The sequence below is a fragment of the Paraburkholderia sp. FT54 genome, assembly GCF_031585635.1.
Lineage (GTDB): Bacteria > Pseudomonadota > Gammaproteobacteria > Burkholderiales > Burkholderiaceae > Paraburkholderia.
The window spans coordinates 2,175,015-2,288,417 of the sequence record NZ_CP134196.1; the positions used below are offsets into that span (position 1 = coordinate 2,175,015).

The following is a 113,403-nucleotide window of genomic DNA, read 5'->3' on the forward strand; positions in this document are numbered from 1 at the left end:
CGCCGGGCACTTAGGAGCTTTAAGCGGCATGCGCGCGCCGGCCGCGGCACACCGTTTTTTTCGGATGCCATGCAGGCGATTGCCGCGTCGGGCAGCCAGTCACGCGAACTTTCGATGCGAGCTTCGGCGCCTGAGGTCAGCGAGCCATCTGCTCGCCACCCGCATTGACCAGTGCCTCAATGCGATTGCGGCCGTTGCGTTTGGCCTGATACATGGCGCGATCGGCTTCTTCCATCATCGCGCCGCCTAGCGTGGCCGCCTCGGTTGGCGTGCCGCTGATCGTGCGCGCCGCCACGCCGATCGACACCGTCAAGGCGATGCGCTCGCCATGATCGTCCTGCAAAGCGAGTCGTTCGACCGCCAACCGCACACGCTCGGCGACGGTGAGCGCATCGGCGCGGTCGCCTTGCACGAGCGCCGCGAATTCTTCGCCGCCGTAACGCGCGACGGTATCGCCGAGGCGCACCTGTTGCCGCACGCAAGCCGCCACCGCCGCCAACGCGCGGTCGCCGGTCTGATGGCCGTAGGTGTCGTTGATCCGCTTGAAGCTGTCGATATCGATGAACAGACACGCTACCGGCACGCTATAGCGGACGGCGCGCATGATCTCCTCGCGCAGCCGCTCGTCGAAATAGCGGCGATTGGCGAGGCCCGTCAACGAATCGGTCATGCCCAATTGCTTGAGCCGCTCGCGATGGGCGACATTGTCGAGACTCGCCGTCACGATGCTCGCGAAGCGCTCCAGAATATCGGTCGCCATACCTCGGCCGAAGCGCGCCGGGTCGTCGCTGCCGAGACAGAGATAGCCGCTGACGGTGTCGCCGGCGGCAAGCGGCAGCAGGATCGCGCTCGCCGGCGCTTCGGCGTCGCCGAAGAAAGCACGCCGCGCCGAATCATCCATGTCGTGCGGCTTGCCGAGCCACGGCCGGCCCTGTTCGCACAGACCTTGGGCGGCAAGACCACCTTCGCGCGAGGTGCGCAGTCTCGACTGATCGAGTGCGCACAAGGCGGCCGGCTCGAGCAATTCGCGCAGCATCGGCGCGCGGTCGTCGAGCCAGAGCGTCACGCCACTCAGCGAAAATTCCCGCGGCAACTGAGTGAACAGCGTGTCGAGAAACGATGCGAAGTCCTGAGCGCCGATCAAACGCAACTCGACGTTCTGGAAGCGCCGCAGCGTGCGCTCGTTGTGCTGCACAGTATCGACGAGCGAACGAAGGCGCTCGGAAAGCGGCGTTTGGGCGAGGTTCGTCACGTTATCAGGTGTGGGCCCGAAGGCGAAGCGGGGTTGGCGACCCCAATCGCTGTAATAACGGCGGATTTCGCGAGGTCTTGAGGGCCCGATCAGGTCGACTACGCTTTTACGCGATCTTAAGTCTGGCTTAATTCTTTGCTGTAACCATGACGCACAACATCCCCTGTTGAAGCCGCCAGAACATCGGCGGCGCTTTTTTCCCCCGGGGTGTCGACGACGCGCCAGAAGATGGGCAGCAGGCCCGCGAAGAAGGAGTCAAACCATGGTTGAAGACACGGTATTCGAGCATCTGCGCGCCATGCCCGGCAATGAATGGGTCAGCCAGATCCACTCATGCAAGGTCTCGGACCCGCTGCAACATCCTTGGGGTCGTTCATACCGGCTCGTCGAATGGACCATGAAGCACACGCCCGAATCGAGCCGCCGGGTCGTGCCCGCCGAGAGCACGCCGCTTGAAATCGCTCAGGCCGTTGTTTCGCATGTGCCGGGCCGGCGCTTCTGCCAGGACGGCAACGAATAACCCTCAGCAGCCCCGCTCACGCGCCCTGCGTTCATTGCGCTAGCCGCGTGTGGCGATCGATGCGCAGTAGTCCAATGCATCGTCCAGCCGGTCGTTGCCCCAGAACATTTCATCGCCGACAAAAAACATCGGCGCACCGAAAATCCCACGGGCCGCGGCCGCCGCGGTCTGCTCACGCAAGCGCAGTTTGTTCGCGTCGCTTTGCGCATCGGCGATGATCCGCTGCGCAGGCAAACCCAGTTCATCGAGCGCCTCGCTCACCACCTCCACCGAACCGATATCGCGGTCATGCGCGAAGTTCAGTTGCATGATCTTGCGGCAGTAGGCGGCGATCCATTCGCGATCCGCGCCGAGCAGCGCCACGCGCATCGCAAGAAGCGCGGCGCGCGGGAACGTGGTGGGGCGCGTCAGGGCGATGCCGTATTTGCGGCATTGCCGTTCCATGTCTTTCCACACATATGCGCCCTTCTCCTTCTGCAGCACGAACGGCGAATTGTCGAAACCGAGGTCGCGGAAGACCGGCCCCAGCAGGAACGGACGCCAGTGGATCCGCACGCCCCGCGCCGCGGCTTCAGCCTCGATGCGCATGACGCTGAGGTAGCTGTAGTTGCTGCCGAAGTCGAACCAGAAATCGATTTCCGGTGCATGCGCGGGCACGTGGGTTGCTATCTCCTTCATCTTTTTGCCCTCCAGTCATACGTAGCCGGACAGCGCCTATGTCTTGCAAAGCTGGACAGTGAGACGGCGCGCTCATCCCTATGATGGCCTTCACACCGCTATGTCAGATGCTCATAACATGAACTATCCATACGACATTCTCTCACCGCCGCGCGTGTCTTTTCATCATCGTGGTGTCCACATCCATCCTGCTCGCGCTGTCCTGACGAGGTATTCACACCGTCACTCGCCGAGCGGGGGAACTCGCGAACGCGCTCTACACGTTTCCGTAAAAAGACGAGATATACTGTACATATATACAGTACTTTTTCGTCTGAGCAATGCGCCTTCCAAATTTCGATCCACCCACGCTCGCCGAGCTGCGCGCCTGGTGGCGCACGCGCGACGAGCAGGCCGTCCAGCGGCTCATCCTCGAAATCCAGCGGCAACGGCTCACGTTGCTGGAACTGCGCAACCTGATCGACTGCGGCGTCCAGCAGGCACGGGCTGCGGACCGCACGCTAGTCGAGCGCGGCGAACCGCTGATGACGCTGCGCATCAGGATTGCCCAGGAAGTGCTGCGGGTCGGCGACATCGACGATACGCGGCAGATGAGCCGTGCCGAACAGGAAAGGCTCGCGGTTCGCACCGAAGGTCAGATGGAATACGCGCGCGAAGGCCGTCTGCGGCGACAGCGCCGCAATATCTAGCTGGAGCGCGGCCTGCCTCGCTGCCGTTGCGACGAAGCGCTGCCGCGCGGATCGATCAACGCGTTTGCGTGGCCACGCGCAGGCCGAGCGAAATGAACAGCACGCCGATGATCTTGTTCTGCCAGCGCGTCAGCCACGTCAGACGCTTGACGAATTTGCCCAGCGGACGAATCGTCAACACGATCAGCGTCGTATAGAGCGCACTCATGCCGACAAAGATGAGGCCGAGCGTGGTGAATTGCAGAAACGTGGAGCCATGTTCGGGACGAACGAACTGCGGCAGAAACGCGAGGAAAAACAGCGCGGTCTTGGGGTTCAGCACTTCGGCGGGAATGGCCTGAAAGAAGGCTTTCGAAGCCGACACCGGCACCACGGCCGGCATATGTGCGCTCGCCTGCTTCTCGCGCAATGCGCGAATGCCCAGATAGACGAGGTACGCCGCGCCGACGAACTTCACCGCGTTGAAGGCCAGCGCGGAGGTCATCAGCAGCGCAGAGAGACCGACCGATGCGCCCAGCGTATGAATGAAATCGCCGACTGCGATACCGAGGCCGGTGAGAATGCCGGCCTTGCGACCGCCATGCACGGTGCGCGTCAACACCAGCAGCACGGCCGGACCCGGAATCAGAAAGAGCCCGAGTACAACGGCTACGAAAGTCCCTAACGTGGATAGGTCAAGCATGTCGTCTCCTTGGTGACGCGCTGGGTTCGGCGGATGGGCGCGCGCGTTTAGCCGAAGATTGTAGACGAATGCGTGATTTCTGCCTGGCGTCCACTGTGCGTGCAGTCCGGCGGATTGCCATGAGTTACGCGGCAAACGCATGGCAAGCAGGCCGGCACAATGCACGCCGGAAAACAGGCGAGCAAGCCATGTATGGTCGTCCCGGAGATTGTCCGTCGGCGGCCGCCGATCCGTTACCATGGCGGGCACGGGGCCACGCGCGGTCCGTATTTTTTATCCACCGAAGTGTTTGCCTTGTCCACTTATACCCTGCCCGCGGCGTTGAGCGCAGAACTCGAGATCCGCAAGAGCCGATTTATCGCGCACGCAATACCCGTCGCCGACCGCGACGCCGCGATGGCCGAGTTGCGGCGCCTGCGCGACGCACATCCTGCCGCGACGCATGTCTGCTGGGCGCTGCTGGCCGGCGGCCAGTCCGGCATGTCCGACGACGGCGAGCCCTCCGGCACCGCGGGCCGGCCGATTCTCGAAGTGCTGCGGCATCACGATCTGGACGGCGTGCTGGGCGCCGTCGTGCGCTACTACGGCGGCGTGAAGCTCGGCGCCGGCGGCCTCGTGCGCGCGTACACCGATGCGATCGCTTCGGCTTTGCTGGACGCGCCGCGTGTCGAGCGGATTGCACAGGTCTCGCTGACCGTCGAGGTCAGTTACGCCGACGAGGCGAAAGTGCGTCGATGGATCGACGCCGAAGGCTATGCGCTCGTGGACAGCGCCTACGCCATGCTCGTGAAGATGACGATCCGCTTGCCCATCAATGCGGTGGACGACGCCCAGCGGGCGCTAATCGATATGACGCAAGGGAAAGCCGGTTTCTTCTGACGGCGTGGCGTGTTTCTGCCTTGCGAGAAGCAGAGCGCGCCCTGATTAAGAGATGCCTGGGTCCGGGCCGCTGTTACCATGTGGTTTATTCCACGGAATGACTCAATTTAAAAGGGTAACTTCCCTGACCTCGATCGCCGCTTTTTCCAGCACAGCGCCTGAGTCGCCGCATCGGAGCGCGTCTCTGCCGCAGTCGCCCAGTTCCACGCGTTCACCCTTGACATCGACCGTGCTCAAGGGATGCGGCACGATCGCGCTGCCGCTGATGTTGTCCGCCTGCTCGTGGTCGTGGTTCGGCCTGAATAGCTCGCCACGCGCGGTAGCGCATCCGACCGGTTGGCTCAGCGTGGCTCCTGCCGGTGAGTTTCCCTACATGCCTGCGCGTAGCGGACAAGTATCGCCGAACCGTATCGAAAACACGGCGATGACAGGCATCGTGCTCAAGAACGATATCAATGAAACCGTGCGCAACGGCATTGTGAACAGTCTACGGATCGCCGGCTTTCATCTCGACGCAGGCGAACGGGTTCTCAGCGGCAGCATCGAGAAATTCACCGTGGACGACACGCGCTCGCCAGCGTTGTGGACGCTGAAAATGCGCTATGTAGTGACCGACTCCGCGACCCAGAAGGTCGTGTTTTCGACCACCAAGACGGTCAAGCAAAAATCGCCGAAGTTCACCAGTAGCACCATCGCTATTGAAGACACGGTCAAGCTGAGCGTCGACGCGCTGATCGGCGATCCGGGGTTTGTCAAAGCGGTGAATTAAGCGCCACGTCGACATCGGGTCGAGCGGCTTCGCTACAATCCACGTGAAGGTGCCGCGCACGCCGTCTTGCTGCGCGAACCACCGCAACTGCATTTTCTACGTGCGAGCCGTCATGTCCATCACCGCCTGGCTGTTTTTTCTGCCCGCCTGCTTCGCGATCAATCTCGCACCCGGGCCCAATAATCTGCTGTCGATCAATGTGGCGGCGCGTCATGGTTTCATGACCGCGTTCGTCGGCGGTACGGGGCGCCTGGTCGCATTCGCGGTCATGCTCGTCCTTGCCGCAACCGGTCTTGCGGTTGTGTTGCACGCGTCGGAGTGGTTCTTTCTCGCGATCAAACTGGCCGGCGCTGGTTATCTGATCTGGCTGGCCATCCAGCTGTGGCACAGCGATGCGCCTACGATCGACACGACGCAGCAGGAAGAGGCGTCGCTTGCGCGGGTCGCGCGAAGAGAGTTCCTCGTGGCCGCCGGTAACCCGAAGGCCATTCTGGTTTTCACCGCGTTCTTGCCGCAGTTTGTCGATATTGCCAAGCCGATGCTGCCGCAGTTCGCGGTGCTGGGGGCGAGTTTTCTGGTGCTGGAGTGGTTCGCTATCGCGTTGTATTCGTGGGCGGGAATGTATCTCGGGAAGTGGTTGGTGCGTGAGAGAGTAAGGCGGTGGTTTAATCGCTGCTGTGGGGGGTTTCTGGCGGCGATTGGGGTGGGGTTTTTGATGGTGAGGCGGGGGTGAGGGAATACTCAATCGCTCTGCCGGAACCGGACGATTCGAGCAGGAACACCCGCCACGGTCACATCCGGCGGCACGTCGAACGTGACTACGGCGTTAGCACCGATCTTCACGTTCCGCCCGATCTTTACCGGCCCCAGTATGCACGCGCCCGCGCCGATCAGCACATTGTCACCAATCACGGGCGCACCCGGCTGGCCGCGGCCACCAATCACCACGTTGGGTGCAATGACAATATCGTTACCTAACACTGCCTGCCGGTGCACGACGATCCCGAGTCCTTGATATCCAAATACCACGTTGCGGCCAACTGTCACCGACGGCGGCAAGGATACGGAAAAAACCACGCGGTTAAAGACCTTCAACGCCCAAGGTAGAAAAGGCACGCGCAACCGATAAAGCAGGTGCGCAATACGATAGATGTACAGCATGAAAAGCTTCCTTTTTTTGACAGCAAATGCGGTTGCCCCAACCTTGTTACCGTTGAACAAAGAGCGCCTTGCCTAACATGAGTGCGAACTTGCTATTCGTGATCAGATAGCGTCGCCACATGCGACGCGGTTCCTGCAAGACACGAAAGAGCCATTCCAGACCCGCTCCTTGCATCCAGCGAGGTGCCCTGTTGACTTTACCGGCCACGACATCGAACGTCCCGCCGACCCCCATCACGAAATCGACACCCAGCGATGCCCGCCAGCGGTTAATGAAATGTTCCTTGGTAGGGGACGTAATGGCCACGAACAGCAGTCGCGCACCTGACTCACGGATCCGGTCGACAACGGGTCGCTGGTCATCGCCGAAATAACCATGGTGATATCCGGCGATCTGAAGGCTAGGATAGCGTGCTGCGCATATCGTCGCTACGCGTGCGACAACCTCGTCGGTCGCGCCGAGCAGATACACCGGAAGCCCTAGCCTCGCCGCCTGCGCCAGCAATCGTTCGAATAGATCGACTCCGGCAACCCGTTCAGGCACCGCATGACCCAGCATTCTCGCCGCCCAGACCACGCCCATCCCATCCACACTGATCAGGTCGCAGTAATGGACCGACTTTGCAAGCTCCGTGTCGGCCTGCATATGCACGAGTTTCGCGACATTGACCGCGACATGCTGCGTGAACTGCTTTGCGAGAATGCGAGTTGAAATCGCGGCAACCGTTTCATCCATTGTCGCTGCATCCATTGGACATCCGAATACTTCAATGCGCTTCATAAAAACACTCTGCATGTTCTTTCGCATCGTCTCGCGAATAGTTCGTAGCGGATGTGATCTTCATTTCTTCGACACCGAGACCGGTCCAAAAAACAGCGTAATCTCACTGACGTCGGAAGCAGAACGGTTCCAGCCAGATTTGTATAGTCCCATTTTCAGATATGCATCCTGTACGCCCGAATAGGCGTTCGGCACCCCTTGCGACGCAAATACTGAACGCCCGTCTTTCCACAATTGGGTCGAAGCGTGCTGATCGGAATCGTCGGCAAGATAGCGTAGCGACCAGTTCACCCACTTGCCCTTGTCAGCGTCGGCGCAGCACAGCCACTTGCCCGCCGAAACGGTCGACGTATTCGCCCCGCCACGCTCGGAAATGGCGTACTGCTTGCCCTGCAGACTCAGTGCGACGGTCGGTCCGCCCGTCCATTCACCCTGGTGTATCTGAGTGATGATGACGGCTTGCTTACTATCGAAAGCGAATCCGGCCGGTATGAATGTGCTCCATCTGAGTAGATAGTCTGGTCCCTGCGAAAAACTCACCGCATTCGGAAAAATCAGTTCTGCTCTGGGGACACCATTCGCAATCTTCGAAAAGTCTTCGGACCGGGTCATACGAACGCGCACGGCCTTGCGTCCCGCCACCACCGGATCATCGACCACGCCGATATCGCCAGGATTCGCCTGAACGCCAATGCCTGCGCCAATACCGTTATCCCATTCGGTTGAGAACACTTTGTCGTATGTGCTCGCCAACGCGGTCATTTGCGGATCAGTCCAGGCAAGCCCGATATCCTGCGCCATAGCTAGGCTGCATAGGCATCCTGATAGACACACCAAGGTCCATCGAAACATCGCCATATAGATCATATAAGTCACCCTCTTTTGGATTGGCCGACTTTCCGATAGCACTGGACGTACTGACCGACGATCGCGTCAACCGAATAACGGCTCAAGGCTCTTGATACCGCTTGCCGCCCCATCGCACGTGCCAGATCGGGACTTTCCATCAGACGCCGGATTCTTTCCGCAAGCGCGTGCGCGTCCCCGCAACGGACCAGATAACCTGTCACGCCTTCCTCGACCAGATCGAGGAAACCACCTACGCGCGTACCAATCACAGGTTGGCCGATAAACATGGCCTCCAGCGTCGAAATTCCGAACGCTTCAAAATGGCTTGGCATGCAAAACATTGCGGCGTCACGGTAGAACGCGAGCTTTGCATCGCCCTGCAGCCAGCCCACAAAGTGGACCTGATCGCTCACGCCATGATCGATCGCTGCGCGAGTCCACCTTTCCGTATCGCCGGCACCGGCTAGTCGCAGTTGAATCTTCAGGCCTTGCCGCCTCAGCAACGCCGTCGCACTCAGTAACTCGTCAAGCCCCTTGCCCTCCGTGAATCTGCCGGCAAAAGCAACATAGGACCTCATGTCCGCAGCATTCGCGCCTGGTGCCTCTTGCAAAGCCGCGCCGGCCATCGCTTCGGCGGCAAACGCCGTGTTCCCGATCACATACAGATTGCGCGCAACGCCTTGATAACCTCGAAGCCCCGTCGCAATCGCCGTTGAGACAGCTACCACGGCGTCTGCTCCACGAACGAAGCACGACACTGCTTTGCGAGTCATCCATCCGCTACTGGCGAAAAAATGTTGGAAATTACCCGCGTGCAGATGAAAGATCGTTCTCTTACCGAGAAGCCGTGCAAGGAGACACAACGTAAACTTTCGGTAGAACGATCCGCGGACCGATACATGGAAATGAATCAGATCCGCACCCTTGAGCACCGCGACCAAAAAGCGCGGAATGTCGAGCAGCACAAATCCCAGCAGCGATTTCACGCTTTGGAAGCCATGCGTCTCGAAGATCGTCACCGCTACACTCGCATGCTGAAACCTTGCCCGTTGCGCGCCGAGTTCAGCGAGAACAGACGCGATGCCGCCCCGCTGGCCTTGTCCTGGTCCCACGTGCAGCACACGTAGCGGCGATGTTTCATGAGTTGGGTGTGCGTTACCATCCCGGCGCCTACTCATTGCCCGACCTTTTCGTTAGAGCGCGGCGATCCTGCACGGCGATCCTGCGCGGCACGCTTGACCTGCACGGCGATCATGGCCAGATATGGACTGACAATCGCGGAGACAAGCACGTGCCCCGCGGTGCAAGCCGTTGCCATCAGGACGATAAAAAACCACTTGCCAAAGCGCGGCACAACCCCGCTTTCCCGATAGAGAAACGCCTTCCCCACGGCCCACAAATAGAAAATACCGACCGGAAAACCCATCGCCAACACCAGATCCGGCACGTCGATCTCAACCAGATATCTCACCACCGGATAACCGCCCGTCAGCAGCGGCACGTAGGCGTCCTTTGCCACTTCGTCCCATACATTGGAGAACTTGACGTCACGGCCGGACAAGACCATGGTGAGCACTCCACCATCGCTCGCATGGTCATGCTGGTACATAAAATATTGCAGACTGAGATCGACGGCGCTACGCACGCCCGGCAGCGCGAGGTACGCGAGCAGCGCAATGCCAACCAAGGCCGCGACAAGCGTCAACGCGCGGAAGGTCGCTTGCGGCACTCTGTGCCGGCAATAAAAGTACGAACATGTCATGGCAACCGCCCCGGCCATCGCCGCTTTGGTGCCCACGAGGCACGAAGCCAGCACGATGCTGCCGACCAGCGCGCCATTCGCTACCGACCAGCCGGACTTCAGCACTCTCAACAGGCCATGGCTGAGCCCGACAATCATCAGTGCGGACGCTTCGTTCTGCGCGTACACAATGCCCTTGTAGCCCGAGCGAATCTGCGTATCGGCCCAATAACTACGAAACATATCGATCGAAAAAACCGCCCCCGCCACAATTGCCAATGCGTAGGCGAACAGCGTGAACCGCACGATCGGCTCGAGTTTTTCAAGTTGCCCGTCGCTCATTCCCGAAAGGGCTGCAAGGCAAACAAAAAGAGAAAACACCTTGAGAATGAAGACCGCCTGCTGCGCAAACTCGGCGCTCGACATAGTGCCGAATGCGCACGTCGCAATCGAGGCGACGATCGCCACCACGGCCAGCAGCGCCGTGCGCCAGCTCGATAGCTTCACCCGACCGTTTGCCAGCAGAAAGAGCAGCCCGCCCACCATGCTTCCGCGCACGAAAAGCGAGTAACGCGCGTCACCTCCCGCAGTGCCGAGGCCATGCGCGGCTCTGACTGACAGATAATCCGCCAGAGGCGACAGCGCGAGGCCACCGGCGAATACCATCCATACCAACGATGTCGGCGGCCGACGCGTCGACTTTTGCACAGTCAAAGCGCTCCGCCACCGCGGGATTACGGTGTTAGTCATGACGCGTGCTCAATACATGGTTGGCGGACGAAAGCCCTTGCATTGCGACCACGCCCCAACGAGCCGCCGTTCGCACGAGACGCAGCGGCCAAAGTGCGACCTCACGCAATGACGTACGCGACCTTGCACCCGTTCTACGCTCTTCTTCAATACTGCTCGGTAACCGCTCGAAGTCTTCCCATACGGCATAGGGCCGCAGTTCGACTACGCGAGCCCCACCCTCGTCGCGATGCCATGGCCAGTCATCGAGCAATGCGTCGACGGGTCCTTCAGCGTAGGCGAGAGCCTGACGGGCGGCCTGTGTCGATATCCAGTAGCCCACGGACCCGGACGTCCACTGCTTGAACGGAACGCCGACCCGCAGACCGCCGATTTTTGTGCTTCGCCTAAGCGGCTCATTGAAGTAGATCCACGATGACGCGGAGCGGCGCAACTTGGATCGACCCAGCAGCACAACGTCGGCGACGGTCGACAACCTGGACTCATCCGCACACAGCACACTTTCAAAAAAAGCTGGTTCGAGAATTGCATCATCTTCGAGGATCACCGCGGCGCGGCCCGACTCCACAATCTTGCGCCACACCGAACGATGGCTCATGAAACACGCCAACTCGGCGCGGGTCATTGAACGTCCATAACGACGGCGGGCTGCTGCGTCGTCGTAAGCTGCATGCAATTCGCTTTGCGTAAGCAAACGTCCATCGACGGCGTCCTCGATGTGAAATGCAACACCATGATCGGCCAATAGCCTGGCAATCGCGTCGCGACGGCCTGAACGCGACAGGGATATGACGTGAATAGGTACCAGGCTTTCCATCATCCATTCAACAATTGGGTAAAGTGGTGGCGCAGCGATGGTTTGGTCAAGATCATCACCACATACACTGCAAGCAATACCGCCTCTGCGCCGAGAAGCGAAGCCGCCGCGCCCTCGGCACCGAATCGCGGTGTCAGAACGACCGCCAGAACAACGTTAAGCACGCCTGCCAGCAGCATTAAGAGCGACCGGGTACGGGCGCCCCCGAACGGCACGAGTACCTGCAATCCGAGGAAATAGGCCAGATTGCCGAAGACGGTTGCAAGGCAAAGGAGCTTCAGCAGCGACGCAGAACCTGCATAGCCGGCACCCAGCACCAAGGCAGTAAGTGGCGCTGAGACGCAGGCGATGACAATCAGTCCGGCAAGTGTGGTCAGCACTGTGGCAATCGCGCCGATCACCGTCAGCCGCGCAGCCGACCGAGGCTGTGCGCCGAACAACGCGGCGATGCGCGGGTAGCAGACCGTATTGATCTGGGCCGGCACCATGTTGACCACGGTCTTCAGCTTGTCGGCGGCCGTATAGATGCCCACCTGATACGGCGTCGTCATTGACGCGAGAATGACCGCATTCGTTACGCTGAAAAGACTCGCGGACGCCGACGCGACGAACATGTCGGTACTTTCGCGAACGCGCTGCCAGACTGAAAGTGCCGAGGCACAAGGGCGACGCAACACACCGAGGCGCCGTGCGGCAATCAGGGAAAACATGCCCGTTAACACCGCAGCCGCCCCCTGAATCCCTGCTGCGAATGCGACGTCACCGCTGTGATGCACGAAGATGAACGTCAACGGCAAAGCCGCAAAGCGTCCCGCCAGCGCTACCGTCGCAAAGACCGAGAATCGCTCCAGCCCCTGTAACAGCCAGTTCAAAGTAAAAACGTTGCCGACCACCAGCAGCCAGGCCGCGAGTACCACGGGATAGACCGAAGCCAGCTTGTGATCGAAGTGCGCAACAACCATCAGTACGGCAAACGCGCTCACGCACAGGCAGCCTTTGGCGATCATCGTCGACCAGATGAGTTCGTTGAGCGCCTCCGGTTGCTCCCGACGCTCGACGACCGCCTTGGGACCGCTGAGAAAGAATCCCCATTCCGTCACGAGCATCCCGTACGTCGCGATTGCCGTCGCATAGCCGAGCACGCCGAAGGGCGCCGCGCCGAGCACTCGCGTCAGGTATGGGAAGGTCGCCAACGGCACGAGGTAGTTGCCGACCTGCCACATCATCATGGCGAGGAAGTTCGTACGCATGCGCGGCGCCTTTCGCGCCGACGCGGCGCCCTGCACGCCCCGACCACTCACGAGCCACTCCGGCGGCGATCCTCGGAGCGAAGCCGCCGATCACGCATGCGCCAGCACGCCACGCGTGTCGATCACGACCTTCGCCTGAAAGCGAACCGGATCCACGCGCCGGAACTGCGCATGGTCGACCAGAATGACAATGATGTCCGCCTCCAGCAGCGCTTCGTTCAATTCGCAGAGCCGGACCTTCCCGTCGAGCGCCGCGGGCAACGATCTGACATTGGGTTCGACCACCACCACCTGGCCCGCGAATCGCTCCGCGAGTTCGTCGGTGATTTCAACCGCCGGACTTTCACGCAGGTCGTCGATGTTCGCCTTGAATGCCAATCCGAGACACGCAATAACCGGCTCCTTGAAGCGCCGCGCCGCGCGTTCGACGCGCTCGATCACATAACCCGGTTTATCGTCGTTGACTGTTCGCGCGGTACGAATCAGGCGTGCGTGCTCCGGTGCGGAGTCCACAATGAACCACGGATCGACGGCGATGCAGTGACCGCCCACGCCGGGTCCCGGCTGCAGGATACTCACCCGCGGATGCCGGTTGGCGAGACGGATCAACTCCCACACGTTGATATCGAGCTTGTCGCAGATGATCGAGAGTTCGTTGGCGAACGCAATGTTGACGTCACGAAATGAGTTCTCGGTGAGCTTGCACATCTCCGCTGTACGGGCGTCTGTCAAGATGCAATCGCCACGCACGAAGCTTTGATAAAGTTCACGCGCCGACTCGCTGCACCGGGGAGTCATGCCGCCGATTACGCGGTCGTTCTCAACCAGTTCCCGAATTACATGACCGGGCAGCACACGCTCCGGACAATGTGCGATGCGGATGTCTGATTGTTCGCCTGCCTGTTGCGGAAACGTGAGATCGGGACGGAGTTGTGCCATCCAGGCTGCCATTTGCTCGGTCGTGCCGACAGGCGAAGTCGATTCGAGGACCACCAGATCGCCCTTCTTGAGCACCGGCGCGATCGCCTGGCTCGCCGCCTCGATGAACCGGAGGTCCGGCTTGTAGCCGTCCGAGAAAGGCGTCGGAACGGCAATCAGAAACGCGTCCGCAGGCTCAGGCGTGATCGTTGCGCGCAGATAGCCCTGCGTCACCGCCGCGTGCACCAGCATATCGAGCTCCGGCTCGACAATGTGAATAGCACCGCGATTAATGGTGTCGACCGCGTGCTGACTGATGTCGACGCCGATAACGCGCTTGCGGCGCGCGGCAAATGCGGCCGCCGTCGGAAGACCGATGTAGCCGAGGCCGACCACCGAAACAGTTTCAAAGTCCATTTTCTTTTTATATCCGTTTGCAGATTGTGTTCGCTCAGACGGCTAGAGCCGGGCCGAAACGTTTTTCAAGTAGCGCGTTCGCAATGCGGACGCAGGCATGGCCATCGCCATAAGGATTGCCGCGCACGCTCATCGTCCGGTAGATAGTCTCGTCGCAGAGCAGCTCCGATACGGCGGCTATGATTTTTTCCACGTCCGTGCCGACAAGTTTCACCACGCCTGCGTCGACGGCCTCCTGACGCTCGGTGGTCTCGCGCATCACCAGTACGGGCTTGCCGAGAGACGGTGCCTCCTCCTGAATGCCGCCGGAATCTGTCAGAATCAGATTCGCACGATCCATCAGGCAAACGAAGGGCAAATAGTCGAGCGGTTCGATCAGGTGAACGTTGGCGATGCCGCTCAGAATCCGGTTCACTGGCTCGCGCACGTCCGGATTGAGGTGTACCGGGTACACAACGTCCACGTCGGGATACGAGTTCGCGATTTGGGCCAGCGCCGTGCAGATACGCTCGAAGCCACCGCCAAAACTCTCGCGCCGGTGTCCCGTGACCAGAATCAGGCGACGGCCAGGCATCAATACCGGGAGATGTCGCTGCGCCTCGTCCCGGAGTCGCGCATCGTTCGCGATCTGCTGCCGCACGTGCAGAAGTGCGTCGATCACCGTGTTGCCCGTCACCAGGATGCGCTCGCCGGGCACGTTCTCCGCGAGCAGATTCTGCCGGGAACGCTCGGTCGGTGCGAAGTGCAGCGCTGCGAGCACGCCGGTCAGCTTGCGGTTCGCTTCCTCTGGCCACGGCGACAGAAGATCACCGGTTCGCAGACCGGCTTCCACATGGGCCACCGGCACGCGCTGATAAAAGGCCGCGAGACTGGCGGCCAGCGTCGTCGACGTGTCGCCGTGCACCAGCATCAGGTCCGGGCGACAGTCCTTCAGGACATCTCGCATACCGAGCAGAATGGAACTCGTGATGTCGTAGAGATCCTGATTCCGCTTCATCACATTCAAGTCGAAATGTGGACGGATCTGGAACAGTGTCAGCACCTGATCGAGCATCTCGCGGTGCTGACCAGTCACGCAGACAAAACAGTCAATCCCGTCAGTGTCCTTGAGCTGCCGCACGAGAGGCGCCATCTTGATGGCCTCAGGGCGAGTTCCGAAGGTGAGCAAAATCCTTGTGTTCATAAACACGCTATTTATTGATCGCGCACACGCAAGCGTCGCGATCCAACTTTTGTGGAAGACGCCCCATGGCGCCGTGACCATTCGCCGAATTCCATTACGCGGACTTTCCGCCTCCGTACTCGGAGAATGCACCGTACGCGCTGGCACGTTGCGGCACGTCGTTCAACAAGACGCCGTCGACAGCGCGGCCGACGCTACTCAGTTGACGCACGCTTTCCTGGAGTTCGGCGGCCGAGTGCCGCCCGTGACGAACGACGAGCAATGTCAGGCCTGCGTGCTTGCCGATCAGCACCGGGTCGGTCACGGCCAGCACAGGCGGAGAATCAACGATCACCACGTCGTACTGTTTGCTAAACTGCGCAAGCAGTTTTCCGAAGGCATCGCTCATCAACATCTCAGCCGGACTCGTGGGAATGCCTCCACTCGTCAACACGTCGAGGTTCGGTACGACCTGGCGGTAAACAGCGCTAGCCGTCTCGACTCCGCCAATCACGTCGGATAGGCCGGGTTTGCTGGGAAGCGAAAAATATTTATGCACGTCACCGCGGCGCATATCCGAGTCGACCAACAGCACACGTTTGCCGCCGGCCGATAACACGGCGGACAGATTCACCGAGAGAAACGACTTGCCGACGTCCGGCCGCGGCCCCGTCAACATCACGATGTTGGTATGCGATTTGAGCAAGCCGAACTGCAATGCCGTTCTCAAACTGCGGATGCCTTCCACCGCCACGTCGTCGGGTCGAATCGCCGCAAGCACGTTCAATACCGAAGCGCCACCGCGAACGGATTGCTGCAATGAACGCTGCCGCGCGCTCCTGGAGACGATCGCGAACACCGGCACGCCGACCGCGCCTTCGATTTCCGATGGAGTCTCGAGTCCACGATTCATGGTACTGCGCACAAATGCGATGGTGCATCCAAGCAGCAGTCCGATCACGCCCGACAGCGCGATTACCAGGACCTTCTTCGGTTTGACCGGCTTTTCGGCCACCTCGGCGTAGTCGACCGTATGAACATTGCCCAATTGGCCCGCCTTCAGCACACGCAACTGCTGCGTGCTATCCAGCAGCTTTGTGTATAGGTCCGTGTCGACCCGCACGTCGCGCATGAGACGGAGCGCCTGTTGTTGCATGTTCGGCAACGCTGCCACTTTCTCATTGAAGGCGCTCTGCTGTTCCTGCAATTCACCGATCTGGGCATCGATCGCCTGCACGGACGGGTGTTCCGCCGTGTACCGCTGCGCGAGCGCGGAACGTTGCTGTTCCAACTCGATCAACCTGGTTTTGCTATCGACGATCGATTGCAGCAGCAGCTTGCCTTCGGCTTCCAGATCGACGGTGCCGTTCTGCGTGCGGAACGCGTTGTATTTTGCTTCGGCTTCGTCGAGATCTGCGCGCAACTGGGGGAGTTGGTCGCCGAGGAACTGCAACATCTGCTGCGCCTGCGCCGACTTCCTGTCCACATTTCGCTGAACGTAGATGCTGGCGACGCGGTTAACGGTCGCAGCGGTCCTGAGTGCGTCCGGGCCTTCGAGCGAGATGGCGACGATTCCCGACTGCTTCACCTTTTCGCTGATATTGAGTGCGCTTTGCAGATCCGCGGTCGTCAGTTGCGTAGAGGCCCTCTTCAGATCGAACGACGTGCCGACGCGCGCCACCATGCCGTCCACTTTCAGTTGCACTGAGCCGTACTGCGTCATACCCTGTCCCGCAACGCCAACGCGACCGCGGAGCACCGTGCGGCCGTCCGGATCGCGTAGCTCAAACGCCTGCTCTCCAACGACCATCAATCTGAAAGGCTGATCGTAGAGTGCAGCAGGTACGTCGAATTGCGTCGGGCCCAAACTCTCACCGCCCCAGGCGAAACTGCTCATCCCCAAAACGGGACTCGCGGAACCGCCTGCGGGCACCTGCCGTGCGATCAGCGCTCCGAGCAGCGGGAATCGGTGTGGCGCCGCCTTTACATCAAGATGCAAAATTCGGACAGTTTCTTCGACCACCATCCGCAAACGGATCAGTTCAATTTCCGCGTCAGTCGACGCCTTGCTCTGAAACAACGATGCGAGGTCGCCGAGCTTGTCATTGAGCGTGTCGCTGCCGGGGTCCCTGTCGACCTGAATCATCGCCTCGGCTTTGTACAATGGCGTGCCGACCAATGCATAGGCAACGCCGAGAAACAGCATCGCCGCAGTGGTCAACACAATCAAAAGCCGATTCTCGCCCAACAATGCGATGACGTCGGACACCGTGATTTCATTTTCACCCAGCGCGTCGGCCGAGCGTTCCTGATCAAGTAATTTCATGATTCAGTGCGTCAGCCTGGCAATGTCTTCGCGCCATTTCAAAACACTGTGCTCGATTTGCGCGAAGGCGAGTTCAAAAATGACTCGATGCCGCCGATACGGATCCACGATATCGAGCTGCTCATGCTCGCCCAGACGAAAAACCTTTCCCCTCGCAGAAGGGAATCGATCGAGAATCACCGTACGCTGAGTATTCGTCATGGCCAGCACTACATCTGCTGCGCGTACGTGTTCGTCGCTGAGTGCCTCGGCCAGGTGACCGCTAATGTCCACGCCGTGCTCGCGCGCAATCTGAACGGCGAGCGGATCCGCGTGCCTGCCAACGAGCGCTCGCGTACCTGCTGAACTCACTGAGACGTAAGGCAGCGCCCGTTCGAGAATCGCTCGCGCAACCGGACTGCGACAAACATTCCCCTCGCACACCATCAAAACCCCAATCATTTCGCAATCACCCCCGCAGTCAACCCCGTGCTAATCAACGGCATCAGCAGACTCAGCACACGATTGAAGCGAACGAGGCCGCTGCCATCGACATACACCACGTCTTTCGGTTGCAATTCGAAATCCTTGGCGAGCAGCATCGCGACCGGTGAATGGCCGTCGAGGTGGAACACCTGCGGCGTGCCCGTCAGGGAACCGCGAATCACGAACATCTGAGCAGCGTCCGCCGTAGAAGCATTGACACTGCCGGCCTGCGAGAGTGCGTCGGCCAACGTCATGCGCCCGGTCCGCCGCGGAATTGCCGAGACCGGTTTGTTCACTTCGCCCATCACATACGCGTCGTTTTCGTCGCGCGACACGACGCGCAGCAGGTCGCCGGGTTTCAGGTAGAGGCGCGACGGGCTCAATCCCTGGGCAAGCATTTGCGTCAGATTCACGCGGTGAGACTGATCTCCACGCACCAGAACGAGGTCGCTCTGGTCGGCCGTTTCGCTGAATCCGCCGGCGCGGCTGACTGCTTCGTAAAGTGTCATGGGCACGTCGTTGACGGCCAATGCGCCGGGGCTATGCACTTCGCCGTCGACGTAGACCTGGTGCGCACGGTAAGACGCCATCCGCACGGTGACTTGTGGCTTGACGAAGTATTTTGCGAGCGCGCCGCTCAGGCGTTGCTGTATCTCTTCGGTGCGCAGACCGATCACGCGCAGCGTGCCTGCATACGGGAACGTCAGGCCGCCATTCTGATCGACGACGAATCCAGCAAGCGGATCTCCCGACCGCGACGATGATTGTGTTTGCGATGAACCAAGTGCGGCCGCAAATTCCGGGTGATCCCAAACGACGATTTGCAGCACGTCGCCCGGCCCGACCGCGTATGCCTGCGGCGCTCCAGAGAGCAATTGCGACAGTTCGAGCTGCTGTTGCTTGCGGCTTTTCGCCAACTGTGAGATCAGCGCCGCGTCGACCTCCGTTATCGCGATGTCGGGCGTGCTTGTGGTTGCATTCGCTTTTTCACTTGCTGCACTTTCGCCGGTTTCTTCAGCAACACTCGACGTACTGGACACGTCCGGCATGGCCTGCACACGAGACGTCTCCATCCGCATGCCCGGCGCCACTGCGCACGCGCTGGTCAACAGGGCTACCGCCGTCGTCAAAACCCCAAGCCTGAACGCCGGCCTGGTCAGAAATACCGCTAACATCGTGTTCAACCTATTCAAGCCAACGTGCCGAAGCGACGCTCGCGCTGTCCGACATTGGACAAATGTGATTCATATTCCATCGCGATATGCGCCTTTTCTACGCTGACTATTTCCCAAGCGATCGGCTCGCAGCCAGTCATAGAACCGCATTTCAATACGCATTCCGATGCAACAACCCTTTGACCACCGTCGCAAACACAATCCGCATATCCAACCCAAACGACCAGTTCCGCAAGTAATACAGATCGTGTTCCACTCGCGCCTGCATCTTCTCAACCCGATCCGTTTCCCCGCGAAAACCGTTCACCTGAGCCCACCCGGTAATCCCCGGCTTGATCCGGTATCGATGGATATACCCATCGACGATGCTCCGATACTGATCGTCATGTTCGATCGCATGCGGCCGCGGCCCGACCACCGACATTTCCCCGCGCAGCACATTCAAAAACTGCGGCAACTCATCAAGACTGGTGCGACGCAAAAATGCGCCGACACGAGTCACGCGTGGATCGCCACGCGTCGCCTGCCGAACCTCGCCAGGCCGCTCCACGTGCACGCGCATCGAACGAAACTTGTAAATGCGGAAGACGCGGCCGTCCGCGCCCTTGCGCCGCTGGGTGAACAACACCGGCCCCTTCGAAGTCACCTTGACGGCAATCGCGATCGACAGCATCAGCGGCAACAACGCCAGCAGCGCCACGCTCGCAAACAGCCGGTCGAAAACCGCCTTCTGAACCAGGGCGCACGGCGTCATCGGCGAGGCCATCAGATTGATGGCCGGTGCGCCAATCAGATAGACCATGTTCCGATCGAACATCGCCAGACTGCGCACGTCAGGAATGAAGCGCAAATTGACGAGATCGCCGCTGAATTCTTCAAGGATCCGCAGCACGGTGTCCTCTTCGGACATCGGCAACGCGAGCCATACCTCTTCGATCTGTTCACGGCGTACCCAGTCTGCGAATTCGCGCAGACGCTCGAACGACGGCAAGCCAGGAAACCCAGACCCGCTATCCTGTCGCGTGTTAAAAGCGGCAACCGCCCGAAAACCCGCATCGGGTGAGCCCATGATGTTGGCGATCACAGCGTCGCGATGCGCGCCGGTGCCAACCACAGCAACCATTCGCAAGTTGCGGCCGCCGCGTCTCATTCGACTGAGTACCGCATGCACCGCCAACCGCGAAACGACCAGCGCCGCAGCGGCGATCACGGTCCAGCTCACGCACCATAGCCGGGACACCGACGCAGCGCGATGCAGCAGAAACAACATCGCGAGACCACAGGCCTGCACCGCGACCCAGCCGAACACCAGGTTGACGCCCAAGCGCCATTTCGAGCGACCACGCCACGAGTCATACACGCCGAACCAGGGCAGCAGCAACACTGCGAACGCTATGTCGAGAGCGACGAATGCGCCTTCGAGAATCGACTGCCCCAGGCCAGGCTTGAACAGTAGCGCGGCCAGAGCCGCCGACAACGCGATCAACATCGCATCGAGCAGGCGCGCCAGCACGCTTTCCATCTCCGCCAAATCCCGGCCGGCGGTTTTTCGAATCACCGTGTGCATGAGATCCGGCCTAGCACGGAGCCGTCGATCCGACGCCTTGCAACTCACACACGGGTGCCACACGCAAGAACACGGCGGGATAGCTCACATCGACCTTTGACTTGATGGCACCGCTCTCAATAATTCGTTTGCGATGCTGCCTGCATGCGTAACTTCTTTATGAGGTCGCATTCTGCCCCTACGCAGATCGTGCGGACTTGAGAAATTTCCCAATCGACTAGGGGATTTGCCGGACTTCCCGCTCTGCTTTCCGCTTCGGTACAGTCCTATTCTTGCGTTGTCGGGTGTGCCGCCGTCCATAACCAATCCCTAATGCATTTATCGAGAAACTTTAACTATCTGCAATCGTCCCACCCCCGTATGCTCGAACAATGACCCGCAGACTGTGCACGGCGAGATACGGCATCGGGCAAACGACTATTCATCATCAGAGGAGCGGCATCATGAAGATCTGTATCTTCGGAGCGGGAGCGATCGGCGGCTTGATGGGTGTGCAACTCGCGCGCGCCGGTGCGGATGTGAGTTTCGTCGCGCGGGGCGCGCATCTCGCGGCAATGCGCGAACACGGCGCGCGTCTGATCATGGACGGCGAGACGTTCAGCGCGCCGGTACGCTGCACGTCCGATCCGCGCGAACTCGGCGTGCAGGACTTCGTGATCGTCACGCTAAAGGCGCATTCGCTGCCCGGCGTGGTCGATGCAATGCAGCCGCTGCTCGGCAAGCACACGGCCATCGTCACGGGCGTCAACGGCATTCCCTATTGGTACTTCTATCAGCACGGCGGCAGATTCGCCGGCACACGCCTCGCCAGCGTCGACCCGGACGGCGGTCAATGGACCAAGCTCGGTCCCGAACGCGCGATCGGCTGCGTGCTGTACCCCGCTGCCGAAATCGTCGAACCAGGCGTCATCAAGCACGTCTACGGCAAGAAATTCCCGATCGGCGAGCCGAGCGGAGAACACACGCCGCGAATTCAGCAATTGCACGAGATCATGCAGGCGGCGGGTTTCGATGCGCCGATCCGCGACAATATCCGCGACGAAATCTGGCTCAAGCTGTGGGGCAATCTGTGCTTCAACCCGATCAGCGCATTGACGCATGCCACGCTCGACGTGCTCACCAGCGACCCCGGCACGCGCGCGGTATCGCGCACCATGATGCTCGAGGCCAAGCGCATCGCGGATCAATTCGGCGTGCACTTTCGCGTCGACGTGGAAAAGCGTATTGATGGCGCGGGCGCGGTCGGCGCACACAAGACCTCGACCCTGGTCGACCTGGAGAACCGTCGTCCGATGGAGATCGATCCGCTGTTGACGGTGGTGCAGGAAATGGGCCGCCTCGTCGCCGAGCCCACGCCGACTATCGACGTCGTGCTGGCGCTCATCAAACTGCGCGAACGAATGGCGTTGCAGGGAGATTGAGATTCAGAAAGAGCGATCGGAAGATCGCTCTGCGCCGCATATCGGCAAGCGCAAACAAGAAAGGATCGAACGCCGCATGCGTTCGATCCTTTTTTTAATGCTACTGATCGATAGCGAGCCACACCGCCTTGGGTTCGGTGAAGTTTTCAATCGCGACGTCGCCGTGTTCGCGGCCGAACCCCGAGTCGCCCGACCCTCCCCATGGCAGACGCACATCAGTGTAGCCGTAGGTGTTGATCCACACGGTCCCTGCCTTCAGATCCCGCGCAACCCGATGCACCCGGCCGATGTCCGCGCTCCACACACCCGCGGCGAGGCTGTACAACGTGCCGTTGGCGATCCGTATCGCGTCGGCTTCGTCGTTGAAGCGAATCACGCTCGCCACCGGCCCGAAGATTTCCTCCTGCGAAATGCGCATTTCATGCTCGACGTTGGCAAACACAGTCGGCTCGACGAAGAAGCCGCGCTCGCCCACCCGCGCGCCGCCGGCCACGAGCGATGCGCCTTCGGCGCGGCCCGTGTCGACATAGCCCAGCACCGTCTTCATCTGCGCCGCGGAGATGAGCGGCCCCATCGACGTTTCGCGCGACGACGGATCGCCGACCTTGATCGCCTTCGCGCGCGCGGTGAGGCGCTCGACCACTTCGTCGTACACATCGCGATGGGCGAGAATGCGCGAGCCCGCCGAACACACCTGCCCGGTATTGAAGAAGATCCCCGACGCCGCGGCGCGGACCGCGTTGTCGAGATTCGCATCCGGAAAAATCAGGTTGGCCGACTTGCCGCCGAGCTCCAGCGTAACGCGCTTGAAATTGCCGGCCGCGCCTTGAAGAATGCCGCGCCCCACGGAGGGCGAGCCCGTGAACGTCACCTTGTCGATGCCGGGATGCGCGACCAGCGCATCGCCGACCACACGTCCCTTGCCGGTGACGATATTCAGCACGCCCGGCGGCACGCCCGCTTCGAGTGCAAGTTCGCCGATGCGAAGTGCCGTGAGCGGAGTGATCTCCGCGGGCTTGACGATCAGCGTACAGCCGCACGCGAGCGCCGGCGCGATCTTCCACATGCCGATCATCAGCGGGAAATTCCACGGCACGATCGCGGCGACCACGCCCACCGGCTCACGCAACGTGTACGTCAATGCATCGGGGCGCACTGGCACGACCTGACCGTTGATCTTGTCGCACCAGCCTGCGTAGTATTCGAGCGTATCGATCGCGGCCGGAATGTCCTGGCGCATCACCGCCGCGATCGGCTTGCCGGCATCGAGGCTTTCGAGCGCGGCGAGTTCCTCGAGATTCACGCGCATCAGGCCGGCGAGACGCATTAAAATGCGGCCGCGCTCGGCCGTGCGTATCGCGTTCCATACTTTCAATGCGGCGCGCGCCGCGCGAACCGCGGCGTCCACGTCGGCGGCACTGCCTTGCGCAACCAGCGCGATCGGCTCTTCGGTGGCGGGATTGATGTCGACGGAATATTCGCCGGTACCGGGCGGCAAGCGCTTGCCGTCGATCAGCAGATCATGGCGCCGGAGGTCGGTTTCAGTTTCCATCATGAAGCTCCTTGCTTGGATGTTGCATGGCTGAGTGCTTGCGAACCGGTTTTCCGGTAGAGGATCTAGGGTTCGTGGAGAACGGCGCCGTCGCGTGCAATGGTCTGCTTCGTGAATATCTGCGACGCGGACGGCGACACGTCGGTGGCATGCGAAATCCCGGAGAATTGTGCCCAGGCCGCCGCGGCGTTGGGTCGGAGGGAACGGTTGCGGCGATGCACGAGCACCGTCGCCAGATTCATCGCGGGCGCGAGCGGCCGGCTGACCAATGATGCGCCTATTGCGGGCCAATGCGTGTCGATGGGCAATATGCCGACGCCGAGCCCCAGTTCGATCATGCGCAGCACTGCCGCGACATGTCCGAGTTCCTGCACCGGCCGGCGCTTCACGCCGTTCGTGCTGAAGGCGAGTTCGAGCGCCGCGCGCACACCCGTGTCGGCGTTCAGCGTGACGAGCGCCCATTCGTGCAAGGCGCTCCATGCAACGCTGGTGTGGCGGGCAAGCGGATGCGCGGCCGGCATGACCGCATGGAGCGGCGTCGTGAAAACCGGTTGCGCGTGCAACAGGTCGCCAGCAAGAGGCTCAGCGAGCGAGACCACGCCGAAGTCCACCTCGCCTTGCTCGACACTCGCGAGCACGCCGCTTTGCGGCTGATCCCTGACGGAGACGGTCAGCTCGGGAAAGGCGGCCGCGCAGCGCGCGAGTCCCTGCGCCACCCAACTCGACGACAGCACCGGGTTGCTCGCCAGCACCACCACGCCAGTGTGCCGGTCGTAAGCGGCCCGCTCTTCGCGCAGCGTCAGTTCGATTTCGTCGAGCAGTCGGCCGATCCTTCGCTCGAGGCTCGCGCCCGCATGAGTCAGTTCGACCTGGCGCGTGGTACGGTCGAACAGCTTTAATTCGACGGCTTCTTCGAGTTCGCGCACGCAGCGGCTCACCGCCGATTGCGTCAGGTCGAACTCACGCGCCGCGCGCGTAAAACTCCGCTCACGCGCGACGGCGACAAACACCTTGAGTTGCTGTAACGAAACATTCATAACGTCACTGCCGGGTGTGGGCCATTACCCTATTCCCCTGTCTGCTCAGGCCAGTGACTCAGCCGCGAAGCCTTGCCATTGCCGGCGGCCGCCAGCACACCCTGAGGTTCGTTGTGCGATTCGATCCAGCGCGAGCGCATCGGCGCGAGTACGAATTTCGCCGAGATGCCCGCGACGATCGTCACGACGGCGGAGACGATGAAGACGAGATTCCAGCCACCCGTCGCCGACAGTACCGAAGCAACCGGCACCAGCAGCGAAGCCGTGCCTTTGGCAGTGTACAAGGTGCCTGCGTTCGCCGCGGCATATTTGCTGCCGAAGGTATCGGCACAGATCGCCGGGAAGATCGAGAAGATTTCACCCCAGAACAGGAAGATCAACGCGGCGAACGTCATGAACGCATAGGGGTTGGTCCCGTATTGCATCAAGCCGAGCAGCGCGAGGCCCTCGCCGATAAAGATCACGAACATCGTGTTTTCACGGCCGAGCTTGTCGGAGATGAAGCCGCACAGCGGACGCGTGAATCCGTTGCATACGTTGTCGATGGAAAGTGTGGCGGTCAGCAGCGGCAAGGTCATGCCGAAGATCGTCATCGGGATGCGTGCGAGGCCCCAGTCTTTCGCGATCGGACCGATCTGCGCGGTCGCCATCAAACCACCCGCGGCCACTGCCACGAACGACACGTAGATCAGCCAGAACACCGGCGTCTTGATCATCTGACCCGGTGTGAAGTCCACCTTCGAGACGGCGAACTTCTTCTTCGCCGCGGCTTGCGGACGCAGGTTCGGTTTCTTCAGCAATAGCGCGAGCGCCAGAATGCAGCCGCCTTGCAGAATGCCGAAGAAGAAGAACGTGTGCTCGTAGCCCGAACGCGTAATCATGTTGGCGATCGGAATCACCGTCACCGCCGCGCCCGCGCCGAAGCCAGCTGCCGTGAGACCCGCGGCAAGTCCGCGGCGGTCAGGAAACCATTTCAACGCATTGCCCACGCACGTGCCGTACACCCCACCCGCGCCGATCCCGGCGATGACCGCGGAAACGTACAGCATCGGCAAGGTCGTGATATACGAATTCATCACCCATGCAAGGCCCGCGCAAATGGCGCCGCCCGCGACCACGGGGCGGGGTCCGAACCTGTCGACGAGCCAGCCTTCGAGCGGCACGAGCCACGTTTCAGTGAGGATGAAGATCGCGAAGGCGAGCTGAATGGACGCTTCGCCCCAGTGATGCCGCGCGTTCATCGGTGTGACGAACAACGTCCAGGCGTATTGAAGATTGGCAACGAGTGCCATGCACACCATGCCGATGACAAGTTGCCACCAACGGTTCGCCCAAAATGCGCCGGTCGTAGTCTGCTGACTGATATCGTCCATGAGCCTTGTCTCCACTATTTATCTGGTGCAGGCGGCCGACGTCCCGGAGGAAGTCCCTCGGGGACACACCGCGCTGTATGCGCCCATCTTATGGTTATGACCCGAAAAGCCGTCCTCTCCGGGAATATTTTGATATTTTCTTCTTTAATCCGCTGCTTTAAAACAGACGGACTTAAATCATCGCTTTATGGGAAGTGCTTTATTCCGATCAATTAATGCCTTTTACACCACGAGGCGCCGGCTGCCCCGTCCTTCAGGCCTCGAATCCAAGCGTTAACCCGAGTATTTCGCCGCTTCTTCCCGGTGACAATTCCGCTTTCTTATACAGAGTCATGCTAGGGTCATTGCTGAATTACTAATAATTAAAGTTTGTTATTATGTTGATTCACATTTGTTTATACATCGGTCATGACGATGCGGAATGCAACTCTGCGGCAACTGAAGGTTTTCGAAACGGTGGCACGGCACCTGAGCTTCTCGCGCGCCGCCGAGGAATTGCATCTCACCCAGCCGGCCGTCTCCACCCAGGTGCGGCAACTCGAAGAACACGCCGGGCTGCCGCTGTTCGAACAGCTCGGAAAAAAGATCTATCTGACGCCGGCTGGCACCGAAATGCTTCACTACAGCCGCGCGATCATCCAGCAGTTTCATGAAGTCGACGAAGCGATGAGCCAGCTCAAAGGCGTCTCCGGTGGCAAGCTGAATGTTGCGGTGATCAGCGCCGGCGACTACTTCTTTCCGCGACTGCTCGCCGAATTCACGCGCCGCTATTCCGGCGTCGTGCTCAACCTCGCCGTGCACAATCGCGAGGAACTGCTGCATCAGCTCGCCACCAACCAGACCGATCTCGCGGTGATGGTGCGCCCGCCCCACGAGACCGACGCGACCAACGAACCGTTCGCGCCGCACCCGTATGTGATCGTGGCGGCGCCCACGCACCCGCTTGCCAATAAGCGCAACATCAAGTTCAGCCAACTGGCGAACGAAGCCTTTATCGTGCGGGAGCGCGGCTCGGACACATGGAATTCGATGGAAGAAGGCTTCGCCGGGCGTCTTTCGAATCTCAAGATCGCCATGGAGATCAAAAGCACCGAGACGATCAAGCAGGCCGTGATCGCGGGTATGGGCATCGCCTTTCTGTCCGCGCATACCATCAGCCTCGAATTGCAGCTCGGCCATCTGGTCGTGCTCGATGTCGAGAGCTTTCCGGTCATGCTCAACTGGTACGTGGTGCATCGAAAGAACAAACGGCTGCCGCCGGTTGCGGTCGCTTTCAAACGCTTCCTGATGGAGGAAGGCGCGAATCTGATCGAGAAGATCACGCGCGTCAGGGAATTGAGCGTGTATAAGCAGTAGGCTATGGAGAACCATTGAAACTTTAACTATTGCAGATTCGTCAGGACTTCTATGCTGCAAGCGAGTTCTATCACTCGTCAGCCTAGGAGGCCGGTCATGAATCATGCTTCGGTTGAGTCTCATCCCAACGCGCACACTGCCCGTGTTGCCGCGATCCATCTCGACGATGCACACCTGAGCGCGTATAACGCCGCCTTCAGCGACCTCGGCCTGCGCTTCCGCTGGGATCGCGCCACGCTCGACGTGCTCAAGGAATTCAACGGCGAGGCGGCGCGTATCACCGCGTACATCGAGCGGTTTCACGCCCATCTCCACCGAGCCTACGACGCCGATTTTCTCGCTCAAATGATTCTGCACAAGAAAGCCCAGTACTTCAGCAAGTTCGCGGTGGCGGGCGACTGAAGGCGTCGGCGGGATCTTCTCGATCTCGCCCAGGGTCGCGCCTGCCAGTCGAGGGGTGAGTGCATTCATGGCGCGCGCCGTGTTGTGTCGCGCGCCGGCCGATGGCGGGCGAAAGCACGCTGCCGCGCTTCCCCATGTGTGCCATGACTCCCGTTTCGACGATGCGGGTAGGCTGCCGTGCGCACGCTGTCTGGTGCTGCGTCGCGCAGTGTCCAAGCCTGCTCTTCCCCACCGCGCCATTCGATTCGTGACAACAGGCCGCGCTTGCCCATCGTCAGGCTATGGCAACGCGCGGCAAAGGCGAGTTCGCTTGAATCGTGACCATGCTCGTGGCTGTCGGCATACTCGCGGCTCAGCATGAGATGCACACCCATCGCACAAGCCAGCGCGCTCATCGCGAGTAGCGCGGCGAGTCCGAATGGCTGCGCCTGTTCCGTCACGAATCCATAGCCGAGCCAACCGCACAGCAGCAGCGCAAACAGGTTGACGATGCCGTGCCCCGGACGCACCATCACGCCGCGCTGCAGCGTACCGCGCAGTTTGCAGAACGCAATGGCCGACGTGGCAAAGATCAACGCGCCGATGAACACGGCAACATAGAGTTCGACACGCTCGACATTCGCCTGCGCCGCCGCCGACAGATAACGCGCGAAGCCGCCCGACATGACAGCGAGCCCCATGCTGCTGCCCAACAGCGCAACGAGGCGCGGGCGCCGTGCCAGGTTGCGCCGGCGCACCAGCCATGCGCCGAGCACCGCGCCGGCGACCGCGGCGCCGACCACGCCGTTGCTCGCGCCCATGCCGGCTGCGAAAAGCCCCGCGAGCGTGGCGGCCAATGCGCCGGCCTGCCAGTCCGGGCGGCGCTTCGGTCGCCGTTCGAGCGGCAGTTGCCCGACCGCGGCAAGCGCAACGGCCAATACGGAAGCAAACACGACAGCCAGCGAACACCACACAGTACTGTCAAACGCTAGCGGCATGCGTGCTCCTCCGTGTTGCGATGCATGGGATCGGGGCCGATGGATCGCGGGATCAGTCAACCGTTCAGACAGCGCCTGTCGCGACCGGCTCCGCGCCCACCGCGGCGCCCGCGCGCGCGGCGCTCAAGGTATTGCTCAGCGTGCCGATCCCGTCGACTGTGATCGACACCGTTGCGCCATCCTTGATCGACCCGACGCCGACCGACGTGCCGCACGCGATCACGTCGCCGGGCTCGAGCGCCAGATCCTGCGAGATGAGGCTCACCTGCTCAGCCGGCGAGAAAACCATGTCGGCGAGCGGATAGTTTTGCCGCTCCACGCCATCCAGCATTGTCAGAAGGCGCGCTTGCTGCCAGTCGAAACCGGAGACGATCGCCGGTCCGATACAGCAAAACGTATCGAAACCTTTCGCCCGGCACCATTGCGGAAAGTGCGGATTCTCGTTCAGCAGATCGGCGGCGGTGACGTCGTTGACGAGCGTGTAGCCGAAAATCGCCTCGGCCGCTTCTTCGACACTCGCGTCGCGGCAGCGACGCCCGATCACAATGCCGAGCTCGCCCTCATAAACGATCTTGCCCGCGTAGCTGAGTGGCCGCCGGATCGGTTCACCCGCGCCGATCACCGAACCCGCGGGCTTGAGCAGGAAAAGCGGATGCGCGGGCACGGGCTTGTCGAGCTTCGCCGCCAGCGCGTGATAGTTGTTCCACAACGCGACGACCTTGCCGGGCGCGCACGGAGCGAGCGGCGTCAGCGCGCGCGTCGACAGCACGGCCCCGGTTGGCACCGGGTGGTCCAGGCTTTCATACTCGTGCAGATAACCGCCTTCCACACGGCCGAACACGACGCCGCCGTCGCCCGACATGAACCGCATCCACGTATCCATACGTTGCTCCCTGTTCATCTAGATCGCGCCGGCAGTGCGCAATGCACTGATCTGCTCAGTCGAATAGCCGAGTTCAGCCATGACTTCGTCGGTATGTTCACCGAGCAGCGGTGAGCGTGTGACCTCGGTCGGACTGTCGGACAGTTTGATAGGATTGCCAACCGTCAGATACTTCCCGCGCGTCGGATGATCCACTTCGACAATCGTGCCGGTTTTGCGCAGCGAAGGTTCTTCGGCAATTTCCTTCATCGACAGAATCGGTCCGCACGGAATGTCGTACTTGTTGAGAATCTGCATGGCCTCGAACTTGGTCTTCGTCATGGTCCAGCGCTCGATCTCCGCGAAGATGTCCTTCAGGTGTGGCAGACGCGCGGCGGGCGTCGCGTAATCGGGATGCGTGGCCCACTCTTCCTTGCCGATCACATTGCAGATCTTCGCCCACACCGGCGCCTGCGTGATGAAGTAGATATACGCGTTGGGGTCCGTCTCCCAACCCTTGCACTTGAGAATCCAGCCCGGCTGACCGCCGCCGGACGCATTGCCCGCGCGCGGCACCGCTTCGCCGAACTCTCCGTTGGGATATTGCGGATACTCTTTCATCACGCCGGTGCGTTCGAGCCGCTGCTGATCGCGCAACTTCACGCGGCACAGATTGAGCACGCCATCCTGCATCGCCGCAAGTACGCGCTGGCCGCGTCCGGTGTGCGTGCGCTGATAAAGCGCCGTGACAATGCCGAGCGCCAGATGCAAGCCAGTGCCGCTGTCGCCGATCTGCGCGCCCGTCACGACCGGCGGCCCGTCGTCGAAGCCTGTCGTCGAGGCCGCGCCGCCCACGCATTGCGCGACGTTCTCATAGACCTTGCAGTCCTCGTATGGCCCAGGGCCGAAGCCCTTCACCGAAGCGACGATCATGCGCGGATTCAACTCCTGAATCCGCTCCCACGTGAAGCCCATGCGGTCCAGCGCGCCCGGCGCGAAGTTCTCCACCAGCACATCGCATGTCTGGATCAGCGCTTCGAGCACCTGCTTGCCTTCGGGGTTCTTCGTATCGATCGTGACCGAACGCTTGTTGTGGTTGAGCATCGTGAAGTAGAGGCTGTCCACATCGGGAATATCGCGCAACTGCTCGCGCGTGATGTCACCCGCGCCCGCCCGTTCCACCTTGATCACGTCCGCGCCGAACCACGCAAGCAGTTGCGTGCAGGTGGGTCCGGATTGCACATGTGTGAAGTCGAGAATGCGCACACCGTCGAGTGCTTTGCTCATGTCCTGTCTCCTGTCTCCTGTCGACCAGAGTTGGCGCTTCAGCGCCTTACTCTGGTCTCATGCAACATGGTTGTTGAAGGTGGCGTCTTATTTGTACACGGTCTGGTTGCGGGTCTCCAGCGCATACACGCGCGTGTCGACGCAAATATTGGCGACCGCCGGGCGGCCCGTGCGACGGTTCGCTTTGCGAGCACGCTGCAAGGCGTCGGCAGTGCGCGCCTCCTGCATGGTCGGGTGTTCGCGCATCGTGCCCATGGCTGGATGCAGGGATGACACAACTGCAGACATAGTCGGCTCCTGGTCAAGCAATTACGCAAAGGCTTGTCGGTGAACGCGTTTCGAGACGTGCGTCCCATTGGCATCACTTAGTCTGCCCCACACCGTATGTGATATATCAAAGTCAATCAAGCTAGTTTTTCCACGCAACTTTCGACGCGCTTTCTGCATCCGTTGCCTGTCTGGCGTGTCTTTGCGGCAAAAAACGCTGACGATCTCCGGTCGGTTCGAGGGAAAACACCGACGTCGTCTTTTCGTCTGCGTCTTTTGATATATCACATACCATATTTCACCGACCGTCAAGCGAGGTTTATCCCGCATCGCTCGCGAGGCCGCACGTCATCAGCGTTTTGGCGCAAACAAAAAGGCCCGCGGCGTTTCCACCGCGGGCCCTTCTTATCCACCTTCGCCAATCAAATGCGGCCTACGCGGCCTACCGTCAATCCAGAAAATCGCAATTCGCCTCGACAAACGCGGCGAGATCCAGCGAGTGCTGACGCGTGAGACGCTCGGCCAGTTCGGTATCCCGTTGTTCCAGCGCCTCGATAATGCGCAGATGATCGGCGATCGACCGCGAAGCGCGGTCGCTCTGCGAAATGGTCATGCGGCGAATCGCGCGCACGTGGATGAAGATATTCTTGATCGTGTCGAGAATGATCCCCGACTTGGATAACTCGACGATCGCCTGATGAAACGCGATGTTGGCGTCCGAATACTCGGCGATGTGCTCAGCCGGCGTCGCATCGCGAAAATTGTCGAACATGTGGCGCAACCGGGCGATTTCCTCGTCCGTGGCGTGCAGCGTCGCCAGACGCGCCGCCATGCTTTCGAGCGCGGCCCACATCTGGATCATCTCGACGATTTCGCGCTTGCTCTTGCGCACGATATAGATGCCGCGCCGCGGCACCATGCGCAGAAAACCCTCCTGCTCCAGCAGCGTCATGGCCTCGCGCACCGGCGTGCGGCTGACGCCGAGCGATTCGCTCAGCACGCGCTCGTCGAGACGGATTTCCTCGCGGTTCTGGTAGATGTCCGCGTCGGCGATGGCCTGGCGGAGCATGGCATACGCCTGATCGCGCAAGCTCGCGCTCGCGCCGATCGGCTGCAATGACAACGTCAACGGTGTGGCCACTGCTTCAGTTTGAAGTTCTGACGACATTCATCGCCTCTTGTTGAACACGCGCACGATACGGCGCTGCCGCTACTGCCACGCGCTGCTCGCCCAGACCAACGAAGCGACCATGTTGCGCTGCCAGCTGCGCGACCGGTTGCGGAACCCAGCGAGTCAGCAGCACAGTGGCGGCAGAGCCCAAACCTACGAAAGCGACGGCGAGCAGCGAGAGAGGAACAACTTCCATTTGTAACTCCGAATGATTGAGTGATTGAATGACTCAATCATATGCTGCAATGCCGCAAAAATCAATATTCCGTATGTAGTATATCAGACACTGTTGTTTTCCGGATTGCATCCTCAAGGTAGCACGGGCTGCTCTGCGGCGCTTCAACTGCCTTGTTGAACGCGTAGGGCGTGGGGTAGATGCGGAAAATGCGCCGTGCGCGCAGCCGCGTTCGCACGTTCACGCCGTTCATCGCGGTCGCATCCGGTAGTTTATTCCGGACAGCCGCCCGCCAAGCCGCGATTCGACAAATTGCGGTCGCCTTTCACCAGGCAAACACCTTATGTATTTGCATCTCATATTGCCAAGGAATTGGTCGCACCCTATTGTTCGACCATGCTGGTTTCGCCGCGAATTAGAGCACGTCATATGCAATCAAAACACATATATTGACGGCATCAAAAAGCCACCACATTACGCCGCGAAATCTCCAGCATTTGGTGTGAAACGCCGATAAGAACTAATTCGTCACCCCGGAGACCGACCATGAGCAGTATCACAGAGCCGAGCGGGAGTTCAGGCTCCGCCCCCTTCTTTTCCAAACAGGCCACCGTTGCGAAGCCAGGCTTTTCACGCTGGATGGTTCCGCCCGCGGCCCTCGCCGTCCACCTCTGTATCGGCCAGGCGTATGCCTTCTCGGTGTTCAACGGCCCGCTGACCAAAGTCATCGGCATTACACAATCCAGCGCGGATGACTGGTCGCTGACGTCGCTCGGCTGGATCTTTTCGCTGGCGATCGTATTCCTCGGTTTGTCGGCGGCCTTCGCCGGCAAGTGGCTCGAACGCGTCGGCCCGCGCCGGACGATGCTTACCGCCGCATGCTGCTTCGGCGGCGGCTTCCTGGTTTCCGCGCTCGGCGTGTATCTGCATCAGATCGTGCTGCTCTATCTCGGCTACGGCGTGATCGGCGGAATCGGGCTGGGCCTCGGCTACGTGTCGCCGGTGTCCACGCTGATCCGTTGGTTCCCGGATCGCCGCGGCATGGCGACGGGCATGGCGATCATGGGCTTCGGCGGCGGCGCGATGATCGCCGCGCCGCTGTCGGTGGCGTTGATGAACCACTTCCGCAGCGCGACCAGCATCGGCGTGGCCGAAACGTTCGTCGTGCTCGGCATCGCCTACTTCATCTCGATGACGATCGGCGCACTCGCGATCCGCGTGCCGCCGGCGGACTGGAAGCCGGCCGGCTGGACGCCGAACGCGACCGGTCAAAGCAAGATGATCTCGCGCAACCATGTGCATATCGATCAGGCGTTGAAGACGCCGCAGTTCTATCTGATCTGGCTCGTGCTGTTCCTGAACGTGACGGCCGGCATCGGCATTCTGGGCCAGGCTTCGGTGATGATTCAGGAGAGCTTCAAGGATACGGTGACGGCGGCCGCCGCGGCCGGTTTCGTCGGCCTGCTGTCGCTCTTCAACATGGGCGGCCGTTTCGTGTGGGCGTCGGCGTCGGACTGGATCGGCCGCAAGAACACCTACTTCATCTTCTTCGCGCTCGGCGCGGTGCTGTACTACCTCGTGCCGGGCTTCGCAGCGTCGGGGCACATCGCCCTCTTCGTGCTCGCCTACTGCGTGATCCTGACGATGTATGGCGGCGGCTTCGCCACCGTGCCGGCGTATCTCGCAGACATGTTCGGCACCGCATTCGTCGGCGGCATTCACGGACGTCTGTTGACGGCGTGGGCCGCGGCGGGCGTCGCCGGTCCGGTGCTGGTGAACTACATTCGCGCCTATCAAGTCGCGCAAGGCGTGGCCAAGGCGGATGCCTACACGATGACCGTTCACATCATGGCCGTACTGCTGGTAGTCGGCTTCGTCTGCAACCTGCTGATCAAGCGCGTGGACGACAAACACCACATGACCGACGCACAACTCGCCAAAGGCGCCTAAGGAGACTCGCATGTCGACCGTTCAAGTCGTGAATCAGACCAGCAAGGTCAAACTCGCCGTCTTCTGGCTGTATGTGACGCTGCCGCTCGCATGGGGCGTGGTCAATACGCTCTCGCAGGCGATGAAGCTCTTCAAGTAAATGTCGCCCGGCACCCCGCGCGTTCAGACGACGGGGTGCCTCCAGCGAGCGTGACTCGTTGACTATCTACCGGCGCGTTACGGACGCGCCGATCGCGCGCCTCCCTGCTACCACTGATACGCCGCACCGGCCGTGACCGCGGTCGTGGCGGAACTGATGCCCGCACCGAGCTTCACTTTCAAACTCTGCGTGACGCGCGCCGACAGACCCACCGCCACCGCCTGATACCCCTTGTAACCGGCCGTTCCGACGCCGATTGCGAGGTTCTTGGTGGCATCGACTTCCGGGATCGAGGTCAGCGCCAACGCCGACGCCGTTCCTGAGTAGGCATTGCGCGCCATGTCGCTCAAGCCGCCCTGGAACTGCTGCATGTTCACCGCATCGGTGGGCGCCTGGCCTGGTGCGACGTTCGTGATGCGTCGCTCGTTGCCGGACGAGCCCACGGAAACCGTGTTCGTCACATCAGCCACCGAGCCCTCGCCGATCGCCACCGAGTTCGGCGCGGACGCTTTCGCGCCGCCGCCAATCGCCACCGAACCGTTGCCGATCGCCTGCGCGGCGTTGCCGGAACTGTTCACGGACACATAGGGACTGCCGGTGGTCTGATTGTTCTGCACCACCTGGACCATCTGGCTGAGACCGCTGACAGTCTGATTGGTGTTCCAGAGTTGAGCACCGGTCACCGCGTCGGTGCTGGTGGCCGATAGCGTGCCGTCCTGCAGATTGGTCAGTTGTACTTTCGGCGCATTGTCCGCCGTGCCGCCGAGCGTGATCCTGTCGTGCGCCGAACTGTCGTACTGCACCGCGTTCGCGACCGCGCCGTTGAGGTTGCCGATGGTGGTTTGCAGACCGGCAATATCGCTGCTGTTTTGCGTGACACGGCCATCCAGGTTGGTGATCGCGCTGCCGACATTGTTCACCACCGCGCCGCCCACGCGATACGACGGCGCCGTCACAGAACCGTCCGCGTTGACGGTCGACCCGCCGCCGAGCGCCACCGCGGTGCTCGCCGCCTGCGCGTACAGTTGCGCGCCGTTGACCGCGTCGTTGCTGGCGGCACTGACCGCGCCGGGCGCGACACCCGTGACGACCCGATTGCCCGCCATGCCGGCCATGTTGATCAGATTGCCGTCCGTCGTCGCGCCGACGTTGATGACACGCGACACCGTGTCTTGCGTGACCAAGCCGACGCCACCGGTCTGCATGTTCTGCTGCAAGGTGCTGAGGCCGTTGTCGAGCGAGCCGAGCGCGTCGCCGACTGTGGTCTGCGTGCCGCCTTGCATGTGATAGCTGGGGCCGGTCAGCGAACCATCGGCGTTGATCTGCGCGCCGCCGCCCAACGCGGCCACCACCGGCTTGAACTGGCCGAGATTGACCGCGGAGGCATCCGTCGTGCCCGCCGCGACGCCAGTCAGTTGGCGCGCACCGCCGGTGCCGGTGAAATCGATTCGGGCGCCGTCGGTGTCTTTCGCGACGGTCAGATTGCGCGACGTCCGATCCTGCTGAACGAGCCCAATCTCGCCATTGCTGATCTGGTTCGTGATGTTGCTCACGTCGCCTTCGATCGTCGTGGTGCGCTGATCCAGATTGCTGATGTTGGTCGTGTTATCGGTGACGCGCTGGTCGAGCTTGCTGATGTTCGTCGTGTTATCCGTGACGCGCTGATCGAGGTTGGTGATGCTGCCGGCGTTCTGCGTGACGGCCTGATTCGTAGCGAACAGTTGCGCGCCGTTGACGGCATCCGAACTGTCGGCAGCGAGATTCGCGGCGCGCACGTTGGTGATGCGAACCGGCGCGGCGGCCCCGCCCAACGTGACGCTGTCGTGTGAGGTGGAATCGTACTGAACGGCATCGGCGCCGGCCAGAGTGCTGGTCGTGACGGCGGCCGCGAGCGCGGAACCCACGTCGGTGTAAGTGCTTCCGCCAACGCGATACACAGGCTTTTTCAGCGACCCGTCCACGTTGACCGCCGAGCCGCCACCTAGTGCCGCCGCCGCGTCGGCCGTACCCGCATAGAGCTGCGCGCCGGTGACCGCCTCGCTGCTGGCAGCACTGATCGTACCGGGCGCCACGCCGGAGATCACGCGATTCCCGTCCGTGCCTGCCACGGTGACGCGAGTTCCGCCGGTGGCTGAGCCGATAAGAATGTCGCGAGAAGCGGGATTCTGCTTGACGAGGCCGATCGTGCCGATGTTGATCTGCGACTGCAACGACGACAGACCCGTGTCGAGCGAACTGAGCGCACTACCGACCGTAGTCTGCGTGCCGGCTTGCACGTGGTAAGTGGGGCCGGCTACCGAGCCGTTGGCAGTGACCGTTGCGCCGCCACCGAGCGACGCGACGGCCTGACCGAGTTGCCCCACATTCGCCGCCGAGCCCGCGGTCGTGCCCGCCGCCACGCCGAGCAGTTCACGCGCCCCCGCCGTTCCCGTGAAATCGACGTGCTTGCCGTCCGTGCCTTTTGCCACGGTCAGATCGCGCGAGACCGAGTCTTGCTGAAGCAGACCCGTCGTGCCGTTATTGATCTTATTGGTGATGTTGGTGATATCCGTGGTGTTTTGCGCGACCGCCTGATTGGTGCCGTAAAGTTGCGCGCCGGTCACGGCGTCTTTACTGGCGCCGCTCAACGTGGCATCCGCGACATTGGTCAGCTTGACGGGCGTGACCGTGTCGCCGAGCGTCGCCACGTCATGCCTCGGCGTGTCGTAGCGCAGCGAGTCGGCGCTGGCGCCGACGCTACCTGAAACGACCGCGGCGAGTGCCGCGCCGACATCGTGATAAGTTGTCCCGCCAACGGTATAGGCCGGTGCGACTATCGTACCGACGCTCGGGTCGACGAGCGCGCCACCGCCGAGCGCTTCGGTCACGGCGGCAAGCTGGCCGACGTTGACCGCGTCGGTAGGCCGCGCGCCGGCTGCGACATAGGCGATCCGGCGGCCTTGCGCGAGGCTGCCCACCGATATGACATTGGCGCGGTCGGCGATGGAGCCGGTGCCCAGCGCGACCGAGCCCGAGGCGGTGGCTGATGAATTGGAACCGATGGCCATCGAATCTTTTGCCATCGAGTTGACGTATGTGTTGTAGCCGATGGCCACGGATCCATTCGACGAGGCGCTCGCGAAAGAGCCAACCGATATCGTATTGTTTGCAGCTGAGCGGGAGTTGTACCCGATCGCTACCGAGTTATCCGAATAGGCCGCAACCGTCGACATCGCGCCAATGGCGGTCGAATTCACCGAGGCCGCCCCTGCCGCCGAACCGACTGCGGTCGAATAGTCGGACCCGGCAATCGAGGCCGCGCCAACCGTCAACGCGTTGTAGCCGGTTGCCGCGGCCGTCGGGCCGATGGCCATCGCGTTCATATCGGTCGACGCGCTGGTGGTAGTTCCGCGAACGACATTTGGACTGACGGCGATATAGTCGGTCACCGATGGAGCCGCGCTTGCGCCCAGCGAACTGGTCTGGATCGAACTGACAATGGACGGCCGCGCCGCCGCGGCAGCCGCCGGACTGCCGGTAAACACGCTTGCGTTGCTGATTGCGGCGGCCAGGTCCGCCGGCCTGGCTGCATCGGCCGTAGCCGGCACCGCGAGTCCAGCCGCCAGCGCCTCCGCGATGCTGAGACAGTCCTGTTCCGACGACGCACATTCCACGGCCGCCGCGGGTTGCGAAAACGCCAGCGCACTCAGCAGCCCGGCGCTCGCGGCCACCAGCGACCCGCGTACCGAAGCCCCTTTCGCACCACGGCCTTTCGCCACCTCGGACGCGGCTGCGTACGTGCCGGTCGTTTTGTTCCATACGGTCTTATAAGACTTGTTCAACATTCCTCCCAATCTTTTTATAGAAGATCCATGCACTAGGATTTTTACTACGCCATCCTAATTATTTAGCTCAAACCAATAGAAACTTAAGACAGCATTGCTACTTCGCCACGACACCAAGTCGCCGAACACAAATATACCTTGGAAAGCTATTTTTTAGCTTATATCGGAAAAACGGCATAGCCCGTTTAGGACTTAAAATGCCAAATCTCCTAAATCGCGCTCGTTGTTTTAGGCATTTATAAGCAACAGGTTCGATTTTTCGGAATCGGCGCATTCGATAGGGACAATTCCGGCAGAAGCTCCCAAGCTGGATGAACACCGACCGCAATGAGTCTACCGCCGACACTCAATCGGAAGTCATACAAGAGAACTACACATGAAGAGGCGAGAACTGATACAGCGGACCGCGCCGTACCCAAACCGCTCTATTGGTCACCCGCCGCCTGCAAGCGGATCGGAAAACTGATCTCGAAAATGGTGCCCTCGCCTTCCTGCGAGTCGAAACGAATCTCGCCCTCCAGCAGCCGGCACAATTCCTTGACAATCGCGAGGCCCAGACCCGCGCCCGGAATGTCGTCATCGGTCGCGCGTTCGAATTCCTTGAACACGCGTTCCCGGTCCGATGCGTCGATGCCCACGCCCGTGTCCGAGACGCGCAGACGCCAGCGATCGTTCTCCGTAGCCGTCATGCTCAATTCGACCTGGCCGGCCTTGGTGTATTTGGTCGCGTTGGTCAACAGGTTGATCGCGACCTGCTTGAGTTTGAGCCGGTTGGAGACGACCGCTCCCAGCGCGCCGTCGAAGGCCGTCAGAAGACGCAGCCCTTTCGCTTCGATCGCGGGTTCGCACGAGATCACCAGTTCGTCGAACAGCTCGCGCAGCTCGAAGCTTTCCAGCACGAGCGGACTGTTGTCGCCGAGCACGACCGAATATTCGACCAGTTCGTCGACCAGCGTTTTCATGTCGGCCGCCTGACGGTTCGCGAGCGCGAGCGCGGTCTCGATTCTGGACGGCGGGCGGCTCATCAGTTGCAGCGCCATCGAAAAAACGTTGAGAAAGTTGCGCAGATCGTGCACGACGCTACGCGTGATCTGCATGCGCGACTCGTGCAGATCGCCGACCAGCCTTTGCTTGAGCGTCAGTTCGTGATTGGCGCGCTCGAGGCGCCCGGTGTAATCGTCGATTTTCCGGTCGCGCTCGTTGACGACCTCGCGGATCGACGTCAGCGTGACGAAGCTGACGGCTTCGTCGATGAAATGCCGCGCGCGCTCCTCGTGACGCCGCGTGAAATATGGCCGGGCCTCGCTGAATTCGACGATCGCGCCGTGCAGCATCTGCCGGAACAGATCGAGCTCGCGCACCAGTTCGTCGATCCGGTAGCCCTGTTTCCAGCGCAATTTGCCGTGCAGGCGCGCGTCGCGTTCGATCGCACCCTCGACGTGGTCGAGATCCTGGTTCTCCAGCACGCTGCAGATTTCGTCGAGAATGTTCGGAATATGATCGGCTAATTGCTCGTAGGTCAGCCGGTCGGAGTCGGTCAATTCGGCGTCGTGAAAGACGGCCTTCATCCAGCGCTCGGTCAGATCGACCTGTTGCAGGCGCAACTGTGTGGCGAAAGCGGTCATCGGCAGTACTTGCGAGTCCGTCATGTGGGAGACCTGGCGCCGCATGGCGGCGAAAAAATAGGTGTTCCGCGCCAGTCCCCATGGGGACTTCCCGCGGGCGTACCCAACGCGACCGCATGGACTGCAAACCGCGCTCAGGAGGCAGAGGTGAGCGCTCCACAAGCCGCCCGGGCGCCTCCAGTATGCGCGATTTACCGAACAAAAATTAACCAGGGTTAGGACGTGTCTGCCGCAGTGCGCCCGAAGGAAAGTGCCCTTGGGCCACTGCGCCGCCGCTTCAGATCTTTTCGAACAGCACGTCCTGCGCGCCTTCCCACAACACCTTGGTGCCGAGCTCGCGCAGCTTTTCCTTGCCTTCGACAATGGTCAGGAAGTGGTTGCCCGCGAGTTGTCCCAGCTTGCTCGCGAAACAGCACGAACCGTACGCGAGAATGATCTCAGTCTCGCTGTAGCCGCCGGGGTAGAACAGAATGTCGCCGACCGACGGATGGCTCGTGTGATTCTCGAAGCCGACCGCAGCGCCGTCGTTCTCGAGCTTGAAGTCGCCGAGGGGAACCCAGCAACCTTCGCCGCTCCAGCGCACGTGAATGATCTTTTGCCGGTACGGCAGGAGCTTCAGGAAGGCGGCCACGGTTTGCGGCGCATCTGGATGGGTTTCGGCGGTAAAAACATGGCCGCAGGAGGTGATTCGGAGTCGGGTCATCGCCAGGTTTCCAGTGTGATCGGGTTGAATGGATTGGTCGGTCGGACGCGCGGCGCAGGCCACGCCGTTGGCGCACTATTCTGTCGTCCGGTGCAAGGCTTCGACAGATACAGTTGCAGTTCATCCGGTCAGTCCAGTTGGACCAGTGCCGATGTTTTGTGCAGATAGCGTCCGGTAAGCCCTGACGGCATGCCCATGCCAGGTCCAACCGAATGGTCGCCACGAAAGTTCGTAGTTTGCAAGCCGCGCAATGCGCAGCACACTGCGCGAAGTGCGTGATTCCCCCAAGGGCGGCTCGTCGGACGCTACCTTCCGACAAGCCAACCGGTCTGCCGTCAGGGACAGCGCGGCAGCACTGCCCAGCGGCGGAAGCGGCGACTCTCCAGGTGCCCTCATCAGGCTGCCTCGAACCGTCTGGCGCCGTCGCGCCACTGCCTGCTGAGCAGCCGGCCCCTTCCAGCCGCGCAATCCGTACTTCAGCCGCGCAGCCGGTAAGCAAGCGGCGTCACGCCGTAGTCACGCTTGAACTGCACGGAGAAATGACTGGCATTCTCGAAACCAACCGCAATCGCAATCTGCAGCACGGTCTGATCGGTGGCACGTAACAGCCTTGCCGCTTCGTCGAGCCGCAAACGCGATACGAACTGATGCGGCGTCTCGCCGGTCTCGCGGCGAAACACACGCGCAAAATGAAAGCTGCTTAGCCCCGCCTGCGCGGCCAGTTCGCTGATCGCCAGATCCCCGGCGAGATGGGCGCGAATGTAGTCGGTCACGCGGCGGATCCGGCGCGGCACGAGGCGTTCCGGGCGCGCCGGCGATTCGGGGAGCGCACGGTGGCCGCGCGAATAGTGCTGCAACAGATGCGCGGCGAGCGCGTGAACCAGCGCGTCGACATACAGACGCGAGTCGGCCGGATCGGCGGCGGCGCGATGCAATGCAGCAAGCATCGCGGCGATCAGCGGATCACGAAACTGCATCGCGTCGCCGAGCGACAGCTCGCGGGAGCCGCCAAGCTCCATCTGATCGGCGACGCTGTCGATCAGGCTGCGCTCGATGTGCAAATGGACGGTCGACAGCGGCTCATCGCTGATCGAACGCCAGCGCCACGAGATCGGCGCGGGCGGCACGAACCAGACGTCGCCCACCCGCAGATCGGCGCTCTCCCAGCGCCCGTCCAGGTTGCGCTCGAGGTGCTCGGCGCCGCTCGCGAGGGTCATCAGCGTGAGGTCCTGCAAGCCGGGCGCTTCCAGCAGTTCCTGCTCGGCCGGTTCGAGATACGAGCGCAGCACCAGGTGCCGCCACGGGCGATCCACGCTCGACACCAGTTTCTGGCCCGCCATGTAGCGGTCGTAGGCGAGCGTCGTTGTGAGCTTTGGAATTCGTGCCATCACGTCCATTCCCAGGGAGGAGCCATATGAAGAGTGAACCCTGTCATACCCGCGTTGCCAGTCCGCTGTCAGAGCAAGAATTCAAAAATGATAGCAAGGAACCGGCTACCGTAATTTTCGGAAGTAGCTGATCATTCAGGTTGTCGTCTTTCATGCGTTTCGAACGCCGGAGCTACCGTTTCATGGAACACGAATGCGATACGCTGCCGCATTGGCTGACCGGCTCGCCGCAAGGTGAGGCCGGGCATGCGTCGGCAGCATACAACTCGGCGGTTGCCGCCCAACCGGCTTACCCGGCCGGCACGCGGCAACCCGAGAAATCGGCCCACGCGGCTGAAGCATCCAGGGCACCCATCCGCACCGCGGCAGGCGTGGCGCCCACAGGCTTTCTCACGCTCTTCACCGAGGAGGAGATCGGCACGCCCTCGCCCGCCGCGCGGCGCGCCGCACCAGTCATCAGCCCGCTGGTGCGATTTGGCAGCGCGCAGGACCGCATCGATTTCGTGCGGCAGCGCATCAAGCAACTGGGCTTCGACTCGTTCAGCTATTCGGCCACGCGCACGTCGGCGCATCACAAGACGATGTTCGTGCTGACCAGCTACGAGTCGCAAAGCTGGCTCACGCGTTATTTCCGCGAGCGTTATTTCGAGCTCGACCCGCGCGTCGCACTCGCCTCGCCGACCGGCATGCCGTTTCTCTGGAATACGGCCGACATGCGCGCCGACCTGCCGCGTGCGCAAATGCGCAGCGAACGGCTCGGTGGGCTGATCGACATGCTGGAGGCGACCGGGCGCAAAAGCGGCATTCTCACGCAGATGCCGCTGCCCGAGCCGGAGTTGAGCGCGAGCCTGTGCTTCAACGCGGAGATCGGCAATCCGCGCTGGATGACCGAGTCGATCGTGGCCGAGACGCTGATGTTCGCGCACACGATCCACGAATTCATCTGGACGCACGCGAAGAGCGTGATCGGCATCGCGCCCGCGCAGCAGCAGCGCGTTACGCTGAGCGAGTTGCAGCACGCGGTGCTGAAGGCGGTCGTGCAGGGTCAGCGGGACAAGGAGATCGCCTACTTCCTCGGGCTGTCGCCGCATAACGTCGACTACCACCTGCGCCGTCTGCGGCAGTTGTTCAATGTGCGCAACCGCGTGCAGTTGATCAACGTCGCGCAGGCGTACGTGACGTAGAGGCTAGCGTCGTGGCCGGCATGCCCGTTGGGCTGCCGGCCGCGGTGCGAATTTCACGCCCCCTCACCCGCCCCTCAAACGTTCTCCACACGTGCTTCGACGGGAACGGTGGCACGATCGAGGTCAGAAAGATCAGCACGTCATAGTGCTGCAGCAGCGCGCCCCTCGCTGAACACGACGCGCGCCGGGCGTTGCGGCCGGCGCGCATGCTCCATGAACGAAGTCGCGGGTTCGCGCAGCGACAACGGACGGACATCATGGCTATCGGCTCCGTGCTGGGGGGCTCCCTGAGTTTCGCCTGACAGGCTCCCTATCAGGTCTTGAGCCGGTAGCCAGTCTTGAAGATCCAGGCAACGATCAACAGAAACACCGCCAGAAAGAGCGCGGTCATGCCGAGACTGACCTCGACGTTCACATCGGCGAGACCATAGAAGCTCCAGCGGAATCCGCTGACCAGATAGACGATCGGATTGAACAGCGTCACGACCTTCCAGAACGGCGGCAGCATATTGACCGCATAGAAACTGCCGCCGAGAAAAGTCAGCGGCGTGATGATCAGCAGCGGCACGAGTTGCAGCTTCTCGAAGCTATCCGCCCAGATGCCGATAATAAAACCAAGCAGACTGAACGTGACCGCCGTGAGCACGAGAAACAGGATCATCCAGAACGGATGCTGCACTTGCAGCGGCACGAACAATCCCGCGGTCGCGAGAATGATCAGCCCGAGCAGAATCGATTTGGTGGCCGCCGCGCCCACGTAACTCACGACGATTTCCAGGTACGACACCGGCGCGGACAACAACTCGTAGATCGTGCCGGTAAAGCGCGGAAAATAAATCCCGAACGACGCATTAGAAATGCTTTGCGACAACAGCGACAGCATGATCAAACCCGGCACGATAAACGCGCCGTAACTGATGCCGTCCACTTCCTTGATGCGCGAACCGATCGCCGCGCCGAACACGACGAAGTAAAGCGAAGTCGAAATCACCGGCGCGATGATGCTCTGCATCAGCGTGCGCCAGGTGCGCGCCATCTCGAACTTGTAGATCGCGCGAATTGCGTAGATGTTCATTGGTCACCTCGGAGCAGACTGACGAAGATGTCTTCGAGCGAACTTTGCGTGGTGTGCAGGTCCTTGAAGCGGATGCCGGCGTCGTCGAGCGCCTTGAGCAGCGCGATGATATCGGTGCGCCCGCCCTCGCCCTCGTACGTGTAGATCAATTCGTCACCGCCCTTCGCGACGTCGAGTCCGTAGCCGGCGAGCGAAACCGGCACGTGTGCGAGCGGGCTCTCCAGTTGCAGCGTCAACTGCTTCTTGCCGAGCTTGCGCATCAACTCCGTTTTCTCTTCGACCAGCATGATTTCACCCGCACTGATCACGCCGATGCGGTCCGCCATTTCCTCGGCCTCATCGATATAGTGCGTGGTGAGGATGATCGTCACGCCGCTCTGCGCGAGCGAGCGCACCAGCTTCCACATGTCGCGGCGCAACTCCACGTCCACGCCGGCGGTCGGTTCGTCGAGGAACAGCACACGCGGCTCGTGCGAAAGCGCCTTGGCGATCAGCACGCGCCGTTTCATGCCGCCCGAGAGCGTGATGATCTTGCTATCGCGCTTTTCCCACAGCGACAGGTCGCGCAACACCTTTTCGACATACGCCGGGTTTTTCGGCTTGCCGAACAGTCCGCGGCTGAACGAGACGGTCGCCCAGACGGTTTCGAAGGAGTCGGTGGTCAACTCCTGCGGCACGAGGCCGATCAGCGAGCGAGCGCCGCGATAGTCGGTCGCGATGTCGCGGCCGTCCACCGTCACGCTGCCGACGCTTGCGTTGACAATGCCGCAGATGATGCTGATGAGAGTCGTTTTACCGGCGCCATTCGGACCGAGCAAGGCGAAGATCTCCCCGCGGTTGATCGCCAGATTGATGTTTTTGAGTGCATGAAAACCGGTGGCATAGGTTTTCGACAGGTTCGTGACCGAGACGATTGGCTGCATGGAATCGACGATGGCAGACACCGTTGTTTGATTAGAGGGAGCGATGCTAAAGCGCCATCGCACCCGCAATGTAATGGAAAGTGGGAAAGCGTGCAGCGCATCGCGGCACTGCACCGAAAACACGTAGGTCGAGGCGGAGAAAGAAGCCGGCCGCAACGGCACGGCAAAAACGCGCAAGCGGAATCGTTTCGCTGCAGTGCAAAATAGTTCGGCTTCCGTATCGGTTGGATGGTGCGACGCCGGGAACGCCCCATGCTCGATTCCCGGCATGCTGGCGCGGCTTGCGTGTTCGGGCGACACATGCTCGAGCGAGGCACACCGCTTGCGGCAGTCCATGCATGTGAGCGACAAGCGCTTGCGTGACATCAAACCGATTCGACGGAGGTGAACCATGAAACGCATTACCAGGACGATTTTTGCTTCGGCGCTCGTGATGGCATTGTCGGGCGGCGCTTATGCGCAGGCTGGCGGTGGCGCGGGCGGCGCGGGTGGCGGTGCGGGCGGTGGCGGCACCGGCGTGGGCGCGGGCGGCGGCACCACCGGCGGTGCGGGCGGGACTGCAACGCCCGGCGTCGGCACTGGATCGATGAAGAACCCGGGCGATTCGGGCTACGGTTCGCCCGGCGTGACCGGCACCGGCGGCGGACTGGGCACCGGCACTGGCGCGACACCGAATAGCCCGGCGATGAACCGTTCGAATAGCGGCATGGGCAACGGCATGAACAACGGTACGCGCAGCGGGACCGGTAATGGCATGAACAACGGAACAGGCGGCACGATGCAAAACGGCCAGTAAAAGAAGGCTGCTGACGTATTGAGTTGCTCAGTTCGAACCGGGGCGGCGGCGCCGATGCAAGGCGTCGCCGCCCTTGCCTTTCCCGAGGCGGAAATGGTGGTTTAACACATCAAGAAAAACCTATTGATCGCACACGTGGGCCACTCCGGCTGCGAGGCATTTTTTGCGGGAACTGCCGCTCACGGTTCAGCACAAACAAAGCTGCTGGCGAGATTCACATTGCCCTTGCCGACGTAGCGCGGAAACAGCGGGTAGCGGCACAGCGGACGTGAGCGCCCGTTGGTGGCCGCCGCGATATCGGTGGCCGTCAACGTTTCGGGCGATGCTCCGCGCGTCACCCAGTTATCGAGTGCGCCCAGCAGATCGACCGATGGAATGAACGCGCCGCCGCCGTGCTGAAATCCCGGCACCATGTACAAACGCATGAAACCATTGACCTGGTCGACGCCGAACCGATCAACCAGTGTGTCGTAATAGGCGATCGTCTGGTTCGGGCTGATGACTTCGTCGGCTAGGCCTTGCAGCGTGATGAGCTTGCCGCCGCGCGCAATGTAGCGCGTGAGGTCGGGGTTCATCGCGCCGATCGTCTGCGACAGCGCGACCACTTGCGCGCGATATTTGCCGGGGTGTTGCGGGTCGAACCTGAGCGAGTCGAAGTTGGCGTCGCGCGCGACGAAATAGCGGATATAGCCGTCGCCTTGCGCGAACAGGTAGCCGTTGGCGAAGAACGTCGGCACCGGCAAACGTTCCGGCTGATGCGCGAGGCCGAGCAGGCCGGTCAGATGCGTGCCCTGGAAAATGTTGTAGCCGCTATAGCCGTTGACATCCCACGCCAGACGATAAGGCAACGAGAGCCCGTCGCGCATCACGAGCAAGGTGGAGAGCTGGGTGTTCGTGAGACATTCGTCGTGCGAAGGCGTGCGTCCACTGCAGCGTAACGAATCGACAATCTCCGTTTCGTGCTCGCGGCACGCGGCGACGTCGCTGACAATGCCGTCCGTCGCGCCGTCGAGCCGGTCGCACGTGGCGAGCGTTCGTTGATAGACGTGTTCGAGCAGCAACGGCGGAATGAAGCCGCCGGGCGTGTTGTATTCCGCCTGGCCGAGTTTCACGCCAAGCAGACGCACGCCGGAAAAATTGAGCGCGGGCGAATTGGCGATCACGCCGTCGTAGTCGTCGGGAAAACGCTGCATCACGGTGTAACCTTCGCGGCCGCCGGTCGAGCCACCGGCGAAATACATGTGTTGCGGCGGCCGGCCGTACGCGCGTGCAATCAGGGCGAGCGCGGCATCGTGGGTTTTCTTCAGATGCGCAAAGCCGAAGTTGGTGACCGCGTCGTCGACGAGGCCGAACACCGCGAGAGACGAATCGCCGACATGCCCCGAGTCGTCGCCGAAGGTCGCGTAGCCTTGCGCGAGCGGCGCGCGGTTCGGCGAAAACGGCATCACGCCAGTGCCGCTCACCACCACGCCGTTATAACCGCCGCCGCCGATCTGCAGCGCGCGGCCGTTCCAGCGGCGCGGCAAATTCAGATCGAAACGGATGTCGGGTGTGGTGGCATTGAACCCTTTGATGCGGCCGGTGATACGGCAATACTCGCCGCCCTGCTGATTGCCGGGCGCGGTGGCGCTCACCATCGCCGCGCTTTCGATCTGCACGCCGGCGGTCGGCAAGGCAATGAGTTCGGGTTGCAGAACGGCGCCCGCCAATTCCGCGCAGCGCATGGCGAGCGGCGCGTCCTTGAGCGCGGCGAGCGCCGGCTGGGCGGCGAGCCACAACATCGCGCCGACAACGTGGATGGCTGCGCGCGAGTCCCGCGCGACACGCATACGGCGCCGGCGCACCCTCATCCGTAACCCGCGCCATTGGCCGCCGCGGCCGACTGCTGCCCTTTCCAGCCGCGCCAGCCGCGCGCGATCATCAGCACCGCGCCAATGGCGACGAGGTCGCCGCCCAGTCCGATCAGCACGCCGCGAAAGCCATGAAACATATGCGGTGTCGCTGTATCGACGATCAGCGACACCAGTGTGCCCGCAACGAAACACACGAGCCCCGTGCGGCCGACGGTGACCACGGCAGGCAGCCGCCGCGCGAGCCACGCGATGCTGCCCGTGCGCACGAACTGTGCGGCGAGCCAGGCAATGACGATGAAGTTGATCACGCGGTCCGGAGAAAGATTCTGTTTGAACGTGCCGGGCAAGGGTTGCGTCAGCACGAAAAGTTTGACGATAGCGAACGCCAGCACCGCGACCACCGCGACGCGCGTGAACCAACGCGCGGTACGGCTTGCGTGAAAGCGCTCGCTGATGGGCCGCACCCGGCAGAGAATCCCGAGCACGAACATCAGTTGCCATGCAAAGGGATTAAAAGCCCAGTCTGCCACGTCGTCAATGCTGAATAATGCGGCCAGCGGCGGGGCCAGCGCCCAGATCAGCACGCTCAAGCCCAGCGCCATGAGCGACGAACGCCGCGCCAGCGGCACCACGAACGGCACGCATAGCGCGAAGATCACGTACATGGGCAACACGCTCGACAGATAAGGCTGGCGCCGCAGCAGCATGATATCGAAGGCTTCGCGCAGCGGCTGAACCGCGAAAGGCGGCCAGCCGGTGAGGTCGACCATGGGCCGGTTCAGATTCAGCGACGCGAGGACGGCGCCGGACATCAGCATCAATACCGCTGTCAGCAGATAGGCACGGTAGATTTCCCAGCAGCGCCTGACAAAGCGCATCTTCGCCGCGTTCTCGCCGCGGCCCGCGAGCACCGTCGTGTACGCCGCCGCCGACGCATAGCCGCCGAGAAACACGAACACTTCCGCGGAATCGCACAACGCATACGCGTGCAGCATCAGATGCGACAACGTGCTGCCAGGAATGTGATCCAGCACGATGACGATCAGCACGACGCCGCGGAAAAAGTCCACTTCGATCGAGCGCCCTCGGAGGGGACTTCCATCGGGGCGGACGCGACGGGTTTCCATTCAGGTTCTCGCAGGATAGACGCACGCATGCCGCGCGTCGTTTTTCGTAGGAACACCATGGACAATAAAACGTTCCCAGCGAGTCTGCGCGGTCCATCGGCGCGCGCTGACAACCCGCCTCTAATTTCAGATCACGTGGTGGCGATTTGAAATTCGGCTGTCGGCATGCGGTAATGCTGAGTCGTCACGTTTTCGGTTCGCGGCAAGATTTGCGGCTTTCATTCGCCGGGCGCGCGGGCGATCGGTAACGAGCGCGGAAAATAAATCGCCGAGTGTGCTGCGCGATTTTTTTCGCTTTTTTTCATCGTAGGATGGTTTCCTGCACGCCCGTCGGACCTCGTGCGTTTCGCGCGACACCACCTTTCGACGGCGGCCGCTCATGTGGACCGGACACGCGGCCAGCCGATCCGCGATCGGCCGGCACGCCGGGCGTCATTGCGACGCCATCTATTCGCCGCGGCCGACCTGATCGTCGGCAATGCGTGCCGGTCCTTCCATTACCGCCCAGAACGGCTGCGCTGCGCGCGCCACCTTCGCACTGGAAGACGACCACATGAACAACAGAATTGCCGGCTTCGACGGATTGCGCGCGATCGCAGTCCTGATGGTATTTTTTCAGCACCGCCTGTTTGGCGACATCGGCGAGATCGGCCATCTCGGCGTATGGATCTTCTTCGCGCTGAGCGGGTTTCTGATCATCGGCATTCTTTCCGCGCAACGCACGCGCATTGAAACCGGCGCCAGTCGATTCGGCGCTGAATTGAAGCGCTTTCTGTTTCGCCGGACTTTGCGCATCTTTCCGATTTACTACCTGATGCTGGTGGTGCTGTGCGTACTGATGGCGTTCGGCATGGCGAGTCCCGAACTGGCGAGCGGCATGCCGTTTCATTTCGCCTATCTGTCGAACATCTGGATCGGCTCCGTGCTGCACTATTGGCCGGGGCGGTATTCGCATTTGTGGAGCCTCGCGATCGAGGAACAGTTTTACCTCGTGTTCGCGCCGCTCCTGTTGTTGCTTGCCGCGCGTCGGCATCGCGCGGTGTGCCTCGCGATCGTCGCCGTCGGGCTCGTTTCGCTGCTGGCGATGCGCGCGGCGCACTGGCAGGACATCACCATCTACACGCACCCGCTGACCAACTTCTGGTTGCTGGCCTTGGGCGGTATCGGCAGCTTGATGATTGCGGGGAAAGAGAGCCGCCTGCGAGCGTGGCTCGGGCACGGCGCAACGCTCTTCGTGCTGAGCCTCGGGCTCGTGGGTTTTTGCGCGACTGAGCCGGTCTGGAGCGAAGTGGACAGTGCGCTGCTGTTCACCGTGGTCAGCGCCTCGTACGGCGCGTGCATCGCGGCGCTGGTGTGTTCGATTGCCTGCTGCCGCAACGCCGTCGTGATGGGCCTGCTCGAAACGGGCTGGCTGGTGAGCTTCGGGCGAATCAGCTACGGCTTTTACCTCTACCACAACCTGATCCCCGACCTGAGCCGCAACCATCACGCCGCAGCGCTCTTCGGCGGCACGGTGCCCGTGTGGGCGCACGTCGCGGGGATCGCTGGATCGTTTGCGATTTCGCTCGCGATGGCGATGCTGTCCTGGCGGCTGATCGAAGAGCCGATCCTGCGCCTGAAGACGAGGCGTGCACCGGCGACCGACGCGCGGCCCGCTTCGGCCTGCACGCCGGCCACGTTGCCGTCGCGTCGCGAGCGAGTGGAGCATTCGTCGAGGAATGAGAGCACCGCGTCGGACGCGGTCTAGGGCCAACGTCCAGGGCCAACGCGACTTACGTTTCGCTTGCGTGCGGCGCAAGTGCGGGCACGGTATCATGCGGCCTCACTTAGCCGGCTGCTTCTGATCTTGCGTGACACGCGGGCGCCGAACTGGCCGGACCGTAACAACAAGCCACCGTCAGCGCGCTGTCCGTCGATCCGATCCGCGCGGCCGCCTCGCGGTGTCCAGCGCGCGATGTCCAACCATGTCTCATTTCACATTCGCCCACGGCGTTCTTGGCGCCGGCCTGCAAGCGCTGAACCTGTACGCGTTGCTCGGCATCGTTGCCGCGCTCCTGCTGGGCGGGATGGTCAAGGGCGTAGTCAGCATCGGCGTGCCGCTCGTGGCGATGCCGATCCTGAGCCACTTCCTGCCGATCAAGGAAGCGGTTCTTCTGTTGTCGATGCCGATCATCCTCGGCAATATCCCGCAGGCACTCGAAGGCGGCGAACTCTTACCGACCGTCCGGCGCATCGCCGCGCCGCTGATGGGCACGGTGATCGGCAACATCGTCGGCGTGACGGTGTTGATTTCGCTGGCGCCGCATCGCGCGCAAGCGGCTGCCGGCGCGTTGCTGATGATCGCGGCATTGCTGTTGCTGGCTTCGCCGCGGCTGACGCTGTCGCCGACGTGGGCAAAGCCGGCGGGGTTCGTGTTGGGATTCGGCGCGGCGCTCATGGAGAGCATTGCGTCGGTGCCGGGCCCTTTGCTCGCGATGTATCTCATCGCAACAGGCGCGACGGGCAAAGCGTTCACGAAGCAGATCGCGATCATTCTGGTGGTTTCGATCATCACGCTCGTCGCGACATTCGGCGGTGGAGCACATGCCAGTTGGACCGACCTGGCCATCTCGGCCTGCGCGAGCGTGCCGGTGATCGGGGGGATGCTGCTGGTGCGGCCCTTGCGCGACCGCTTGCCGCCCGCAGCGTTCCGCATCCTTGTGCTGGTGTTCGTGGTGGCGGCCGCGGCACAGATGATCTGGAAATCCGGGGTTTTATAAGGTTCGTGCGATTTGCGCCGGCGCGAAACGGGCCGTGGTACGCGCATTGCTGCTCAAATGGTGTCACTCTAATCAACCGGAGAGCCCGTCGTGGCAGCCATGGCCAATTCACCGAATGAGCAGGAGCAAGAGCACGAGCCCGAGCGTCAGCCCGAAGAAGACCCCGGCGGCCCGCCTACCAAGGTGTCCAAGCCAATCGGCGATGCAATTCCCACGCCGGTCGAACCGGGTCTCGATCAGCCGCTGCCGAAAAAAGGCGAGACGCCTCCACCCGCTGACGACGCCGACGGCGAAACGTTGGGCGACACCGAAACGCCTCCGGGCGTTCCGGAGCCCGGCCCATCGGATTTCGCGTAACTAGCGCGTAACCAGCACCGCGCAAAAAAAAGCGGCGCCATGAACTGGCGCCGCCCGTCGATTGCCATCAGGCAGTCAGTCGATCCGGATCACGCCGCTTCTGGCTCATGCACGATCTTCAGCGTGCTCTTGTGCTCGCGGATCAACCGGTACACGGTCTCCCCGGGGACGGTTTCCTGTTCGAGCAGTTCGTCCGCAATGGCGCGCAGCACCGGCTCGTACGCATGCAGCAGTCCGTAGCACAGTTCGTTCAACTCCTTGAGCAGCACGTTCGCGTGCTCGATGGCGCTCTTCATTTGCAGACCCGCGTACTGCGACGGCAGTGCGGCGAGGCTGAACAGATTGCCGTCGCTGTTGAAGCCGAATTTCGACACCATGTCGAGGCTGATGCGTGACGCTTCCTGCAAGTCAGACGCAGCGCCGCTCGATGCTTCGGAAAACGTGAGAATTTCAGCGTTGCGGCCGCCGAGCAAAACCTGGATTTCGTTGCGAATCTCCGTCTCGCGATACAGGTGCTTGTCCTGCGCTTTCGTGATGAGCGCGACACCCAGCGCACCGCCGCGCGGCAGGATCGTCACCTCTTCCAGCACGCCCGTGCCCAGCAGCGCGGCGACGAGACCATGTCCCGCTTCGTGCACTGCTATACGCGTGCGTTCGTCCTCGCTCAGCGCGCGCTCGGCGCCGCTCACGTCGCCGATGCGCGCAATCTTGATCGCTTCCATGAAATGCTTCGAGGTGATTTCGGTGTCGCCGGATTTGCGCGCGACGAGCCCCGCCTGATTCACCACCATTGCTACCGTTGCCGGCGACAGACCCGTGGTCAGGCGCGCCAACTGGTCGTAGTCGATATCCGCGGATTTCGACTTCAGCTTCTCCGCGTAGAAACGGAAAATCTTCGCGCGGTCTTCGCGATCGGGCAAACGGACCTGCACGGTGCGGTCGAAGCGGCCTGGCCGGCGCAACGCTTCATCCAGATTGTCGGGATGATTGGTCGCCGCGACGATGATGACGCCTTCGTTCGAAGCGAAGCCATCCATTTCCGCCAGCAGTTGATTGATGATGCGGTTGCTCTCGGCTTCGACCGGGCCGCTGCCCGTATCCGTGCGCTTGGCGAGACCGTCGGCTTCGTCGATGAAAATCACCGTGGGCGCATTCTTGCGCGCCAGTTCGAACAGATGTTTGACTTTCTGGATGCCGACGCCGTAGTACTTCGCGCTGAAATAGCTGCCCGTGATCGAGATGAAGTTCGCGCCGCACTCGCCGGCCAGCGCCTGGGCAAGGCGCGTCTTGCCGACGCCCGGTCCGCCCACCATCAGAATGCCGCACGGCGCGCGCACGCCCATCGACGTGAATTGCTTCGGGTCGGAGAGGTAACCGCGAATGTCCGCGAGCGCCGCCTTTGCTTCACCCGCGCCGATCACGTCGTCGAAGCGCAGTGCGGGCGCCTTGGCAAGCAGCGTGGCGCCGCCGCGCATTTCGCGCCGCATGAACCACACCATGCCGCCGACCAGCAACAGCGGCAGCAGCAGGCTGATTGCGTCGCGCACCTGGTCGAACACTTGCACCCAGCGGGAGCCGCCGGTTTGAATATCCGCGTCGGGAAGCCAGACGAGTTGATAGGCGGAGGCCTCATCGGCCTTCGGTTCGCCGAGCAGCAGCGCATGCGAGAACGTCGCGTTGTGGTCGGTGACGAAGTATTTCGTACCGTCGCGCTTCGAGATCAGAATCGCGTTGGGGCTCACGCCGATTGCGGCAACGTTGGCGTCGTGAATATCGCGCAACATTTGCGAGGCATCTTTCTCTTCGTGCATCCATGCCGAGGAATCGTGGCGCATCTGGCTCGCGACGCCGGTCAGCGCCGGCGCGACCTGCGCCACGCGCTGCTGGTAATGCCACACGCCGAATGCGAGCAACACTGCGATAAGCGCCGCCGCCACCGACATGGCGATCTTGCGTGTGCGTCTTTTACCAAGCGAGTTGTTTCCCGGCTTCATAAGTCACTTCCAAAAACGGGCTCAAAGCGAGCCCTGATACTTGTCAAAGTTCAGATGGGCAGAGGTTGGCGGAGGGGAATCGACTGATGCGACACCATGCACGACCGGAAGAAAGGACACCCAACCATGCGTCCCTTTTTGCGACGTGCACAAGGCCAGTATGCCGTGCCGCCGCTTCTTCCAAATCGCAGAAAAAGCCTAGTTCTACCGTCTATCCGGCGTTTTCGAGCCGCCGGATTTGGGGAGCGAGCGCTGTGTGTATTGCGGGTAACAGACTGCTCTGGCGCACAGTTTATCAGCGCTAAATTCATTGCGTATTGTGGCTGGCTACTATTAACCGCTCCCTATTTAAAAACGGTCAGTATTACGGCAAAAACCGCTTTTTAAACGTCCGCGTGACGTCTGACGAAAATGCCGTACCGTCCGGCAGTGCGGGCGTCTCGTTTCGTCAGGGGATGTTCGCGAGGAAATCGCCGGCGCTGATCCGGCCATGGCTGCCGGCGGCGAAACTCATCGACCGGCTCATGAGCGAGGCGGTGGGCGCAACGGCGCGGGTTCGCGCCGCAGGTGTTCATTGACACTCAAACGTTAGGGATGTGCGACGGGCCTCTTCGGGCCCGTTCGCACCATCGCCACCTGCTCTCAGGTTCTGCTGCTTTTATTAACGATGCCGGCATGCATCGATCTGGTTCTCCTCGACTAAAATCCGTTCCTCGCGTTCCTGTGCTTCGACGGAATCAGGCAGCCGTGCGCGGCTTCAACGCCATCTGCGCCATCTGCGCTTCGCTCGCGAGTCTTCCGAGAAGTTTCGTCAGGCGTTGCCGCTGACTGGCAATCAGCTCGTGGGTCTCTTCCAGCGCGCGGACGCGTTTTTCCCAATACTCGTGGTCGAGCGGATACAGCCCGCTGGACGCGTCCCCACGCGCCAGGTACTCCATCACGTTCTCGAGATGTTGCAACTGGCTGTCTACCAGACTGGCCGGATGTCGAGCGCCACGTTGCCCGGTCGGTTGCCTGTTCGTGCCGCTCATCTTTGATACCCCGTGAATTGCCCGCTGACAAAGCGTGAACCTTGCAGCCATGCAGCGCACGAAACGGATCGGCGCTGTTTCTGCGCGCAGTTGCGATTCCAATAGAGGGCGAAAGTCGACTGCATGGCGCGCCGTCAGGGAAACGATCTGCATCTGATCACGCAACATTAATGCAGCTTTTTTGTCGGGCTTGACCGTACGTCTCAAATTTGGACGCCGGCGCGCGAAATCCGGTCCGGCCAGCGCCATCGATGCCCTGCAGACGGGCGCGCAATTGCTGGTGGCCGCGTTTCGCAAGGAGGCGCGCCTGAGCGGCGCGGGCCGCGCCGCGCTGCAAGCCGCGGTGATGGTCGGGTACGCCGCTATATCGAGGCCAACCCGCACCAGCGCGACCTGACGCCGACCAGTGTGGTTCAGAAGCTCCCGCGGACGGCGGTTGCGGATATAAGCGCAGAGACCGCGATGAGCGTCAGCGCGGCCGCGCCCATCGGATCCCACGCCGGGACCATCGGAGCGCCCGTCCGGTTGATGAGCCACGCCATCAGAAACGGCGAAAATCCACCGAACAGGACCACGTCAAAGCTGTAAATCGAACTTACTCGCTCCAGCAAGCGGATCAAAGCTCAGGCCGCCCGCGGCCGTCCCTTGCGCTTCGGTTCGACCGGCTGCACCACGGCCGCTACCGGCGCCACGCGCAGACTGCGTTTGAAATACGGCGAACTCATGGTGGCCGCGCCCATATCCGACGCGGCTTCGAGCAAAGCCGGCGCCAACTCTTTCAGGCGCGCTTCCGGCAAACGGCTGGTCGGACCCGCGAGACTGACGATCCCCACCACCAGCCCAGTCAACGGATGACGGATCGGCGCCGCCATCGAGGTCATGCCGGCCTCGTAGGTTTCGCTCGCGACGCCGTAGCCGCGCTTGCGCGCGCCCGCCAGGTCCTGGAGAAACTGCTGGATCGTTTTCGGCGCCTTGGGGCCGCGCGGCCCTGCCTTGCCGATGCCGCCCTGGCGCGACACGAGTTCGAGCGCTTCCTCGTCGCTCATGGTGGCGAGCCACGCCTGGCCGCTGGCGGTGCAGTGCAGCGGCGGCTGGCTGCCCATGTCCGGGTCGTAGCGCAAGCCGGATTTGGCGCCCTGCGCCTTGCCGACGAAGGTGATGTGATCGTCCTCCACCACCCCCAGCCGCGCCAGCTCGCCCGAGGCCGCCGCCAGGCGGTCGAGCACCGGCTGCGAAATATCCAGCACGCCGCCGGTGGACAACCACATCAGCGCGAGCGACACCAGTTTGAGCGCCAGCACGTATTCGCCGTGCTCGTCCTGCCGCACATAGCCTTCTTCGCTCAACTCGGCCAGCAGGCGATGCGTGCCGCTGCGCGGAATGTTCAGCGTATCGGCGATGGCGGCCAACTGCATGCTGCCGCCCTGCTTCGCCAGCAGTTCGATGATGGCCAGCGCCCGCTCCAGATTCCCCGCCATGTTGCACTCTCAATTCGATTTCGATACCGAATGAGAACACGATTCCATATCGGAACTCAAGGGCGCCTTCGTCTGGCGCCAATGAAATTCCGCTGATCTCAGTGTCCGATGCCCGCACTGACCTGCAGCACCGGCCCGCGGTGACGCGCGCCCTTGAGCAGCACCGCCGCCGCGCCCACCGCGGCAGGCAAGGCGAGCGAGGTGAACACCTGACCGAAGCCCCAGTTCGCGTGCAGCATGCCGGCGCCCAACATCGCCCCCGCAATCCCGCCGAAGCGGCCGATGCCGAGCATCCAGCTCGTGCCGGTGGCGCGCATGCGGGTCGGATAGGAACCCGCCGCCAACGCGCAGAATCCCGTGTTGGAGCCATTCATGCAGTAGCCCATGCCGAACGCCAGCACGCTGATCGCGGTGATGCCGTGGCCGGGCAAGCCCATATACCAGGCCAGCACGCCGCCCATGAACACCGTTGCGCCGAGCGCGCGATGCGGATTGAAGCGGTCCATCTGCCAGCCGATCGCGAGCGAGCCGATGGTGCCGCCCGCCTGAAACAGCGCGCCGACCACCGCCGCTTCGGCGAGCGTGAAGCCCGCGCCGCGAATCAGCGTCGGCAGCCAGCTGCCGAGCAGATACACGGTCAGCAAGCCGGCGAAGTAGCAGATCCACAGCATCACCGTGCCGAATGCGTAGTCGCGCGACAGGATCAAACGGATCGGGCTGCGTTCGCGCTGTGGCGTGTCATGCGCGACGAAGCGCGTGGTCTGATCGGCGCTGCCTGGTTCGAGGCGGTTCATCACCGACACGAGCCGCGCGCGGCGCGTTTCCTTGAGCGCGAGAAAGCGCGCGGATTCGGGCAGCCATTTGATCATCAGCGGCACGTACAAGATCGGCAGGACGCCGCCGAGGATCAGCACCGAATGCCAGCCGTGCGACGCGATCAGCCATGCGCTCACGAATCCGCCGCCGGCCGCGCCGAGCGTGAAGCCGCAGAACACGGTCGTCACCATCAGCGCACGGCAGCGTTGCGGCGCGTATTCGGCCATCAGCGTGGCGGCGTTGGGCATGGATGCGCCGAGACCGAGACCTGTGAGAAAGCGCAGCACCGTGAGTTCGCCGATGTTGCTCGCGAAGGCCGAGCCCAGACTCCAGACCCCGAAGAAGAGAACCGCACTCGTCATCACCGTCTTGCGGCCGAAGCGGTCCGCGAGCGGTCCCGCGCCCAGCGCGCCGAACGCGAGACCGAGCAGGCCGCCGCTCATCACGGGGCCGAGCGCATCGCGCGGAATCGCCCACGCACTCGATAATGCCGGTGCGATGAAACCGACCATCACGGTGTCGAGTCCGTCGAGCGTGACGATGAACATGCACATCAGCAACACGAGAATCTGAAAGCGCCCGACGGGTTGGTCGTCGAGCAACTGCTGCACGTCGATGACGCGCGAAGCGGACGCGGGTTTCCGCGGCGCCTTGAGTAAAGGTTCCATCAGGTGTCTCCAGACCGTTGTTATCGTTATTGCTATCGATTGAGGTTGCCGGTCTCATGCCGCGCGGCATCTTTGGCGTGCGCTTCGGCGGACCGGCTCGCAGGAAGATGAAACGGACTACGTCATCGCATAGGTCCGTTCGAGTACGGCGAGCGTCGCCTCGCGCAGCTTGCGGGCGCGCTCCACAGCGGGCGCGCTTTTAGCCCACTGCCGGGTCGGCACTTCGATACTGATCGGCAGATGATCCGGCAGTGCGCGCAGAATGCCGCCAAGGTCGATGCCGCCCTCGCCCGGAATCAGACGCTCGCAACGCGCCTGATACAGCAACGTGTCGAGGTCGGCGGGACGCTCGGCCGGCGCGTCGCAAAACTGCACGTAGCCGAAATACTCGCGTGGCAACGCTCGCAATGCGTCGGCCGACGAACCCGCGCGGTCGAAGTGAATCGGATCGACGATCAGGCCGGTATTGCGCCGCGCCGCCGCCTTGACAATACGCGCGCCTTGCGTGATGTCCTTCACGTCGGTCCACGGCATCGGTTCGAGCGAAGGCGACAGGCCGAGCGGCGCGGCGAGATCGCAGAGTCGCGCGAGACGTTCCGCGGTGCGTGCTTCATCGGGATCGTTACCTGCAACCAGCACGTAACGCGCGCCGAGTTCGGCGGCGGTATCGAGCATCGGCTTGAATGCGGCCACATCGGTGTCGGGCTTGAGACGCAGAATCTCGACGTCGAGCACCTTGACGCCGGTGTCGCGCAGACATGCGAGCGTCTCGCGCTTCAACTGCGTCGGGCCAATGATGTCGTGGCGTGCTTCGTGATCGGTGGCGGGCAACAGGCGCAGCCCGACGAAGCCGTAGCCCGCCTGCGCCGCGCATTCCACCATTCGCGGCGGGCTCAGTTCTAGCACGGTCAACGCCGACAACGAGAGCGCCCGTGAGTTGTGCTGGGTCATGTCGTTTCCTGAGTTCGATTTCATCTCTTCGGGTTCGCGCTCAGCGCAACGGCGAGAACGGCGCCGGCACGCAGATCGTCGACTCCATCGTGGTCAGATGCGCGGGCCCGCCCTTGGGCGGCCAGATGCCGTCCTTCACCGCTTCGGCGCGAATCCGCGAACGCTCGTCGACGCTCGCATACGGCCAGATGTTGAGAAAACGCGGCACGTTGCCGTCGAGCGAATACATTGCGCCCACGAGCGGCGAACGCTGCGTCCGCTCGGGCACCGCTTTCTCCCACGCGTCAATGGTCTGCTGCAGGCTCGCGAGTCTGGTGCCGTACACGCGCATCTCGTAGATGCCGCCGTAGACGGCCGGTTCGATCGGCGGCAGAAACGGGAACAGCGAATAGCTGTCGATCTTCACGTCCGTGACGAATTCGCCGCAGCCGAATGGGTTGCCTTCGAGCAGCATGCGCCTGCGCTCCGTGATCAACGCGGCTTCCGAATCGAAGCCGCGCAGCACTATCACCTGTCCAAGCGCGCCGATATCGGAATACCAGCAGCCGAGCAGCTTCGAGCCCGGCTGATCGCCGCTCGCCCGGATGCTTTCGAAGACCTGCGCGTTCGCGCCGATCTTCACCGTGAGTGTCACTACGTCGTAGAGCGTCATCACATGTGTCCTTGTGTTTGAATGGTGGTGTGCGTGGCCGGCGCCGCTGGTAAGTCTTGCGCGCTGTGAACTGCCTGAGCCGCCTGAACTGCTCGAGCTTCGCCGGCGATGGAGAGGCCCGCGAGATAACCGAACGTCATCGCCGGGCCGAGCGTGATGCCGCCGCTCGGATAACAGCCGCCCATCATGCTGGCGCTATCGTTGCCGACCGCGTAAAGGCCAGGCACGGCGTGCCCCGCGTTATCGAGTACGCGAGCGGTGGCATCGGTGGCGAGGCCCGCGAACGTGCCGAGGCTGCCGGGCAGCAGCTTGACCGCATAGAACGGCCCGTCTTCGAGCGGCGCGAGGCACGGACTCGGCGTGTGTCCCGCGTCGCCCTGCACGCGGTTGTACGGCGTCGAGCCCTTGTGGAATTGCGGGTCGAAGCCCTCCTTTGCGTAGCTGTTGCAGGCCGCCACGGTACTCTCCAGTCCTTCTCGATCGATGCCGCATTGCGCGGCGAGTTCGGCAAGACTGTTCGCGCGTTTCAGATAGCCCGAGCGGCGATACGGCGCGGTGGGAAACGGAAACGGCTTCGAAAAGCCCAGTCCGTAGCGGCGCTGGAAACGATGGTCGCAAACCAGCCACGCGCAGACTTCCTCACCGGCAGGCGTGGTGCCGATCAGCGCGCTGACGAAGTCGTGATATGACGAGGCTTCGTTGACAAAGCGCCGGCCCGCGCGCGTCACCGCGATCACGCCCGGCTTCGCGCGCTCGATCAGATGCGGAAACGCGACGTCCGCGCGCCCCTTGCCTTGCGGCACGAGCGAGACCGGCGCCCAGGCGGCGGGCGTTTCGAGCGACGCATCGAAGTGCCCGCCGATCGACTCGCCGAGACGAATGCCGTCGCCGGTATTGGTGAGCGGCGCGGCCGACCAGTGCTCGCGCCCCGACGGCGTATAAGCAAAAGTTTGCGCACGACGCTCGAGGTCGTGCGGATAACCGCCGCAGGCCAGCACCACGCCACGCGCGGCACGCACCTCGTGTGGCACGCCGTCGAGTTCGACACGCGCGCCCACCACGCGCCCCGCTTCACGCAGCAACGCGACCGCCTTTGCGTTCGTGCGCAGATCGACGTCGAGATCGGCCGCCGATTTGAGCAGTCGCGCGACCAGCGCGTTGCCATTCACAAGATGCATGGAGCGGCCATAGCGCAGCTTGTGGCCCACGAACACCGCGAGCCTGCGCAGCACGTGCCTTGTGGAGCGCAGCGAGCGCGTGGCGTTGAAGAAATGCGCGAGGTCCTGCCCTGAACCGATCGCCATGCCTTTGAGCGTCACCACGCCGAGCGGCTCGCGCAGCCGCTCGATCAGCGGTCCGAGTTCGCGGCCGTCGAACGGCATTGCGCACACCGAGCGGCCGCCGGTCGCGGCGCCGGGCGTGGTATGAAAATCGGGAATGCGGTTGCCGTCGACAAAACGCACCGACGTATGGCGTTCGAAGAACTCGATCATCTCGGGACCATAGTCGAGCAACGCGTCGACCTTGTCCGCGTCGAAGTGCGCGCCGAGTTCGTTGCGCAGATACGTGCGCGATGATTCGGGATCCTCGACAATTCCCGCGCGCGTTGCGAGCGGGTTGCCAGGAATCCACATCCAGCCGCCCGACCATGCGGTCGTGCCGCCGAACACCGCGGCTTTTTCCGCCACCATCACGCGCAGTCCGCGCGTCGCGGCGGTCACCGCGGTGGAAAGGCCGGCCGCGCCGGAACCCAGTACCAGTACGTCACATTCGAGGATCGGATCGCGCTTCATTGCCAGTTCGCTTGGTCGGTTAAAAGAGATTGATTTCAATCTCTTTTGTTGAATACTATTCCATTCTACAATTTCATTCAAACCAGGCTCGGCCCTGGTTCGTCAGAGGATTTTTTCCTTGGCCCGCTGCGAGCTGGCGCCAGCAGAGCCGAGCGGCGCAGACGAAAGCCTTGAAGCCGAAGCGGCTTTGGCGCGCGCAGCCGCGTCGCGGCCGGCGAGATAGGCAAACGCGAGCCCGGGTCCCAACGTAATGCCCGGACCAGGATACACACCGCCCATCACCGATTGCATGTCGTTGCCGCACGCGTACAGACCGCCGACAGGTTGATCGTCGCGCCCCAGCACGCGGGCCTGATGATCGCTGACGAGGCCGGTCGCCGCGCCGATGTCGCCGGGATAGAGCCGCACCGCGTAGAACGGCGCGCGGCCGATCGGCCCGAGGCAGGGATTCGGTCCCGGCCAGTTCGCGTCGCCGTTGGCGCGCTGATAGTCGGTCGTGCCGCGCTGAAAATCCGCATCCACGCCGGTCTGCGCGTATTCGTTGATGCGCGCGACGCTATCGGCCAGTCCGCGCGGATCGATGTCCAGCTTGCGCGCGAGTTCGTCGAGCGTAGCGGCGCGTGTCAGATAGCCGTCGGCGAGAAATGGATCGAGGCCTTTGCCACCCGGACGCACCATGCCGAGACCATATTTGCGCAAGCCTTCGGCATCCGTGACGAGATACGCAGGCACGCACGGCGACTGGCGATGCGCCTCCTGCATCGCGATACCGAACAGGTGATACGAGGTGTTTTCGTTGAGGAAACGCTTGCCTGCCTGATTGACGACCACCATGCCGGGCTTGCCGCGATCCATCATGAAGTGAGGGAACACCGCGGTCGTGCCGTCCTTGCGTTTGCGCACGGAGACCGGCGCCCAGAACGCGTTGCTCAACGCGCCTTCGCCATAACGTGCGCCGACGGCGAGCGCCAGATCGTGCGCGCTGCCGGTGTGTCCCGGCGCGCCGGGACACCAGCCCGGATCGACGCCCGGCAGCATCGCGCCGCGTCGTTGCGGATGCCGGTTGAAACCGCCGCTTGCGAGAATCACGCCACCTGTCACCGCGATTTGACGTCGCTGGCCGTTCTGGGTCAGCGTGATACCGTCGACATTGCCGTTCGCCCCGGTGCGCAGCGCTTCGAGTTTCGTGCTCACCAGCACAGTGACGTTGCGAGCCAGCAGCGAATAAAGCAGACGGCCGATCAGCGCGTTGCCCATCACGAGACGCGTGCCGCGCGGCCAACTCATGCGATCGCGGACGTGTCGCGCAAGCAGCTTCGCGGCATGGCGCAGGGCCTTGAGCGACTTCGTCATGCCGAGCAAATGAGCGACGTCGTCGCGATCCACCATCATGCCGCCAAGTACCGTGAACTCCGGAATTGGCGGACGGATCAGCGCGAAATGCTTTTCGAGCTTGCGGCCGTCGAAAGCGAGAGGCTCCAGCGCGCGGCCGCGCAAAGTCGAGCCTTCGAGCTCGGACAGATAGTCCGGATGAAACGGGCGCGCCCGATACTTCACGTCCGAATTGGCCTCGATGTGCGCGACGGCCTGCGGTCCGGCTGCCAGAAACGCGCGACGCAGCGCCTCGCTGCTGCGCTCGCCGACCGCACGACGCAGAAACGCTTCGGCGTTCGCGCTGCTGTCGTCCGGATTGACCGACGGGCCGTGCATCGAATCGGGAATCCACGTGGTGCCCGCCGAATACGCTGTGGTGCCGCCCACGTATTCGGTGCTTTCCACCAGCAACACGCGCGCGCCTTCGATCGCGGCGAACAGCGCCGCCGACATCCCTGCCCCGCCCGCGCCGATCACCGCGACGTCGAACGTTTCGTTCTCCTGCAACCCGCTGAGTGTCTCCACCATGTCCTGCTCCTCTGCTCCTCGTCTTGGCCCGCGACGGAGAGTTCGTCGCAGTTCGTCAACATCTGTAGAATTTGCTTTGATTTCGGAATACTATTCCACAAATGCAAAAATGCAAAATATTTCTGCACTCACGGAGAAAAGACGATGCGCGTATTGGTGACGGGAGGAAGCGGTTTTCTGGGGGCGTGGATCATGCGGCGTCTGCTTGGCAAAGGCATCGGCGTGCGGGCGTTCGATCTGCGCGCCGATGCGCGTCTGCTGCAAGCGCTCGCGCCCGAGCAGGCCGCGGCGGCGCAATGGGCGAGCGGCGACATAGCGAATGCAGCCGATGTGTCGCGCGCACTGCACGGTTGCGACGCGGTGATTCATCTCGCGGGCGTGCTCACGCCAGCCTGCGCGCTCGATCCGGTGCGCGGCGCGCAGATCAATCTGATCGGCACGCTCAACGTTTTCGAAGCCGCGCGCGCCGCCGGTATGACGAGCGTGCTGTACGCCAGCAGCGCGGGCGTATTCGGGCCGGCTGACGGCGCCGTGCCTTTTCCGCAGACCTTTTACGGCGCGTTCAAGCTCGCCTGCGAAGGTGCGGCTCGCGCGTACTGGCACGAACATGGCATTGCCAGCGTCGGCTTCCGGCCGCTCGTCGTGTATGGCGCCGGGCGCGAGACCGGTTCGAGCGCCGGGCCAAGCCTCGCTTGCCGCGCCGCGGCGCGCGGCGAACCGTACACGATTCCGTTCACCGGTTCGACCGGTCTCGTTTTCGCGGACGATGTCGCCGCCGCATATGAAGCCGCCCTCATGCAAGCGCCGCGCGGCGCACATGTGTTCACCCTGGCAGGCGACATCGTTTCGGTGGATCAGGTCATCGAGCGTATCGGCGCGATTGTCCCGGGCGCACGTATCGACACGGCCGGCGCGCCATTACCGATTGCGACGATGTTCCCCGTTGATCCAACTCTTGAGGAGTTGCTGCCCGATCTGCCGCATACCTCGCTTACCGAAGGACTACGTCAGACCGTGGATTTCTATCGGCAACCTGCCTCCCCGGCGGTTCAAAAGAAATAATTTTATTGTTGAACACTATTCCATAAAGACTTAGAGTTCACACGTTCAAGCAAGATCACCCGGCATCGCGCAAGATGAACACCGGGCAACACTCTGGAGACATGCAACATGACGCAACCCGACGCCTCTTCTTTTTCCGCCTCGCTGGATGAAGGCCTCAGCGGCGCCACGCGAGTGATTTTCATCGTCGGCGATCCGATTGCGCAGGTACGCTCGCCGTCCGGCGTGACCGCCGCTTTGCGCGCGGCCGGACGCGATGCGCTGGTGGTCCCCGCGCACGTCGCGCCCGCCGATCTGCCCGCGTTTTTTGCGGGCGTGACACCTATGCGCAACGTCGACGGCGTGATCATTACCGTGCCGCACAAGTTCAGCGCCGCGCAGTATTGCGCCTCGCTCACCGAACAGGCGAGCTTTCTCGGCGCGGTCAACACGTTGCGCCGCGCGGCGGACGGCAATTGGCATGGCGGCATGTTCGACGGCACCGGCTTCGTCGCGGCGCTCGTCGACGCCGGTTGCGAACTGCGCGGCAAACGCGCGCTGCTGGTGGGCGCGGGTGGTGCGGGTTCGGCGATTGGACACGCGCTGGTTCAAGGGGGCGCAGCGTCGCTCGACGTGCGTGATAACGATGCCGAGCGCGCGGCGTCGCTGATCGTCCGGTTGAATGCGCTCGGGCAGGGTCAAGTACACAGTGTGGCCGCTTCCGTGGACGTCAATGCATACGACGTGGTCGTCAATGCATCGCCGCTCGGCATGCGCGCGAACGACCCGCTACCTGTCGACGTTTCGCGTTTGCCGGCCACGACATTCGTCGGCGATGTGGTGACCAAGCCGCCGCTGACGCCGTTGATCGAAGCCGCCCGCGCGCGCGGATGCCCGACGGTGACAGGCACGCAGATGTTCGACCGTGTGTGCGACCGCATGGTGGCGTTTTTGCTGGCAGCGGATCGGTGAATGGTCTTCGGACGCGACAGCGACCACGGCTTGCGCTGCTACACTGGCGCCACGCCAACCTGTAGAAGACACTGCGCCGCGCGACTCGACGCGGCGGGTCTTCTCGTGAATCACGCTCCAACCCATGCTTCGATTCGAAAACCTCAGCAAGCGCTACGACGAACGCCTCATCTTCCAGGGATTGCATTACGAAACGGCATCAGGATGCGTCGCGTTAAACGATGAATCCGGCAGCGGCAAGTCGACGTTGCTCGGCATCCTCGCGGGCACGATCGAGCCCGATACCGGCGAGGTGTGGCTCGGCGGCCATTCGCTGCGCGGCGCACCGCTCGCCGCGCAATCCGTGCTCACCTACGTGCCCGAAGACTGCATGCCCTATCCGGATCAGACCGGTCGCGAGTATCTGAACAATGTGGCATCGGCGAGAAAGACCGCAGTGACCGGCACCACGCTGGACCTCGCGGACCGTTTCGGCCTCACGCCGCATCTCGACAAACGTTTCGAACAGATGTCGTTCGGCACGCGCAAGAAGTTTTTCCTGACGGCAGCCGTGCTCGGCGAGACCCAGGTCCTGATCGCGGACGAACCGGTCGGCGGACTCGATGCCGCCGCGCGCGCCGTGCTGGTCGATCTGTTCAAGACACTGGCACAAACACGCACGGTGTTTTTCTCGAGCTACGACGAGGTATTCACAGAGGCGTGCGAGGCGCGCAGCGTCAATTTCGCCGACTTGGGAAGGTACGGCTAAAACGCACCTGCCACGCTCCTGCGCGCGACTGGCGTATCGCGCCGCAAACAGCGCGGGCGAAACCGGCAACCCGGATTTCGCTCGCGCCTGCGAACCGCTTAAACCGCCACGCAAATCTTCCCGAAGTGAGCACCGGATTCCTCGTGCGCGAACGCCTCGCCGAGCTTCTCCAGATCGAACGTGCTGTCGATCACCGGCTTGATGCCGGTCACTTCAAGCGCCCGGATCATATCGAGCTGATCCTGCCGGCTGCCGACGATCAAGCCTTGCAAGCGCTGCTGCCTCGCCATCAGCGCCGCGGTGGGCACCGGTCCTGCCCGGCCGGTCAACACGCCGATCAGCGCGATATGACCGCCGATCCGGCACGCGGTGATCGACTGCGGCAAAGTCCCCGGACCGCCCACTTCGATCACATGATCGACACCTCGGCCGCCGGTCAGCGAGCGGACCTGCTTGCCCCATTCCGGATTCTCGCGATAGTTGATCGTATGGTCGGCGCCCAACTCGCGAAGCCTGGCGAGCTTCGCATCCGACGAAGACGTGGCGATCACCGACGCGCCCATCGCTTTGGCCATCTGCAACGCAAAGATCGACACGCCGCCGGTGCCGAGCACTAGCACCGTTTCGCCGGCCTTCAACTGGCCGTCCACGACGAGCGCGCGCCATGCGGTCAGCCCGGCTGTGGTCAAGGTTGCGGACTCGGCGTGGCCATAGCCGCGCGGCGCATGCGTGAAGTAGTGGCTCGGCAGCACGACCGCTTCGCGTGCATAGCCGTCGACGCCGTCGCCCGGTGTGGTCTTGAAATCGGCGATGGCGGGCGGGCCGTTTTCCCAGAACGGGAAGAAGCACGACACCACGTGATCGCCCGCCTTGAATTCCGAAACGCCGGCGCCCACGGCTTCGACCACGCCCGCGCCATCTGCCATCGGAATCCGTCCTGCTTCAGCCGGCAGATTGCCGCTCACCACGCCGTAGTCGTGAAAGTTCAAGGAGTTCGCGTGAATGCGCACGCGGATCTGGCCCGCCGAGGGTTGACCGGGGTCGGCGATATCGACGACCTGGAGGTTGGCCACGGTGGCGGGCGAACCGATTTTGACGGCTTTCATGCTTTCACTCCTCTGTGAGTTGCGCCGGCGCCTGACGCGTCGCGGCGAAATGCTCGCAAAAGAATACCGCATGCCTGCTCAGCGCGTCGCCGGATGCGCACACGTTGGCGCAGGCGAAACACTCGCTGAGAGTTCACTGTGAATGTGGCAAGTCCCTTCACGACGCCCGTGCAAGACACGGGGCGGTCGCGCGGGTTATGCATTCATTTGACGGTCTGAATGACTTCGAAGCCTTCGAATTCCGGATGCCCCAGATAGAGCACCCGGTTGTCGCCGCCTGCGCTGCGATGCGCGGCGCGAAAGGCGTCGGATTTCGTCCACGCCTCGAAGGACGCGTAGTCCTTCCAGATGGTATGGCTGGAATAGAGAACGTGATCGTCTTTCTGCGGACCCTTCAGCAGATGAAATTCCACGAAACCCGGCACCTCTTTCAAGTGCGTATCACGCGTGGTCCAAAGATGTTCGAAAGCGGCTTCGGATCCGGGCGTCACTTTGAAACGGTTCATGGCAATGTACATGCTGAAGGCCTCCTTGCAGTCACGATGTATCTGACGGATTGCCGGAGTCGAACGACCCGTTCCGGCAAACCCGTCAGGCGGCCTTTCATTATATGCGCGCCATTCTTCCTACCGATGTCACGACTGCAGGACGGCTCTGGCGCCCCCAACCCGTCCGCGTTCAGGCCGCTTTGTCCTGCGCCGCCTGTTCGAGCCATAACCGGCTGTCGGGAAACCAGAATGCGTCCGGCCGCGGCGGCGACACGAGCTTCACCGGCAGCGACGGATTGAATATTCTGGACCATGCCGACAGATACGACGGCGTCTTCACCAGATACCCGCAGCGGGACAACAGCAGACTGGAGACCAGCGCCTCGCGGCCGATTTCAAGCCCCGGATAGCCGCTGAAATGAACCGGCGTATTACCGTTCGCGAGCAGTTTCGCGGGCGCCACTTTGACCGGCTTGCGAAACGGCCAGGCGACGAAAAAGTCCAGAAACGCCTGCTCGTCGCTAGAAACGAAAACGTTGCTCAGGTGCGGGTTTTCGGCGAGCGTCGTTTCTACGTGGCGACAGAAATCGCCCCATGAAACGGGGATGGCTTCCAGCGACTTGTCCGTGCCTCTGAAATGCGCGCCGAGTGTCGACGTGCCGATCTCGAGCTTCCGGCAGATTGCTTCGACTTCATCGCCGATGTGACCGGCTGGCCGGTAATGTGCGGAGAAGAGCTCGCTGGCGCTCCTGAGTTGAAGCCGAGCCTCGTAGCGTTGACGAAACCCCAACTGGACCAGGTCGCGAACCGTCGACCTTCTCACCTTGTGCGTGAGCGGCGCGGTGGCCTTGCCTTTCACGGACTCAAAGAAGCACGAGAACCAGTCGATCGTTCCCGCAGGGTCTCCGTAGAGCCCGCCGCGAGCACTGATGCACGGCCTCAGACACTTCTCGTCGCAGTACATCAGAATAAACAGGACCATCTGCATCACGGAGAAAAAACCGGAGTTCTCCTGAATTTCGATGGCAAAGATGCCCCTGTTCAATCGTTGCGTGGCATGAAGCGAAATGCGACGTGGTGTGGCTACGGAATGCTTGAACCCCTCGCTGCGTCGGATTTGTTTCGCCCGATCGACTACCTTTCTCAGCATGCCCGGCTCCTAATGGAATCTAGGTATTTTTAACTTCGCACGCGTCTGTGTACCGTTAAGTTCACGACGCCCGAGCATAACATCCCAAAAGCGCGGGTCGAGTAACTTCCACTTGTCTTGGTGAGCTAGCGCACAGAGGATCGGTAAGACTTCCCTCGAGTTGCGCCGCTTGCACGACGCGAGCGAAGCCATGCAACGTCGAGTCGCAAACCTCGCAAAGTAATGGTTTATCCGGGTGCCTCGTCGCGCGAGAAAGCTATAGGCAGACAACCCGCAAGCGCTGGCTACTCTCGCTTATCTCACACTCTCCCACGTTAAATACGAGCCGCACGGCGAACCTGCCGCCGCTGAAATCAACTATCCGGCAGCTTGCTGCATGCGCACGGCGAGTTCGGCGCTGGCCTCGGCCGACTCCTTCACCTGCTCCGCATAGACCGCCGATTACCTGGCCGCAACTGCGCTGATATAGGCGCGCCGGGCATCGGCGGCGACCTCGAGCATGGCGTTTGCGGCCAGCAAACGGCCAGCCACAAAAACATGCTTGACCTTACCGCCGTGGGAAGGTCCACGCTGGAGTCATGATTTCTCATTGGAGGTAGGAAATGGAATTTGCCATACCGGATATGTCGTGCGGCGGTTGCGCTAACGCCATCACGCGTGCGGTCACGAGTCTCGACCCTGCAGCGAAGCTCGAAGTCGATGTCCCCGCTAAAATCGTCAAGCTCACGTCGACGCTGGCGCCCGAGCAACTCATCCAGGCTATCGAGGCAGCGGGTTTTCATCCGTCGCTGAGAGCCTGATAGCCTGATCGGATCGCCACCGGAAAGCAGCGCGCAACAGTCCGCCTCCGCTTCCCGGCATCAGCATCGTTCGAGACAACCTTCTCCCAACGGAAACTCACCATGAATAAACTTCGCGCCTTTCGTGCCCTTTGCCTGTTCGGCGGCTTTGCCTTTGCTGTCGCGGTCGTTCCCGTCCACGCCCAGCAACCGGCCGCCATGCCCGGCATGGCCATGTCTGGCTCCGCGGGCGCCGGTGCCGGTTCAGATGACGCGACGCAAGCGTTCAAGGCCGCCGACGACAAGATGATGCAAGACATGAGTGCAGACTACACGGGCAATGCCGACAAGGACTTTGTCGCCCACATGATTCCGCATCATCAAGGGGCGATTGAAATGGCGCAGGTCGAGTTGAAGTACGGCAAGGACCCGGAGTTGAAACGGCTGGCCAGGAACATCATCAAGGCGCAGCATGAGGAGATCGCGTTCATGAAAAGCTGGCAGGCCAAACATGGGGCGAAGTGAGGGCGCGGCGGCGCGAATCGAAGGAGACCAACATGACCGACACTCAGCGGCTCAATTACCTACGGATCGCGCTGGTATTGGTGGGCATCACGTCCATTGGACTTTATCCGCTGATGATCGTCTGGCCAGACGGTTGGGTCTGGCATACCGGACATTCGGAATATCCCCTGATGATTGTGGGCATGTACGCCACGCTGGGAGTGTTCCTGATTTTTGCGGCCCTGAATCCGCTCGCTCATCTCAGTCTTATCTGGTTCGCGGTGTGGTCGAGCGTGGTGCATGGCGGGATCATGGCCGGCCAGGCCCTGATGAATACCCCGTACCGCGGCCATCTTCGCGGGGACGTGCCGGCGCTTTTGCTCGCGGCGCTCGTTTTAGGGCTTCTCACTCCCCGTGGCGACAAAGCCAGATTTCTACGTGAGTAACGCTAATTTCGGTTTCAGGCCGCTTCGCCTGCGCGCGACGAGCGCAATGTTTCACACCGCCGTCGCGTCCAGGCACCTCTATCATCGAGCGCCCCCGTCCACGCTGCCCGCCGCCACGGCGGCAGCACCAGCAGAAACACCAGCCATCTCGCCCCGGCTCCTGCGCCATCCCGCCGGCGGCATCCCGAACTCGCGCTTGAAAGCCCGATTGAACGCCGCCTCCGACTCATACCCCACCTGATCCGCCACCGCCGCCAGCGACTTCGTGCCGCCACGCAACTCCTGCGCGGCGATCTGCAAACGCCAATGCGCGAGATACTGCATAGGCGGCTGACCGAGCAACTGGGTAAACCGTTGCGCCAGCGCGGACCGTGACAAACCCGCTTTGCGCGCCAGTTCATCGACTGTCCATCCATGCGCCGGCTGCGCATGCATCAGCGCCAGCGCACGACCGACGAACCGGTCCCCCACGCCCGCCAGCCAGCCCTTCCGATCGGACGGCAGCGCGTCGATGCAACGCCGCACCGCCTCCACGAACAGCAGTTCCGACAGACGCGCGAGAACGATCGCGCTGCCCACGCGCCATTCCGCCGCCTCGGCCGCCGCGAACCGTAACGACGATTCGAGCCACGCGGACTGCGGGTCGTTGCGCATGTCGACCTTGAAGATGCGCGGCAACGCGGACAGCACCGGGTTGCTCAACGTGTCGTCGCAGGCGAGAAAGCCGCATACCAGACGCGTGCGGTCTCCACCGCCGCCGTAGCGAAGCGCCATCAACTGTCCCGGTGTATTCCGCATCTGACTCTCGAGCAGTTCGCCAGTGGGTCCGGGCTTGATGTCGAGCGAACTGCCGAGCAGATGCGCTTCGCCTTGCGGCACGACGAGCAGTTCGCCGGCAGAGACGTAAATGGCGGACTCAGGGTCGCCCGGGAGCGCGGCCCAGCAGCCTCCCTCGGTAATCAGATGGTAGGAAACGATGCGTTCGGCCGGCGGAAGGAAGCTGCCGCACAGCGCTGCGTCCGCCTGGCCGTACAAACACCAGGGCGCAGTGAAGTCGCCGTTTAGATACACCGCACCACCAAGGCGAACCAGGCGGAGGACGTCGGAGAGCGCATCCATTATGGGGTCCAGGAACTTCGGCGTCCTGCGCAAAAGATCTGGACGCCTGGTCATTCATCGATTCAACAGCCGCACTGATACTAGCATCCATGCGAATCCCTTACAACAATGTTAAGGAATCTTGAATGAATCGAATACTTAACCTCAATTAAGGAGGCACCACATGAATTCATAGGTCGCCAGCGCAATAACACCAGCGTGCATCGCACAACTTTTTTCTCAGGAGCATCTCCATGTCTGAAGTCGATTCTTCTTCATCACGAACCTCCGAATTCGCTGACGTCAAAGCGCGTCAGCACGCCGCGTGGGAAACGGGCAACTATGCCGTCGTTGGCACGACGCTTCAGATCGTCGGAGAAAACCTGTGCGAGGCGCTCGATCTGCGCTCCGGCAGCCGCGTGCTCGATGTCGCGGCGGGAAACGGCAACGGCACGCTCGCCGCCGCGCGCCGCTGGTGCGATGTCACGTCGACCGACTACGTGGCCTCGCTGCTCGACGCGGGTCAGGCTCGCGCGCGAGCGGAAGGTCTGACAGCGGTGCAGTTCCGCGAAGCCGATGCCGAAGCGCTGCCCTACGCGGACGCCTCCTTCGACGTCGTCATGTCGACCTTCGGCGTCATGTTCACGCCCAATCAGGAGAAGGCGGCAAGCGAGCTGGCGCGCGTGTGCAAACCCGGCGGCAAGATCGGCCTCGCGAACTGGACGCCTGATAGCTTCATCGGCCAGGTGTTCAAGACGATCGGCAAATACCTGCCTCCGCCGCCAGGCGTCAAGTCGCCGGCACTGTGGGGCACCCGGGCGCGGCTCGACGAACTCTTTCACGGCAATGTGCGCAGTGTCGCCGTAACGAGTCGCGAATTCATGTTCCGTTACCGCTCGCCGGCGCATTGGCTCGAGGTATTCCGGACTTACTACGGCCCGATCAACAAGGCATTCGCCGCGATGGACGACGAACGGCAAGCGGCCTTCCAGCACGATCTCATGACGCTGATGGAAAGCCGCAACCGGTCGGGCGACGAGACGCTCGTGCTGCCCAGCGAGTATCTCGAGATCGTGATGGTGCGGCAATGAACGGGGTCGGCCGCGTACTGGCCGGCACGGCTGTCTACTTTTTCAATCGATGGCCAAAGGTCAGCGTCGTCGGCTTGCGGTGTATGTCGCTAGCTTTCGGCCTGCCGCTGTTTTCGTCTGTTTGCTTCTTCGGTCTTCGGTTCGTTCTCGCCAGCTTCGGGCTGATGTCTTAGGCTTCGCCGTTGCATCAAACCCGTTTTTTCCCGGCTTCGTCCTTTGCGGACGAAGCCGGATGTCGGCAAGATCGCGTGCGCGTTTGCCTTCGCGCCTCTCGTCAAACCGTCACGACGATCTCGCCGGATGGTTCGGTCACTGCGCCTGCGGCACCCGCACCCAGCCTTCCATCAGCACCCGCGCGCTGCGGCTCATGATGGCCTTGGTGACCGTCCACTCACCGCCGCTTTCGCTCGCCTCGGCGCCGACCCGCAACGTCCCCGACGGATGGCCGAAGCGCACCGACTCCTTCGCGCCGCCGCCCGCCGCGAGATTCACCAGCGTCCCCGAAATCGCCGCCGCGGTACCGATCGCCACCGCCGCCGTGCCCATCATCGCGTGATGCAACTTGCCCATCGACATCGCCCGCACCAGCAGATCGACGTCGCCCGCGCCGATGCGCTTGCCGCTCGACGCCACGTAGTCCGCCGGCTTCGCGACGAAGGCGACCTTCGGCGTATGCTGGCGCGTCGCGATCTCGTCGAGGTTCTTGATAAGCCCCATGCGCAACGCCCCATGCGCGCGAATCGTCTCGAACATCGCGAGCGCTTTGTCGTCGCTATTGATGGCGTCCTGCAACTCCGTGCCCTTGTAGCCGATCGACTCGGCGTCGACGAAGATGGTCGGAATGCCCGCGTTGATCATCGTCGCCTTCAGCGTGCCGACGCCCGGCACTTCGAGGTCGTCGACGAGGTTGCCGGTTGGGAACATCGAGCCGCCCGCGCCCTCTTCTTCCGCGGCCGGATCCATGAATTCGAGCTGCACTTCCGCGGCCGGAAACGTGACGCCGTCCAGTTCGAAGTCGCCGGTTTCCTGCACGGCGCCGTCGGTCATCGGCACGTGTCCGATGATCGTCTTGCCGATGTTCGCCTGCCAGATGCGCACAGTCGCCACCCCGTCGCGCGGAATCCGGCTCGGGTCGACGAGCCCCGCGCTGATCGCGAACGGCCCGACAGCGGCGGAGAGATTGCCGCAATTGCCGCTCCAGTCGACGAAGGCCTTGTCGATCGACACCTGACCGAACAGGTAATCCACATCGTGGTCGGGCCGGCTGCTTTTGGCGATGATCACCGTCTTGCTGGTGCTCGACGTCGCGCCGCCCATGCCGTCGATCTGCTTGCCATACGGATCGGGGCTGCCGATCACGCGCATCAGCAGCGCGTCGCGCGCGGCGCCGGGCACCTGGGCCGCCTCGGGCAAGTCTTGCAGGCGGAAGAACACGCCCTTGCTGGTGCCGCCACGCATGTAGGTGGCCGGAATCTTTATTTGGGGTTGGTGGGCCATGAAAATCGTGTCCTGATGTGGGCGGAACGGACGCTACGGCATACCACGCGATGCGCCCTGTTCCGCGTTAAACGTTCGCCGCCTTAAGTCACCTCAAGCCGCCTTCTTCGACGACTCGAGAAAGTCCTGCGCAAAGCGTTGCAGCACACCGCCGGCCTCGTAGATGGAGACCTCTTCGGCGGTGTCGAGCCGGCACGTCACCGGCACCTCGACCCGCTCGCCGTTCTTGCGCTGAATCACCAGCGTGAGGTCCGCGCGCGGCTTGCGTTCGCCGACCACGTCGAAGGTTTCCGTGCCGTCGATCGCCAGCGTGAGCCGGTTCACACCCGGCTTGAACTCCAGCGGCAGCACGCCCATGCCCACCAGATTCGTGCGGTGAATGCGCTCGAACCCTTCGGCGACGATCGCTTCCGCGCCGGCCAGACGCACGCCCTTCGCCGCCCAGTCGCGCGACGAACCCTGGCCATAGTCGGCGCCGGCAATCACGATCAGCGGCTGCTTGCGCTCCATGTAGGTTTCGATCGCTTCCCACATGCGCGTGACCTTGCCTTCCGGCTCGATGCGCGCGAGCGATCCCGCCTTCACCTTGCCGTCTTCGAGCACCATCTCGTTCTTCAGCGTGGGATTCGCGAAGGTGGCGCGCTGCGCCGTCAGGTGATCGCCGCGATGCGTCGCGTAGGAATTGAAGTCCTCTTCCGGCAAGCCCATCTTCGCCAGATATTCGCCCGAGGCGCTGTCCGCCAGAATCGCGTTGGACGGCGACAGGTGATCGGTCGTGATGTTGTCGCCCAGCACGGCGAGCGGCCGCATGCCTTTCAAAGTGCGCTCACCGGCAAGCGCGCCTTCCCAATAGGGCGGACGGCGAATGTAGGTGCTCATCGGACGCCAGTCGTAGAGCGGATTCGCTTTCTCGCCGGTGTCGACGGAAACGGCGAACATCGGCTCGTACACCTTGCGGAACTGCTCCGGCTTTACGCTCGACGCGACGATCGCATCGATCTCCGCATCCGACGGCCAGATGTCCTTCAGCGTGACCGAATGACCGTCGGCATCGATACCGAGCACGTCTTTCTCGATGTCGAAACGGATGGTGCCGGCAATCGCATACGCCACCACCAGCGGCGGCGACGCGAGGAACGCCTGCTTCGCGTAAGGATGAATACGGCCGTCGAAGTTGCGGTTGCCCGACAGCACGGCGGTCGCATACAGATCGCGCTCGACGATCTCCTTCTGGATCACCGGGTCCAGCGCGCCGGACATCCCGTTGCACGACGTGCACGCATACGCGACCACGCCGAAGCCCAGTTGCTCCAGTTCGGGCAGCAGCCCGGCCGCTTCGAGATACAGCGTGACCGCCTTCGAGCCCGGCGCGAGCGAGGTCTTCGCCCACGGCTTGCGCGTCAGTCCGCGCCGGTTCGCGTTACGCGCCAGCAGGCCGGCGGCGATCATGTTGCGCGGATTGTTGGTGTTCGTGCAGCTCGTGATCGCGGCGATGATCACCGCGCCGTCCGGCATCAGACCCGGCTCGTTCTCCACCTTGCCGCTGATGCCGCGCGCCGCCAGCTCCGACACCGGCAAACGGCGATGCGGGTTCGACGGACCGGCCAGCGTGCGCACCACGGTCGACAGATCGAACTTCAGCACGCGCTCGTACTCGGCATTGACGAGGCTGTCGGCCCACAACCCAGTTTCCTTCGCGTAGGTTTCCACCAGTTGGACGAGCGCGTCGTCGCGGCCGGTGAGCTTCAGATACTTGATGGTCTGTTCGTCGATGGAGAACATCGCGGCCGTGGCGCCGAATTCGGGCGCCATGTTGGCGATGGTCGCGCGGTCGCCGAGCGTCAACTTGGCCGTGCCTTCGCCATAGAACTCGAGATACGCGCCCACCACTTTTTCCTTGCGCAGGAATTCGGTTAGCGAGAGCACGACGTCGGTCGCGGTGATGCCTTCAGCCGGCTTGCCCGTCAGTTCCACGCCGACGATATCCGGCAGGCGCATATACGACGCGCGGCCCAGCATCACGCTTTCCGCTTCGAGCCCGCCCACGCCGATCGCGATCACGCCGAGCGCGTCCACCATCGGCGTATGCGAGTCGGTGCCGACCAGCGTATCGGGGAACGCCACGCCGTCTTTCACCTGCACCACCGGGCTCATGCGCTCCAGGTTGATCTGGTGCAGGATGCCGTTGCCCGGCGGAATCACGTCGACGTTCTTGAACGCGCGCTTGGTCCAGTTGATGAAGTCGAAGCGGTCTTCGTTGCGGCGGTCTTCGATCGCGCGGTTCTTCGCGAACGCATCCGGGTCGAAGCCGCCGCACTCGACGGCGAGCGAATGGTCCACCACGAGTTGCGTCGGCACGACCGGATTGACCATTGCCGGATCGCCGCCTTGCGCGGCAATCGCGTCGCGCAGGCCGGCGAGGTCGACGAGAGCGGTCTGGCCGAGAATGTCATGGCACACCACGCGCGCCGGGAACCACGGAAAATCCAGTTCGCGCTTGCGTTCGATGATCTGCCTGAGCGACGCGACGAGCGTGACCGGGTCGCAACGGCGCACGAGGTTTTCGGCCAGCACGCGCGACGTGTACGGCAGCTTGTCGTAAGCGCCGGGCTGGATCGCGTCGACCGCGGCGCGCGTGTCGAAGAAATCGAGCTGGGTGCCGGGAAGGCGTTTGCGGTTTGCAGTATTCATGGCGTAGGGGACAAAACAGTAATGATCCGGGGACGATGGCGGCGGCCGATCAAGGTCGGCGGCCCGTTTTTTAATGGCGTTTCCCTGAGTGGCCCAGTCAGGCAGTACGTGTAGTTTAGCTTGCGGCAGCGTGCCGGTCGGGTTTGCAGTCGGCCGCGTGAATGCGCCGCAAAAAACGGCCTTGGCCCAAGGTTCCAGCGCGCCAAGGCCCAACTCCATTGCGCCGCGCTCTTTAGACGCAATGGAGGAGAAACGCTTGCACCGCGCAGCCACGCGCTTATAGGCCCGACGGCGATGAAGACGCCACTGAAGGCGTCTTCAAACGCCCTCAAACACGCTTCGCGAGCGGCACGAACGGCAGGTCGTCAGGCCCGGTGTAATTCGCGCTCGGGCGGATGATCTTGTTGTCGACGCGCTGCTCGATGATGTGCGCGCTCCAGCCGGCCGTGCGAGCAATCACGAAGAGCGGTGTGAACATTGCCGTGGGCACGCCCATCATGTGATACGAGACCGCGCTGAACCAGTCCAGATTCGGGAACATCTTCTTCGCGTCCCACATCACCGACTCCAGCCGCTCGGCGATATTGAACAGCTTGCTGTTGCCCGCTTCCTTCGAGAGCTTCTTCGCGATTTCCTTGATGACCTTGTTGCGCGGGTCCGAAATCGTGTACACCGGGTGGCCGAAACCGATCACTACTTCCTTGTTCTCGACGCGGCGGCGGATGTCCGCTTCCGCTTCGTCCGGCGTCTGGTAGCGCGACTGGATTTCGAACGCGACCTCATTGGCGCCGCCGTGCTTCGGCCCGCGCAGTGCGCCGATCGCGCCGGTGATTGCCGAATAGATGTCTGAGCCCGTGCCCGCGATCACGCGGCCGGTGAACGTCGACGCGTTGAATTCGTGCTCGGCGTACAGGTTCAGCGATACGTGCATCGCGTCGACCCACGCCTTCGACGGCTCCACGCCGTGCAGCAGATGCAGGAAGTGGCCGCCGATCGAATCGTCGTCGGTTTCCACCTCGATGCGCTTGCCGTTGTGCGAGTAGTGATACCAGTAGAGCAGCATCGAACCGAGCGAGGCCATCAGCTTGTCCGCGATGTCGCGCGCGCCCGGCAGGTTGTGATCGTCTTTCTCCGGCAGCACGGTGCCGAGCACCGATACGCCGGTGCGCATCACGTCCATCGGATGCGCGGCGGCCGGAATCCATTCGAGCGCGGCCTTCACATTCGCGGGCAGGCCGCGCAGCGCTTTCAGCTTGGTCTTGTACGCGGTGAGTTCAGCCTGGGTCGGCAGCTTTTCATGCACGAGCAGGTACGCGATCTCTTCGAACTCGCAGGCGCTCGCGATATCGAGAATGTCATAGCCGCGGTAATGCAGATCGTTGCCGGTCTTGCCGACCGTGCAGAGGGCCGTGTTGCCCGCCGTCACGCCGGACAGGGCGACGGATTTCTTCGGTTTGAATGCGCCCGTGTTCGGCGTGCTGTTGTCTGCTTCACTCATGTCTTTCGTCTCCAGATGCATTGGGGGATACTTTCGCCGCAGCCTGAAACGCAAGGAACGGGCCAGCTCCGCCAACCCGCGCTAAGTGCCTGATTTAACGAAAAACCGCTGCCCGCGCCGGGTCGAATTTCATTTCACAAATGAAATTCGCATTTCAAATGGGAAATGGATACGCGCATAATAGACCGACTTCTCAGCCCGCCGCGAGCCGCCCAGCCTTGAACACACCTCTTTTCGAACCCGCCCAGCGCCCCCGCATCTGGGCGGTTAGTATCAGCCGCCTGCGCGACCTGTTCTTCGACATCGCCGGCGAATACGTGGAGCGCGCGGACTTGCGCATCGTTTCGCACGGTTTCGAAGATGCCGTTCGCGAGGTCGACGCCGCGGGCGCGGGTCGTCCGGATGTGGTGATCGCCGGCGGCTCGAACGGCGCGTATCTGAAGACGCGCGTCTCGGTGCCCGTCGTGCTGATCGGCCCGACCGGCTTCGACGTGATGCACGCGCTCGCGCGGGCGCGGCGCGACGGCGCGAAGGTCGCGCTCGTGACGCACGGCAATACGCCTGACGAAGTGCGGCGCTTCATGGCCGCCTATGCGCTCGACGTCACGTTCGCCTCCTATCAATCGGCGCAGGACGCGGAGAGCGTCGTGCTCGACCTGCGCGATCGCGGCATCGACGTGGTGGTCGGCCCCGGACTCGTCACCGATCTCGCGGCGAATGCCGGCATGGGCACGGTGTTTCTGTATTCGCGCGCGTCGGTGCGCGCGGCCTTCGACACCGCGCTCGAAGTCGCCCAGGCCACGCGCCGCGAAACGGTCCGGCGTCAACGGCTCGACAATCTGCTGCAGCATCTGCGCGACGGCGTCGTCGCGCTCGACGCGCAAGGCCGCGTCGAAGCGATGAACCAGCGGCTCGCCGGCGTGCTCGGCCTCGACGCGGCGAACGCCGTGGGCCGCGTGTTGCTCGAACTCTCGCCCGATCTCGCGGGCAGCCTGCCGGACGCGGACGGCGACACGTTCTGCACGGTGCGTGGCGCGAGTTACGTCGTGCATCGCGGGCCACTGGCCAGTAGCGGCTCGGCGGCGGGCACCGTGCTGACGTTTCAGGAATCGCGCGCGGTCGAACGGCTCGACCGGACGCTGCGCTCGCGCCAGCGCGTGCAGCAGTTCAGCGCGCGTTACCGGCTCGACGATATCGTCGGCGCGTCCGAATCGATCGAACGGGTGCGCGCCCTCGTGCAGCGCTATGCCCGCTCGGACGCCACCGTGTTGATTCTCGGCGAAAGCGGCACCGGCAAAGAGATGGTCGCGCAGAGCATGCATCAGCTGAGCGCGCGGCGCGACTTCGCGTTTGTCGCGATCAATTGCGGCGCGTTTCCCGAGGCGCTGCTGGAGAGCGAGTTGTTCGGCTACGAGGAAGGCGCGTTCACCGGCGCGCGCAAGGGCGGCAAGGCGGGGCTGATCGAAGTGGCGCACCGCGGCACGCTGTTTCTCGATGAAATCGGCGAGATGCCGCTGTCGTTGCAAAGCCGGCTGTTACGCGTGCTGCAGGAGCGCGAGGTCGTGCGGCTCGGTTCGACGGAGCCAACGCGGGTCGATATTCGCGTGGTCGCGGCGACGCATCGCGCGCTGACCGAGGGTATCGAAGCGGGCAGCTTCCGCGCCGACCTCTACTACCGGCTCAACATTCTGAGCATCGCGCTGCCGCCGTTGCGCGAGCGGCCGACCGATCTGCTGCCGCTCGCCGTCGAGCTGCTCCTGCAAGCCGCGGCACGCGAACCGAGGCTCGCGGCGCGCCTGCCGGACGCGGCCGCCGCCGAACGCCTGCTCGCCGCGCTCGATGAACCGTTCAAGCGCTATGCGTGGCCCGGCAACGTGCGCGAATTGCAGAACGTGATCGAACGGATCGCTGTCGAACTCGCCGACATTGACGTCGATGCAGTGCCCGAAAACGCCACCGACACAATCCTCACGCGCGACATGTTGCGCACGGTCGCGCCTGAAATCGTCGAGCCGCATACACGCACGAAGAAAACCGCTTTAACCCTGCGCGAGCGCAGCCGTCACGTGGAAGCCGACGAAATCCGCGCCGCGCTCACCGCGCACGACGGCGATCGCGACGCGGTCTGCGAGGCGCTCGGCATCAGCAAGACGACGTTATGGCGGAAGCTGAACGCGACCCCGTAGGCGCGCCACTCAAGCCAACCGAGCCAATCGATCCACTCGTGCCGCCATGCCTTGCCGCGTTGACGCCGGCGCGCGCGATGAACATGCTGGGCGTCATGCCGCAGCATCGCTTGAAATGGCGGCCGAAATGGCTTTGATCGAAGAAGCCGACCTCCGTCGCCACGACCGATCCCGGCACGCCTTCGAGCAACAGTGTCTGCGCGCGTTGAATCCGCAGGCCGCACAGATAGCGGTACGGCGACGATCCGTATTGCTGCCGGAACACCGTGGCGAAACGAGACACGCTGAGCGCGGACAGCGCGGCGAGTTGCGCGAGCGTCACCGGTTCGTCGAAATGGGCTTCGATGAAAGCGCGGGCGGCAGTGAGGCTGATGGACTGTTTCATGACGTCACGATGGTCGAGCGGGCCGCTGGCTGTTTCGCGAAACGCCGGATGGAAAACGCGTCGAGAGGAATCGCCGTGCTGCCCGTATCGACGAGTTCCGCCAGCGTTTCGCCGACGCCCGGGCCGATCTGAAAACCCGACCCGCTGAAGCCGAACGCGTAGAACAGTCCGTCGACCTCGCCGCTCGGACCGATCACCGGCTCGCTGTCGGGCAGATAGCTTTCCACGCCGCTCCATACGCGAATCACATGCAGCGGCGCCAACGCGGGCACGAGCCGGCGCATCTGCGCGAGTTGCCGCACGGTGTTGACCGGCAACACCGAGGCGCGGCTCGTCACGGCGTCGGCGGGACCGGCAGGCCCGCCGCCGACGATGATGTTGCCGCGCGGAATCTGGCGGAAGTAAATGCTCTCTTCCTTGACCGAAGTGAACACGCCCATCGACGACTTGAACACATACGGCACCGGCTCGGTCACGCACATCTGCGGCCCGCGCGCGGTGAGCGGCACGGTTTCGCCGAACTGTTCGGTCAGCCGGCTCGCCCACGCGCCGGCGCAGATCACGAGTTGCGCCGCCCAGTACACGTCGCCGCGCGCGCTTTCCACGCGAAACCGGCTACCGTCTTTTTCGACGCGCACGATCTCCGTGTCCTCGATCACCTGCGCGCCGAACCGCGCCGCCGCGCGGCCGAACGCGGGCGCGGCGAGGCGCGGGTTGGCGTGACCGTCGAGCGGCGAGATCGAAGCCGCCAGCACCTCGCGGCCGAGAAACGGAAAACGCCTGAACACCGCTTCGCCATGCAGCACTTCGAGTTCGAGACCGTGGGCGCGCGCGTCGATTGCGTACTGGTCGACATTCTCGACGTCCTTCTGGTGGTAGCACACGCGCGTATGGCCCGACGGCAGAAACTCGATGTCTTCGCCGAGCAATTCCGCCGAGCGTTGCCACGTGCGCAGCGCGCGGTTGGCCATCGCCAGTTGCGGCAGCGCGCGGCCCTGACGGCGAATGCCGCCGAAGTTCACGCCGCTCGCCTGCTGTCCCGTGAGTCCGCGTTCGAGCAGAATCACCGACCGGTTGCGCTGGCGCAGGAAGAACGCCGTCGTCGTCCCCATGATGCCGCCGCCGATCACGATCACATCGGCTTCGTTCGCGGTCGTCGCACTCATTCGATCACCTCGTCGCTCACCGCTTCGGTCAGCGCCACCGGCAGCGGCTTGACCGGCGCCTGGCCGCGCAGCCGTCCCACTGAAGACAGCGGCACGCACGCCGCCGCCGCGATGATCTCCGCGCCCGCGTGGCCGCAATAGCGCCCCTGGCAGCGGCCCATGCCGACGCGCGAAAACGCCTTCGCGCGATTGGCTTCCCTGGCGCCGGCCGCCTGCACCACGCGGCGCAATTCGCCGGCCGTGATCGCTTCGCAACGGCAGACAATCGTCTCATCCGGCAGCGACGCGGCGAATTTCGCCGGCCACGGGAAGGCTTCGCGCAAGCCCGCGGCAAAACGTGTGAAGCGCGCGAGTTCGGCGCGCAAGCGCTCCATGCCGTTGACCGCTATGCCGTGATCCTGCAAGGCCGCCAACGCCGCGAGACGGCCGGAGCGTTCCGCTGCATCCGCGCCGCGCACGCGTGCGCCGTCGCCCGCCAGATAGACGCCCTCGATGCTGCTGCGGCCGTCGGCGTCGATGTGCGGCAGCCACTGCTGAGCGTTCTCATCGAACATGAATCGGCAACCGGCGAGATCCGCGAGTTGCGTCTCGGGCCGCAAGTGATAGCCGAGCGCGACGGCATCGCACGTGAGTTCGAGGCGCTGGCCGCCGGGTAGCGCAACCTCGACCGCGCTCACGCCATCTTGCGGCGAGCCTTTGATTTCGAGCGGCTGGACGCCGCGATGAACCGGCACGCGCGCGTCGGCCAGCACGCGCGTCAACGCAATGCCTTTTCTGAGCGCGGCGGGAATCGCCAGCAGGCGCGGCAACGCGGCCACGCGCTGCATGAACGTCGAGGTATCGAGCACCGCCGCAACCTGCGCGCCTGCCTTCACGTACTGCGCGGCCACGAGATACAGAAGCGGACCGCTGCCCATCATCACGATGCGCGAGCCAATCGCGCAGCCCTGCGATTTCAGCGCGACCTGCGCGCCGCCGAGGCTATAGGTGCCGGCCAGGTGCCAGCCCTTGACCGGCATCAGACGGTCCGTCGCGCCGCTGCAGACGATCAGCGCGTCGAACGCGAGCGTGTGATACCGCGTGCCGCTCACCAGATGCAAGGTATTCGGCGAGATGTTCCAGACTAGCGTTTCCGGCAGATAGTCGATGCTGCTCTTCAACGCATCGAAGCTCCGATGCAGCGACGCGGCACGCTCGGCCTCCGTGCCATAGAGCGTCTCGTAGCTTCGCGAAAACCCTTCCGGCTGCCGTCGATAAATCTGGCCGCCGTCACGCCGCCCTTCGTCGACCACGACAGGCCGCAGCCCCGCTTCGACCAGCGCCTGTGCGGCGCGCACGCCCGCCGGCCCAGTGCCGATGATGACTACTCGCGGGGCCATACACCCTCCCCGGCCTCGGCCAGCTTCGTGACGATCGACATGCCCGGCATCGCCGGCGTGCTGCAGGCGCGCACGCGCTCGCCTTGCGCGGTCCACACCCAGCAGTCCTGGCAGGCGCCCATCAGACAGAAACCGGCGCGCCGGCCGTCGCCGAATTCGGAATCGCGCAACGTGCGCGTGCCGGTGAGCAGCGCGACCATCAGCGTGTCGCCTTCGGCGGCCTCGCGCACGACACCGTCCACGATAATCGGAAAGGTCTTGCGGCCCGTTTCCGCGACGCGCACAAATCGTCCGCTCATGCCGGGGTCGCCTCCACGGTCTGCAAACGGTTCAGTTCGGCGGCCGGATGGTGGCAGAGGATCTCCGCGCCCGAAGGCAGCTTCTTTAACGCGGGCGGTGTCATGTTGCACTTGCCGTCGATACGCACCGGACAACGCGCGCGGAACGCGCACAACTCGGCAACGTCAGCGCTCTCGCCCATGGCCGGCAAGGCGGTCGCGACGATGTCGCGGCGCGCATCGAGCCAGCCGGGTTTCAACGCCGGCACCGAATCCACCAGCAAACCCGTGTACGGGTGATACGGCGGCGCCGCGAGCACCTCGCGCTGGCCCGCTTCCACGCGATGCCCCGCATACAGCACGATCACTTCGTCGCAGATCGCGCGCACCGTCGAAATATCGTGGCTGATGAACATGTACGACACGCCCAGTTCGCGGCGCAGTTCGGCGAGCAGATCGAGGATCGCCGCGCCGACCACCGTGTCGAGCGCGGAGGTCACTTCGTCGCACAGAATCAAGGCGGGATCGGCGGCGAGCGCGCGCGCCAGATTCACGCGCTGCTTCTGGCCGCCGGAAAGTCCGGCCGGCGTACGCGTGGCGATGGAAGCCGGCAGCTTCACCAGATCGAGCAGTTCAAGCATGCGTTTCTTCGCCGCCGAGCCGCGCAGATGATGATAGAACGCAAGCGGCCGGCCAAGGATATCGGCGATGGAATGACTCGGGTTGAGCGCCGTGTCGGCGTTCTGGAACACGATCTGGATCTGGCGATATTGCTCCGGCGTGCGCCGCGAGATTTGCGCGGGCAGCAGTTCGCCGTTGAACAGCACCTCGCCGCGCGCCCGGTCGACCAGACCCGCCACCACGCGCGCGAGCGTCGTCTTGCCCGAACCCGATTCGCCGATCACGCCGAGCGTGCTGCCGCGCGGGATCGACAGACTGACGTCGTCCAGCACGCGCACGGCGGGCGCACCGTCGCGGTCGATGCGGCCGTAGCCCGCGGACAGTCCGCGGATCTCCAGCAGCGGCGGCACGTGTTTGCCGAGGTTCGGCGGCAACGTCAGCACGGCTTCCGGTCGGCGTGTCGCCGCCAGCAACTCGCGCGTATAGGCATCCACCGGCGCGTCGAGCACTTGCGCGACCGCGCCGTTTTCCTTCACCGCGCCGCTGTTCAATACGACGATGCGGTCCGCCATCTGCGCGACCACCGCCAGATCGTGCGACACGTACACGGCCGTGGTGCCCAGTTCGCGGATCACTTTCTTGAAGGCCGCGAGCACCTCGATCTGCGTGGTGACGTCGAGCGCGGTAGTCGGCTCGTCGAACACGACGACGGCCGGATCGGTGATCAACGCCATCGCCGCCATCAAACGCTGCAACTGGCCGCCCGACACCTGGTGGGGATAGCGCTCGCCGATCGCCTCCGGCGCGGGCAAGGCGAGCGAGCGGAACAGTCCGATCGCCTTGGCACGTGCCGCCTCTTTCGACATGAGTCGATGCAGCAGTGCCGGTTCGGTGACCTGATCCATGATCGTGCGCGCCGGATTGAAGCCGGCCGCCGCGCTCTGCGCGACATACGCAACGGTGCGCGCGCGCAACGCGCGGCGGCCCTTCGCATCGAGCGACAACACCTCGACCTCGCCGATGCGCACCGACCCGCCGCTAATCGCACAGCCCGCCCGCGCATAGCCGAGCAGCGCCAGCGCGATGGTGGTCTTACCCGAACCGGACTCACCGATCAGCGCGAGCACTTCGCCCTTCTTCACCGAAAAATCGACGCCCTTGACGATCTCCGTCACCGGTCCCGGCGCGGCGCCCGCGACCACTCTCAGGCCCTTCACTTCGATCATGTCCTGATCAGCCATCACGCACCTCCGTGGCTGCGGCCGCGACGCCGCAGGTTGTCGATCAGCAGGTTCATGCCGATGGTCAGCGTCGCAATCGCGACGGCCGGCATCAGCACGGCAGGCGCGCCTTCCGACAAACCGCCGATGTTCTCGCGCACGAGCGAACCCCAATCGGCGTTCGGCGGCTGCACGCCGAGACCGAGGAAGCTCAGCCCGCTCAGCAGCAGCACGATGAACACGAAGCGCAGGCCGAAATCGGCGAGCATCGGATGAATCATGTTGGGCAGCACTTCGACCCGCGCGATATAGAAGATGCCTTCGCCGCGTGCTCTCGCCACCTGCACGTATTCGAGGCCCATCACGTTCACCGCGAGCGAGCGCGAGATGCGGAACGCGCCGGGAATGTAGGCCAACGCGGCGACCGTCGTCAGCATCGGAATCGACGAACCGAACGCGGCGATCACGACGAGCGCGAGCACCTTGCTTGGAATCGAAATGAGCGCGTCGAACAGACGGCTCAGAATTTCATCGACCCAGCGGCCCGACACCGCCGCGAGCAGCCCGAAGAACGTGCCGATCACGCTGGCGAGCACCGCCGCGGCGAGCGCGAGGCCGACCGTGTAGCGCGCGCCGTAGAGAATCCGGCTCAGCATGTCGCGGCCGAGATAGTCGGTGCCGAGCGGATAGGCCGCGCTGTAGCGGCCAAAGATTTCCGTCGAGGTCAGCGCGCCGCCTTTGTACGGCGCGACCAGTGGTCCGATGAACGCGACCAGCAGCCAGAACGCCACCATCAGCAAACCGATCAGGCCGAGTATGGAGAAGCGGTGCACGAGGCGTTTGAGCACGCCGTGTTTCAGCGGCGCCGCTTCGACGGGTGCGGGCTCGACGACCATTTCGTCACGGCGCACGTCGTACAGCTCCGTGGTGGCGTGAGGCACGTGGTGGGGATTGGTAGGTTGGCTCATCATCGACGCAGCCTCGGGTTGGATACGATTTGACACAGGTCGGCAATCAGCACGAGCGCGAGATACGCCGCGCAGAACACCATCACGCAGCCCTGCACGAGCGGCATGTCACGGTTGGTCACCGCGTCCACCATCAGGCTCGCGAGACCGGGATAGTTGAAGATCGACTCGACGATCACCACGCCGCCGAACAGATACGACAGGCTCAGCGCCACCGCGTTGGCAATCGGTCCGATGGTGTTCGGCAACACATGCCGCCACACCACGCGCACCGGCGAGGCGCCCTTGAGCAACGCCATTTCCACATACGACGAATTGAGCTGATCGAGCACCGCGGCGCGCGTCATGCGCGCCATCTGCGCGACCAGCACGCAGCACAGCGTCATGACCGGCATTGCGTAGATGCGCAGCAGCGCGCCGAACGAATGCACCTCCGACAGATACGACAGCGCCGGCAGCCAGCGCAGCTTGACGGCGAAGATCAGCACGGCGATCGTCGCGATCAGGAACTCCGGCACGGCCACCGTGGAGAGCGTCAGCACGTTGAGCGTGCGGTCGAGCAGCGAGCCGCGGAACATCGCCGACGCAATCCCGATCAACAGCGCCACGGGCACCGAGACCAGCGCCGTCAGACCGGCCAGCACCAGCGAGTTCGGCAGACGCGTCGCGATCAGCTGACTGACGGGGAGATTGTTCGACAACGAGGTGCCAAAGTTGCCGCTCACCACATGCAGGAGCCACACGAAGTAGCGTTGCAGCGCGGGCTGGTCGAGGCCGAACTGATGCCGCAAGGCGGCCACGGCTTCGGGCGTTGCCGCCTGGCCGAGCGCCTGCTGGGCCGCGTCGCCCGGCAGCAGCCCGGTGATGCCGAACACGACCGCCGACACCAGCAGCAGCGTGAGCAGCGCGAGGCCGAGGCGCGCGGCAATGAGACTTTGCGCATGTGCTTTCATCGTGAGTCTCCTCTGTCGACCCGAGTTAGCGCTTTAACGCTTACTCGGGTCCCATGCAACGTAGTTGCAGTTGAAGCCGCGCGCCGCCCGATCAGCCGCGCGCATGTTGCAGGGTGTGATTTTCCGGTTCGTCAGACCGGAAACCCTTCGACCGCCCTTCCGATCCGGCTCAGGTTTCGAGCCAGACGTTTTCCGCGAACATGAAGCCCATCAGCCCGGCGAGCGGAATCGAGCCAAGGCCCTTGAGTTTGTTCGTATACGCGTCGAGCGAACTCTGGAACAGCGGAATGCCGACGCCGCCGGTTTCATGCACCAGCACCTGCATGTCGCCGTAGATCTTCTTGCGCTTGGCGTCGTCCGGTTCGCCGCGTGCCTGAAGCAACAGCTGGTCGAACTTCGGGCTTTTCCAGTTCGCTTCGTTCCACGGTGCGTCCGACTTGAAGAACTGCGTGAAGATCACGTCGGCGCTCGGCCGCGCGTTGACATTGCCGAAACCAAGCGGATGCTTCATCCAGTGGTTCGACCAGTAGCCGTCGGCCGGCACGCGCGACACCTGCAGATTCAGACCGGCCTGCGGCGCGACCTGCTGAAGAAACATCGCCATTTCAACCGAGCCTTCCGCCGCCGGCGACGCGAAAATCTGGATCGGCGCGCTGCCGACCTTGGCCTTCTGGAAATGGAACTTCGCCTTGTCGGGATCGAAGCCACGCTGCGGCAAGCCGGCCAGGTAGTACTTGTTGGTCGGATCGATCGGCTGGTCGTTGCCGATCGTGCCGTAACCCTGGAAGATCGCGCGGCGCATCTGCTCGCGATCCTGCAGGTACATCATGCCGCGCCGGAAATCGTCGTTGCCGGTAATGCCGCCTTCGTCGCGAACGACCAGGTCGGTGTACAGGCCCGTCTTCGTCTCCAGCACGGAGAAGCCACCGGCGCCCTTGATCTGGGTAGTCGAGCGCGGGCTCACGGCGTTGATCAGTTGCACGTCGCCCGAGAGCAGCGCGTTCACGCGCGCCGATTCGTCGCCGATGCCGATCAGTTCGACCTCGTCGAGATGCGGCATGCCCGGCTTCCAGTACTTTTCGTTTCTCACGCCGACTGTGCGCACGCCCGGCGAGAATTCCTTGACCTTGAACGGGCCGGTGCCGACCGCGGTTTTGAAATCCTTGGTGCCGTCCTTGATGATCTGGAAATGCGAGGTGGCGAGAATCACCGGCAAGTCGGCGTTCGGACCTTCCAGCGTGATCGTCACTTCGTTCGGGCCGGTCGCCTTCACTTCCTTGATCTGATCGGCCAGCGTCTTCGCTTTCGATGCCGTTGCCGGATCCTTGTGACGCATGATCGAATACACCACGTCGGCCGGCGCGAGCGCTTTGCCGTCGTGGAACTGGACGCCGTTGCGCAGCTTGACGACCCACACGGTGGCGTCTTTCGTATCCAGCGAGGTGGCGAGCGACATCTTCGCGCCGAGATGCGAGTCGAGTTCGGTCAGGCAGTTGTAGAACATGAAGCCACGAACATAGTCGGTGCCGAGCGCGCCCTTCGCGGGATCGAGCGTGTCAGCCGCGGAAGCGGACTGCGTCGCCACGCGGATCTTGCCGCCCTGCTTCGGCTTCGCCTGCGCGAAGGCCGCACCGCTCGCACTCAGCAAACCGGCGCCCGTGACCGACATCATGCCGGCCGCGGCCATTGCGCGCAGCACGTCGCGCCGCGAGGCGCCCCTGGCCGTCAATCGCTCCAAGCCGGTGCCGAGTTCAAGCGCGCCGTGTTGCGAGTTTTCCTTAATCATCGAACTTCTCCGCGAGGGTGAGCAATGGGGTTAAGCAGGCGTGGCTGCGTGGTTTTGACTGCCAGTCGAACAACGAACGATCAATAAAAAATGTCTTTGATGCGGTAGTACGTGCCCACGAGCGGCAGGAACCAGGGTTTGCCGGTGTGGCCGGGAATCGCGGGCCACTCGGACTCGCGCCACGGATTCCGCTCTTCGTGACCGTCCATCACGTCGGCCATCACCTGGCCCATGTGCGTCGACATCTGCGTGCCGTGGCCGCTGTAGCCCATCGAAAAATAGATGCCGTCGTGCTGCCCGGCATGCGGCAGACGGTCGGCGCTCATGTCCACCAGACCGCCCCAGCAATAGTCGATACGCGCGCTCGCGAGCATCGGGAACATCGCGGCGAGACCTTCTTGCAGGATGCGTCCGCTCTTCGCGTCGGACGGCCGTTCGGACGCCGTGAAGCGCGCCCGGCCGCCGAACAGCAGACGCGAATCGGGCGTCACGCGGAAGTAGTTGTGCATCAAACGCGTAGTGGTATACGCGCGCCGGTTCGGAAACACTTGCGCGAGCAATGCTGGCGACACAGGCTCCGTCACGACGATGAACGAACCGACCGGCGCGAGGCGCCGGCGATACCAGCCAAACGGACCATGCCGCGACGGGCCGGTCGCGATCAGCACCTGCTTCGCACGCACTTCGCCGCGCGCCGTGGTGATGCGAAAGCCGCTACCGTCTTTCACGATGGCGGTGACCGCCGCGTTCTCGTACAGCTTCGCGCCGCGGCGCACCGCGGCCTCGGCGAGGCCGACCGTGAACTTGCCCATATGCATCTGGCCGCCGTGCCGTTGCAGCAGCCCGCCGTAAAAACTGTCGGATTGAATTTCGCTGCGGATACGGCTGCGGTCGATCAGTTCGATATCCGTATCGACTTCACGGCGAATCGCCTCCGCCGTCTTCTCCAGATGCGCGAGGTGATGCGGCTTGGACGCCAGCTTCAGCTTGCCGGTCGCGATGTAATTGCAGTCGATGTTTTCCTGGCGGATCAGCCGCTCGACGGTATCGACCGCATCCGAAAACGCGCGGTAGCAGGCGCTCGCGCGCTCCACACCGAGTTGCGCGACCAGCGCGACGAAGTCCTGCGCGACCCCGGTATTGACCTGTCCGCCGTTGCGCCCGGACGCACCGCCGCCGATGCGGCCCGCGTCGAGCACGGTCACCGCGGCGCCGCGCTTGCCCAAGGCTTGCGCCGCCGACAGCCCGGTGAAGCCGCCGCCGATCACCACCACATCGGTCTGGCCGTCGACCGGACCCTCGCACGCCGACAGCAGTGGCGGCGCGGTGTCGAGCCAGTAGGAATCGAGCTTCATCCGGTCTGTCCTTGAGATGGGCAATAAGCGAGGCGGCGGGCTGTCTTTGGCGCGTGAAAAAAACAGCGCTTACAGTCCGAGTTCCGAAGCCAGATGCGGAATGTCGTTGACCTCGACGTACTGGTAGTACGGCGTGGACGGTTCGTGGCCGCGGTTGACGAAGGCTTTATGCTTGATGCCCATGTCGTGCGCGGTCATCAGGTCGTAGCGCAGGCTCGACGACACGTGCAGCACGTCTTCCGGATTGCAGTTCAACTGGTCGAACATGTATTCGAAGCCTTGCATGCGCGGCTTGTACGACTGCGCCTGCTGCGCGGTGAACACCGCATGGAACGGCGCGCCGAGCTTGTCGACGTTGCGCTGGATCTGGTCGTTCGATGCATTCGACAGGATCACCAGCTTGTACTTCTTCGCGAGGCGCGACAGACCTTCCGGTACGTCCGGGTGCGGACCCCAGGTCGGCACCGCTTCATAGATGCTCTGGGCACCGGCTTCATTGAACTCGACGTTCATGCGCTTGCAGGCGCGGCGCAGCGCGTTGACCACCACGTCGCGATACGGCTTCCAGGCGCCGAGCACTTCGTCGCGGCGATAGCCCGAGTAAAACGCAACGAGCTTCTCCAGATCTTCACCGTTCAGCAGGTGGCCGTACTGTTCGCGCGTCATGTCGGCCATGTGGAACTTGATCAGCGTGCCGTAGCAGTCGAAGGTGATGTATTTCGGTTCGAATTCGATCATGGTGCAGTCCTATCGTAATGGTGAACCCGCAGTCGGAGCTCATTGGCGAAAACAGGGAAAAGCTCATTCCTGTTAAAGATTTAATCAGCGCAAAAACATAGATGTTCCTGATTAGGGCGTTGCTGGTGACACAAACCATGCGTTTTGAGGCCGCTGACAGCACAGAATGCGGCGATCGGGCTGAAAGCCTTGCCCATGCTGGGTTTGCGGCCGACATGCCAGGCCGATGGCAGACGTTCAGGCACGCAGGTCGATCAATACGCTTTTGAAACGCAGGTTGGCCTCGTAGGCCTGGCGCCCCAGGTCCTTGCCGATGCCGGAACGCTTGAAGCCGCCCGTGGGAATCATGAAGTCCGAGGTGCGGCCATAGCGGTTGACCCACACCGTGCCCGCTTCGAGTCCACGCACGAAACGCAGCGCGCGGCCGAGGTCGGCGGTATGCACGCCGGCTGCAAGGCCGTACTCGGGATGCTGCGCGAGCGCGAGCGCTTCTTCTTCGGTATCGAAGGTTTGCAGTGTCAGCACCGGGCCGAAGACTTCTTCGCGTACCGCCTCGGAATGCGCCGTGACATCAGTGAGCAAGGTCGGGCTGTAGAACGCGCCGTCAGCACCGCCGCCGGCCCGGACGCCGCCGTAGCGCAGCGTCGCGCCGGCTTCCAGCGTGCGTCCCACGATGCCTTCGATGCGCGCCGCCTGCGGCGCCGAGATGATCGGCGAGAGGGTGGTGCCGGCGGCCCATTTCGCGCCGGGCTTCAACTCGGCGAAGATCTTGCCGATGCGTTCGGCCAGCGGCTCGGCGAGACGCCGCTCGACCAGAAGGCGCGAGCCCGCCACGCACACTTGGCCGGCGTTGCCCGTGATCGCGCCGGCAATGCGACGCGCCACGTCGTCCAGACGCGGGGCGTCGGCGAAAACGATTTGCGGGCTCTTGCCGCCCAGTTCGAGCGTGACCGGCTTGGTGCCGCTGTTCGCGCACGCGGCCATGATCGACGCGCCGGTGCGCGTGGAGCCCGTGAAGGTGACCTTGCTGATCTTCGGATGACGCACCAGTTCGTCGCCGGTTACGTGTCCGTCGCCCTGGATCACGTTGAAGATGCCCGCAGGCACGCCCGCCTGCACGGCCAGTTCGGCGAGGCGCAAGACCGAGAACGGCGTCATCTCCGAAGGTTTGAGCACCACCGCATTACCCGCCGCCAGAGCCGGGGCGATCTTCCACGAGGCCATGACCAGCGGGAAATTCCATGGCGCGATCGCACCGATCACGCCATACGGCTCGGTGATCGTCATGCCGAGATGATCGTGGTCGGTGGCCGCCACGTCGCCGCCCAGCTTGTCGGCGAACTCGGCATAAAAGCGGATGCCCTCGGCGGTGAACGGCACGTCCCAGCCGATCGCCTGGGCAATCGGACGTGTCGAGCCGACTGCTTCGAGCCGGCCAAGCGTCGGCGCATCGGCTTCGACCAGCTCGGCGAAACGGCGCAGGATCTTCGCGCGCTCACGCGGCGCCATGCGCGCCCAGCCACTGTGCCTGAAAGCCTGCCAGGCGTTCTCGACCGCGCGGTCCACCATGGCGGCATCGGCGAGCGGCACCGAGGCGTACACCACGCCGTCCGACGGACGCGCCACCTCGATGCGTCGCTCGCCCGCCTCGACATACTCACCGCCGATGTAATGGCCGCTGCGAATCGCGACGTCGTCCGGATTGAAGCTGTCCATGAGCAAGGTTTCCTGTGTGACTGGCTGGTGGTCCGCGCGGCGCGTTTCGGGAGCACCGCCGCCATGACAAAATCGTAGAGCCGCGGGCCTGGCATATGTCGCCGACAAAAATCGCCGCGCAGCAGAACTCACCTGTAATGCGCGCCCAGACCTGGCGTTTTGCATCGAATTTCGATGCGGCCCTGTCCGGAGCCCGCGATAAAAAGATCGTCCTAGTCACACCGCGCACCGGATGACACAGTGACGGCGTAAGCCTTCAGTCAATCAGGGAGTACGGCGTGTCCGATTCGATTACCTATAGACGCTTCACCCTCGACGACATCGCCGCCGCGCATGCACTGACGGTCGAACTCAAATGGCCGCATCGCGCGGACGACTGGAAATTCGTGGCGCAATTGGGCGTGGGTTTCGTCGCGGAAGATGCGAGCGGCGTGATCGGCACCGCCCTGTGCTGGAAATACGGCGCCGAGCGCGCCTCGCTCGGCATGGTGATCGTGTCGCCGGCGCAACAAGGGCGCGGCATCGGCAGAAAGCTGATGGACCTGGTACTCGAAGAACTGGGCGGCCGCGTCACGTTCCTGCACGCCACCACCGCGGGCCAGCCGCTCTATGAAAAGCTCGGCTTTCGCGCGGCCGGCACGCTCGACCAGCATCAGGGCGCGGCGTTTCAGCCGCCGCTCGTGTCGCTGCCGCCGGGCGAGCGTTTGCGCCCGCTCGGTTCGAGCGATACGGCGCGGCTGGTCGAACTGGCCTCGCGGGCGAGCGGTCTGGATCGCGGCGAAGTCTTGCCCGCGCTGCTGGGCACCGCGGACGGCATCGCGCTCGATCGCGACGGCGAACTGATCGGCTTTGCGCTGTTTCGCCGCTTCGGACGCGGCTTTGCGATCGGTCCGGTCGTCGCGCCCGCGTCGGAGGATTCGAGCCGCGCCAAGGCGCTCATCAGCCACTGGCTAGCGCTCAACGAAGGCGTGTTCGTGCGTATCGACACACCGGGCGAAAGCGGTCTGACCGAGTGGCTGGAACAGTTGGGCTTGCCGCGCGTGGACACGGTCGTCAAAATGGTCCGCCCCGCCACGCGGGATGAGCCCGCGAGCGGCGCACAGGACACGCATTACCTGCAATACGGCATTATCAACCAGGCAATCTGCTGACCATCATGGCCTTCCTCTATAAAGCCGACCCGGCGCGCGGCGCCCAGTGGGCGAAACTCTTCGCGCAGAAGGCGCCGGAGCTGCCGTTTCATATCTGGCCCGATCTCGGCGACCCGGCCGCGATCCGCTATCTGGCCGCCTGGCAGCCGCCGGAAGATCCGACGCGCACCTTTCCCAATCTCGAGGTCGTGTTCTCGGTCGGGGCGGGCATCGATCAGTTCGACCTGTCGGGCGTACCGGAGCATGTGCCCGTCGTGCGCATGATCGAGCCGGGGATCGTCGAAGGCATGGTCGAATACGTCACGCAGGCCGTGCTGACGATTCATCGCGATCTGTTCGACTACGGTCTTCAGCAACAGCAGCAGGTCTGGCGCGAATTGCCGCTCAAGCCGGCGAGCCAGCGCCGTGTCGGCGTGCTCGGGCTCGGCGTGCTGGGCACGGCCGTGCTGGAAAGGCTGCGGCTGTTCGGCTTCGACTGTGCGGGATGGAGCCGTTCGGGTCGCGAGATCGAAGGCGTGACGTGTCATGCGGGCGAAAGCGCACTGGATGCGTTTCTCGCGCGCACCGATATCCTCATCTGCCTGCTGCCGCTCACGCCCGCCACGCGCGGGCTGCTCGACGCGGCGTTGTTCGCGAAGCTGCCGCGCGGCGCGTCGCTGATTCAAACGGGGCGTGGCCCACATCTGAATCAGCAGGATTTGCTGGCGGCACTCGAGAGCGGCCAGTTGCAGAACGCCATTCTCGACGTCACCGATCCCGAGCCGTTACCGGCTGGTCATGTGTTGTGGGCGCATCCGCGCGTACGCATCACGCCGCATATTGCCAGCGCAACGCGCCCCGAGACCGCCGTCGACGTGGTGCTGGACAATCTGCGCCGCCATCGCGACGGCTTGCCGATGCTCGGTCAGATCGACCGCGTTCGCGGCTATTGAGCCAGGCGCCGCATGAAACGCCCGCGTGGCACGGCCTTTCAGCGTCCGCAGCAGAAAATGCCAAGACCGCGCATCAAAACGCGTCGTGCGCGCTTTTCAGGCAATTGTTTAGGTGAGCGGGCGATCGTCGCTGATCAGTAGTATGGAACGGTCAATAGCCCTTTCCCGCGACGAGAAACCATCATGCCGATTCAATCGCTCATCGAAGCCGACCGCAAGCATCTGATTCACCCGGTCATCAACTACCGCGCGCACGAAGCGCGCGGCGTCACCATTCTCGAATCCGCCAGCGGCGCGTTTCTGCGCGACGCGGCCGGCAACGAACTGCTCGACGCGTTTTCCGGACTCTGGTGCGTGAACGTCGGCTACGGCCAGCAGAGCATTGTCGACGCCGCCACCGCGCAGATGCAGAAACTGCCCTACGCGACCGGCTATTTCCATTTCGGCTCGGAGCCCGCCATCGAACTGGCACAAAAGCTGGTCGAGGTGTCGCCCGCTTCACTGCAACACGTGTACTTCACGCTCGGCGGTTCGGATGCGGTGGACTCGGCGCTGCGTTTCATCACGCATTACTTCAACGCCACGGGGCGGCCGTCAAAGAAGCACATCATCGCGCTGCAACGCGGCTACCACGGCTCGTCGACGACCGGCGCCGGCCTCACCGCGCTGCCCGCGTTCCACCGCAACTTCGATCTGCCGCTGCCGAACCAGCATCATCTGCCGTCGCCGTACGCGTACCGCAACGATTTCGCAGACGACGCCGCGCTGATCGCCGCCTCGGTCGCCGCGCTCGAAGCGAAGGTCGCCGAACTCGGCGCGGACAAAGTCGCCGCGTTCTTCTGCGAACCGATCCAGGGCTCGGGCGGTGTGATCGTGCCGCCGGTCGGCTGGCTCAAGGCGATGCGTGAAAGCTGCCGTAAGCTGGGCATCCTGTTCGTCGCCGACGAGGTCATCACCGGTTTCGGCCGCACGGGTCCACTGTTCGCCTGCCAGGGCGAAAACGTCGAGCCGGATCTGATGACAGTGGCCAAAGGCCTGACTGCGGGCTATGCGCCGATGGGCGCCGTGCTGATGTCGGACGAAATCTATCAGGGCATTGCCAACGGCGACGCCGAAGCGGTCGTCGGTCACGGCCATACCTATTCGGCGCATCCGGTGAGCGCGGCCATTGGCCTCGAAGTGCTGCGGCTGTATCACGAAGGCGGGCTGCTCGCGAACGGCGTGGCGCGCGCGCCGCGTTTCGCGCAAGGCCTCGACGCGCTGCTCGCGCATCCGCTGGTGGGCGACTCGCGCCACCGGGGTCTGCTCGGCGCGCTCGAACTCGTCACCGACAAGGACAGCAAGGCGGGCTTCGACCCGGCGTTGAAACTGTCCGAACGGATCGCCGCCGCGGCGTACGAAAACCGCCTGATTTTCCGTGCCTTCGGCGACAACATTCTCGGCTTCGCACCGGCGCTCTCGTACACCGAGGCCGAGTTCGATCTGATGTTCAAACGGCTTGAAAAGACCCTCGACGACGTTCTCGCACAAGCCGACGTGCGCGCCGCGCTGAAGGTCAAAACTCATGCCACCGCATGCTAGAGTAGAGGGCCATCCCAACCCCATACACCGATTGCCGGAGCGATAACGTTACGATGAGCAGCGACTGCAAGCTAGACCGGATTGACCTGCGCATACTTTCCCAATTGCAGAAGAAAGGCCGCATAACCAACGTCGAGCTTGCCGACGCGGTCGGCCTGTCGCCCAGTCCTTGCCTGATCCGGGTCAAGCGTCTGGAGAAAGCCGGCTACATCATCGGCTACGGTGCGCAGATCCAGCTCGAAAAGCTCGGCGACGTCCAGATCGTGTTCACCGAAGTCACGCTCGCCGATCATCGGCGGGAAGACTTCATCAAGTTCGTGAATGCGATTCGCGACGTCGACGAGATTGTGGAGTGTCATCTGGCAAGCGGCGGCTACGACTATCTGCTGAAGTTCATCACGCGCAGTGTGAGCCACTATCAGAGCATCGTGGAAGGGCTGCTCGAACGCGATATCGGTATCGAGAAGTACTTCAGCTACGTGATCATCAAGTCGCCGTTCGTGAAGAGCCACTACCCGCTCGAAACGCTGTTCTCGCAGAATCATCACTAGGCGTTGCCTGGTCGTCGGTCCGCCGGATCTTGCCGGTCAACTTTTAACGTTCAACTTTCAACGCTCGGCAAGTCCGGCTATGTCCACGCCGGCCGCGCCGTCGGCCGGCGGATTCCATTGCGCGAACTCCTCACTCAGAAAGTCCACGCAAACCCGCACCTTCGCCGACTGCGCGAGCCGCGCCGGATACACCGCCCACAGATTCGCCGGTTGCGTGACGTCGGGCAGCACCCGCTGCAACTGGCCGCTTTCGAGCAACGGTTGCACATCCCACATGGAACGCAGCACGATGCCGCGTCCGGCCAGCGCCCATTGCACCGCCACTTCGCCGTGATTGGTCGACAACGGTCCCGTGACCTTGATCGAGACCGCTTCGCCGCGCACCGTCAACCGCCAGAGACCGAACGGATGGTCGCGCTCCTTGATCGCGAGACACGCATGCGAGGACAGGTCGGCAAGCTGGCGCGGCGCGCCATGCCGCGCGAGGTAGCCGGGCGACGCGCACAGCACGCGATAGTTCGACGCGAGCCGCCGCGCGATCAGATGCGGCGCAATCTCGTCGCCGATGCGCACATCCAGATCGAAGCCTTCGCCACCCACATCGACGAGACGGTCGAACAGATCGAGCCGCACGCTCAATTGCGGATAGCGTTCGGAAAAACGCGCAAGCGCCGGCGCGACGAAACGGCGGCCAAAACCAAAGCTGCTGGAAATGCGCAGCTTGCCGCCGGGAATGCGGCGGGTGGTGGACACGTCTTCCACCAGTTGATCGACATCGTCCAGTATCTTTTCCGCCCACGTGTAGACGCGTTCGCCTGCTTCCGTGATCGCGACCCGCCGCGTGGAACGGTGCAATAAACGCGTACCGAGCGTAGTCTCGAGCACGTTGATGCGTTTGCTGACGTACGCCGCGGACACCGACAAGGCCTCCGCCGCCGCGCTGAAACTGGACTTGCGCGCGACTTCGCAAAACACGCGCAAATCGCCGAGATCGGGTGACGGGACGGTGTTCATAGGTCGATGGACGGCAACGGAGTTTGTACACGAATCGTGCACAGTGGCTTAACTAAAGCGACCATTTTAGTCTCAAACAGCGGGAATAAAATAGCCGTTATCGAATCGTCCAAAAGCCCCAACGGAGGAGCACAACATGTCGAAGAAATATCGGATCGCGGTCATTCCCGGCGACGGCATCGGTGTCGAAGTCATGCCGGAAGCCATTCGCGTGCTGGAAGCGGTGAAAGCGCGCTTCGGCATCGAGCTGGAGTATCAGCACATTGAATGGGCGAGCTGTGAGTACTACGCGAAGCACGGCAAGATGATGCCGGACGACTGGAAAGCGCAACTGCAATCGGCCGACGCAATCCTGTTCGGCGCGGTGGGCTGGCCTGACACGGTGCCCGACCATATCTCGCTGTGGGGTTCGCTTCTGAAGTTCCGCCGCGAATTCGACCAGTACATCAACCTGCGCCCGGCCCGCCTCTTTGCCGGTGTGCCTTCGCCGCTTGCCGGCCGCAAGGCGGGCGACATCGACTTCTGGATCGTGCGTGAAAACACCGAGGGTGAATACTCGTCGGTGGGCGGCGTGATGTTCGAAGGCACGGAGCGCGAATTCGTGCTGCAGGAATCCGTCTTCACGCGGCACGGCAGCGAACGCGTGCTCAAGTTCGCGTTCGATCTCGCGCAGCGGCGCGAGCGCAAGAAGATCACGGTGGCCACCAAGAGCAACGGCATCGCGATCAGCATGCCGTGGTGGGACAAAGTTGCCGCCGGCATTGCCGCGCAGTATCCGGATGTGACGTGGGACAAGCAGCACATCGACATTCTCTGCGCGCGCTTCGTGCTGAACCCGGATCGCTTCGACGTGGTGGTGGCGACCAATCTGTTCGGCGACATCCTGTCCGACCTCGGCCCTGCGTGCACCGGCACGATCGGTCTCGCGCCGTCGGGCAATCTGAATCCGGACCGCAAGTTTCCGTCGCTATTCGAACCGGTGCATGGCTCGGCGCCGGACATCGCGGGAAAGAACATCGCCAATCCGATCGCGATGATCTGGTCGGCCGCGATGATGCTCGACTTCCTCGGCGATCACGCAGGCAAGGAGCGCGAGGCGCACGACGCGATTCTCGCCGCGATCGAAGCGACGCTGGTGGAAGGTCCGCATACCGGCGACCTCGGCGGCAAGGCGAACACGACTGAAGTCGGCCAGGCGATCGCGGCAAAACTCGCCTGATCTTTTCGCTCACTCTCTGCCAGGACAACTCGCATGAGCATGGAAGCCTACCCCATCGAAGTCGAATTCCCCGATATTTCGGACCACGAACAATCGGCGACCGGCATCGCCTACGTCCACACGTTCGACTCGGGCGCGCCGGGCCCGCACGTCATGATCAACGCGCTCACGCACGGCAACGAAGTGTGCGGCGCGATCGTCGTCGACGAATTGCTGCGCCGCGGGTTGCGGCCGCGGCGCGGGCGCCTCACGTTGGCGTTCGCGAACGTCGCCGCTTATCAGCGTTTCGATCCCGCGCAGCCCGACGCGGCCCGCTTCGTCGATCAGGATTTCAATCGCGTGTGGACTGCCGCGGTGCTCGACGACACCTCGCGCACATCCAGCGAACTGGAACGTGCGCGCGCGATGCGGCCGGTGATCGACACCGTCGACGCCCTGCTCGATCTGCATTCCATGCACGAGAAGAGCAAACCGCTGATCGTGGCGGGACCGCTGCCAAAAGGCATCGATCTCGCCGTGCGGCTCGGCACGCCCGCCACGGTGATCTGCGACGAAGGCCATCCGGAAGGCCGCCGCATGCGCGATTACGAAGGCTTCGGCGAGACCGCCAGCCCGAAGAACGCGCTGCTGATCGAATGCGGACAGCATTGGGAACAGAGCGCCGTTGCGGTCGCGCGCGACACCACCGCGCGCTTCCTGTTGCTCGCCGGCGTGGTCGACGAAGCGGATCTGCCGGCCGGTTGGATCGCGCCGTTGCCGCCGGTGCAGCACATCGTCCGCGTGACGCAGCCGGTGGTGGCTACCAGCATGGATTTTCGTTTCGCGGCGCCGTACACGGGCCTGGAGATATTCACCGAGGCGGGCGCCGTGATCGGCTGGTCGAACGGCGAGGCGGTCACCACGCCCTACGACAATTGCATGCTCGTCATGCCGTCGCTGCGGCAACTGCGTCCTGGCGTGACCGTCGTACGGCTGGGCAAGATCGAGCAGACCGTGACGAACACCCAAACCAGCGTCCAATGAAGCGGCCCATGCACACTCAAAAGGTAATGAGAAGATGAAGGTACAGCAACTCAAGCAGAGTGTGAATCTGCAGAATCTGGAGGACTGGGGCAAGGCCGGGCTGCCCGGCACGACGCCGATTCAGGTGTCGGGTGTGCAACGCGTCATCAAGGGCAGCGAATCCGTCGACACCGGCATTTTCGAATGCACGGCGGGCACTTATCGTCGCTCGGTCAAGCAGGCCGAGGTGATGCATTTCATCGCGGGCCGCGGACGCTTCACGCCCGATAACGAGGCGACCATCCACTTCGAGAGCGGCGACACGCTCTTCTTCGAAGCCAATACCGAAGGGCTGTGGGAGGTCGAGCAAACGATGCGCAAGGTCTACGTCATTTTCTGAACGCCGCGTCATGCCGATCCCTTGAGGGCGGCGCTCATCCCGCTTACCGCTTCCGCCTGATCCCGGCGCACCAACGTGCGCCGCGGCCTCGCCAGTCATGCGCGCTGTCCAGCGCCTTTTGCCAGCTGATATGTCCGCGACACAGTCGGGTAATCCCGCGTAGACCCCTTGTTGCCATTTTACTTACAGTGCAGTCTTGTTCGTATAATGAAACACGGTTCTATATACGAACAAAACAGCAGCGCTTTGCCTTGACCGGCGGTTATAACTTCGGCAGTGGCTGGGACGGGTCCGCGGCCTACTCGAATGTGCAGTACATTCCGGGTGTCGGCGTCTTCCAGAGCGCGCCGTCGTCGTCGCGCAGCCAGCTCGCCGCCGGCGTGGGCATCGTGCACCGCTTCTAAAACGGCGCTCGATCGTATAAAAAAGAAAAGGCTCGTCTTCACGAGCCTTTCCGTATTCCGCAGTCAGGAGACAACCATGAGCCGCAGCACTGCTGTGAACGTTCAGACCTTCATCAACGAACATCCCTTTTCGCCGTTCCAATGGCTTGTCTTCTTCATGTGTTTCATCATCGTCCTGCTGGACGGTTTTGACACGGCCGCGATCGGCTTCATTGCACCTTCGCTGCTCGCCGAATGGGGCATCACCCGGCCGGCGCTCGCGCCCGTGCTGAGCGCGGCGCTGTTCGGCCTCGCCTGCGGCGCGCTCGGCTCGGGTCCGCTGTCCGACCGGCTCGGGCGACGCTCGCTGCTGCTCGGCTCGGTGCTGCTGTTCGGCGTGGCGTGCCTCGGCTCGGCCTTCTCAACCAGCATCGAACAACTGACCACGCTGCGCTTCGTCACCGGCGTCGGTCTCGGCGCGGCCATGCCGAACGCCGTGACGATGATGGGCGAATACTGCCCGGACCGCCGCCGCGCGACCGTGATCAATCTGATGTTTTGCGGCTTCCCGCTCGGCGCCGCGTTCGGCGGGTTCCTCGCGGCATGGATGATTCCGCATTTCGGCTGGCGCAGCGTGCTGCTGCTCGGGGGCATCACGCCACTCCTGCTGCTGATCCTGCTGGTGATCAAGATGCCGGAATCGGTGCGCTACATGGTGGCCAATAGCCAGCCGGTCGAACGGATTCGCGCGGCGCTCGCGCGCATTTCGCGCGAAGCGGCGCAAGCGGGCAGCTTCATCATGACCGAAACCGCGCCGCAAACCGGCGGCAAGGGCATGGCGGTGGTGCTGTCGCGCTCGTACATCATCGGTTCGGTGATGCTGTGGATTACCTATTTCATGGGCCTCGTGATCTTCTACGCGTCGATCAACTGGATGCCGATCCTGCTGAAAGACGCCGGGCTCACGCCGCAACGCGCGACGCTGATTTCCGCGCTGTTCCCGCTCGGCGGCGTGGGCGCCGTGCTGTGCGGCGTGCTGATGGACCGCTTCAACGCGAACCGCATCATCGCGGCCTGCTATGCGTTGACCGCCGTGAGCGTGTATTTCATCGGCCAGGCGGTGGGCAATGTGGGCGCGCTGGTGTTCATCGTGTTCGTCGCCGGCGTGTTGATGAATACCGCGCAATCGTCGATGCCGGCACTCGCCGCCGCGTTCTACCCGACCGAAGGCCGCGGCACCGGCGTGGCGTGGATGCTCGGCATTGGGCGCTTCGGCGGGATTGCGGGTTCGTTTCTCGTCGCCGAACTGACACGCCGGCACTTTACGTTCGCGGGCATCTTCACCATGGTCGCGGTGGCGGGTCTGATTTCGTGTGTGGCTTTGCTGATCAAGCAGGCGGCACGGCCGCATGTGTCGAACGCGGGCGCGCCGAAGGCGGAGTCGTTTGGGCATTGACATGCGAGGTGTCGGCGTTGTGCCGACGCCGTCCGGCAGCGGGTGGGCTGGATGGTCCGACGGTTCTGTGAAGCCGCCCTTCGAGGCGGCTTTTTCTTTGCGGCACCGAGTGAAAAACCGCGGCCCATCACTTCCGGATAAACTGTGCGGCTGTTGACCCGTTCGGTTGCCGCGGTGGTGGATGCCAGCGCTTTCGCACCGTTGCTCATCTAACCACAGGATTCAGGGAATGAAACGCGTAGTCGTATCCGCGCTGCTTGCGGTGTGCTTCGCGCAACCGGCCGTTCAGGCTGTTGCGCAAACCGTCAGCGATCAGTGTTTTGCAATCGGCGATATTGCCGGGCAGGTCGCCTCGTGGCGCGCGCACAAAAAGACCAAGGCACAAGCACTCGATCAGGCGGCCAAGTACTACAAGGATGCGGCTGACCGGCAAGCGGTCAACGCCATCATCGAGAAGATCTACAGCCCGAACGCGCCGCGCATGACGCCGGATCAGGCCAGCATGGCTTTCACGTCGGACTGCGCGAACCATAAGGCGCAGGCGCCCACGCAATAGCACCCGTCCTCGCTGTTGGCGGCTGGCGCTTCCGAAACGCGTCGAGCGACGTCAGCACGTTGCCGTTGGAATCGAACGACGTGTTGTTGTCCCACTGTTCGTACTTGCCGAGCGGCCACAGCATGCCGCCGGCGATCTCGTTGCCCAGGCGTACCCACTCCGGATGCACGCCGTCGCGCTTGAACATCTTCAGCATCTTCAGCACGCTTGATGTGTATCCGACAGCAACGCGCCGGTCTGCACGATATTCCTTGCCAGCCTACGCTTGCGGTGGATACTGCTTGCCCGGATCGGTCCACCAATCGCTGTAGTGGAAATCGATCGGCACGCGAAACAAAACGTTCGCATCAACGACGCCCAGCGCCAAGGCGCTACTAGGGCATGCGAACAAAGCGCAGGAACAGGCGCGCTTGACACTCGAATAAAAGGCCGCGGAAGCGGCGGCCAACTGTCAGTCATCCACATCGGGTTTTGTCAATTCGTCAAGCCTGTTTTTTGTCATTCGAGTCATGCAGTCCCAAAAGTAGACGAAGTGCAATGACGCTTGACCTACCTGATATACCTCCGAGTAACAGTTATTGTCCCTGTAAAGTTGCCAGTTCGCTTGTGCCTTCTTGAAGAAAGGGAGTGCCTTAGGTTCTCCGTTGGATCGATGCTCACGGTCATAATCCTTCGTCACGGTTTCGATTTCTGCGACCTTTTTGTTTAAGGTATTAATAATCCCTTCATACCGAAATTGAGCGCAGGCCGACAAATCCATTGTCCCGAGATATTCATTTTTACAATGCCTTTCAATTTCCGCAGGGTTCTGCCCTGTAAAATATACGCTTGCGGGCTGTGCCTTCTTGTAGTCAAATGCTGACCCATAAATCGATGCAGAAGGACAAGCCGCTTGCGCTGTCAGAAACAGCACAGCGAATATGCTAGTGGTGCGCATCATAAATACCCGTTACGAAAAGTTGCGCTTCTAGACGACGACGCCAAAGCACTCGGTGCGCCACAAATGAACCAATTACGTCGCGCATCCTATCGTACTCGCCATGGTTAATAAATCCGCGAGATACGTGGAACGAGATTGCGTGTACCACGGATCGCGGGGCATTAGTGTCGGCCGGATTCGACTTTGTCACTCTCTACTACTTTTCAGATCGATTAATCACTCTTTTGTTATGCGCACCAACTCCATAGATCGACAATGAGACGCAGGCCTGCATTAGCTTTAAAAAATAGAATGACAAATACAACAACGGCATCCATCGTAGTTCAGAGATTGATTTTAATCGATGCATTTTTGAAGTAGGAGTGTCGTTCTATTTACCTACGCTCAGAGCCTTATTTATTGCTTCGCACGTGGGCACCCTAGATGTTTCCATGTCACCGGGACATGTCAGGGACTTATAAAACTCCAGCTGCTGTTCAGCTATCTTCATCCGACATGCCGAAACCTGGAAATCCGTGTCGGGCGTGTAGTCGCTCCCCCAATCATTAAATGAGTAAGCGATCATCGAGCAATCCGATTTTAGTTTTTTATCCCATAGTCGATAATTAACGTCTAGTGCAGCCTGCTTATCTCCCGTCGCGAGTTTTCGGACGCTCACATATAGTTTGTGCGAATCAACAAGGATTCTATCCGTATCGATTCTCGAACAATTTAAAAAATCATCACGCGTTTTCGCGTTTTTTTCGCATGCCGCGTCTGCAAATGCAGACACGGGAGCGGCAATAGCGATTGCTGCCGCAATGATCCTAATGGCTAGCATCATAGTTTCCCTCTTTGAAAAGGTTTGCTTCTGCGCGACGACGTTTTACGAGACCCGCTGGATGTGCGCCGCCGGCCGATGTGTAGTCCATGAACTTTGCCGGAACACGATCATAGTGACCCGTATTCACCAGATTCAATAGCCCCTCATTGTGATGCCGGAGGTTGTAAACGAAGTCAACTAAAGCATCGTATTTGTATTGGAATAGTGGAACGTTGATGCGCTGGTTGACAATACGTTGCGGGTCTATCAAGTCGTGCTGCATCAACTGATGTCCCTGCGCTTGCGTTATGCCGTTCAGGAATGGCGCTTCTGATGGAGCGCCGGATATTGGCCCCTGATGAACAAGGTGTCCATATCCAATTGTGGTATTCCCGCCGCCGCCAGCGCCGTCGTTATCATACATATGCGGGCGGAACTGCTCCCATGCCTCAATGAACTCACGTCCGGCCGACGAGATTTGCCACGGTTTGCAGAGTCTCGCCGTCTGGACATTCACGCACGAATTCGGATTGGTGTTTGTTACTGCGGTTGCGCGTGCATCAGGCACTAGACCTCCTCCTTATGACCAAGATAAATTCGAATGGACCGAGCGCCGTCCGTCTCATAGCGCCCGGTGCGCCCCTGCGTATCTGTTACCCCGTAGACACGTTCGCCGGACGACAGCAGCACGGTGTAATACGTGTCTGTGAGCGCGCGTCCTGACGCATCAATGAGTGTGAACTGTTCGTCATATGTGTCAGTGTTGGGCGACGTTGTGGGTCTTTCGGTTTGCGCTTTCCCGGCTTTCTGAATAGAACGCAATTGAACTACTAGCCGTCAATACAAAATTCTTGCCACAAGGACATAGAACGCGGTCAAGATCTTTCACCAGCGGTAAGCCGTCATCCATCCAGTCGCCTGCGGTGCCATAGATCGGCCATCCGCCTTTGCAGCTTCCGCACGTCGCATGATTTTCCTTTCGCGCGTACATCCTGCCTTCTTCGTTAAAGTGGTTACTCCGCGCAGTCACAACCCCGCCGGTTGTGGTGCGGTCGTAGTCCGCTACAAGCCGATCACTCATACGTGCTCCCTGTGTCCGAGATAAACCCGCAGGCGTTGCGTGCCTTCGGTTGCGTAACGTTCAGTGCGGCCCATGTGATCCGTTACACCGTGGGCAAGTGAGCCGGACGGCAAATGGACCGTGTAATACGTGTCGTGCAAAACGTAGCCGTTCGCATCGTGAAGGGTGAATTGCTCGTCGTACTGCCGCGCGGTTTGCTGTCGGGCGGCTTGCGATGCTTCGGCCGCGCCCGGGTTCCGCGCGCGCGTGTCGATGTGAACGAACATTCCGGCATCCGCGCCAGCAAGAACGCGATTCTTCTTGCAGGGGCATAAGACGTGATCCCCGTTGATAACTGCAACGCGTCCATTTTCTCCGGCATTTTCTCCCGTGCCGATGATGTGCCACAAACCCTTGCAGTTACCGCACGTCGCCCGATCGCCGTGAAGCGCGATCTTTCGTCCATCGTCGTGAATCGTCGCGGAGAGCGCAATGACCTTACCGCCCGTGGTTGTTTCGTCACCATGGCGCACAATAGGAACACGCATGCTTGCCCACGCTCATTGAAGTTGAATCACGTTGCCGTGTGCATCCACGGGGACGAAAATAGTGGACGTGCGAACCTCGCGATGCGGGCTATCGTTAATCACGTCGCCGTTATCCAGCAGGCTGCCGACAACCGCATAGGCCATTTCGATATTGCCCGGCATACCGATGCCGGTAATGATTCGCGCGCGCGTACCGTCCGCATACTCGATGAAATCACCGACACGGGCCGCCCGTTGATGTATTTCGCGAATCTCGAATGTGCCCGTTACCTCTTTAAGCACGCCGCCGCCTGGCGTAGTGGACCCTTGCACCGCGAAACGTGCCGAAGATTCGCGCGGCGGCGGCACATAGCCAGGATCAAAGAGCCCTTCCACGGGTTTGTCTTCACCTACGAATATTCCGCGCCCCGTCCAGATGGCCGTAGTGATGCGATCGCCATTGCTGAGGCTGCTGCCGACGAGCGCGGCGGGCTTGTCGCAAATGACACAAGCACTTCCCGCACCGTCCATAATCACCGCTTCGCTACCGTCGCTATACGTCACGATATCGCCCACGCACGCAAGCGGAAGACCCCCAATGCGAATATCCGAACCGCTCGTGACACAGCCGCCGCGCTCGGTGCGCGCGCCGACCGTTGCGAATACAAATTTGGTCCCGTTCCGTTCCTGCTGATGCGACATTTTCCAAGCCTCCCGAAGTAGACGAACATGACCAGTCACCAAAGCAACCGGTGCGAAGGCGGCAGCTCATTTGCCGGGCCAATCCGAAGGATCAGCGCTACCTTCTGCAGGCAAACATCGGTCAACTCCGAAAAAAGGGCCGGCTTATGCGTGTTGCATCGCGACGCGCATCTGATCGCAAACGTTTAGAAAAACAGGCGCCGCGACATGGCTGATTTGTGTGAGGGGCGATTTATGGGACGCGCGTTATGAGACACCAGACTTGTCAAATGTCGGCCCAACACTAGTGCGTCGCGCTGCGGCGTGATCGAATCAGTCCGCCGGTTCACGAACAGGGGCAGGCATGAGTAGGCAGCGTTTTTTTCTTTCACCTCGCCGGGTCACCGTATTTCAGGCTCTGTCAACACCTCGCCGCGATCTTCGCGACCAACGACCTGCTCGCGATCGGCGCGCCGCAGGCCTGATCACGCTGTGCCGTTCAGTACCCAACGACGTTCCTGTGATCGGTATTACGGACATTCAACTTGCCCATCAGGTGCACCCTGCCCTGACAACGGCCGCGATTCAAACCGCGGCGGTCGCGAAGTTGTCGATTGAAAGTCTGATCCGGCTGATCCAGGCGCCGCATCAGCAGCCGCCGAAGGTGCGCGCGTCGACCGGGCCGCGACGGCTGAAATGAATTTGCAGGGTAATCAGCAGAAAATGCTGTCGCCGCCGCAAAAAAACGGCGTGCGAACCGCCAACGCCTCGATTGGCAATTTCATCGATTGCAGCGCAGGCGTAGCATCGATCCATCAATCGACGCGCGCGACGCGACCGCGCCGCATCAAGGGCAAACTGAAGGAGCAACCGAATGTCTCTCGCATTGACACGCAATGAACTGATTCGCCCGCAGAACCTGATCGACGGAACCTGGACCGGCGCCGCCGACGGCGCCCGCTTTGCCGTCACCAACCCGGCTACCGGCGAGACGATCGTCGAAGTCGCGAACAGCGGCGCCGTGGACGCGCGCGCCGCCACCGACGCCGCAGCCCGCGCGTTCCCCGCATGGCGCGACAAACTGCCGCGCGAGCGCGCCGAGGTTTTGCGCCGCTGGCACGCGTTGATCGTCGCCAATACCGACGACCTCGCGAAGCTGATGTCGATGGAACAGGGCAAGCCGCTCGCGGAGGCCCGCGGCGAAGTCGCTTACGGCGCATCGTATGTGGCCTGGTTCGCCGACGAAGCGACCCGCATCTACGGCGATCTGATTCCGCAGCAGCAGCGCGGCAAGCGCATGAGCGCGGTAAAGGAACCGGTCGGCGTGGTCGCCGCGATCACGCCGTGGAATTTCCCGCTGGCCATGATCGCCCGCAAGATCGCGCCCGCGCTCGCGGCCGGTTGCACGGTGGTCGCCAAGCCCGCCGAAGACACGCCGCTCACCGCGCTCGCCCTGGCTGCACTCGCGCAGGAAGCCGGTCTGCCGAACGGGGTGCTGAACATGCTGTCGGCGTCGCGTGAACAGGGGATTGCCGCAGTCGCCGATTGGCTCGCCGACGCGCGCGTGCGCAAGATCACCTTCACTGGTTCGACGCCGGTCGGCAAGCATCTCGCGCGTGAATCCGCGAGCACGCTGAAGAAACTCTCGCTGGAATTGGGCGGCAACGCGCCCTTCATCGTGTTCGACGACGCCGATCTCGACGCGGCTGTCACCGGCCTGATGGCGGCGAAGTTCCGCAACGGCGGCCAGACCTGCGTCTGTCCGAATCGCGTGTACGTGCAAGCCGGCGTCTATGAGCGCTTCGCCGAATTGCTCGCGCGACGCGTCGCCGCTTTGAAGGTTGCGCCTGCAACGGACCCGCAAGCGCAGATCGGCCCGATGATCAACGAACGCGCGATCGACAAGATTGCCCGTCACGTGGAAGACGCCGTCAAACACGGCGCGAAAGTGCTGGTGGGCGGCAAGCGCCTGACGGAACTCGGCCCGAACTATTACGCGCCGACCGTGCTGACGGATGCGCGGGACGACATGCTGTTCTGCTGCGAAGAGACTTTTGGCCCGGTCGTGCCGCTGTTCCGTTTCGACCACGAAGCCGACGCGATCCGCCTCGCCAACGACACGCCATTCGGCCTCGCCGCCTACTTCTATACGCAGGACGTGCGGCGTATCAATCGCGTGGCCGGGCAGCTGGAAGCGGGGGTGATCGGCATCAATGAAGGCGCGGTGTCGAGCGAAGCGGCGCCGTTTGGTGGCGTGAAGGAATCGGGCTATGGCCGCGAAGGGTCGAAGTACGGACTCGACGATTACATGTCGATCAAGTACCTGTGCCAGGGCGGGCTTGATTGACGAACCGCAGTCCGGCTTGTGCCTGATTGCCTGAACGTTCTGCCGCCGAAGGCCAACGCCTCTCTTCAAAGAGGCGGTGCGCCGAGGCGGCAGTTTTCATTCAAACACTACTTCTGCAGCAAAGCCTGCTGATGCGCTTTCACCAGATCGGCCATGCTATTGAAGCGGAAATCGATCTTTGGCTGCGAACCCGGATCCATCGTCGCGCCGAAGCCCTGTTTCCCGTGCCGCCGATAAATCCAGCACGACGCCAGACCAAACCCGTTCGCCGGTTGATGGTCGTGGAACAGGCTCTCGGCCGTGTGCAAGATCTTCTCTTTCCCGATGCCGCGCTCGCCCAGCTTTTCCAGCATGTACTCGAAATTGCGCGGCGACGGCTTGTATGAACCAACGTCTTCGGCCGTGATGATCGCGTCGAACTCGATCTGCAGTTTCGCGTTGCTATAAGCGAAGCTTTCGTTGTCGACGTTCGACAGAATCACGAGCTTGTAATGCCGCTTCAGGTATTGCAACGCCGCGACCGAATCGTCGAACGCCGGCCAGTTCTGAATGGACTTGCCGTACACCACGCAATCGGCGAGCGTGCACGGCACCTGCCATTCTTCCGCGAGACGCTTGTAGACGATCGGCAGGAGTTCCTGATAACGCCGCCCCGGCGTGTATTTCTGCTGCGACGATTCGTGCCGCGCGTGCGCTTCGAGCACCTGGTCGCGCGTGAGCCGCGGTTCGACGCGCGCAAGAAGCGGCCGCAAGCCTTCGAAAATACCTGTTTCCCAGTCGATCAATGTCCCATAGCAGTCGAAGGTCAGCGTATTGAAGTCGGTCAGTCGCATTCCATTTCCCTCCGTGGTTCGCAGATAAGACCACAGTGTAGAGGCGTGGCCTGTGCTTCACCAAATCTCAGTTCGCCGAACAAAAAAATCATTCCGCTCTCAGGAAAACGCCAACACGCCCTTCGCGGCAACGGCCTCGCGCGAAATTGCGTAACCGTCATGCACACGATTCATGACGGCCATTTTTGGCCCGAATTTGACCGCGTTTTCTCGCGGTCCTATCGTTCGACCATCCCCGCCGGGCTCGTCTCGCCGCTCCTGCCGAACACCATGGCGAGAACGCGCGACCCTCCACATCGTGACTCCACTTGCCATGACCTGCCATGAATTCTGACGCGACAGCCGCTCTGACACCCCTGCCCGCCATCCGGCCCACCAGCAAGGTACGTCGCGCGGTGACGACCGCCGTGCTCGGGCAGATTCTCGAATGGTACGACTTCTTTCTGTATGGCACCGCCGCCGCGCTCGTGTTCGGCAAGCTGTTCTTTCCGGTCGGCAGCGATCCGCTGACGGGCACGATCGCGGCATTCGGCGGCTTTACGGTGGGCTTCATCGCTCGGCCCATCGGCGGCGTGTTGTGCGGCCATATCGGCGACCGCTACGGCCGCAAGACGGTGATGATGCTGACGCTGCTCGTCATGGGCACGGCCACTGCCTGCATGGGTCTTCTGCCGACCTATCAGCAGATCGGCCTCGCGGCGCCCGTCATGCTGGTGCTGTTGCGCATCCTGCAAGGCCTCGCCGCCGGCGGCGAATGGAGCGGCAGCATCCTGCTGATTCACGAAAGCGCGCCGGCCTCCCGACGCGGTGCGCTGGCCGCGTGGAGTCCATGCGGCGCGGCGTTCGGCTTCGTGCTGTCCACCGCCGCGTTTCTTCTCGTGCAAACGCTCTCGCCCGCCGACTTTCACAGCTGGGGCTGGCGCGTGCCGTTCCTCTGCAGCGCCGTGCTGGTCGCACTCGGCCTGTGGATGCGCCGCTCCGTCGACGAAAGCGCGGAATTCGCCGAGGTCAAGGCCACGCGCCGCGACGCCCGCATGCCGATTGTCGAAGTGCTGCGCCAATGCCCGCGTCAGGTGCTGACGGTGTTCGGTCTGCGCTTCGGTGAAGGCGCGGCGTCGTACATCTTCTTTGCGTTCTCGATTGCATATGGCCAGTTCATCGGCCTCAAATCGAGCTGGGTGCTCAGCGGCCTGACCGTGTCGATGCTGCTGATGATCCCCGTGTCCCTCTTGATGGGACGCCTCACGGACCGGGTCGGCCGCAAGCCGGTCTATCTCGCCGGCGCCGTGGCGATGGTGCTGGTCGCCTACCCGTATTTCACGCTGCTCGGCTCCGGCGTGCTGTGGAAAGTCATCACGGCGCTCGTGCTCGCCAACAGCATCACGCTCGGCATTCTCGAAGGCGCGCAACCCGCTTTCATCAGCGAGTTGCTGCCCGTTCACCTGCGCTTCTCGGGGCTCGGCATCGGCCGCGAGATTTCGTCGGTACTCGGCGGCGGACTCTCGCCGATGGTGGCGACCGCGCTGCTCGCACATTACCGCAGCGCCGCGCCAGTGGCCATTTATCTGGTCGTGCTCGGTTCGATCACGGTACTCGCTACCTGTTTCGCACCGGAGACCTTTCCCAAAGCACTGCGGCTTCAGGCGAAAGCCAAAGAGCACGTCGAGCACGAAAGCGTCTGACGCCTCGTCGCCCGAAACCACTTACTTCCTTTCCCAAGCCGTCATCATGCAAAGCCTTCAGATGAGCAGTGTTTCGACCTACGCCTACGAACCTCGCGCCACCGGTCACGCGGATCCCTACCCCGATTACGCAGGCCCGCTCACGCTCGACGCGCTGATCGGCGAGATCGCGCGCCGTCGCGACGAGTTCGATCAACTCTCCCATGTCCCGCGCGACATGATCGCGAAGATGAAGCGCGCCGGCATCTTTCGCGCAAGCACGCCGCAACGCTTCGGAGGCGACGCGCTGCCGCCGGCGCAATTCCTGCGGATGCTCGAGCGCATCGCGATCGCCGACGGCTCCGCCGCCTGGGTCGCCGCGTTCGGCTCCGCGAACACCTATCTCGCCGCCTTGCCGATCGAAACGCAGCAGCAGATTTATGCCACCGGCCCCGACCAGGTTTTCTCGGGCGGCCTGTATCCGCTGCAACCGGCCACCAAAGCGCCGGGCGGCTTCGTCGTCAGCGGGCAATGGCGCTTCGCGAGCGGCTGCAAGGGCGCGGACTGGATCGGCGTCGGCATCGGCGGCACGCCCGCCAATTCCGGCGATGCCGGCGCGGGCAAGCCGTTCACCGCCGTGTTCCCCGCGCAGGAAGTGGAGATCGTCGAGAACTGGAACGTGGTCGGCATGCAGGGAACCGGCAGCCATGATTTGCGGCTGCGCGAGAAAT

General features: G+C 62.6%; 107 protein-coding genes and 3 pseudogenes (2 of these 110 running past the window's edge). 39 read left to right on the forward strand and 71 right to left on the reverse strand.

The features are described 5' to 3' along the window. Window positions 1-14: the final stretch of a penicillin-binding protein 2 gene (locus RI103_RS29285; protein ID WP_310816079.1), read on the forward strand. 1,714 nt of this gene lie to the left of the window's left edge; 14 of the gene's 1,728 nt are visible here — the last part of the coding sequence; the start codon falls outside the window, past its left edge; its stop codon occupies window positions 12-14. A 122-nt stretch (window positions 15-136) separates the two neighbouring features. Here RI103_RS29285 and RI103_RS29290 read toward each other — a convergent pair whose 3' ends face one another. Further along, window positions 137-1,252: a diguanylate cyclase gene (locus RI103_RS29290; protein WP_310816081.1), complete on the reverse strand. Its 1,116-nt coding sequence runs from the start codon at window positions 1,250-1,252 to the stop codon at window positions 137-139. A 262-nt stretch (window positions 1,253-1,514) separates the two neighbouring features. Here RI103_RS29290 and RI103_RS29295 point away from each other — a divergent pair, with 262 nt between their 5' ends. Further along, the gene (locus RI103_RS29295; protein WP_012427844.1) at window positions 1,515-1,772 is read left to right on the forward strand and encodes a DUF2866 domain-containing protein; all 258 of its coding nucleotides are present in this window, start codon (window positions 1,515-1,517) and stop codon (window positions 1,770-1,772) included. 39 nt (window positions 1,773-1,811) lie between these two features. Here RI103_RS29295 and RI103_RS29300 read toward each other — a convergent pair whose 3' ends face one another. Next, window positions 1,812-2,450 carry a 2-hydroxychromene-2-carboxylate isomerase gene (locus RI103_RS29300; protein WP_310816083.1) on the reverse strand — a complete coding sequence of 213 codons (639 nt, stop codon included), beginning with the start codon at window positions 2,448-2,450 and terminating at the stop codon, window positions 1,812-1,814. A gap of 320 nt (window positions 2,451-2,770) precedes the next feature. Between RI103_RS29300 and RI103_RS29305 the strand changes: the two genes are divergently transcribed. Continuing rightward, a complete protein-coding gene (locus RI103_RS29305) occupies window positions 2,771-3,139 on the forward strand; it encodes a hypothetical protein (protein WP_310816084.1) in 369 nt (122 codons plus the stop codon). Window positions 3,140-3,194: 55 nt separating this feature from the next. Here RI103_RS29305 and RI103_RS29310 read toward each other — a convergent pair whose 3' ends face one another. Then, window positions 3,195-3,821, reverse strand: a complete 627-nt coding sequence (locus tag RI103_RS29310) for a LysE family translocator (protein WP_310816085.1) — start codon at window positions 3,819-3,821, stop codon at window positions 3,195-3,197. Between the two features lie 294 nt (window positions 3,822-4,115). On the opposite strand from RI103_RS29310, the gene RI103_RS29315 reads away from it, so the two are divergent. The 3 genes from RI103_RS29315 to RI103_RS29325 all read left to right on the forward strand — a co-directional run bounded on the left by RI103_RS29315 (window position 4,116) and on the right by RI103_RS29325 (window position 6,202). Further along, a complete protein-coding gene (locus RI103_RS29315) occupies window positions 4,116-4,700 on the forward strand; it encodes a YigZ family protein (RefSeq protein ID WP_310816086.1) in 585 nt (194 codons plus the stop codon). A 229-nt stretch (window positions 4,701-4,929) separates the two neighbouring features. Further along, on the forward strand, window positions 4,930-5,469 hold the full coding sequence (locus RI103_RS29320; RefSeq protein WP_310818603.1) for a hypothetical protein: 540 nt from the start codon (window positions 4,930-4,932) through the stop codon (window positions 5,467-5,469). Window positions 5,470-5,581: 112 nt separating this feature from the next. Further along, complete coding sequence (locus RI103_RS29325; protein ID WP_310816087.1) at window positions 5,582-6,202, forward strand: LysE family translocator; 621 nt, start codon at window positions 5,582-5,584, stop codon at window positions 6,200-6,202. A gap of 8 nt (window positions 6,203-6,210) precedes the next feature. Here RI103_RS29325 and RI103_RS29330 read toward each other — a convergent pair whose 3' ends face one another. The 14 genes from RI103_RS29330 to RI103_RS29395 form a co-directional block, all read right to left on the reverse strand. Then, window positions 6,211-6,630 (reverse strand): DapH/DapD/GlmU-related protein, encoded by a 420-nt coding sequence (locus RI103_RS29330; RefSeq protein ID WP_310816088.1) that lies wholly within the window; start codon window positions 6,628-6,630, stop codon window positions 6,211-6,213. A gap of 46 nt (window positions 6,631-6,676) precedes the next feature. Beyond that, window positions 6,677-7,411, reverse strand: a complete 735-nt coding sequence (locus RI103_RS29335; RefSeq protein ID WP_310816089.1) for a WecB/TagA/CpsF family glycosyltransferase — start codon at window positions 7,409-7,411, stop codon at window positions 6,677-6,679. Window positions 7,412-7,471: 60 nt separating this feature from the next. Beyond that, window positions 7,472-8,212 (reverse strand): heparin lyase I family protein, encoded by a 741-nt coding sequence (locus RI103_RS29340; RefSeq protein WP_310816091.1) that lies wholly within the window; start codon window positions 8,210-8,212, stop codon window positions 7,472-7,474. A 71-nt stretch (window positions 8,213-8,283) separates the two neighbouring features. After that, entirely contained in the window at window positions 8,284-9,279 is a 996-nt protein-coding gene (locus tag RI103_RS29345; RefSeq protein WP_310816092.1) for a glycosyltransferase family 4 protein, read from the reverse strand. Window positions 9,280-9,281: 2 nt separating this feature from the next. Beyond that, complete coding sequence (locus RI103_RS29350) at window positions 9,282-9,422, reverse strand: hypothetical protein (RefSeq protein ID WP_310816093.1); 141 nt, start codon at window positions 9,420-9,422, stop codon at window positions 9,282-9,284. A gap of 12 nt (window positions 9,423-9,434) precedes the next feature. Then, the gene (locus RI103_RS29355; RefSeq protein ID WP_310816094.1) at window positions 9,435-10,667 is read right to left on the reverse strand and encodes an O-antigen ligase family protein; all 1,233 of its coding nucleotides are present in this window, start codon (window positions 10,665-10,667) and stop codon (window positions 9,435-9,437) included. A 76-nt stretch (window positions 10,668-10,743) separates the two neighbouring features. Then, window positions 10,744-11,571 carry a glycosyltransferase family 25 protein gene (locus RI103_RS29360; RefSeq protein ID WP_310816095.1) on the reverse strand — a complete coding sequence of 276 codons (828 nt, stop codon included), beginning with the start codon at window positions 11,569-11,571 and terminating at the stop codon, window positions 10,744-10,746. After that, window positions 11,568-12,818, reverse strand: a complete 1,251-nt coding sequence (locus tag RI103_RS29365; protein ID WP_409077038.1) for a flippase — start codon at window positions 12,816-12,818, stop codon at window positions 11,568-11,570. The genes RI103_RS29360 and RI103_RS29365 overlap by 4 nt, the downstream gene beginning before the upstream one ends. Window positions 12,819-12,908: 90 nt before the next feature. Then, window positions 12,909-14,153 (reverse strand): UDP-N-acetyl-D-mannosamine dehydrogenase, encoded by a 1,245-nt coding sequence (gene wecC, locus RI103_RS29370; protein WP_310816097.1) that lies wholly within the window; start codon window positions 14,151-14,153, stop codon window positions 12,909-12,911. A 34-nt stretch (window positions 14,154-14,187) separates the two neighbouring features. Next, window positions 14,188-15,336 carry a non-hydrolyzing UDP-N-acetylglucosamine 2-epimerase gene (gene wecB / locus RI103_RS29375; RefSeq protein WP_310818604.1) on the reverse strand — a complete coding sequence of 383 codons (1,149 nt, stop codon included), beginning with the start codon at window positions 15,334-15,336 and terminating at the stop codon, window positions 14,188-14,190. Between the two features lie 94 nt (window positions 15,337-15,430). Beyond that, window positions 15,431-17,641, reverse strand: a complete 2,211-nt coding sequence (locus RI103_RS29380; protein ID WP_310816098.1) for a polysaccharide biosynthesis tyrosine autokinase — start codon at window positions 17,639-17,641, stop codon at window positions 15,431-15,433. A 3-nt stretch (window positions 17,642-17,644) separates the two neighbouring features. Continuing rightward, window positions 17,645-18,082 (reverse strand): low molecular weight protein-tyrosine-phosphatase, encoded by a 438-nt coding sequence (locus tag RI103_RS29385; protein WP_310816099.1) that lies wholly within the window; start codon window positions 18,080-18,082, stop codon window positions 17,645-17,647. Beyond that, entirely contained in the window at window positions 18,079-19,281 is a 1,203-nt protein-coding gene (locus tag RI103_RS29390) for a polysaccharide biosynthesis/export family protein (RefSeq protein WP_310816100.1), read from the reverse strand. The genes RI103_RS29385 and RI103_RS29390 overlap by 4 nt, the downstream gene beginning before the upstream one ends. A gap of 151 nt (window positions 19,282-19,432) precedes the next feature. Beyond that, window positions 19,433-20,848 carry an undecaprenyl-phosphate glucose phosphotransferase gene (locus RI103_RS29395; RefSeq protein WP_310816102.1) on the reverse strand — a complete coding sequence of 472 codons (1,416 nt, stop codon included), beginning with the start codon at window positions 20,846-20,848 and terminating at the stop codon, window positions 19,433-19,435. 443 nt (window positions 20,849-21,291) lie between these two features. Between RI103_RS29395 and RI103_RS29400 the strand changes: the two genes are divergently transcribed. Further along, a complete protein-coding gene (locus RI103_RS29400; RefSeq protein ID WP_310816103.1) occupies window positions 21,292-22,269 on the forward strand; it encodes a 2-dehydropantoate 2-reductase in 978 nt (325 codons plus the stop codon). A 100-nt stretch (window positions 22,270-22,369) separates the two neighbouring features. Here the strand turns inward: RI103_RS29400 and RI103_RS29405 are convergent, their stop codons facing one another. The 3 genes from RI103_RS29405 to oxlT form a co-directional block, all read right to left on the reverse strand. Next, a complete protein-coding gene (locus RI103_RS29405) occupies window positions 22,370-23,821 on the reverse strand; it encodes an aldehyde dehydrogenase family protein (RefSeq protein ID WP_310818605.1) in 1,452 nt (483 codons plus the stop codon). 65 nt (window positions 23,822-23,886) lie between these two features. Continuing rightward, complete coding sequence (locus RI103_RS29410; protein WP_310816104.1) at window positions 23,887-24,858, reverse strand: LysR family transcriptional regulator; 972 nt, start codon at window positions 24,856-24,858, stop codon at window positions 23,887-23,889. A gap of 29 nt (window positions 24,859-24,887) precedes the next feature. After that, window positions 24,888-26,231, reverse strand: coding sequence for an oxalate/formate MFS antiporter (gene oxlT, locus RI103_RS29415; RefSeq protein ID WP_310816106.1), 1,344 nt, complete (start codon window positions 26,229-26,231; stop codon window positions 24,888-24,890). 408 nt (window positions 26,232-26,639) lie between these two features. On the opposite strand from oxlT, the gene RI103_RS29420 reads away from it, so the two are divergent. After that, a complete protein-coding gene (locus tag RI103_RS29420; RefSeq protein ID WP_310816107.1) occupies window positions 26,640-27,587 on the forward strand; it encodes a LysR family transcriptional regulator in 948 nt (315 codons plus the stop codon). A gap of 96 nt (window positions 27,588-27,683) precedes the next feature. Continuing rightward, on the forward strand, window positions 27,684-27,989 hold the full coding sequence (locus tag RI103_RS29425; RefSeq protein WP_310816109.1) for a hypothetical protein: 306 nt from the start codon (window positions 27,684-27,686) through the stop codon (window positions 27,987-27,989). Between the two features lie 65 nt (window positions 27,990-28,054). On the opposite strand, the gene RI103_RS29430 is transcribed toward RI103_RS29425, so the two are convergent. The 6 genes from RI103_RS29430 to RI103_RS29455 form a co-directional block, all read right to left on the reverse strand. Then, entirely contained in the window at window positions 28,055-28,966 is a 912-nt protein-coding gene (locus tag RI103_RS29430) for an NAD(P)(+) transhydrogenase (Re/Si-specific) subunit beta (protein WP_310816110.1), read from the reverse strand. Between the two features lie 64 nt (window positions 28,967-29,030). After that, a complete protein-coding gene (locus RI103_RS29435; RefSeq protein ID WP_310816112.1) occupies window positions 29,031-29,849 on the reverse strand; it encodes a fumarylacetoacetate hydrolase family protein in 819 nt (272 codons plus the stop codon). An 18-nt stretch (window positions 29,850-29,867) separates the two neighbouring features. Continuing rightward, window positions 29,868-31,115 (reverse strand): formyl-CoA transferase, encoded by a 1,248-nt coding sequence (gene frc, locus RI103_RS29440; protein WP_310816113.1) that lies wholly within the window; start codon window positions 31,113-31,115, stop codon window positions 29,868-29,870. An 87-nt stretch (window positions 31,116-31,202) separates the two neighbouring features. Further along, window positions 31,203-31,403, reverse strand: a complete 201-nt coding sequence (locus RI103_RS29445; RefSeq protein WP_310816114.1) for a hypothetical protein — start codon at window positions 31,401-31,403, stop codon at window positions 31,203-31,205. Between the two features lie 427 nt (window positions 31,404-31,830). Then, window positions 31,831-32,550 carry a GntR family transcriptional regulator gene (locus RI103_RS29450; protein WP_310816115.1) on the reverse strand — a complete coding sequence of 240 codons (720 nt, stop codon included), beginning with the start codon at window positions 32,548-32,550 and terminating at the stop codon, window positions 31,831-31,833. Continuing rightward, window positions 32,528-32,749 (reverse strand): hypothetical protein, encoded by a 222-nt coding sequence (locus tag RI103_RS29455; protein ID WP_310816116.1) that lies wholly within the window; start codon window positions 32,747-32,749, stop codon window positions 32,528-32,530. Before RI103_RS29455 ends, RI103_RS29450 begins: the two co-directional genes overlap by 23 nt. 525 nt (window positions 32,750-33,274) lie before the next feature. On the opposite strand from RI103_RS29455, the gene RI103_RS29460 reads away from it, so the two are divergent. Both RI103_RS29460 and RI103_RS29465 read left to right on the forward strand, forming a co-directional pair. Further along, on the forward strand, window positions 33,275-34,678 hold the full coding sequence (locus tag RI103_RS29460) for an OFA family MFS transporter (protein WP_310816118.1): 1,404 nt from the start codon (window positions 33,275-33,277) through the stop codon (window positions 34,676-34,678). A 10-nt stretch (window positions 34,679-34,688) separates the two neighbouring features. Further along, the gene (locus RI103_RS29465) at window positions 34,689-34,817 is read left to right on the forward strand and encodes an oxalate:formate antiporter (RefSeq protein ID WP_310816119.1); all 129 of its coding nucleotides are present in this window, start codon (window positions 34,689-34,691) and stop codon (window positions 34,815-34,817) included. Between the two features lie 107 nt (window positions 34,818-34,924). On the opposite strand, the gene RI103_RS29470 is transcribed toward RI103_RS29465, so the two are convergent. From RI103_RS29470 to RI103_RS29485, 4 genes are all read right to left on the reverse strand, one after another. Continuing rightward, window positions 34,925-38,641: a YadA-like family protein gene (locus tag RI103_RS29470; RefSeq protein ID WP_310816122.1), complete on the reverse strand. Its 3,717-nt coding sequence runs from the start codon at window positions 38,639-38,641 to the stop codon at window positions 34,925-34,927. Window positions 38,642-39,066: 425 nt separating this feature from the next. After that, window positions 39,067-40,290: a sensor histidine kinase gene (locus RI103_RS29475; RefSeq protein WP_310816124.1), complete on the reverse strand. Its 1,224-nt coding sequence runs from the start codon at window positions 40,288-40,290 to the stop codon at window positions 39,067-39,069. A 253-nt stretch (window positions 40,291-40,543) separates the two neighbouring features. Then, window positions 40,544-40,969, reverse strand: coding sequence for a DUF3830 family protein (locus RI103_RS29480; RefSeq protein ID WP_132382068.1), 426 nt, complete (start codon window positions 40,967-40,969; stop codon window positions 40,544-40,546). Between the two features lie 476 nt (window positions 40,970-41,445). After that, window positions 41,446-42,357 carry an AraC family transcriptional regulator gene (locus RI103_RS29485; protein ID WP_310816126.1) on the reverse strand — a complete coding sequence of 304 codons (912 nt, stop codon included), beginning with the start codon at window positions 42,355-42,357 and terminating at the stop codon, window positions 41,446-41,448. 182 nt (window positions 42,358-42,539) lie between these two features. Here RI103_RS29485 and RI103_RS29490 point away from each other — a divergent pair, with 182 nt between their 5' ends. Further along, entirely contained in the window at window positions 42,540-43,541 is a 1,002-nt protein-coding gene (locus RI103_RS29490) for an autoinducer binding domain-containing protein (RefSeq protein WP_310816128.1), read from the forward strand. Between the two features lie 313 nt (window positions 43,542-43,854). On the opposite strand, the gene RI103_RS29495 is transcribed toward RI103_RS29490, so the two are convergent. Beyond that, entirely contained in the window at window positions 43,855-44,616 is a 762-nt protein-coding gene (locus tag RI103_RS29495; RefSeq protein WP_106282490.1) for an ABC transporter permease, read from the reverse strand. Continuing rightward, window positions 44,613-45,539 carry an ABC transporter ATP-binding protein gene (locus RI103_RS29500; protein ID WP_310816131.1) on the reverse strand — a complete coding sequence of 309 codons (927 nt, stop codon included), beginning with the start codon at window positions 45,537-45,539 and terminating at the stop codon, window positions 44,613-44,615. Before RI103_RS29500 ends, RI103_RS29495 begins: the two co-directional genes overlap by 4 nt. A 391-nt stretch (window positions 45,540-45,930) precedes the next feature. Here RI103_RS29500 and RI103_RS29505 point away from each other — a divergent pair, with 391 nt between their 5' ends. Next, window positions 45,931-46,335, forward strand: coding sequence for a hypothetical protein (locus tag RI103_RS29505; protein ID WP_310816133.1), 405 nt, complete (start codon window positions 45,931-45,933; stop codon window positions 46,333-46,335). 179 nt (window positions 46,336-46,514) lie between these two features. Here RI103_RS29505 and RI103_RS29510 read toward each other — a convergent pair whose 3' ends face one another. Together RI103_RS29510 and RI103_RS29515 are read right to left on the reverse strand one after the other, a co-directional pair. Continuing rightward, complete coding sequence (locus RI103_RS29510) at window positions 46,515-48,164, reverse strand: tannase/feruloyl esterase family alpha/beta hydrolase (RefSeq protein ID WP_409077000.1); 1,650 nt, start codon at window positions 48,162-48,164, stop codon at window positions 46,515-46,517. 17 nt (window positions 48,165-48,181) lie between these two features. Further along, window positions 48,182-49,315, reverse strand: coding sequence for an OpgC domain-containing protein (locus RI103_RS29515; protein ID WP_310816136.1), 1,134 nt, complete (start codon window positions 49,313-49,315; stop codon window positions 48,182-48,184). Between the two features lie 553 nt (window positions 49,316-49,868). On the opposite strand from RI103_RS29515, the gene RI103_RS29520 reads away from it, so the two are divergent. The 3 genes from RI103_RS29520 to RI103_RS29530 all read left to right on the forward strand — a co-directional run bounded on the left by RI103_RS29520 (window position 49,869) and on the right by RI103_RS29530 (window position 52,431). Further along, window positions 49,869-51,062 (forward strand): acyltransferase, encoded by a 1,194-nt coding sequence (locus RI103_RS29520; RefSeq protein WP_310816137.1) that lies wholly within the window; start codon window positions 49,869-49,871, stop codon window positions 51,060-51,062. Window positions 51,063-51,279: 217 nt separating this feature from the next. Then, a complete protein-coding gene (locus RI103_RS29525; RefSeq protein ID WP_310816139.1) occupies window positions 51,280-52,074 on the forward strand; it encodes a TSUP family transporter in 795 nt (264 codons plus the stop codon). A gap of 90 nt (window positions 52,075-52,164) precedes the next feature. After that, a complete protein-coding gene (locus RI103_RS29530; protein WP_409077001.1) occupies window positions 52,165-52,431 on the forward strand; it encodes a hypothetical protein in 267 nt (88 codons plus the stop codon). A gap of 89 nt (window positions 52,432-52,520) precedes the next feature. Here RI103_RS29530 and RI103_RS29535 read toward each other — a convergent pair whose 3' ends face one another. Next, window positions 52,521-54,425, reverse strand: a complete 1,905-nt coding sequence (locus RI103_RS29535; RefSeq protein WP_310816142.1) for an AAA family ATPase — start codon at window positions 54,423-54,425, stop codon at window positions 52,521-52,523. A 317-nt stretch (window positions 54,426-54,742) separates the two neighbouring features. On the opposite strand from RI103_RS29535, the gene RI103_RS29540 reads away from it, so the two are divergent. After that, window positions 54,743-55,003 (forward strand): hypothetical protein, encoded by a 261-nt coding sequence (locus RI103_RS29540; protein WP_310816143.1) that lies wholly within the window; start codon window positions 54,743-54,745, stop codon window positions 55,001-55,003. Window positions 55,004-55,162: 159 nt separating this feature from the next. Here RI103_RS29540 and RI103_RS29545 read toward each other — a convergent pair whose 3' ends face one another. From RI103_RS29545 to RI103_RS29575, 7 genes are all read right to left on the reverse strand, one after another. After that, complete coding sequence (locus tag RI103_RS29545; protein ID WP_310816145.1) at window positions 55,163-55,705, reverse strand: hypothetical protein; 543 nt, start codon at window positions 55,703-55,705, stop codon at window positions 55,163-55,165. Between the two features lie 374 nt (window positions 55,706-56,079). Then, on the reverse strand, window positions 56,080-56,934 hold the full coding sequence (locus RI103_RS29550) for an IclR family transcriptional regulator (protein WP_310816146.1): 855 nt from the start codon (window positions 56,932-56,934) through the stop codon (window positions 56,080-56,082). Window positions 56,935-57,032: 98 nt separating this feature from the next. Further along, window positions 57,033-58,418, reverse strand: coding sequence for an MFS transporter (locus tag RI103_RS29555; RefSeq protein WP_310816148.1), 1,386 nt, complete (start codon window positions 58,416-58,418; stop codon window positions 57,033-57,035). 117 nt (window positions 58,419-58,535) lie between these two features. Beyond that, window positions 58,536-59,369 (reverse strand): sugar phosphate isomerase/epimerase, encoded by an 834-nt coding sequence (locus RI103_RS29560; protein ID WP_310816150.1) that lies wholly within the window; start codon window positions 59,367-59,369, stop codon window positions 58,536-58,538. A 40-nt stretch (window positions 59,370-59,409) separates the two neighbouring features. Further along, window positions 59,410-60,021: an NIPSNAP family protein gene (locus RI103_RS29565; RefSeq protein ID WP_310816152.1), complete on the reverse strand. Its 612-nt coding sequence runs from the start codon at window positions 60,019-60,021 to the stop codon at window positions 59,410-59,412. Next, on the reverse strand, window positions 60,021-61,814 hold the full coding sequence (locus tag RI103_RS29570; RefSeq protein WP_310816154.1) for an FAD-dependent oxidoreductase: 1,794 nt from the start codon (window positions 61,812-61,814) through the stop codon (window positions 60,021-60,023). Before RI103_RS29570 ends, RI103_RS29565 begins: the two co-directional genes overlap by 1 nt. Before the next feature lie 102 nt (window positions 61,815-61,916). Beyond that, entirely contained in the window at window positions 61,917-63,716 is a 1,800-nt protein-coding gene (locus tag RI103_RS29575; RefSeq protein ID WP_310816155.1) for an FAD-dependent oxidoreductase, read from the reverse strand. Window positions 63,717-63,860: 144 nt separating this feature from the next. On the opposite strand from RI103_RS29575, the gene RI103_RS29580 reads away from it, so the two are divergent. The 3 genes from RI103_RS29580 to RI103_RS29590 all read left to right on the forward strand — a co-directional run bounded on the left by RI103_RS29580 (window position 63,861) and on the right by RI103_RS29590 (window position 66,477). Next, on the forward strand, window positions 63,861-64,778 hold the full coding sequence (locus tag RI103_RS29580; protein ID WP_310816156.1) for an NAD(P)-dependent oxidoreductase: 918 nt from the start codon (window positions 63,861-63,863) through the stop codon (window positions 64,776-64,778). Between the two features lie 108 nt (window positions 64,779-64,886). After that, on the forward strand, window positions 64,887-65,729 hold the full coding sequence (locus tag RI103_RS29585; protein ID WP_310816157.1) for a shikimate dehydrogenase: 843 nt from the start codon (window positions 64,887-64,889) through the stop codon (window positions 65,727-65,729). A 124-nt stretch (window positions 65,730-65,853) separates the two neighbouring features. Then, window positions 65,854-66,477: an ABC transporter ATP-binding protein gene (locus RI103_RS29590; protein ID WP_310816159.1), complete on the forward strand. Its 624-nt coding sequence runs from the start codon at window positions 65,854-65,856 to the stop codon at window positions 66,475-66,477. 98 nt (window positions 66,478-66,575) lie between these two features. Here RI103_RS29590 and RI103_RS29595 read toward each other — a convergent pair whose 3' ends face one another. The 4 genes and pseudogenes from RI103_RS29595 to RI103_RS29610 all read right to left on the reverse strand — a co-directional run. Then, window positions 66,576-67,583, reverse strand: coding sequence for an NAD(P)-dependent alcohol dehydrogenase (locus RI103_RS29595; RefSeq protein ID WP_310816161.1), 1,008 nt, complete (start codon window positions 67,581-67,583; stop codon window positions 66,576-66,578). Window positions 67,584-67,786: 203 nt separating this feature from the next. Further along, window positions 67,787-68,101 (reverse strand): antibiotic biosynthesis monooxygenase, encoded by a 315-nt coding sequence (locus RI103_RS29600; protein ID WP_310816162.1) that lies wholly within the window; start codon window positions 68,099-68,101, stop codon window positions 67,787-67,789. A gap of 160 nt (window positions 68,102-68,261) precedes the next feature. Further along, window positions 68,262-69,221, reverse strand: a complete 960-nt coding sequence (locus RI103_RS29605) for a hypothetical protein (RefSeq protein ID WP_310816164.1) — start codon at window positions 69,219-69,221, stop codon at window positions 68,262-68,264. 366 nt (window positions 69,222-69,587) lie between these two features. After that, window positions 69,588-69,755: pseudogene (locus RI103_RS29610) on the reverse strand (RND transporter); the annotation flags it as partial. Window positions 69,756-69,823: 68 nt separating this feature from the next. Here RI103_RS29610 and RI103_RS29615 point away from each other — a divergent pair. The 3 genes from RI103_RS29615 to RI103_RS29625 all read left to right on the forward strand — a co-directional run bounded on the left by RI103_RS29615 (window position 69,824) and on the right by RI103_RS29625 (window position 70,950). After that, entirely contained in the window at window positions 69,824-70,021 is a 198-nt protein-coding gene (locus tag RI103_RS29615) for a heavy-metal-associated domain-containing protein (RefSeq protein ID WP_310816165.1), read from the forward strand. Window positions 70,022-70,123: 102 nt separating this feature from the next. Further along, window positions 70,124-70,525: a DUF305 domain-containing protein gene (locus RI103_RS29620; RefSeq protein ID WP_310816166.1), complete on the forward strand. Its 402-nt coding sequence runs from the start codon at window positions 70,124-70,126 to the stop codon at window positions 70,523-70,525. A 32-nt stretch (window positions 70,526-70,557) separates the two neighbouring features. After that, window positions 70,558-70,950, forward strand: a complete 393-nt coding sequence (locus RI103_RS29625; protein ID WP_310816167.1) for a DUF6632 domain-containing protein — start codon at window positions 70,558-70,560, stop codon at window positions 70,948-70,950. A gap of 81 nt (window positions 70,951-71,031) precedes the next feature. Here RI103_RS29625 and RI103_RS29630 read toward each other — a convergent pair whose 3' ends face one another. Further along, the gene (locus tag RI103_RS29630; protein WP_310816169.1) at window positions 71,032-72,069 is read right to left on the reverse strand and encodes an AraC family transcriptional regulator; all 1,038 of its coding nucleotides are present in this window, start codon (window positions 72,067-72,069) and stop codon (window positions 71,032-71,034) included. Window positions 72,070-72,302: 233 nt separating this feature from the next. On the opposite strand from RI103_RS29630, the gene RI103_RS29635 reads away from it, so the two are divergent. After that, on the forward strand, window positions 72,303-73,139 hold the full coding sequence (locus RI103_RS29635; protein WP_310816170.1) for a methyltransferase domain-containing protein: 837 nt from the start codon (window positions 72,303-72,305) through the stop codon (window positions 73,137-73,139). A gap of 309 nt (window positions 73,140-73,448) precedes the next feature. On the opposite strand, the gene prpF is transcribed toward RI103_RS29635, so the two are convergent. The 3 genes from prpF to prpC all read right to left on the reverse strand — a co-directional run bounded on the left by prpF (window position 73,449) and on the right by prpC (window position 78,825). Further along, complete coding sequence (gene prpF / locus RI103_RS29640) at window positions 73,449-74,636, reverse strand: 2-methylaconitate cis-trans isomerase PrpF (protein WP_310816173.1); 1,188 nt, start codon at window positions 74,634-74,636, stop codon at window positions 73,449-73,451. 93 nt (window positions 74,637-74,729) lie between these two features. Further along, entirely contained in the window at window positions 74,730-77,327 is a 2,598-nt protein-coding gene (gene acnD, locus RI103_RS29645) for a Fe/S-dependent 2-methylisocitrate dehydratase AcnD (RefSeq protein WP_310816175.1), read from the reverse strand. A 328-nt stretch (window positions 77,328-77,655) separates the two neighbouring features. Continuing rightward, complete coding sequence (gene prpC / locus RI103_RS29650) at window positions 77,656-78,825, reverse strand: 2-methylcitrate synthase (RefSeq protein WP_310816177.1); 1,170 nt, start codon at window positions 78,823-78,825, stop codon at window positions 77,656-77,658. A 218-nt stretch (window positions 78,826-79,043) separates the two neighbouring features. Here prpC and prpR point away from each other — a divergent pair, with 218 nt between their 5' ends. Further along, on the forward strand, window positions 79,044-81,011 hold the full coding sequence (gene prpR / locus RI103_RS29655; RefSeq protein WP_310816178.1) for a propionate catabolism operon regulatory protein PrpR: 1,968 nt from the start codon (window positions 79,044-79,046) through the stop codon (window positions 81,009-81,011). Here the strand turns inward: prpR and RI103_RS29660 are convergent. The 11 genes from RI103_RS29660 to RI103_RS29710 form a co-directional block, all read right to left on the reverse strand. Next, entirely contained in the window at window positions 80,968-81,396 is a 429-nt protein-coding gene (locus tag RI103_RS29660; RefSeq protein ID WP_310816180.1) for an AraC family transcriptional regulator, read from the reverse strand. The genes prpR and RI103_RS29660 overlap by 44 nt on opposite strands. Further along, complete coding sequence (locus tag RI103_RS29665) at window positions 81,393-82,562, reverse strand: FAD-binding oxidoreductase (RefSeq protein ID WP_310816182.1); 1,170 nt, start codon at window positions 82,560-82,562, stop codon at window positions 81,393-81,395. Before RI103_RS29665 ends, RI103_RS29660 begins: the two co-directional genes overlap by 4 nt. Further along, window positions 82,559-83,941 (reverse strand): NAD(P)/FAD-dependent oxidoreductase, encoded by a 1,383-nt coding sequence (locus RI103_RS29670; RefSeq protein ID WP_310816183.1) that lies wholly within the window; start codon window positions 83,939-83,941, stop codon window positions 82,559-82,561. The genes RI103_RS29665 and RI103_RS29670 overlap by 4 nt, the downstream gene beginning before the upstream one ends. Further along, window positions 83,926-84,240: a (2Fe-2S)-binding protein gene (locus RI103_RS29675; protein WP_310816184.1), complete on the reverse strand. Its 315-nt coding sequence runs from the start codon at window positions 84,238-84,240 to the stop codon at window positions 83,926-83,928. Before RI103_RS29675 ends, RI103_RS29670 begins: the two co-directional genes overlap by 16 nt. Next, complete coding sequence (locus RI103_RS29680; protein ID WP_310816186.1) at window positions 84,237-86,081, reverse strand: ABC transporter ATP-binding protein; 1,845 nt, start codon at window positions 86,079-86,081, stop codon at window positions 84,237-84,239. The genes RI103_RS29675 and RI103_RS29680 overlap by 4 nt, the downstream gene beginning before the upstream one ends. Next, a complete protein-coding gene (locus RI103_RS29685) occupies window positions 86,081-87,031 on the reverse strand; it encodes an ABC transporter permease (RefSeq protein WP_310816188.1) in 951 nt (316 codons plus the stop codon). The genes RI103_RS29680 and RI103_RS29685 overlap by 1 nt, the downstream gene beginning before the upstream one ends. Beyond that, the gene (locus RI103_RS29690) at window positions 87,028-87,981 is read right to left on the reverse strand and encodes an ABC transporter permease (protein WP_310816189.1); all 954 of its coding nucleotides are present in this window, start codon (window positions 87,979-87,981) and stop codon (window positions 87,028-87,030) included. Before RI103_RS29690 ends, RI103_RS29685 begins: the two co-directional genes overlap by 4 nt. 169 nt (window positions 87,982-88,150) lie before the next feature. Continuing rightward, window positions 88,151-89,767 carry an ABC transporter substrate-binding protein gene (locus RI103_RS29695; protein ID WP_310816191.1) on the reverse strand — a complete coding sequence of 539 codons (1,617 nt, stop codon included), beginning with the start codon at window positions 89,765-89,767 and terminating at the stop codon, window positions 88,151-88,153. Window positions 89,768-89,847: 80 nt separating this feature from the next. Continuing rightward, window positions 89,848-91,122 carry an FAD-binding oxidoreductase gene (locus tag RI103_RS29700; RefSeq protein ID WP_310816193.1) on the reverse strand — a complete coding sequence of 425 codons (1,275 nt, stop codon included), beginning with the start codon at window positions 91,120-91,122 and terminating at the stop codon, window positions 89,848-89,850. 69 nt (window positions 91,123-91,191) lie between these two features. Next, window positions 91,192-91,860, reverse strand: coding sequence for a haloacid dehalogenase type II (locus RI103_RS29705; protein WP_310816195.1), 669 nt, complete (start codon window positions 91,858-91,860; stop codon window positions 91,192-91,194). Window positions 91,861-92,097: 237 nt separating this feature from the next. Continuing rightward, entirely contained in the window at window positions 92,098-93,576 is a 1,479-nt protein-coding gene (locus RI103_RS29710; RefSeq protein ID WP_310816196.1) for an aldehyde dehydrogenase family protein, read from the reverse strand. A 278-nt stretch (window positions 93,577-93,854) separates the two neighbouring features. Between RI103_RS29710 and RI103_RS29715 the strand changes: the two genes are divergently transcribed. The 4 genes from RI103_RS29715 to RI103_RS29730 all read left to right on the forward strand — a co-directional run bounded on the left by RI103_RS29715 (window position 93,855) and on the right by RI103_RS29730 (window position 97,791). Further along, window positions 93,855-94,727 carry a GNAT family N-acetyltransferase gene (locus RI103_RS29715; RefSeq protein WP_310816198.1) on the forward strand — a complete coding sequence of 291 codons (873 nt, stop codon included), beginning with the start codon at window positions 93,855-93,857 and terminating at the stop codon, window positions 94,725-94,727. Between the two features lie 5 nt (window positions 94,728-94,732). Next, on the forward strand, window positions 94,733-95,659 hold the full coding sequence (locus RI103_RS29720) for a glyoxylate/hydroxypyruvate reductase A (protein ID WP_310816199.1): 927 nt from the start codon (window positions 94,733-94,735) through the stop codon (window positions 95,657-95,659). A 183-nt stretch (window positions 95,660-95,842) separates the two neighbouring features. Beyond that, window positions 95,843-97,240 carry an aspartate aminotransferase family protein gene (locus RI103_RS29725; protein WP_310816200.1) on the forward strand — a complete coding sequence of 466 codons (1,398 nt, stop codon included), beginning with the start codon at window positions 95,843-95,845 and terminating at the stop codon, window positions 97,238-97,240. A gap of 53 nt (window positions 97,241-97,293) precedes the next feature. Beyond that, the gene (locus RI103_RS29730; RefSeq protein WP_310816202.1) at window positions 97,294-97,791 is read left to right on the forward strand and encodes a winged helix-turn-helix transcriptional regulator; all 498 of its coding nucleotides are present in this window, start codon (window positions 97,294-97,296) and stop codon (window positions 97,789-97,791) included. Between the two features lie 57 nt (window positions 97,792-97,848). Here RI103_RS29730 and RI103_RS29735 read toward each other — a convergent pair whose 3' ends face one another. Beyond that, window positions 97,849-98,805: a LysR substrate-binding domain-containing protein gene (locus RI103_RS29735; protein ID WP_310816204.1), complete on the reverse strand. Its 957-nt coding sequence runs from the start codon at window positions 98,803-98,805 to the stop codon at window positions 97,849-97,851. A 136-nt stretch (window positions 98,806-98,941) separates the two neighbouring features. Between RI103_RS29735 and RI103_RS29740 the strand changes: the two genes are divergently transcribed. From RI103_RS29740 to RI103_RS29765, 6 genes are all read left to right on the forward strand, one after another. Continuing rightward, entirely contained in the window at window positions 98,942-100,024 is a 1,083-nt protein-coding gene (locus tag RI103_RS29740) for a tartrate dehydrogenase (RefSeq protein WP_310816205.1), read from the forward strand. 33 nt (window positions 100,025-100,057) lie between these two features. Further along, complete coding sequence (locus RI103_RS29745; RefSeq protein ID WP_310816206.1) at window positions 100,058-101,047, forward strand: succinylglutamate desuccinylase/aspartoacylase family protein; 990 nt, start codon at window positions 100,058-100,060, stop codon at window positions 101,045-101,047. 34 nt (window positions 101,048-101,081) lie between these two features. After that, window positions 101,082-101,426 (forward strand): cupin domain-containing protein, encoded by a 345-nt coding sequence (locus RI103_RS29750; protein WP_310816207.1) that lies wholly within the window; start codon window positions 101,082-101,084, stop codon window positions 101,424-101,426. Between the two features lie 251 nt (window positions 101,427-101,677). Continuing rightward, window positions 101,678-101,830 carry a hypothetical protein gene (locus RI103_RS29755; RefSeq protein ID WP_310818640.1) on the forward strand — a complete coding sequence of 51 codons (153 nt, stop codon included), beginning with the start codon at window positions 101,678-101,680 and terminating at the stop codon, window positions 101,828-101,830. Between the two features lie 76 nt (window positions 101,831-101,906). After that, window positions 101,907-103,265: an MFS transporter gene (locus RI103_RS29760; protein WP_310816208.1), complete on the forward strand. Its 1,359-nt coding sequence runs from the start codon at window positions 101,907-101,909 to the stop codon at window positions 103,263-103,265. A gap of 229 nt (window positions 103,266-103,494) precedes the next feature. Beyond that, window positions 103,495-103,821, forward strand: a complete 327-nt coding sequence (locus RI103_RS29765; protein WP_310816209.1) for a hypothetical protein — start codon at window positions 103,495-103,497, stop codon at window positions 103,819-103,821. On the opposite strand, the pseudogene RI103_RS39720 reads toward RI103_RS29765, so the two are convergent. From RI103_RS39720 to RI103_RS29805, 8 genes and pseudogenes are all read right to left on the reverse strand, one after another. Continuing rightward, window positions 103,775-104,149: pseudogene (locus tag RI103_RS39720) on the reverse strand (glycosyl hydrolase 53 family protein). The gene RI103_RS29765 and the pseudogene RI103_RS39720 overlap by 47 nt on opposite strands. A 123-nt stretch (window positions 104,150-104,272) precedes the next feature. Continuing rightward, window positions 104,273-104,761, reverse strand: coding sequence for a lysozyme inhibitor LprI family protein (locus RI103_RS29775; protein ID WP_310816210.1), 489 nt, complete (start codon window positions 104,759-104,761; stop codon window positions 104,273-104,275). 370 nt (window positions 104,762-105,131) lie between these two features. Then, window positions 105,132-105,584, reverse strand: coding sequence for a hypothetical protein (locus tag RI103_RS29780; protein ID WP_310816211.1), 453 nt, complete (start codon window positions 105,582-105,584; stop codon window positions 105,132-105,134). Beyond that, the gene (locus RI103_RS29785) at window positions 105,568-106,131 is read right to left on the reverse strand and encodes a lysozyme (protein WP_310816212.1); all 564 of its coding nucleotides are present in this window, start codon (window positions 106,129-106,131) and stop codon (window positions 105,568-105,570) included. The genes RI103_RS29780 and RI103_RS29785 overlap by 17 nt, the downstream gene beginning before the upstream one ends. 189 nt (window positions 106,132-106,320) lie before the next feature. Beyond that, window positions 106,321-106,644 carry a PAAR domain-containing protein gene (locus RI103_RS29790; protein WP_310816213.1) on the reverse strand — a complete coding sequence of 108 codons (324 nt, stop codon included), beginning with the start codon at window positions 106,642-106,644 and terminating at the stop codon, window positions 106,321-106,323. After that, a complete protein-coding gene (locus RI103_RS29795) occupies window positions 106,641-106,910 on the reverse strand; it encodes a hypothetical protein (protein ID WP_310818641.1) in 270 nt (89 codons plus the stop codon). Before RI103_RS29795 ends, RI103_RS29790 begins: the two co-directional genes overlap by 4 nt. 45 nt (window positions 106,911-106,955) lie before the next feature. Beyond that, window positions 106,956-107,171, reverse strand: a pseudogene (locus RI103_RS29800) (PAAR domain-containing protein); the annotation flags it as partial. A gap of 12 nt (window positions 107,172-107,183) precedes the next feature. Then, window positions 107,184-107,852 carry a PAAR domain-containing protein gene (locus RI103_RS29805; protein WP_310816214.1) on the reverse strand — a complete coding sequence of 223 codons (669 nt, stop codon included), beginning with the start codon at window positions 107,850-107,852 and terminating at the stop codon, window positions 107,184-107,186. A gap of 343 nt (window positions 107,853-108,195) precedes the next feature. Between RI103_RS29805 and RI103_RS29810 the strand changes: the two genes are divergently transcribed. Continuing rightward, window positions 108,196-108,531: a substrate-binding domain-containing protein gene (locus RI103_RS29810; protein ID WP_310816215.1), complete on the forward strand. Its 336-nt coding sequence runs from the start codon at window positions 108,196-108,198 to the stop codon at window positions 108,529-108,531. 174 nt (window positions 108,532-108,705) lie between these two features. After that, window positions 108,706-110,178: an NAD-dependent succinate-semialdehyde dehydrogenase gene (locus RI103_RS29815; protein WP_310816217.1), complete on the forward strand. Its 1,473-nt coding sequence runs from the start codon at window positions 108,706-108,708 to the stop codon at window positions 110,176-110,178. A 107-nt stretch (window positions 110,179-110,285) separates the two neighbouring features. On the opposite strand, the gene RI103_RS29820 is transcribed toward RI103_RS29815, so the two are convergent. Beyond that, window positions 110,286-111,011, reverse strand: coding sequence for a haloacid dehalogenase type II (locus RI103_RS29820; RefSeq protein WP_310816218.1), 726 nt, complete (start codon window positions 111,009-111,011; stop codon window positions 110,286-110,288). A gap of 323 nt (window positions 111,012-111,334) precedes the next feature. Here RI103_RS29820 and RI103_RS29825 point away from each other — a divergent pair, with 323 nt between their 5' ends. Both RI103_RS29825 and RI103_RS29830 read left to right on the forward strand, forming a co-directional pair. Beyond that, complete coding sequence (locus RI103_RS29825; RefSeq protein WP_310816220.1) at window positions 111,335-112,693, forward strand: MFS transporter; 1,359 nt, start codon at window positions 111,335-111,337, stop codon at window positions 112,691-112,693. 46 nt (window positions 112,694-112,739) lie between these two features. Continuing rightward, on the forward strand, window positions 112,740-113,403 hold the 5' portion of the coding sequence (locus RI103_RS29830) for an acyl-CoA dehydrogenase family protein (protein WP_310816221.1). Its footprint extends 554 nt past the window's final position; only the first 664 of its 1,218 coding nucleotides appear in the window; it begins with the start codon at window positions 112,740-112,742; the stop codon falls past the right edge of the window.

What these genes read in the sequence shown, in the direction of transcription:
- RI103_RS29430 (WP_310816110.1), bottom strand. Translation starts at nt 28,966, where the DNA reads ATGCCGCTAGCGTTTGACAGTACTGTGTGGTGTTCGCTGGCTGTCGTG.
- RI103_RS29435 (WP_310816112.1), bottom strand. Translation starts at nt 29,849, where the DNA reads ATGGATACGTGGATGCGGTTCATGTCGGGCGACGGCGGCGTCGTGTTC.
- RI103_RS29545 (WP_310816145.1), bottom strand. Translation starts at nt 55,705, where the DNA reads ATGGCGCTGGCCGGACCGGATTTCGCGCGCCGGCGTCCAAATTTGAGA.
- RI103_RS29510 (WP_409077000.1), bottom strand. Translation starts at nt 48,164, where the DNA reads ATGCGTGTCGCGCGGGACTCGCGCGCAGCCATCCACGTTGTCGGCGCG.
- RI103_RS29705 (WP_310816195.1), bottom strand. Translation starts at nt 91,860, where the DNA reads ATGATCGAATTCGAACCGAAATACATCACCTTCGACTGCTACGGCACG.
- RI103_RS29365 (WP_409077038.1), bottom strand. Translation starts at nt 12,818, where the DNA reads ATGCGTACGAACTTCCTCGCCATGATGATGTGGCAGGTCGGCAACTAC.
- RI103_RS29690 (WP_310816189.1), bottom strand. Translation starts at nt 87,981, where the DNA reads ATGAAAGCACATGCGCAAAGTCTCATTGCCGCGCGCCTCGGCCTCGCG.
- RI103_RS29355 (WP_310816094.1), bottom strand. Translation starts at nt 10,667, where the DNA reads ATGGTATTCGCCGGTGGCCTCGCGCTGTCGCCTCTGGCGGATTATCTG.
- RI103_RS29680 (WP_310816186.1), bottom strand. Translation starts at nt 86,081, where the DNA reads ATGGCTGATCAGGACATGATCGAAGTGAAGGGCCTGAGAGTGGTCGCG.
- RI103_RS29750 (WP_310816207.1), top strand. Translation starts at nt 101,082, where the DNA reads ATGAAGGTACAGCAACTCAAGCAGAGTGTGAATCTGCAGAATCTGGAG.
- RI103_RS29760 (WP_310816208.1), top strand. Translation starts at nt 101,907, where the DNA reads ATGAGCCGCAGCACTGCTGTGAACGTTCAGACCTTCATCAACGAACAT.
- RI103_RS29340 (WP_310816091.1), bottom strand. Translation starts at nt 8,212, where the DNA reads ATGGCGCAGGATATCGGGCTTGCCTGGACTGATCCGCAAATGACCGCG.
- wecB (WP_310818604.1), bottom strand. Translation starts at nt 15,336, where the DNA reads ATGAACACAAGGATTTTGCTCACCTTCGGAACTCGCCCTGAGGCCATC.
- RI103_RS29625 (WP_310816167.1), top strand. Translation starts at nt 70,558, where the DNA reads ATGACCGACACTCAGCGGCTCAATTACCTACGGATCGCGCTGGTATTG.
- wecC (WP_310816097.1), bottom strand. Translation starts at nt 14,153, where the DNA reads ATGGACTTTGAAACTGTTTCGGTGGTCGGCCTCGGCTACATCGGTCTT.
- RI103_RS29605 (WP_310816164.1), bottom strand. Translation starts at nt 69,221, where the DNA reads ATGCTGAGAAAGGTAGTCGATCGGGCGAAACAAATCCGACGCAGCGAG.
- RI103_RS29585 (WP_310816157.1), top strand. Translation starts at nt 64,887, where the DNA reads ATGACGCAACCCGACGCCTCTTCTTTTTCCGCCTCGCTGGATGAAGGC.
- RI103_RS29660 (WP_310816180.1), bottom strand. Translation starts at nt 81,396, where the DNA reads ATGAAACAGTCCATCAGCCTCACTGCCGCCCGCGCTTTCATCGAAGCC.
- RI103_RS29580 (WP_310816156.1), top strand. Translation starts at nt 63,861, where the DNA reads ATGCGCGTATTGGTGACGGGAGGAAGCGGTTTTCTGGGGGCGTGGATC.
- RI103_RS29665 (WP_310816182.1), bottom strand. Translation starts at nt 82,562, where the DNA reads ATGAGTGCGACGACCGCGAACGAAGCCGATGTGATCGTGATCGGCGGC.
- RI103_RS29395 (WP_310816102.1), bottom strand. Translation starts at nt 20,848, where the DNA reads ATGCACACGGTGATTCGAAAAACCGCCGGCCGGGATTTGGCGGAGATG.
- RI103_RS29520 (WP_310816137.1), top strand. Translation starts at nt 49,869, where the DNA reads ATGAACAACAGAATTGCCGGCTTCGACGGATTGCGCGCGATCGCAGTC.
- RI103_RS29600 (WP_310816162.1), bottom strand. Translation starts at nt 68,101, where the DNA reads ATGTACATTGCCATGAACCGTTTCAAAGTGACGCCCGGATCCGAAGCC.
- RI103_RS29805 (WP_310816214.1), bottom strand. Translation starts at nt 107,852, where the DNA reads ATGTCGCATCAGCAGGAACGGAACGGGACCAAATTTGTATTCGCAACG.
- RI103_RS29335 (WP_310816089.1), bottom strand. Translation starts at nt 7,411, where the DNA reads ATGAAGCGCATTGAAGTATTCGGATGTCCAATGGATGCAGCGACAATG.
- RI103_RS29485 (WP_310816126.1), bottom strand. Translation starts at nt 42,357, where the DNA reads ATGGCACGAATTCCAAAGCTCACAACGACGCTCGCCTACGACCGCTAC.
- RI103_RS29525 (WP_310816139.1), top strand. Translation starts at nt 51,280, where the DNA reads ATGTCTCATTTCACATTCGCCCACGGCGTTCTTGGCGCCGGCCTGCAA.
- RI103_RS29410 (WP_310816104.1), bottom strand. Translation starts at nt 24,858, where the DNA reads ATGAATGTTTCGTTACAGCAACTCAAGGTGTTTGTCGCCGTCGCGCGT.
- RI103_RS29685 (WP_310816188.1), bottom strand. Translation starts at nt 87,031, where the DNA reads ATGATGAGCCAACCTACCAATCCCCACCACGTGCCTCACGCCACCACG.
- RI103_RS29300 (WP_310816083.1), bottom strand. Translation starts at nt 2,450, where the DNA reads ATGAAGGAGATAGCAACCCACGTGCCCGCGCATGCACCGGAAATCGAT.
- RI103_RS29575 (WP_310816155.1), bottom strand. Translation starts at nt 63,716, where the DNA reads ATGGTGGAGACACTCAGCGGGTTGCAGGAGAACGAAACGTTCGACGTC.
- RI103_RS29725 (WP_310816200.1), top strand. Translation starts at nt 95,843, where the DNA reads ATGCCGATTCAATCGCTCATCGAAGCCGACCGCAAGCATCTGATTCAC.
- RI103_RS29450 (WP_310816115.1), bottom strand. Translation starts at nt 32,550, where the DNA reads ATGTCGTCAGAACTTCAAACTGAAGCAGTGGCCACACCGTTGACGTTG.
- RI103_RS29815 (WP_310816217.1), top strand. Translation starts at nt 108,706, where the DNA reads ATGTCTCTCGCATTGACACGCAATGAACTGATTCGCCCGCAGAACCTG.
- RI103_RS29385 (WP_310816099.1), bottom strand. Translation starts at nt 18,082, where the DNA reads ATGATTGGGGTTTTGATGGTGTGCGAGGGGAATGTTTGTCGCAGTCCG.
- RI103_RS29380 (WP_310816098.1), bottom strand. Translation starts at nt 17,641, where the DNA reads ATGAAATTACTTGATCAGGAACGCTCGGCCGACGCGCTGGGTGAAAAT.
- RI103_RS29505 (WP_310816133.1), top strand. Translation starts at nt 45,931, where the DNA reads ATGAAACGCATTACCAGGACGATTTTTGCTTCGGCGCTCGTGATGGCA.
- RI103_RS29775 (WP_310816210.1), bottom strand. Translation starts at nt 104,761, where the DNA reads ATGATGCGCACCACTAGCATATTCGCTGTGCTGTTTCTGACAGCGCAA.
- RI103_RS29460 (WP_310816118.1), top strand. Translation starts at nt 33,275, where the DNA reads ATGAGCAGTATCACAGAGCCGAGCGGGAGTTCAGGCTCCGCCCCCTTC.
- RI103_RS29310 (WP_310816085.1), bottom strand. Translation starts at nt 3,821, where the DNA reads ATGCTTGACCTATCCACGTTAGGGACTTTCGTAGCCGTTGTACTCGGG.
- RI103_RS29630 (WP_310816169.1), bottom strand. Translation starts at nt 72,069, where the DNA reads ATGGATGCGCTCTCCGACGTCCTCCGCCTGGTTCGCCTTGGTGGTGCG.
- RI103_RS29825 (WP_310816220.1), top strand. Translation starts at nt 111,335, where the DNA reads ATGAATTCTGACGCGACAGCCGCTCTGACACCCCTGCCCGCCATCCGG.
- RI103_RS29790 (WP_310816213.1), bottom strand. Translation starts at nt 106,644, where the DNA reads ATGAGTGATCGGCTTGTAGCGGACTACGACCGCACCACAACCGGCGGG.
- RI103_RS29490 (WP_310816128.1), top strand. Translation starts at nt 42,540, where the DNA reads ATGGAACACGAATGCGATACGCTGCCGCATTGGCTGACCGGCTCGCCG.
- RI103_RS29470 (WP_310816122.1), bottom strand. Translation starts at nt 38,641, where the DNA reads ATGTTGAACAAGTCTTATAAGACCGTATGGAACAAAACGACCGGCACG.
- RI103_RS29730 (WP_310816202.1), top strand. Translation starts at nt 97,294, where the DNA reads ATGAGCAGCGACTGCAAGCTAGACCGGATTGACCTGCGCATACTTTCC.
- RI103_RS29445 (WP_310816114.1), bottom strand. Translation starts at nt 31,403, where the DNA reads ATGTCTGCAGTTGTGTCATCCCTGCATCCAGCCATGGGCACGATGCGC.
- RI103_RS29615 (WP_310816165.1), top strand. Translation starts at nt 69,824, where the DNA reads ATGGAATTTGCCATACCGGATATGTCGTGCGGCGGTTGCGCTAACGCC.
- RI103_RS29595 (WP_310816161.1), bottom strand. Translation starts at nt 67,583, where the DNA reads ATGAAAGCCGTCAAAATCGGTTCGCCCGCCACCGTGGCCAACCTCCAG.
- RI103_RS29295 (WP_012427844.1), top strand. Translation starts at nt 1,515, where the DNA reads ATGGTTGAAGACACGGTATTCGAGCATCTGCGCGCCATGCCCGGCAAT.
- RI103_RS29565 (WP_310816152.1), bottom strand. Translation starts at nt 60,021, where the DNA reads ATGACGCTCTACGACGTAGTGACACTCACGGTGAAGATCGGCGCGAAC.
- acnD (WP_310816175.1), bottom strand. Translation starts at nt 77,327, where the DNA reads ATGAATACTGCAAACCGCAAACGCCTTCCCGGCACCCAGCTCGATTTC.
- prpF (WP_310816173.1), bottom strand. Translation starts at nt 74,636, where the DNA reads ATGGCCCACCAACCCCAAATAAAGATTCCGGCCACCTACATGCGTGGC.
- oxlT (WP_310816106.1), bottom strand. Translation starts at nt 26,231, where the DNA reads ATGGACGATATCAGTCAGCAGACTACGACCGGCGCATTTTGGGCGAAC.
- RI103_RS29560 (WP_310816150.1), bottom strand. Translation starts at nt 59,369, where the DNA reads ATGACCCAGCACAACTCACGGGCGCTCTCGTTGTCGGCGTTGACCGTG.
- RI103_RS29550 (WP_310816146.1), bottom strand. Translation starts at nt 56,934, where the DNA reads ATGGCGGGGAATCTGGAGCGGGCGCTGGCCATCATCGAACTGCTGGCG.
- RI103_RS29735 (WP_310816204.1), bottom strand. Translation starts at nt 98,805, where the DNA reads ATGAACACCGTCCCGTCACCCGATCTCGGCGATTTGCGCGTGTTTTGC.
- RI103_RS29500 (WP_310816131.1), bottom strand. Translation starts at nt 45,539, where the DNA reads ATGCAGCCAATCGTCTCGGTCACGAACCTGTCGAAAACCTATGCCACC.
- RI103_RS29495 (WP_106282490.1), bottom strand. Translation starts at nt 44,616, where the DNA reads ATGAACATCTACGCAATTCGCGCGATCTACAAGTTCGAGATGGCGCGC.
- RI103_RS29515 (WP_310816136.1), bottom strand. Translation starts at nt 49,315, where the DNA reads ATGGAAACCCGTCGCGTCCGCCCCGATGGAAGTCCCCTCCGAGGGCGC.
- RI103_RS29590 (WP_310816159.1), top strand. Translation starts at nt 65,854, where the DNA reads ATGCTTCGATTCGAAAACCTCAGCAAGCGCTACGACGAACGCCTCATC.
- RI103_RS29330 (WP_310816088.1), bottom strand. Translation starts at nt 6,630, where the DNA reads ATGCTGTACATCTATCGTATTGCGCACCTGCTTTATCGGTTGCGCGTG.
- RI103_RS29675 (WP_310816184.1), bottom strand. Translation starts at nt 84,240, where the DNA reads ATGAGCGGACGATTTGTGCGCGTCGCGGAAACGGGCCGCAAGACCTTT.
- RI103_RS29455 (WP_310816116.1), bottom strand. Translation starts at nt 32,749, where the DNA reads ATGGAAGTTGTTCCTCTCTCGCTGCTCGCCGTCGCTTTCGTAGGTTTG.
- RI103_RS29570 (WP_310816154.1), bottom strand. Translation starts at nt 61,814, where the DNA reads ATGAAGCGCGATCCGATCCTCGAATGTGACGTACTGGTACTGGGTTCC.
- prpC (WP_310816177.1), bottom strand. Translation starts at nt 78,825, where the DNA reads ATGAGTGAAGCAGACAACAGCACGCCGAACACGGGCGCATTCAAACCG.
- RI103_RS29480 (WP_132382068.1), bottom strand. Translation starts at nt 40,969, where the DNA reads ATGACCCGACTCCGAATCACCTCCTGCGGCCATGTTTTTACCGCCGAA.
- frc (WP_310816113.1), bottom strand. Translation starts at nt 31,115, where the DNA reads ATGAGCAAAGCACTCGACGGTGTGCGCATTCTCGACTTCACACATGTG.
- RI103_RS29350 (WP_310816093.1), bottom strand. Translation starts at nt 9,422, where the DNA reads ATGGTAACGCACACCCAACTCATGAAACATCGCCGCTACGTGTGCTGC.
- RI103_RS29710 (WP_310816196.1), bottom strand. Translation starts at nt 93,576, where the DNA reads ATGGACAGCTTCAATCCGGACGACGTCGCGATTCGCAGCGGCCATTAC.
- RI103_RS29820 (WP_310816218.1), bottom strand. Translation starts at nt 111,011, where the DNA reads ATGCGACTGACCGACTTCAATACGCTGACCTTCGACTGCTATGGGACA.
- RI103_RS29360 (WP_310816095.1), bottom strand. Translation starts at nt 11,571, where the DNA reads ATGATGGAAAGCCTGGTACCTATTCACGTCATATCCCTGTCGCGTTCA.
- RI103_RS29810 (WP_310816215.1), top strand. Translation starts at nt 108,196, where the DNA reads ATGAGTAGGCAGCGTTTTTTTCTTTCACCTCGCCGGGTCACCGTATTT.
- RI103_RS29780 (WP_310816211.1), bottom strand. Translation starts at nt 105,584, where the DNA reads ATGATGCTAGCCATTAGGATCATTGCGGCAGCAATCGCTATTGCCGCT.
- RI103_RS29635 (WP_310816170.1), top strand. Translation starts at nt 72,303, where the DNA reads ATGTCTGAAGTCGATTCTTCTTCATCACGAACCTCCGAATTCGCTGAC.
- RI103_RS29465 (WP_310816119.1), top strand. Translation starts at nt 34,689, where the DNA reads ATGTCGACCGTTCAAGTCGTGAATCAGACCAGCAAGGTCAAACTCGCC.
- RI103_RS29695 (WP_310816191.1), bottom strand. Translation starts at nt 89,767, where the DNA reads ATGATTAAGGAAAACTCGCAACACGGCGCGCTTGAACTCGGCACCGGC.
- RI103_RS29670 (WP_310816183.1), bottom strand. Translation starts at nt 83,941, where the DNA reads ATGGCCCCGCGAGTAGTCATCATCGGCACTGGGCCGGCGGGCGTGCGC.
- RI103_RS29305 (WP_310816084.1), top strand. Translation starts at nt 2,771, where the DNA reads ATGCGCCTTCCAAATTTCGATCCACCCACGCTCGCCGAGCTGCGCGCC.
- RI103_RS29400 (WP_310816103.1), top strand. Translation starts at nt 21,292, where the DNA reads ATGAAGATCTGTATCTTCGGAGCGGGAGCGATCGGCGGCTTGATGGGT.
- RI103_RS29745 (WP_310816206.1), top strand. Translation starts at nt 100,058, where the DNA reads ATGAGCATGGAAGCCTACCCCATCGAAGTCGAATTCCCCGATATTTCG.
- RI103_RS29555 (WP_310816148.1), bottom strand. Translation starts at nt 58,418, where the DNA reads ATGGAACCTTTACTCAAGGCGCCGCGGAAACCCGCGTCCGCTTCGCGC.
- RI103_RS29420 (WP_310816107.1), top strand. Translation starts at nt 26,640, where the DNA reads ATGACGATGCGGAATGCAACTCTGCGGCAACTGAAGGTTTTCGAAACG.
- RI103_RS29740 (WP_310816205.1), top strand. Translation starts at nt 98,942, where the DNA reads ATGTCGAAGAAATATCGGATCGCGGTCATTCCCGGCGACGGCATCGGT.
- RI103_RS29475 (WP_310816124.1), bottom strand. Translation starts at nt 40,290, where the DNA reads ATGACGGACTCGCAAGTACTGCCGATGACCGCTTTCGCCACACAGTTG.
- RI103_RS29405 (WP_310818605.1), bottom strand. Translation starts at nt 23,821, where the DNA reads ATGGAAACTGAAACCGACCTCCGGCGCCATGATCTGCTGATCGACGGC.
- RI103_RS29535 (WP_310816142.1), bottom strand. Translation starts at nt 54,425, where the DNA reads ATGAAGCCGGGAAACAACTCGCTTGGTAAAAGACGCACACGCAAGATC.
- RI103_RS29620 (WP_310816166.1), top strand. Translation starts at nt 70,124, where the DNA reads ATGAATAAACTTCGCGCCTTTCGTGCCCTTTGCCTGTTCGGCGGCTTT.
- RI103_RS29765 (WP_310816209.1), top strand. Translation starts at nt 103,495, where the DNA reads ATGAAACGCGTAGTCGTATCCGCGCTGCTTGCGGTGTGCTTCGCGCAA.
- RI103_RS29390 (WP_310816100.1), bottom strand. Translation starts at nt 19,281, where the DNA reads ATGTTAGCGGTATTTCTGACCAGGCCGGCGTTCAGGCTTGGGGTTTTG.
- RI103_RS29325 (WP_310816087.1), top strand. Translation starts at nt 5,582, where the DNA reads ATGTCCATCACCGCCTGGCTGTTTTTTCTGCCCGCCTGCTTCGCGATC.
- RI103_RS29720 (WP_310816199.1), top strand. Translation starts at nt 94,733, where the DNA reads ATGGCCTTCCTCTATAAAGCCGACCCGGCGCGCGGCGCCCAGTGGGCG.
- RI103_RS29795 (WP_310818641.1), bottom strand. Translation starts at nt 106,910, where the DNA reads ATGTTCGTTCACATCGACACGCGCGCGCGGAACCCGGGCGCGGCCGAA.
- RI103_RS29425 (WP_310816109.1), top strand. Translation starts at nt 27,684, where the DNA reads ATGAATCATGCTTCGGTTGAGTCTCATCCCAACGCGCACACTGCCCGT.
- RI103_RS29700 (WP_310816193.1), bottom strand. Translation starts at nt 91,122, where the DNA reads ATGAAGCTCGATTCCTACTGGCTCGACACCGCGCCGCCACTGCTGTCG.